110 protein-coding genes, 1 tRNA gene and 1 pseudogene are annotated in these 111,324 nt (G+C 45.1%); 53 read left to right on the forward strand and 59 right to left on the reverse strand.

The window, feature by feature from the left end:
• Nucleotides 1-232 precede the first annotated feature (232 nt).
• The 11 genes from AYW75_RS15670 to radC all read right to left on the reverse strand — a co-directional run bounded on the left by AYW75_RS15670 (nt 233) and on the right by radC (nt 9,128).
• Nucleotides 233-634, reverse strand: a complete 402-nt coding sequence (locus AYW75_RS15670; protein ID WP_067101460.1) for a cytidine deaminase — start codon at nt 632-634, stop codon at nt 233-235.
• Nucleotides 634-1,602, reverse strand: coding sequence for an ABC transporter permease (locus AYW75_RS15675; protein ID WP_067101463.1), 969 nt, complete (start codon nt 1,600-1,602; stop codon nt 634-636). Before AYW75_RS15675 ends, AYW75_RS15670 begins: the two co-directional genes overlap by 1 nt.
• A gap of 9 nt (nt 1,603-1,611) precedes the next feature.
• Complete coding sequence (locus AYW75_RS15680; RefSeq protein ID WP_067101466.1) at nt 1,612-2,709, reverse strand: ABC transporter permease; 1,098 nt, start codon at nt 2,707-2,709, stop codon at nt 1,612-1,614.
• Nucleotides 2,706-4,259 (reverse strand): ABC transporter ATP-binding protein, encoded by a 1,554-nt coding sequence (locus AYW75_RS15685; protein WP_067101468.1) that lies wholly within the window; start codon nt 4,257-4,259, stop codon nt 2,706-2,708. The genes AYW75_RS15680 and AYW75_RS15685 overlap by 4 nt, the downstream gene beginning before the upstream one ends.
• An 80-nt stretch (nt 4,260-4,339) precedes the next feature.
• Complete coding sequence (locus tag AYW75_RS15690) at nt 4,340-5,335, reverse strand: BMP family lipoprotein (protein ID WP_067101472.1); 996 nt, start codon at nt 5,333-5,335, stop codon at nt 4,340-4,342.
• A 215-nt stretch (nt 5,336-5,550) separates the two neighbouring features.
• On the reverse strand, nt 5,551-6,369 hold the full coding sequence (gene mutM, locus AYW75_RS15695) for a bifunctional DNA-formamidopyrimidine glycosylase/DNA-(apurinic or apyrimidinic site) lyase (protein ID WP_067101475.1): 819 nt from the start codon (nt 6,367-6,369) through the stop codon (nt 5,551-5,553).
• 87 nt (nt 6,370-6,456) lie between these two features.
• Nucleotides 6,457-6,627, reverse strand: coding sequence for a 50S ribosomal protein L33 (rpmG, locus tag AYW75_RS15700; RefSeq protein WP_067033005.1), 171 nt, complete (start codon nt 6,625-6,627; stop codon nt 6,457-6,459).
• A gap of 12 nt (nt 6,628-6,639) precedes the next feature.
• On the reverse strand, nt 6,640-6,876 hold the full coding sequence (gene rpmB / locus AYW75_RS15705) for a 50S ribosomal protein L28 (protein WP_067033002.1): 237 nt from the start codon (nt 6,874-6,876) through the stop codon (nt 6,640-6,642).
• 223 nt (nt 6,877-7,099) lie between these two features.
• Nucleotides 7,100-7,732 carry a uracil phosphoribosyltransferase gene (locus AYW75_RS15710; RefSeq protein WP_067101478.1) on the reverse strand — a complete coding sequence of 211 codons (633 nt, stop codon included), beginning with the start codon at nt 7,730-7,732 and terminating at the stop codon, nt 7,100-7,102.
• On the reverse strand, nt 7,732-8,418 hold the full coding sequence (locus AYW75_RS15715) for a DUF4062 domain-containing protein (protein WP_067101481.1): 687 nt from the start codon (nt 8,416-8,418) through the stop codon (nt 7,732-7,734). Before AYW75_RS15715 ends, AYW75_RS15710 begins: the two co-directional genes overlap by 1 nt.
• 35 nt (nt 8,419-8,453) lie before the next feature.
• Nucleotides 8,454-9,128 (reverse strand): RadC family protein, encoded by a 675-nt coding sequence (gene radC, locus AYW75_RS15720; RefSeq protein WP_067101484.1) that lies wholly within the window; start codon nt 9,126-9,128, stop codon nt 8,454-8,456.
• Between the two features lie 110 nt (nt 9,129-9,238).
• On the opposite strand from radC, the gene coaBC reads away from it, so the two are divergent.
• The 4 genes from coaBC to slmA all read left to right on the forward strand — a co-directional run bounded on the left by coaBC (nt 9,239) and on the right by slmA (nt 12,788).
• Nucleotides 9,239-10,456 carry a bifunctional phosphopantothenoylcysteine decarboxylase/phosphopantothenate--cysteine ligase CoaBC gene (gene coaBC, locus AYW75_RS15725; RefSeq protein WP_067101487.1) on the forward strand — a complete coding sequence of 406 codons (1,218 nt, stop codon included), beginning with the start codon at nt 9,239-9,241 and terminating at the stop codon, nt 10,454-10,456.
• A gap of 8 nt (nt 10,457-10,464) precedes the next feature.
• A complete protein-coding gene (gene dut / locus AYW75_RS15730; protein WP_067101489.1) occupies nt 10,465-10,923 on the forward strand; it encodes a dUTP diphosphatase in 459 nt (152 codons plus the stop codon).
• 317 nt (nt 10,924-11,240) lie between these two features.
• The gene (gene argB, locus AYW75_RS15735; protein ID WP_067101491.1) at nt 11,241-12,149 is read left to right on the forward strand and encodes an acetylglutamate kinase; all 909 of its coding nucleotides are present in this window, start codon (nt 11,241-11,243) and stop codon (nt 12,147-12,149) included.
• Between the two features lie 42 nt (nt 12,150-12,191).
• Complete coding sequence (slmA, locus tag AYW75_RS15740; RefSeq protein ID WP_067101494.1) at nt 12,192-12,788, forward strand: nucleoid occlusion factor SlmA; 597 nt, start codon at nt 12,192-12,194, stop codon at nt 12,786-12,788.
• Nucleotides 12,789-12,801: 13 nt separating this feature from the next.
• Here the strand turns inward: slmA and pyrE are convergent, their stop codons facing one another.
• Nucleotides 12,802-13,449, reverse strand: a complete 648-nt coding sequence (gene pyrE / locus AYW75_RS15745; protein WP_067101497.1) for an orotate phosphoribosyltransferase — start codon at nt 13,447-13,449, stop codon at nt 12,802-12,804.
• 117 nt (nt 13,450-13,566) lie between these two features.
• On the opposite strand from pyrE, the gene AYW75_RS15750 reads away from it, so the two are divergent.
• On the forward strand, nt 13,567-14,343 hold the full coding sequence (locus tag AYW75_RS15750) for an exodeoxyribonuclease III (protein ID WP_067101501.1): 777 nt from the start codon (nt 13,567-13,569) through the stop codon (nt 14,341-14,343).
• 75 nt (nt 14,344-14,418) lie between these two features.
• Here AYW75_RS15750 and AYW75_RS15755 read toward each other — a convergent pair whose 3' ends face one another.
• Nucleotides 14,419-15,336 (reverse strand): D-hexose-6-phosphate mutarotase, encoded by a 918-nt coding sequence (locus AYW75_RS15755; protein WP_067101504.1) that lies wholly within the window; start codon nt 15,334-15,336, stop codon nt 14,419-14,421.
• Between the two features lie 249 nt (nt 15,337-15,585).
• Between AYW75_RS15755 and AYW75_RS19050 the strand changes: the two are divergent.
• Nucleotides 15,586-15,996 (forward strand): annotated as a pseudogene (locus AYW75_RS19050) (ATP-dependent zinc protease family protein); the annotation flags it as partial.
• 69 nt (nt 15,997-16,065) lie between these two features.
• Nucleotides 16,066-16,980, forward strand: coding sequence for a 30S ribosomal protein S6--L-glutamate ligase (gene rimK, locus AYW75_RS15760; RefSeq protein ID WP_231872612.1), 915 nt, complete (start codon nt 16,066-16,068; stop codon nt 16,978-16,980).
• A gap of 70 nt (nt 16,981-17,050) precedes the next feature.
• On the opposite strand, the gene AYW75_RS15765 is transcribed toward rimK, so the two are convergent.
• The 7 genes from AYW75_RS15765 to AYW75_RS15795 form a co-directional block, all read right to left on the reverse strand.
• Nucleotides 17,051-18,007, reverse strand: a complete 957-nt coding sequence (locus tag AYW75_RS15765) for a GGDEF domain-containing protein (RefSeq protein ID WP_067101739.1) — start codon at nt 18,005-18,007, stop codon at nt 17,051-17,053.
• Nucleotide 18,008: 1 nt separating this feature from the next.
• Nucleotides 18,009-19,022, reverse strand: a complete 1,014-nt coding sequence (locus tag AYW75_RS15770) for a response regulator (RefSeq protein WP_067101507.1) — start codon at nt 19,020-19,022, stop codon at nt 18,009-18,011.
• Nucleotides 19,023-19,138: 116 nt separating this feature from the next.
• Nucleotides 19,139-20,314, reverse strand: a complete 1,176-nt coding sequence (locus AYW75_RS15775) for a GAK system CofD-like protein (protein ID WP_067101510.1) — start codon at nt 20,312-20,314, stop codon at nt 19,139-19,141.
• 19 nt (nt 20,315-20,333) lie between these two features.
• Nucleotides 20,334-22,304 carry a diguanylate cyclase gene (locus AYW75_RS15780; RefSeq protein WP_067101513.1) on the reverse strand — a complete coding sequence of 657 codons (1,971 nt, stop codon included), beginning with the start codon at nt 22,302-22,304 and terminating at the stop codon, nt 20,334-20,336.
• A gap of 3 nt (nt 22,305-22,307) precedes the next feature.
• The gene (locus tag AYW75_RS15785; protein WP_082856564.1) at nt 22,308-23,774 is read right to left on the reverse strand and encodes a bifunctional metallophosphatase/5'-nucleotidase; all 1,467 of its coding nucleotides are present in this window, start codon (nt 23,772-23,774) and stop codon (nt 22,308-22,310) included.
• A 66-nt stretch (nt 23,775-23,840) separates the two neighbouring features.
• Nucleotides 23,841-26,996, reverse strand: a complete 3,156-nt coding sequence (locus tag AYW75_RS15790) for an ATP-binding protein (RefSeq protein ID WP_082856565.1) — start codon at nt 26,994-26,996, stop codon at nt 23,841-23,843.
• Between the two features lie 251 nt (nt 26,997-27,247).
• Nucleotides 27,248-27,323 (reverse strand) — tRNA-Phe (locus tag AYW75_RS15795).
• A 118-nt stretch (nt 27,324-27,441) separates the two neighbouring features.
• On the opposite strand from AYW75_RS15795, the gene trmL reads away from it, so the two are divergent.
• Together trmL and AYW75_RS15805 are read left to right on the forward strand one after the other, a co-directional pair.
• A complete protein-coding gene (gene trmL / locus AYW75_RS15800) occupies nt 27,442-27,918 on the forward strand; it encodes a tRNA (uridine(34)/cytosine(34)/5-carboxymethylaminomethyluridine(34)-2'-O)-methyltransferase TrmL (protein ID WP_067101519.1) in 477 nt (158 codons plus the stop codon).
• 114 nt (nt 27,919-28,032) lie between these two features.
• On the forward strand, nt 28,033-29,040 hold the full coding sequence (locus AYW75_RS15805; RefSeq protein ID WP_231886232.1) for a potassium channel family protein: 1,008 nt from the start codon (nt 28,033-28,035) through the stop codon (nt 29,038-29,040).
• A gap of 61 nt (nt 29,041-29,101) precedes the next feature.
• On the opposite strand, the gene AYW75_RS15810 is transcribed toward AYW75_RS15805, so the two are convergent.
• From AYW75_RS15810 to AYW75_RS15860, 11 genes are all read right to left on the reverse strand, one after another.
• Complete coding sequence (locus AYW75_RS15810) at nt 29,102-29,353, reverse strand: YfhL family 4Fe-4S dicluster ferredoxin (protein ID WP_067101525.1); 252 nt, start codon at nt 29,351-29,353, stop codon at nt 29,102-29,104.
• Nucleotides 29,354-29,399: 46 nt separating this feature from the next.
• The gene (gene coaD, locus AYW75_RS15815) at nt 29,400-29,909 is read right to left on the reverse strand and encodes a pantetheine-phosphate adenylyltransferase (protein WP_067101526.1); all 510 of its coding nucleotides are present in this window, start codon (nt 29,907-29,909) and stop codon (nt 29,400-29,402) included.
• Between the two features lie 123 nt (nt 29,910-30,032).
• Nucleotides 30,033-30,572, reverse strand: a complete 540-nt coding sequence (locus AYW75_RS15820) for a YggT family protein (protein ID WP_067101529.1) — start codon at nt 30,570-30,572, stop codon at nt 30,033-30,035.
• An 18-nt stretch (nt 30,573-30,590) separates the two neighbouring features.
• Nucleotides 30,591-31,412, reverse strand: coding sequence for a pyrroline-5-carboxylate reductase (gene proC / locus AYW75_RS15825; RefSeq protein WP_067101532.1), 822 nt, complete (start codon nt 31,410-31,412; stop codon nt 30,591-30,593).
• Nucleotides 31,413-31,454: 42 nt separating this feature from the next.
• Nucleotides 31,455-32,147 (reverse strand): YggS family pyridoxal phosphate-dependent enzyme, encoded by a 693-nt coding sequence (locus AYW75_RS15830; protein WP_067101534.1) that lies wholly within the window; start codon nt 32,145-32,147, stop codon nt 31,455-31,457.
• Nucleotides 32,148-32,174: 27 nt separating this feature from the next.
• Nucleotides 32,175-33,281, reverse strand: coding sequence for a GGDEF domain-containing protein (locus AYW75_RS15835; RefSeq protein ID WP_156490874.1), 1,107 nt, complete (start codon nt 33,279-33,281; stop codon nt 32,175-32,177).
• 113 nt (nt 33,282-33,394) lie between these two features.
• On the reverse strand, nt 33,395-34,672 hold the full coding sequence (locus tag AYW75_RS15840) for a dihydroorotase (RefSeq protein WP_067101540.1): 1,278 nt from the start codon (nt 34,670-34,672) through the stop codon (nt 33,395-33,397).
• A 2-nt stretch (nt 34,673-34,674) separates the two neighbouring features.
• Nucleotides 34,675-35,673 carry an aspartate carbamoyltransferase catalytic subunit gene (locus tag AYW75_RS15845; protein WP_067101543.1) on the reverse strand — a complete coding sequence of 333 codons (999 nt, stop codon included), beginning with the start codon at nt 35,671-35,673 and terminating at the stop codon, nt 34,675-34,677.
• A gap of 158 nt (nt 35,674-35,831) precedes the next feature.
• Nucleotides 35,832-36,329 (reverse strand): bifunctional pyr operon transcriptional regulator/uracil phosphoribosyltransferase PyrR, encoded by a 498-nt coding sequence (pyrR, locus tag AYW75_RS15850; RefSeq protein ID WP_067101546.1) that lies wholly within the window; start codon nt 36,327-36,329, stop codon nt 35,832-35,834.
• A gap of 20 nt (nt 36,330-36,349) precedes the next feature.
• Complete coding sequence (gene ruvX / locus AYW75_RS15855; protein ID WP_067101549.1) at nt 36,350-36,823, reverse strand: Holliday junction resolvase RuvX; 474 nt, start codon at nt 36,821-36,823, stop codon at nt 36,350-36,352.
• A complete protein-coding gene (locus AYW75_RS15860; protein WP_067101552.1) occupies nt 36,823-37,389 on the reverse strand; it encodes a YqgE/AlgH family protein in 567 nt (188 codons plus the stop codon). The genes ruvX and AYW75_RS15860 overlap by 1 nt, the downstream gene beginning before the upstream one ends.
• A 436-nt stretch (nt 37,390-37,825) precedes the next feature.
• On the opposite strand from AYW75_RS15860, the gene AYW75_RS15865 reads away from it, so the two are divergent.
• Nucleotides 37,826-38,665 carry an isopenicillin N synthase family dioxygenase gene (locus AYW75_RS15865; protein WP_067101555.1) on the forward strand — a complete coding sequence of 280 codons (840 nt, stop codon included), beginning with the start codon at nt 37,826-37,828 and terminating at the stop codon, nt 38,663-38,665.
• Between the two features lie 84 nt (nt 38,666-38,749).
• On the opposite strand, the gene AYW75_RS15870 is transcribed toward AYW75_RS15865, so the two are convergent.
• A complete protein-coding gene (locus AYW75_RS15870; protein ID WP_067101558.1) occupies nt 38,750-39,502 on the reverse strand; it encodes a TSUP family transporter in 753 nt (250 codons plus the stop codon).
• A gap of 175 nt (nt 39,503-39,677) precedes the next feature.
• Between AYW75_RS15870 and adhP the strand changes: the two genes are divergently transcribed.
• The gene (adhP, locus tag AYW75_RS15875; protein WP_067101561.1) at nt 39,678-40,688 is read left to right on the forward strand and encodes an alcohol dehydrogenase AdhP; all 1,011 of its coding nucleotides are present in this window, start codon (nt 39,678-39,680) and stop codon (nt 40,686-40,688) included.
• Nucleotides 40,689-40,893: 205 nt separating this feature from the next.
• On the forward strand, nt 40,894-41,640 hold the full coding sequence (locus AYW75_RS15880; protein ID WP_197478968.1) for a transporter substrate-binding domain-containing protein: 747 nt from the start codon (nt 40,894-40,896) through the stop codon (nt 41,638-41,640).
• A gap of 11 nt (nt 41,641-41,651) precedes the next feature.
• Here AYW75_RS15880 and AYW75_RS15885 read toward each other — a convergent pair whose 3' ends face one another.
• Both AYW75_RS15885 and AYW75_RS15890 read right to left on the reverse strand, forming a co-directional pair.
• Nucleotides 41,652-44,126: a glycogen/starch/alpha-glucan phosphorylase gene (locus AYW75_RS15885; RefSeq protein WP_067101566.1), complete on the reverse strand. Its 2,475-nt coding sequence runs from the start codon at nt 44,124-44,126 to the stop codon at nt 41,652-41,654.
• A 186-nt stretch (nt 44,127-44,312) separates the two neighbouring features.
• Nucleotides 44,313-45,101, reverse strand: coding sequence for a DODA-type extradiol aromatic ring-opening family dioxygenase (locus AYW75_RS15890; RefSeq protein ID WP_082856568.1), 789 nt, complete (start codon nt 45,099-45,101; stop codon nt 44,313-44,315).
• Between the two features lie 409 nt (nt 45,102-45,510).
• Here AYW75_RS15890 and AYW75_RS15895 point away from each other — a divergent pair, with 409 nt between their 5' ends.
• Nucleotides 45,511-47,016, forward strand: a complete 1,506-nt coding sequence (locus AYW75_RS15895; protein ID WP_067101569.1) for an alanine/glycine:cation symporter family protein — start codon at nt 45,511-45,513, stop codon at nt 47,014-47,016.
• Nucleotides 47,017-47,128: 112 nt separating this feature from the next.
• Here AYW75_RS15895 and AYW75_RS15900 read toward each other — a convergent pair whose 3' ends face one another.
• On the reverse strand, nt 47,129-48,097 hold the full coding sequence (locus AYW75_RS15900; protein ID WP_067101572.1) for a helix-turn-helix domain-containing protein: 969 nt from the start codon (nt 48,095-48,097) through the stop codon (nt 47,129-47,131).
• Nucleotides 48,098-48,316: 219 nt separating this feature from the next.
• On the opposite strand from AYW75_RS15900, the gene AYW75_RS15905 reads away from it, so the two are divergent.
• Genes AYW75_RS15905 through eat form a run of 3 tightly spaced genes read left to right on the forward strand, consistent with a single transcriptional unit; the run spans nt 48,317 to nt 52,019 of the window.
• A complete protein-coding gene (locus AYW75_RS15905) occupies nt 48,317-49,732 on the forward strand; it encodes an ethanolamine ammonia-lyase subunit EutB (RefSeq protein ID WP_067101575.1) in 1,416 nt (471 codons plus the stop codon).
• A 1-nt stretch (nt 49,733) separates the two neighbouring features.
• Complete coding sequence (eutC, locus tag AYW75_RS15910; RefSeq protein WP_067101577.1) at nt 49,734-50,585, forward strand: ethanolamine ammonia-lyase subunit EutC; 852 nt, start codon at nt 49,734-49,736, stop codon at nt 50,583-50,585.
• Nucleotides 50,586-50,612: 27 nt separating this feature from the next.
• Nucleotides 50,613-52,019 carry an ethanolamine permease gene (eat, locus tag AYW75_RS15915; RefSeq protein ID WP_067101579.1) on the forward strand — a complete coding sequence of 469 codons (1,407 nt, stop codon included), beginning with the start codon at nt 50,613-50,615 and terminating at the stop codon, nt 52,017-52,019.
• A gap of 42 nt (nt 52,020-52,061) precedes the next feature.
• On the opposite strand, the gene AYW75_RS15920 is transcribed toward eat, so the two are convergent.
• Both AYW75_RS15920 and AYW75_RS15925 read right to left on the reverse strand, forming a co-directional pair.
• Nucleotides 52,062-53,090, reverse strand: a complete 1,029-nt coding sequence (locus AYW75_RS15920) for a sterol desaturase family protein (protein ID WP_082856566.1) — start codon at nt 53,088-53,090, stop codon at nt 52,062-52,064.
• A 15-nt stretch (nt 53,091-53,105) separates the two neighbouring features.
• The gene (locus AYW75_RS15925; protein ID WP_067101749.1) at nt 53,106-54,476 is read right to left on the reverse strand and encodes a DUF4856 domain-containing protein; all 1,371 of its coding nucleotides are present in this window, start codon (nt 54,474-54,476) and stop codon (nt 53,106-53,108) included.
• 248 nt (nt 54,477-54,724) lie between these two features.
• Here AYW75_RS15925 and AYW75_RS15930 point away from each other — a divergent pair, with 248 nt between their 5' ends.
• A complete protein-coding gene (locus AYW75_RS15930) occupies nt 54,725-55,777 on the forward strand; it encodes a peptidase M42 (protein WP_197478970.1) in 1,053 nt (350 codons plus the stop codon).
• Nucleotides 55,778-56,093: 316 nt separating this feature from the next.
• Entirely contained in the window at nt 56,094-57,077 is a 984-nt protein-coding gene (locus tag AYW75_RS15935; protein ID WP_067101583.1) for an OmpA family protein, read from the forward strand.
• 69 nt (nt 57,078-57,146) lie between these two features.
• Here AYW75_RS15935 and AYW75_RS15940 read toward each other — a convergent pair whose 3' ends face one another.
• The 4 genes from AYW75_RS15940 to rpmE form a co-directional block, all read right to left on the reverse strand.
• Entirely contained in the window at nt 57,147-57,344 is a 198-nt protein-coding gene (locus AYW75_RS15940; RefSeq protein WP_067101586.1) for a hypothetical protein, read from the reverse strand.
• A 186-nt stretch (nt 57,345-57,530) separates the two neighbouring features.
• Nucleotides 57,531-58,799, reverse strand: coding sequence for a malic enzyme-like NAD(P)-binding protein (locus AYW75_RS15945; RefSeq protein ID WP_067101588.1), 1,269 nt, complete (start codon nt 58,797-58,799; stop codon nt 57,531-57,533).
• Nucleotides 58,800-58,933: 134 nt separating this feature from the next.
• Nucleotides 58,934-59,701, reverse strand: coding sequence for a thermonuclease family protein (locus AYW75_RS15950; RefSeq protein WP_067101591.1), 768 nt, complete (start codon nt 59,699-59,701; stop codon nt 58,934-58,936).
• A gap of 16 nt (nt 59,702-59,717) precedes the next feature.
• Entirely contained in the window at nt 59,718-59,933 is a 216-nt protein-coding gene (gene rpmE, locus AYW75_RS15955; protein ID WP_067101593.1) for a 50S ribosomal protein L31, read from the reverse strand.
• Between the two features lie 269 nt (nt 59,934-60,202).
• On the opposite strand from rpmE, the gene AYW75_RS15960 reads away from it, so the two are divergent.
• The 6 genes from AYW75_RS15960 (at nt 60,203) to AYW75_RS15985 (ending at nt 66,167) form a co-directional block, all read left to right on the forward strand.
• Entirely contained in the window at nt 60,203-62,443 is a 2,241-nt protein-coding gene (locus AYW75_RS15960) for a primosomal protein N' (RefSeq protein ID WP_067101596.1), read from the forward strand.
• Between the two features lie 46 nt (nt 62,444-62,489).
• A complete protein-coding gene (locus AYW75_RS15965) occupies nt 62,490-63,107 on the forward strand; it encodes an SPOR domain-containing protein (protein WP_067101598.1) in 618 nt (205 codons plus the stop codon).
• A 102-nt stretch (nt 63,108-63,209) separates the two neighbouring features.
• A complete protein-coding gene (gene hslV / locus AYW75_RS15970; protein WP_067101601.1) occupies nt 63,210-63,761 on the forward strand; it encodes an ATP-dependent protease subunit HslV in 552 nt (183 codons plus the stop codon).
• A 21-nt stretch (nt 63,762-63,782) separates the two neighbouring features.
• Nucleotides 63,783-65,105 carry an ATP-dependent protease ATPase subunit HslU gene (hslU, locus tag AYW75_RS15975; RefSeq protein ID WP_067101603.1) on the forward strand — a complete coding sequence of 441 codons (1,323 nt, stop codon included), beginning with the start codon at nt 63,783-63,785 and terminating at the stop codon, nt 65,103-65,105.
• Between the two features lie 34 nt (nt 65,106-65,139).
• The gene (locus tag AYW75_RS15980) at nt 65,140-65,526 is read left to right on the forward strand and encodes a gamma-butyrobetaine hydroxylase-like domain-containing protein (protein WP_067101606.1); all 387 of its coding nucleotides are present in this window, start codon (nt 65,140-65,142) and stop codon (nt 65,524-65,526) included.
• A 14-nt stretch (nt 65,527-65,540) separates the two neighbouring features.
• Nucleotides 65,541-66,167 carry a ubiquinone biosynthesis accessory factor UbiJ gene (locus AYW75_RS15985; RefSeq protein WP_067101609.1) on the forward strand — a complete coding sequence of 209 codons (627 nt, stop codon included), beginning with the start codon at nt 65,541-65,543 and terminating at the stop codon, nt 66,165-66,167.
• A gap of 20 nt (nt 66,168-66,187) precedes the next feature.
• Here AYW75_RS15985 and AYW75_RS15990 read toward each other — a convergent pair whose 3' ends face one another.
• The gene (locus tag AYW75_RS15990; RefSeq protein ID WP_067101612.1) at nt 66,188-68,746 is read right to left on the reverse strand and encodes a putative bifunctional diguanylate cyclase/phosphodiesterase; all 2,559 of its coding nucleotides are present in this window, start codon (nt 68,744-68,746) and stop codon (nt 66,188-66,190) included.
• Nucleotides 68,747-68,833: 87 nt separating this feature from the next.
• Here AYW75_RS15990 and AYW75_RS15995 point away from each other — a divergent pair, with 87 nt between their 5' ends.
• On the forward strand, nt 68,834-69,637 hold the full coding sequence (locus tag AYW75_RS15995; protein ID WP_067101616.1) for a substrate-binding periplasmic protein: 804 nt from the start codon (nt 68,834-68,836) through the stop codon (nt 69,635-69,637).
• 83 nt (nt 69,638-69,720) lie between these two features.
• Here the strand turns inward: AYW75_RS15995 and argS are convergent, their stop codons facing one another.
• Both argS and ilvA read right to left on the reverse strand, forming a co-directional pair.
• Nucleotides 69,721-71,454, reverse strand: a complete 1,734-nt coding sequence (gene argS, locus AYW75_RS16000; protein WP_067101618.1) for an arginine--tRNA ligase — start codon at nt 71,452-71,454, stop codon at nt 69,721-69,723.
• A 103-nt stretch (nt 71,455-71,557) separates the two neighbouring features.
• A complete protein-coding gene (gene ilvA / locus AYW75_RS16005) occupies nt 71,558-73,063 on the reverse strand; it encodes a threonine ammonia-lyase, biosynthetic (RefSeq protein WP_067101621.1) in 1,506 nt (501 codons plus the stop codon).
• 255 nt (nt 73,064-73,318) lie between these two features.
• Between ilvA and rpiA the strand changes: the two genes are divergently transcribed.
• Nucleotides 73,319-73,990, forward strand: coding sequence for a ribose-5-phosphate isomerase RpiA (gene rpiA, locus AYW75_RS16010; RefSeq protein WP_067101624.1), 672 nt, complete (start codon nt 73,319-73,321; stop codon nt 73,988-73,990).
• 93 nt (nt 73,991-74,083) lie between these two features.
• Here rpiA and AYW75_RS16015 read toward each other — a convergent pair whose 3' ends face one another.
• Nucleotides 74,084-74,485 carry a hypothetical protein gene (locus AYW75_RS16015; RefSeq protein WP_067101626.1) on the reverse strand — a complete coding sequence of 134 codons (402 nt, stop codon included), beginning with the start codon at nt 74,483-74,485 and terminating at the stop codon, nt 74,084-74,086.
• A gap of 117 nt (nt 74,486-74,602) precedes the next feature.
• Between AYW75_RS16015 and AYW75_RS16020 the strand changes: the two genes are divergently transcribed.
• Nucleotides 74,603-75,424, forward strand: coding sequence for a LysR family transcriptional regulator (locus AYW75_RS16020; RefSeq protein ID WP_067101629.1), 822 nt, complete (start codon nt 74,603-74,605; stop codon nt 75,422-75,424).
• A 56-nt stretch (nt 75,425-75,480) separates the two neighbouring features.
• Here the strand turns inward: AYW75_RS16020 and AYW75_RS16025 are convergent, their stop codons facing one another.
• Nucleotides 75,481-76,440, reverse strand: a complete 960-nt coding sequence (locus AYW75_RS16025) for a zinc transporter ZntB (protein ID WP_067101632.1) — start codon at nt 76,438-76,440, stop codon at nt 75,481-75,483.
• 126 nt (nt 76,441-76,566) lie between these two features.
• Here AYW75_RS16025 and AYW75_RS16030 point away from each other — a divergent pair, with 126 nt between their 5' ends.
• The gene (locus tag AYW75_RS16030; protein ID WP_067101634.1) at nt 76,567-77,526 is read left to right on the forward strand and encodes a class 1 fructose-bisphosphatase; all 960 of its coding nucleotides are present in this window, start codon (nt 76,567-76,569) and stop codon (nt 77,524-77,526) included.
• 95 nt (nt 77,527-77,621) lie between these two features.
• Here AYW75_RS16030 and AYW75_RS16035 read toward each other — a convergent pair whose 3' ends face one another.
• Nucleotides 77,622-77,939 carry a hypothetical protein gene (locus AYW75_RS16035; protein WP_067101637.1) on the reverse strand — a complete coding sequence of 106 codons (318 nt, stop codon included), beginning with the start codon at nt 77,937-77,939 and terminating at the stop codon, nt 77,622-77,624.
• Between the two features lie 248 nt (nt 77,940-78,187).
• Here AYW75_RS16035 and fucP point away from each other — a divergent pair, with 248 nt between their 5' ends.
• Nucleotides 78,188-79,474 (forward strand): L-fucose:H+ symporter permease, encoded by a 1,287-nt coding sequence (gene fucP, locus AYW75_RS16040; protein WP_067101639.1) that lies wholly within the window; start codon nt 78,188-78,190, stop codon nt 79,472-79,474.
• 257 nt (nt 79,475-79,731) lie between these two features.
• A complete protein-coding gene (locus AYW75_RS16045) occupies nt 79,732-80,115 on the forward strand; it encodes a SpoIIAA family protein (RefSeq protein WP_067032821.1) in 384 nt (127 codons plus the stop codon).
• Between the two features lie 11 nt (nt 80,116-80,126).
• Here the strand turns inward: AYW75_RS16045 and AYW75_RS16050 are convergent, their stop codons facing one another.
• Nucleotides 80,127-81,827 (reverse strand): GGDEF domain-containing protein, encoded by a 1,701-nt coding sequence (locus tag AYW75_RS16050; protein ID WP_231886234.1) that lies wholly within the window; start codon nt 81,825-81,827, stop codon nt 80,127-80,129.
• Between the two features lie 177 nt (nt 81,828-82,004).
• Between AYW75_RS16050 and AYW75_RS16055 the strand changes: the two genes are divergently transcribed.
• Nucleotides 82,005-82,415: a hypothetical protein gene (locus AYW75_RS16055; protein WP_067101643.1), complete on the forward strand. Its 411-nt coding sequence runs from the start codon at nt 82,005-82,007 to the stop codon at nt 82,413-82,415.
• Nucleotides 82,416-82,419: 4 nt separating this feature from the next.
• Here the strand turns inward: AYW75_RS16055 and AYW75_RS16060 are convergent, their stop codons facing one another.
• The 3 genes from AYW75_RS16060 to AYW75_RS16070 form a co-directional block, all read right to left on the reverse strand.
• A complete protein-coding gene (locus AYW75_RS16060) occupies nt 82,420-83,487 on the reverse strand; it encodes a hypothetical protein (protein WP_067101646.1) in 1,068 nt (355 codons plus the stop codon).
• Nucleotides 83,488-83,527: 40 nt separating this feature from the next.
• Nucleotides 83,528-83,779 (reverse strand): hypothetical protein, encoded by a 252-nt coding sequence (locus AYW75_RS16065; RefSeq protein WP_067101649.1) that lies wholly within the window; start codon nt 83,777-83,779, stop codon nt 83,528-83,530.
• A gap of 72 nt (nt 83,780-83,851) precedes the next feature.
• Entirely contained in the window at nt 83,852-85,099 is a 1,248-nt protein-coding gene (locus tag AYW75_RS16070; protein ID WP_067101651.1) for a DEAD/DEAH box helicase, read from the reverse strand.
• A 202-nt stretch (nt 85,100-85,301) separates the two neighbouring features.
• On the opposite strand from AYW75_RS16070, the gene AYW75_RS16075 reads away from it, so the two are divergent.
• Entirely contained in the window at nt 85,302-86,042 is a 741-nt protein-coding gene (locus tag AYW75_RS16075) for a substrate-binding periplasmic protein (RefSeq protein WP_067101654.1), read from the forward strand.
• A 54-nt stretch (nt 86,043-86,096) separates the two neighbouring features.
• Here the strand turns inward: AYW75_RS16075 and AYW75_RS16080 are convergent, their stop codons facing one another.
• The gene (locus AYW75_RS16080) at nt 86,097-88,019 is read right to left on the reverse strand and encodes a RecQ family ATP-dependent DNA helicase (RefSeq protein ID WP_067101751.1); all 1,923 of its coding nucleotides are present in this window, start codon (nt 88,017-88,019) and stop codon (nt 86,097-86,099) included.
• A gap of 158 nt (nt 88,020-88,177) precedes the next feature.
• On the opposite strand from AYW75_RS16080, the gene AYW75_RS16085 reads away from it, so the two are divergent.
• The 5 genes from AYW75_RS16085 to AYW75_RS16105 all read left to right on the forward strand — a co-directional run bounded on the left by AYW75_RS16085 (nt 88,178) and on the right by AYW75_RS16105 (nt 91,814).
• A complete protein-coding gene (locus tag AYW75_RS16085; protein ID WP_067101658.1) occupies nt 88,178-88,561 on the forward strand; it encodes a SpoIIAA family protein in 384 nt (127 codons plus the stop codon).
• Nucleotides 88,562-88,616: 55 nt separating this feature from the next.
• A complete protein-coding gene (locus tag AYW75_RS16090) occupies nt 88,617-89,270 on the forward strand; it encodes a TIGR02466 family protein (protein ID WP_067101661.1) in 654 nt (217 codons plus the stop codon).
• Nucleotides 89,271-89,297: 27 nt separating this feature from the next.
• On the forward strand, nt 89,298-89,651 hold the full coding sequence (locus AYW75_RS16095) for a DUF4870 family protein (protein WP_067101664.1): 354 nt from the start codon (nt 89,298-89,300) through the stop codon (nt 89,649-89,651).
• A 139-nt stretch (nt 89,652-89,790) separates the two neighbouring features.
• A complete protein-coding gene (locus AYW75_RS16100) occupies nt 89,791-90,804 on the forward strand; it encodes a GGDEF domain-containing protein (RefSeq protein WP_067101667.1) in 1,014 nt (337 codons plus the stop codon).
• Between the two features lie 113 nt (nt 90,805-90,917).
• Nucleotides 90,918-91,814 carry an aldo/keto reductase gene (locus AYW75_RS16105; protein WP_067101670.1) on the forward strand — a complete coding sequence of 299 codons (897 nt, stop codon included), beginning with the start codon at nt 90,918-90,920 and terminating at the stop codon, nt 91,812-91,814.
• A gap of 6 nt (nt 91,815-91,820) precedes the next feature.
• Here AYW75_RS16105 and AYW75_RS16110 read toward each other — a convergent pair whose 3' ends face one another.
• Complete coding sequence (locus tag AYW75_RS16110) at nt 91,821-92,381, reverse strand: TetR/AcrR family transcriptional regulator (RefSeq protein ID WP_067101672.1); 561 nt, start codon at nt 92,379-92,381, stop codon at nt 91,821-91,823.
• Nucleotides 92,382-92,495: 114 nt separating this feature from the next.
• Between AYW75_RS16110 and AYW75_RS16115 the strand changes: the two genes are divergently transcribed.
• The 6 genes from AYW75_RS16115 to AYW75_RS16140 all read left to right on the forward strand — a co-directional run bounded on the left by AYW75_RS16115 (nt 92,496) and on the right by AYW75_RS16140 (nt 96,912).
• Nucleotides 92,496-92,981, forward strand: coding sequence for an HPP family protein (locus tag AYW75_RS16115; RefSeq protein WP_067101675.1), 486 nt, complete (start codon nt 92,496-92,498; stop codon nt 92,979-92,981).
• Nucleotides 92,982-93,055: 74 nt separating this feature from the next.
• Entirely contained in the window at nt 93,056-94,063 is a 1,008-nt protein-coding gene (locus AYW75_RS16120) for an LLM class flavin-dependent oxidoreductase (RefSeq protein ID WP_067101678.1), read from the forward strand.
• Between the two features lie 160 nt (nt 94,064-94,223).
• Nucleotides 94,224-94,631, forward strand: coding sequence for a ketosteroid isomerase-related protein (locus AYW75_RS16125; RefSeq protein WP_067101680.1), 408 nt, complete (start codon nt 94,224-94,226; stop codon nt 94,629-94,631).
• A gap of 14 nt (nt 94,632-94,645) precedes the next feature.
• Nucleotides 94,646-95,236 (forward strand): GNAT family N-acetyltransferase, encoded by a 591-nt coding sequence (locus tag AYW75_RS16130; RefSeq protein ID WP_067101683.1) that lies wholly within the window; start codon nt 94,646-94,648, stop codon nt 95,234-95,236.
• On the forward strand, nt 95,233-96,111 hold the full coding sequence (locus tag AYW75_RS16135) for a carbon-nitrogen hydrolase family protein (protein WP_067101685.1): 879 nt from the start codon (nt 95,233-95,235) through the stop codon (nt 96,109-96,111). Before AYW75_RS16130 ends, AYW75_RS16135 begins: the two co-directional genes overlap by 4 nt.
• 255 nt (nt 96,112-96,366) lie before the next feature.
• Nucleotides 96,367-96,912 (forward strand): YaeQ family protein, encoded by a 546-nt coding sequence (locus tag AYW75_RS16140; protein ID WP_067101688.1) that lies wholly within the window; start codon nt 96,367-96,369, stop codon nt 96,910-96,912.
• Here AYW75_RS16140 and AYW75_RS16145 read toward each other — a convergent pair.
• From AYW75_RS16145 to AYW75_RS16160, 4 genes are all read right to left on the reverse strand, one after another.
• Nucleotides 96,899-97,213: a hypothetical protein gene (locus tag AYW75_RS16145; protein WP_067101692.1), complete on the reverse strand. Its 315-nt coding sequence runs from the start codon at nt 97,211-97,213 to the stop codon at nt 96,899-96,901. The two genes, AYW75_RS16140 and AYW75_RS16145, sit on opposite strands and share 14 nt — an antisense overlap.
• Nucleotides 97,213-97,620 (reverse strand): hypothetical protein, encoded by a 408-nt coding sequence (locus AYW75_RS16150; RefSeq protein ID WP_067101695.1) that lies wholly within the window; start codon nt 97,618-97,620, stop codon nt 97,213-97,215. Before AYW75_RS16150 ends, AYW75_RS16145 begins: the two co-directional genes overlap by 1 nt.
• A 27-nt stretch (nt 97,621-97,647) precedes the next feature.
• Complete coding sequence (locus AYW75_RS16155) at nt 97,648-97,989, reverse strand: DUF883 family protein (RefSeq protein ID WP_067101697.1); 342 nt, start codon at nt 97,987-97,989, stop codon at nt 97,648-97,650.
• Nucleotides 97,990-98,114: 125 nt separating this feature from the next.
• Nucleotides 98,115-99,347 carry an NAD(P)/FAD-dependent oxidoreductase gene (locus AYW75_RS16160; RefSeq protein WP_067101699.1) on the reverse strand — a complete coding sequence of 411 codons (1,233 nt, stop codon included), beginning with the start codon at nt 99,345-99,347 and terminating at the stop codon, nt 98,115-98,117.
• A 227-nt stretch (nt 99,348-99,574) separates the two neighbouring features.
• Between AYW75_RS16160 and AYW75_RS16165 the strand changes: the two genes are divergently transcribed.
• The 7 genes from AYW75_RS16165 (at nt 99,575) to AYW75_RS16195 (ending at nt 106,764) form a co-directional block, all read left to right on the forward strand.
• On the forward strand, nt 99,575-100,552 hold the full coding sequence (locus AYW75_RS16165; RefSeq protein WP_067101702.1) for a TRAP transporter substrate-binding protein: 978 nt from the start codon (nt 99,575-99,577) through the stop codon (nt 100,550-100,552).
• Nucleotides 100,553-101,068, forward strand: a complete 516-nt coding sequence (locus tag AYW75_RS16170; protein WP_067101705.1) for a TRAP transporter small permease subunit — start codon at nt 100,553-100,555, stop codon at nt 101,066-101,068.
• 13 nt (nt 101,069-101,081) lie between these two features.
• Nucleotides 101,082-102,383 carry a TRAP transporter large permease gene (locus tag AYW75_RS16175; protein WP_067101707.1) on the forward strand — a complete coding sequence of 434 codons (1,302 nt, stop codon included), beginning with the start codon at nt 101,082-101,084 and terminating at the stop codon, nt 102,381-102,383.
• A 198-nt stretch (nt 102,384-102,581) separates the two neighbouring features.
• The gene (locus tag AYW75_RS16180) at nt 102,582-103,013 is read left to right on the forward strand and encodes a DUF7282 domain-containing protein (protein ID WP_197478971.1); all 432 of its coding nucleotides are present in this window, start codon (nt 102,582-102,584) and stop codon (nt 103,011-103,013) included.
• A 162-nt stretch (nt 103,014-103,175) separates the two neighbouring features.
• A complete protein-coding gene (locus AYW75_RS16185) occupies nt 103,176-103,826 on the forward strand; it encodes a 2OG-Fe dioxygenase family protein (RefSeq protein ID WP_067101710.1) in 651 nt (216 codons plus the stop codon).
• Between the two features lie 205 nt (nt 103,827-104,031).
• Nucleotides 104,032-105,048: an amino acid ABC transporter substrate-binding protein gene (locus AYW75_RS16190; RefSeq protein WP_067101713.1), complete on the forward strand. Its 1,017-nt coding sequence runs from the start codon at nt 104,032-104,034 to the stop codon at nt 105,046-105,048.
• Nucleotides 105,049-105,060: 12 nt separating this feature from the next.
• Nucleotides 105,061-106,764, forward strand: coding sequence for a GGDEF domain-containing protein (locus AYW75_RS16195; RefSeq protein WP_067101716.1), 1,704 nt, complete (start codon nt 105,061-105,063; stop codon nt 106,762-106,764).
• Between the two features lie 4 nt (nt 106,765-106,768).
• On the opposite strand, the gene AYW75_RS16200 is transcribed toward AYW75_RS16195, so the two are convergent.
• Both AYW75_RS16200 and AYW75_RS16205 read right to left on the reverse strand, forming a co-directional pair.
• Nucleotides 106,769-108,328 carry an EAL domain-containing protein gene (locus AYW75_RS16200; RefSeq protein ID WP_067101723.1) on the reverse strand — a complete coding sequence of 520 codons (1,560 nt, stop codon included), beginning with the start codon at nt 108,326-108,328 and terminating at the stop codon, nt 106,769-106,771.
• A 149-nt stretch (nt 108,329-108,477) separates the two neighbouring features.
• Nucleotides 108,478-109,065: a DUF2057 family protein gene (locus AYW75_RS16205; protein ID WP_067101726.1), complete on the reverse strand. Its 588-nt coding sequence runs from the start codon at nt 109,063-109,065 to the stop codon at nt 108,478-108,480.
• Between the two features lie 150 nt (nt 109,066-109,215).
• On the opposite strand from AYW75_RS16205, the gene AYW75_RS16210 reads away from it, so the two are divergent.
• From AYW75_RS16210 to AYW75_RS16220, 3 genes are all read left to right on the forward strand, one after another.
• Nucleotides 109,216-109,881, forward strand: a complete 666-nt coding sequence (locus tag AYW75_RS16210; protein WP_067101729.1) for a 7-cyano-7-deazaguanine/7-aminomethyl-7-deazaguanine transporter — start codon at nt 109,216-109,218, stop codon at nt 109,879-109,881.
• Nucleotides 109,882-109,949: 68 nt separating this feature from the next.
• The gene (locus AYW75_RS16215) at nt 109,950-110,243 is read left to right on the forward strand and encodes a TIGR03643 family protein (protein WP_067101732.1); all 294 of its coding nucleotides are present in this window, start codon (nt 109,950-109,952) and stop codon (nt 110,241-110,243) included.
• Between the two features lie 196 nt (nt 110,244-110,439).
• Nucleotides 110,440-110,598: a YqaE/Pmp3 family membrane protein gene (locus tag AYW75_RS16220; RefSeq protein WP_067101735.1), complete on the forward strand. Its 159-nt coding sequence runs from the start codon at nt 110,440-110,442 to the stop codon at nt 110,596-110,598.
• Nucleotides 110,599-111,324: the final 726 nt, after the last annotated feature.

The raw sequence follows: 111,324 nt of genomic DNA on the forward strand, positions 1-111,324 counted from the left end.
TTATCTGATTATCTATTTTAAAGAGCGTCTGACTTCGTTACCGCTTCGTTGTTGTGAAGCGTTGTCCGTGTCAGTGGAGGCGTATAATACGCATCTGAATTTTCAGTGCAAGTACTTTTTAAAAAAGTTTTAAAAGTTTTCAGTTCAGTGCATTTGACTTAAACATCCTATTGAGAGCCAGCGACAGGTAGAGGTAAAGCGCAGAAACAAAAAGAAGCGCTACGCGCTTCTTTTAGAGTAAGTTAGTAGGTCCAAACGAATACGGCAGAAGATCATCCATACTAAGCGTTTTGCGTATGCCTTTCTCTGGCGAACAAATGTGTATCAATGTTTGCTCATCTGAAAACTCTCGGATACGCTGACGGCACCCACCACATGGGGTGACTAACAATTCGCCTACTCCCATTACATATATTTGTTTAATACGTTGGCCGCCGCCCATTATCATCGCGGCAATTGCTCCCGCTTCGGCGCAGGTGCCTTCGGGGTAAGACGCATTTTCTACATTGCAACCAGAGAATACTTCACCTTCTGCTGTTTCAATGACAGCCCCCACCTGAAAGTTTGAGTAAGGCACATAGGCCTTACTCATAGCTTTCTCAGCTAATACAATCCATTGTTCTGATTTAGGCATTAAGCACGTTCCTTCACATATGGCTTACCAATCGCTTTAGGGCCTACAGCTTTACCAATGAAACCCGCTAGCAATAACACCGTCAAAACATATGGAAGTACTTCAATTGCTTGGACAGGAACCTCACCAATCCCAGGTAACGAGACACCTTGTAGACGAACCGCTACTGCATCCAAGAAACCAAACAGCAAACACGCACACAACACAGGCACTGGACGCCATTTACCAAAGATCAACGCAGCTAGCGCCATGTAGCCTTTGCCTGCACTCATATCTTTTAAGAAGCCTGCATTATGTGCTGTGGATAAATACGCTCCTGCAATACCACATAGCACCCCACAGATAATCACTGCACGATAGCGCACTAACGCAACAGAAATACCTGCAGTATCTACAGCGTGAGGGTTTTCACCTACGGCACGTAAACGTAAACCAAATCGCGTTTTAAACACTACCCAGTATGTCGCAGGCACAAAAGCAAACGCTAAATACACTAGAATGTTATGACCACTTAACAGCTCGGAGTAGATTAAACCAATGACAGGTACATCGGAGATCTGCTCTGCAAAAGGAAATGTAATCGGAGTAAAGCGTGCATCTCCTGTTAAAGCAGGCGTTTGGCCACCTTGACTAAACCAATCCAATCCCAGCGTAACCGTCAACCCTGCAACAATGGTATTAATCGCTACGCCCGATACAATATGATCACCACGATGAGTAATACAGGCAAAGCCATGAATCAAAGCAAGGCAAACTGATGCTCCAATAGCAAAGAGCAAACCTATCCAAGCTGAGCCAAATACAGCTGCCGCTGCCGCTGCCGCAAACGCGCCACCGAGCATCTTACCTTCAAGACCAATATCCACGATCCCTGAACGCTCAGAAAACAAACCCGCCAAAGCGGCTAAAATCAGTGGTGTCGATACACGTAACGTCGCATCGAGAATCAGTATTAATGTTTCAAACATACCGCGCTCCTATGCTGCCGCTCGTCTTAAGAAGAAACCTTCAATCTTGCCTTTAAACATATTCTCCAGTGCACCAGAAAACAGAATCACGAGGCCTTGAATCACTACTACAATTTCAGGGGTAATGGTCGGGATTTCAAAAGCCAGCTCTGCGCCGCCTTGATACAAAGCCCCAAACAACATCGCCGCCAAAATGATGCCCACCGGATGATTACGCCCCATCAATGCCACCGCAATACCAGCAAAGCCATACCCCGCTGTAAAGTTAAGCAGCAAGTTATGGTTCACACCCATAATTTCGTTCACACCAACCAAACCAGCAAAGCCACCTGAGATTAGCATGACCCAAATAGTCACTTTCGCGTTATCTATACCTGCGTACTTAGCCGCAGTTGGGTTTGTACCTACAGTACGTAACTGATATCCCCAGCGAGTGTGCCAAACTAGTCCCCAATACAACACACAACATAGAAGTGCCAATATAAACGCCATATTCAATGGCGAGTCCCCAATATCCAACCCAAACGGTGAAAACAAGTCGTGCATATACGGAAGCCATGCGCTTTCTTCAAAAGTACGACTGATAGGAGACATGACCCCTTCTGCTTTTAACCAGTTCACCATTAAATACACCATCAATGATGATGCGATGAAGTTGAACATAATGGTTGTAATCACGATGTGACTGCCACGACGAGCCTGAAGATAAGCGGGAATATAGGCCCATGCTGCACCAAACAGCGCCCCACCTATAATCGCTAACGGCGCAATCACAATTAAAGGCAATGAACTGTCAAACCATAAACATAACAAGCCTACACCTAAACCACCAATGTAAGCCTGCCCTTCTCCACCAATGTTAAAGAGCCCCGCTTTAAAAGCGATCGACACCGCTAAGCCCGTAAAAATAAGGTTCGTGGCGTAATAAAGCGTGTAACCAATACCTTCATCATACCCAAAGGCACCATAGATCAAGTAACCCGCTGCTTCGATTGGATCTTCACCAATGGCTAGGAACACGAGACCGGAAACAAGAAATGCTAGCAAGATATTCAGCAGCGGAATCAATCCAACACTGACCCACGCAGGGACTTTCGCTTGGTTCATTCCTGCGCTCCTTGCTCTTCATTCCATGCATTGGCCATCATCAGACCCAACGTACGCTCATCCGCTTCACTTGCATCTACTTGACCCACAATGGCCCCATCAAACATCACAATAATTCGATCACTTAAAGCCATAATTTCATCTAACTCGACCGAGACCAGCAGGATTGCTTTACCAGCGTCCCGCAATTTAACTATTTGTTCATGAATATTTTCAATTGCACCAATATCCACCCCTCGAGTTGGCTGACCGATAAGCAGCACCTCTGGGTTTTGCTCCACTTCTCGAGCAATGACGATTTTTTGCTGATTACCACCTGAGAAGTTTGCCGTTTTCAAATGAGGATTAGGGGGTCGAACATCCCATGCGGCCATTCTCTCATTACACTCATCCAACATAGCTTTGCGGTCCATTAGGATAGCGCCATTGTAATCGGATGAGTCATGGTAACCGAGTACTGCGGCTTCATAAGCTTCAAACCCTGTTACCAACCCCATTTTGTGTCGATCTTCCGGCACGTGCGCCATCTTAAGATCACGCATTTGTGCGGCGGTCTTCGCGGCATTCGCTGTGATCGTCTGTCCTGCGAACTGAATCTCGCCCGATGCCATCGGCGTAATCCCAGACAGAACATTCAATAATTCACTCTGACCGTTACCGGATACACCTGCTATACCGAGAATCTCACCTGCCTTGAGCTCAAGAGACACTTTTTTCAATCGTTCGACACCTTGACCATCAAAAAACGACAGCTCTTTAGCTGTCAGCACCGCTTGTTGCGGTTGAGCCTCATCTTTATTGACCTTAAGACGGACCTTTTTACCGACCATCAATTCAGCCAACTCTTCCTTGTCAGTTGTGGCCGTTTCACGATGCGCCACCATTTCACCCTGACGCATCACAGACACATTGTCTGTCGACGCAAGGATCTCGCGCAGTTTGTGCGTAATCAGTAGAACGGTGACACCTTGTTCGGTCAAAGATTTTAAAATTCGAAATAAGTGGTCAGCCTCTTGCGGCGTCAACACTCCAGTTGGCTCATCAAGTATTAGAATTTTCGCGCCACGGTACAGTGCTTTTAATATCTCAACACGCTGCTGCAAGCCTACAGGCAAGTCCTCAACGACCGCATCCACATCAATATCTAAGCTGTACTCCTGCTCTAAGCGCTTTAACTCTTTGCGCGCCGCACTAATACCTTGATTCAAGACCGCGCCACCTTCAGCGCCCAAGATGACATTCTCCAATACGGTAAAATTTTCAACCAACATAAAATGTTGATGAACCATACCTATACCTACTTTAATGGCATCTTGAGAATTGCGAATATCGACCTGCTGCCCGTCAATAGAGATCGTACCCGAGTCTGCTTCATAGAAACCGTAGATGATGCTCATCAAGGTAGATTTGCCTGCACCGTTTTCACCAATAATGCCGTGAATCGTGCCTGCGGGTACCTGCAAACCAATATCTTTATTGGCCTGTACGGCACCGAATCGTTTCGAGATCCCTTCTAACTCAATCGCGTATGGATGTGTTTGATCACTCATATTTTGTTCTATGCAAAGTTCCAAGCAAAAAAAAGCAGTTGTTCACCATTAAAAATAGTGAACAACTGCTTTTCTAGCGATTAATAATTACAAGTGCTATCAGACATGTAGTCATGTACGCTGATCTCACCACTGATGATTTTTGCTTTCACATCGTCCATCTTCGCTTTCATATCAGCCGTAATCAGGTCTTTGTTATAGTCATCCTGCGCCCAAGAAACGCCGCCATCAGACAAACCTAGTACTTCTAATCCAGGCTTCCAAGTACCGGTATTCGCCTCTTCAAACACCTTGTACGCTGCAGCATCAACACGCTTAACCATAGACGTTAACATTGTACCTGGTTGGATATGGTTTTGATTTGAATCAACACCAATGGCTAGCTTACCTTCGTCTTTCGCAGCTTGGTAAACACCAATACCGGTTCCCCCTGCGGCAGCAAACACAACATCTGCACCTTTTGAAAATTGACTTTTAGCCAATTCAGAGCCCTTGGTTGGGTCATTGAAAGCCGCACCCGTAGAGCCTGTCATATTCTGAATAACGGTAGCATTTGGCGTTATATACTTGGCACCTTGTTCATAGCCACAGCCAAATTTACGTATCAGCGGAATATCCATGCCACCCACAAAACCCACCGTATCGGTTTCAGATGCCATAGCGGCTAATGCACCGACAAGGAACGACCCTTCATGCTCTTTAAAAACAATCGACTGTACATTTGGCAGATCAATTACGGCATCAATAATGGTAAATTCCACTTCAGGGAAATCTTGAGCGACTTTGGTTACCGCAGACATCATAGTGAAGCCCACAGCGACAATTGGACTGTAACCACGTTTTGCTAAACGTCGGAGGTTTTGCTCGACCTGAGCTTCATTCTTAGGCTCAGATTCACGAACTTTAATGCCAGTATCTTCCGTAAACTCGGTAATGCCGTTATACACACCTTCATTAAACGACTTATCAAACTTGCCGGCCTGATCGTAAACTACAGCTGGCTTAATATCTGCAGCATAGGCTGATGATGCTGCAATGGCTAACGCTGTAGCCGACGCAAGAAAGACACCTTTCATTAATAAATCCTCTTTGAGTATTTCTAAATCCCAGCTTACAAGAGATAAAACTGGCTAATTGGTCAAAAATAAACTGATTATTGTTTGAGCGCAATGCTGGCGTGCACATTTGCACCATTATTGCTGTGAAATACACGTCTGCTTGAACTCACCATTAATAAAATGTAGACGTTTTCTACAGAGTTAGCCGCTTAAAACACCCACTATCGGTACAATCACTTCTGACAACGAACGCAATACACTGTGCTACGCTGCCCCTGACGAATCTCCGTCAAAGGCGCTTTACACACAACACATGGCAAATCAGCACGACCATAGACTTTAAGCTCCTGCTTAAAGTAGCCGGGCTTTCCTTCACCACTAACAAAGTCTTTTAGGGTTGTACCACCTTGCTCAATCGCAGCCGCCAATACCTGTTTAATGCAATCCACAAACAGCGCTAGGCGTTTCTTACTGATATTTCCGGCTGCTCGTGTCGGACGAATACCGGCCATAAACAAGGCCTCATTAGCGTATATGTTTCCCACTCCAACCACGACTTTACTGTCCATGATAAACTGCTTAATCGCCTGCTTTCGCCCTTTCGCTCTTTCATGGAGATAGTCCACACTGAACGCATCCGTCAGAGGCTCAGGACCGAGATGAGAAATTAGCTCATGAGAGTGCCAATCACCATCACTCCACATCATAGCGCCAAAGCGACGCGGGTCGGTATAACGCAACACTTTGTTTAGACCGACAAAATGAATGTCCACATGGTCGTGAAACATGGGAGGGGTATCGGGTTCGACAAAGTACAGACTTCCTGACATACCTAAATGAATAATTAAGGTACCCACACTTGTATGCACACCAATGTATTTGCCGCGACGCGTTACATCTTGAACGGTTTGTCCCGGAAACAATGTACTCACTGCTTCGGGGATCGGCCAACGCAGTTTCGGTTGGCGGATTTCAATGCGTGCAACGGTTTGCTCAAGAATATGCGGCGCGATGCCATTTTTAGTGGTTTCAACTTCGGGTAATTCCGGCATAAATTCCTCAAGTTCACAGTGGTTAGCTTATTCAAGATACAAAAAAACCGGCTCAAGGCCGGTCTTTTTGTTAACAAAGCAGCAAAATTATTTAATTTTCGCTTCTTTGTACATCACATGCTTACGTACAACTGGATCAAACTTTTTCATCTCCAATTTTTCTGGAGTGTTACGTTTGTTCTTGTCAGTTGTGTAAAAGTGACCAGTACCTGCAGAAGATACCATGCGAATTAGATCGCGAGCGCCTTTAGAAGCCATGATTCAGATTCCTTATACTTTTTCGCCACGAGCACGCATTTCAGTCAAAACTGAATCGATGCCTTTTTTATCGATAATACGCATGCCTTTAGAAGATACACGTAGACGTACGTAGCGGTTTTCACCTTCGACCCAAAAACGGTGCCAATGAAGGTTAGGAAGGAAGCGACGCTTTGTGTGACGCTTTGAGTGAGAAACGTTGTTACCTGTAACAGGACGCTTCCCAGTAACTTGACAGACGCGAGACATAATTTAATTACCTTATGCTATCCGAAAATTATTGGAAGTTGATACTTCCTCAGGCGGAGCGTGGGTCACTCTGGAACTTCTTCTGAGAAGAAGACACTGGGGCCACAAAATCCCGTACCGAGGATATAGCGGCGCGAATTCTCCCACAGTCCCCCGTAAACAGCAAACAATTTGTTAAAATTTGATCAGCTCTTAATTAGACTGGACTTCCATAATCCTAAAATTATCCAGTAATACGAAGATCAAGATTTCCAACACCAGGAACTAACATACCATCTTCATCAATTTGGTCCGCGTCTCCAATAAGCAAAATGTCGGCGTTTGGTATAGCCTGAGAGAGCTCAGTCAGCCCACGATTAGAATAATAAACAGAGGCAATAATAACTCTCCTCGGGCTATACTTACTTATCGCAGACTTCGCTAAATGAACCGCTGTACAGCCAGTGGCCAACACAGCTTTGGCAATAATAAGTGTGTCTACATGCTCTTTTGTATTAGGTAGGTTCATACTGCTGATATCAGCTTTTAGTGCCTCTAAGCCTCTTTGACCATTGAAACTCATGGAGCCTTTCAACGGCTCATCTAGATGTCTTGCTAACCCTTTTCCTAAGTATTGGAAGTCATCTGATGTAGTTATTACCGCACATAAAGGTATTTCAGCAGACCTACCACTAGCTTGAGCATTCATAGGTGTAGAAACTCCTGAGTCCCTCAAAAAATATAACTCGACAATTTTTTTACCTAGCTCTTCACCAAGAATAGTGACAGCACTTCTAATAGTTTCATGATTAGAAGCTTTAGATCTGATCTCTAGTTTTTTATATAACGCAAACTCACTTTCAATCTTCTCTTTCATCATTTTCTCCATTTTGAGAACTGTTTTTCTAGTTCAGATATACATCCCCAAAAATCTGAATTAATTTTTGATCTCATGAAGTTGATATGGTGGCTATCCTCTCCCCATTCATACTTCAATTCTACAGATTCATGATTCACTGAATAAAAAACTGATGCATCCGGGTTGGGTCTTCTAGGAAGTACTAATCGTAGAAAGTGATCTACATACGATAGATTTTCCCCCAATGATGCCCGCTCCTTTAAAAGCTTGAGAAAGCTTTTCTCTATTACATCTTGTAAATCATGTGAAAATTGGTATTTAGAAATCCAATACCCTTTGTAGTAATCGCCGACTTTCTTAATAAATTCTTGTTGCTTTTCCTCTGGCGTAACTTCTGCGCCCTGGAATACAAGCACTTTGGTTGGATTAGATTTATAGGCTTGATCGAACTCAGCCTCAGTTGCAGATACTCCTGTATCAAGCTCAAACCCATACCTCTCGCCAAGAAGAAGGATATAGAAGTCACATGATTCAGCCATTCGTAGAGTATGCAAGTATGGGTTAGACGCACAAGCCTCTTGAATAGGATAAGCACCCACAACTTCTACAAATGGATACTTTCCGAAAAGCTTTACTACAGCATCCCTTTCAGCTTTCATATCTTGAATCGTCGAACTGAGCATAATTTTGATTTTATCAGACACGTTAGTGCTCCAATTAATTTTAACAAATCAGCTTTCTATATAAGACCGCTCTCCGCCAAAGACAATGGCCGACCATCCCCCACGATAAAATGGTCCAATAACCTTACATCAATCAGGTCTAACGCTTTGCGTATTCGTTCGGTAATATTGATATCCGCTTGGCTCGGTTCTGAGACACCCGAAGGATGATTGTGCGCCAGAATGACGGCGGCAGCGTTGTGCGTAAGAGCGGCTTTAACCACTTCCCGAGGATACACCGCAGCACTGTCGATGGTACCCATAAAGAGCTCTTGGTATCGAATCAGTCGATGTTGGGAATCGAGGAATAGCACGGCAAAGATTTCCCGCTGGGAGTGCCGTAGTTGCGTGGCAAGATAGGTCCGCACCGCTTCGGCGCTGTTAAAAATGGTATCGCGGGTTAATTGTTCCTGTAGATGTCGCTTGGACATTTCCAGCACGGCTTGTAGCTGGGTATATTTGGCATCGCCCAAACCGAATCCTTGGCAGAATTCTTCGCGTGTGGCTGATAATAACGCTCGTAACCCACCAAACTGATGCAATACGCGTCGCGCCAACTCTACCGCACTGACACCTTGAGTGCCGGTACGTAAGAAGATCGCTAACAGCTCAGCATCACTGAGCATATGGGCGCCTTGCTGTATTAATTTTTCTCGCGGCCGTTCGGCTTCTGGCCATTGCTTGATACTCATAAACACCTCCTTGTGGTACGCTTTATCAAACTCAATACCGTGCACTGGCGAAATCCTGTCGCATAGAAACATCACGGTAAAATCGACTAATTTGTAATCAGAAGCTTATTATGTCCAGTCTTTTAAATAAACAGATTTTAGTGGGAATTACGGGGGGCATTGCGGCCTATAAAACCATTGAACTGATCCGCCTATTAACCAAAGCCGGCGCAGACGTACAAGTCGTACTAACAGAAGGCGCTAAAGCCTTTGTGACTGAAATGACCCTACAAGCTGTCTCTGGGCACCCTGTCCGCAGTAGTTTACTCGACCCGGCTGCAGAACTCGGTATGGGACATATTGAACTGGCAAAATGGGCGGATACAATTTTAGTGGCCCCGGCCTCGGCCGACTTTATGGCGCGCTACTGTCAAGGTATGGCAAACGATCTGCTGACCACGCTTTGTCTTGCTACCGAGGCTCCCGTGATTCTTGCTCCAGCCATGAATCAAGCAATGTGGAAACACCCTGCCACACAAGCCAACCTTAAAACACTTCAAAGTCGTGGTGTAGACATGATTGGACCGGCTTCCGGTGCTCAAGCCTGTGGTGATGTCGGTGTAGGTCGCATGGAAGAACCTGACGATATTTTTCAATCGCTGAAGTTTATTTTAATGCCTATACAGCAAGACTTAACTGGCCAACATTGGGTTATTACGGCCGGCCCAACCATGGAAGCCATCGATCCCGTGCGTTACATCAGTAATCACAGCTCCGGAAAGATGGGCTACGCGCTCGCCGAAGCCGCCAAAGTACGTGGCGCAACGGTTACACTCGTTAGTGGCCCAGTCAATCTACCTGCCCCTAGCGGTGTGCATCTGGTTGCCATAAAAAGCGCCGACGATATGCTTACTGCGTGTCGTGCAGCCATGACATCGTCGGCCGATGTTTTTATTGGTGCGGCCGCCGTAGCGGACTTTCGCATGAAAGACGTTGCCACACAGAAAATGAAGAAGACTGGTGACTGCGATGAAATGCAGCTGACATTAGTTAAAAACCCAGATGTGATCGCCACGTTAAGCCAAGAAAAAGCCGCAAAATGTATGGTTGGCTTTGCCGCCGAAACACAAGATGTAATTGCTTACGCAAAAAGCAAGCTAGAACGAAAAGGCTTAGATCTGATCATTGCCAATGATGTGTCACGCACAGATATTGGTTTTAACAGCGATAGCAATCAAGTCACTGTATTGTCTAAAAACCAACAATGGACACCGCCGAAAGAAGCGAAATCCGCCCTCGCAGTCGAGCTTGTCGAACTGATCACGCAATACCAATCCCAAATGTCATGAGCTAACAAATGAAACAACCTATACAACTAAAAATCTTAAACCCAAAAATCGGCACAGAGCTGCCATTACCAAGTTATGCTACAGAAGGCTCTGCAGGCTTAGACCTACGCGCCTGCCTTGATGCAGCCGTTGTACTGGCACCCGGCCAAACCACATTATTACCTACAGGCCTTGCGATTTATATTGAAGATCAAAATCTGGCGGCGACCATTTTGCCGCGCTCAGGTCTTGGTCACAAACATGGTATCGTCTTAGGCAACCTAGTCGGTCTAATTGACTCCGACTACCAAGGCGAATTAATGGTGTCATGCTGGAACCGCGGACAAACAACCTTCACTATCGAACCCGGTGAGCGTGTTGCACAGCTTGTGCTGTTGCCGGTGGTTCAGGCTGAATTCAACATCGTTGAAGAGTTTGAAGCAACCGATCGCGGTATTGGTAGCTTTGGCTCTACCGGAACCAAGTAACTCTCCGCAGTTGATTAATTTAGGTGAGTAAAGCTCACCTAAATTAGCTCTCTTTTTGAACTGCCTAATGCTTCTTACCTTTAGTAAATAAAGATCCCTTCTTGGGGTCAATTTTGCGTCAACTTTCATCATTTATAACTAGAGAGTCGACGCAGTTCACGTTATTATTTTAATAACATAAGTGGTCGCTTACACTCGCTGTAATGATTCTGCTACATGCTTCAAGTAGGCTCGGCGAACAATGCTTTGCGTCACTTCACCCTCTTCTTTGACTCAGTCAAAAGAGCTCTTTAAATAACAATAGGAGTGTTCCCATCGTGGCTTACACACGCGAATCTGCATTAGATGTTGCTCAGGTCTTGAGCGAATCTCTACCCTACATTCAACGCTTTGCTGGCAAAACGCTGGTTATCAAGTATGGCGGTAATGCTATGACTGACGAAGCGCTTCAAGCAGGGTTTGCACGCGATATTGTGTTAATGAAAGCCATCGGCATCAACCCAATTGTGGTACATGGCGGTGGTCCACAGATTGGGGAGATGCTGGCCAAACTCAGCATTGAATCTAAATTCATCAATGGTATGCGTGTAACCGACACTGCGACGATGGACGTGGTTGAAATGGTGTTGGGGGGTCAAGTAAACAAAGATATCGTCAATATGATCACTCGTGCTGGCGGCAAAGCTATTGGCTTAACAGGCAAAGATAGCGGATTTATTAAAGCAAAAAAATTGTTTGTAAAACATCAAGCAGAAGGCATGAGCGCACCAGAGCAAGTAGACATTGGTCATGTCGGTGAAGTGGCAAGCATTGATACAAGTGTTCTAAAAGTCTTAGAAAATAGTGATCTGATTCCTGTTATCGCGCCGATTGGTATTGATGAAGAAGGCAATGCCTACAATATCAATGCGGATTTAGTGGCCGGTAAAGTGGCTGAAGCGGTCAATGCTGAAAAATTGATGCTACTAACCAATATCTCGGGCGTGCAAGACAAGCAAGGTAAGGTGCTTACAGGATTGAGCACAATACAAGTCGACAACCTAATTGCAGATGGCACCATCTATGGAGGCATGCTACCGAAGATCAGCTGCGCTCTGTCTGCAGTCAATGCTGGTGTAACGAGCGCGCACATTATTGATGGTCGCGTGCCGCACGCTACCTTGCTAGAGATCTTTACGGATACGGGCGTCGGGACCTTGATCACGAATCAAAACCATAACGCTTAACTCGCAAACAACATAATTTCAAAAGCGATAGGCAACATTGATATGACGACAAAAAAAAGCGATCGACGTACGGAAATTTTACAAGCTCTGGCGGCCATGTTGGAAAGCAGCCCAGGAGCACGTATTACTACCGCTGCTTTAGCAAAAGAAGTAGGTGTCTCTGAGGCCGCCCTCTATCGTCACTTTCCCAGCAAAGCGAAGATGTTTGAAGGGTTAATCGAGTTTATCGAAGAAACGCTTTTCACTCGTATTCATCGTATTGTTCAGGAAGAAAGCGATGTGCTAGTACGATTAGAGATGATTCTGAAGTTGACGCTCGCATTCGCAGAGCAAAATCCTGGGATGTGTCGGTTACTAACCGCGGATGCGCTAGCAGGTGAAACCGAGCGACTACGTGTGCGAATCGCCCAATTGTTTGATCGTATCGAAACACAGTTACGTCAGGTATTACGTGAGTCTGAGCTGAAACAAGCCATGCGCCCAGCGATGGGAACTAACGCTTGTGCGAATTACCTATTGGCGTTATTAGAAGGGAAAATTCGTCAATACGTGCGTACTGAGTTTAAAACAAAGCCAACACAAACTTGGCAGGAGCAATGGCAAGCCATTGCTCCAAGCTTGATGATTGATCATGCCTAGGCGTGATCAATCGTTAGACACCGTATTGATCACGGTAGGCTTTTACACCTTCAAGGTGCTGAGCAAACTCAGGAGAGTCTTGTTCTGACAGATAAGTCATGATGTCATTTAATGACACAATACTGACCACAGGCATATCAAAATCACGCTCTACTTCTTGGATCGCTGATAATTCGCCTTGGCCACGCTCTTGACGGTTCAGAGCAATCAGTACACCAGCTGGCTTTGCGCCCGCCGTGTTAATGATGTCCATGACTTCACGGATAGCGGTACCCGCTGTGATGACGTCATCGATAATCATGATGTTGCCTTCCAGCGGAGCGCCGACTAATGTGCCGCCTTCGCCGTGTGATTTTGCTTCTTTGCGATTAAACACGTACGGTGTATCAATATCATGATGATCATAAAGTGCTACGGCAGTGGTCGTCGCCAGCGGGATACCTTTGTAAGCAGGGCCAAATAAAACGTCGAATGACACGCCTGCTTCGACTAGGGCTGCAGCGTAAAAGCGGCCCAGTTTAGCCAACGCTTGGCCTGAGCTAAATAAGCCAGCGTTGAAGAAATAAGGGCTCACACGTCCCGATTTAAGTGTGAACTCGCCAAAACGCAATACGTTTTGCTCGATGGCGAACTCAATAAATTCTCTTTGGTAAGGTTTCATGCCGACTCCAGAAAGATAAATAACCATAAACAAATTGCCTCTTGCCAGAAAAATATGCTTTCCTGACAAGGAATGGGCGCTAATATAACACACGGCTAGGAATTGTAGGGACCAGAAATGAAGGTCATCAGCCTTAATGTAAACGGTATAAAACAAGCAGCAGAACGCGGTTTCTTCGAATGGATGGTACGCCAAGACCCAGATGTGGTGTGTCTGCAAGACATTCAAGCGGATGAACGCAGCTTAAACGACAACGTTTTCTTTCCACCAGGGTACAACGCGTACTTTTTTGATTCGATGGAAAACCCAGAAGAAGCAGGTGTGGCCATTTACAGTAAAGCCATGCCTAAAGCAATTATGACAGGAATGGGATTCCCTGAATGTGACTTCGAAGGCCGTTTCATACAGGCCGATTTCGACAACGTCAGCATTGGCTCATTCCTCACGCCGCACGGCTCAAACCACGAAGAAGCGCTACAAGAACAAAAGTATCGCTTTATGGAAGGTTTCAAGAACCACTTAATCAAAACACGCCGCAAACGTCGCGAGTTTATTTTCTGTGGTACGTGTAATGTGGCGCGTTCACCCATTGACGTGAGCAGCTGGTTCGTCAATCAACGTAACTCAGGATTTTTGCCTGATGAGCGCAAATGGATTAACGAGATCTTCAATGATCACGAATACATCGATGCGTTCCGTCAAGTAAACAAACAAGATAAACAATACACTTGGTGGCCTGATTATGAACGCGCTTGGAAACTAGATGAAGGCGGTCGCTTAGATTATCAAATCACAACACCTGGTCTGAAACACGTCATTCAAGGTGGCAGTGTCTATAAAGGACAGCGTTTTTCGGATCACGCTCCGTTGATCATGGAATACGATCTAGACTAGCGTGCACTGAGTAAACACAAAAAAGCCCAAGAAAATACGACATTCTCGGGCTTTTCAATATACGCTCGCGCTCGTTTAATCTTGAGCGGTCGCCTCAGCATGAACAGTTAAGCGCAGCTGATGCATTTCACCGGCTGGGATCTCATACTGGTTATCCAGTGCGTTAGCAGTTTCAACACAAACGAATTGACGATAGTCACCTTCTTCCATATCCGTTCTTAACGTCGCAAGCGCTTCACCAGGGTTCCATAATACTGTAGATTGAGCCCCTTCCGACGCCACTACAAACTTACGCTTAAACACAGGATCATGAAGCTCTAACACTTCTGGAGCATTTAGATAAACACGATCTAATGCTTCACAGGGCGAAACGGCACCAGATTGTTTCGATATTTTGTTGTCATCAAACTTATCAACATACTTCACAGCATCTAAACCGTGCACTTCAGCGGATTGATTATCGCCAATATGGAAATAAGTATGAAGTGCCTCAGAAATAGGCATGGGTTTGTCGGTTAGATTGGCCGCAGAAAAATTGATACTAAACCCGTCCCCCAACCGGAACACTTGACGCAACTCAAACGCATATGGCCACATCTCTTCAATAAGAGGATGATCCTCTGATGCCAACCGAATAACGATTTTCACATCACCATTTTTGAAACGTCCGACTTCAACTAGCTGCCAACGAAAGTATCGAGCTAAGCCGTGAGCAGGTAAATCTTCGTCTTCGGCATTCGAACCAAACCAAGGCCAGCATACCGGTACACCAAAATGGCGACGCCCAAAACGCGTTTGCGCCCCTTCATTAGCCGATTGAAACAGTAAGTCAGGTTGCCCGGCCGGAACAAAACTCACCAAGTGCCCGCCCCATAGTGCAATACGGGCCGTGAAACTTGGCTGATCGATGATAATTTCATCGCATTCTCTAAGACTATTAGGCAGTATTTCACCGCCTAATTCCTCTAGCTCGCGCATCAGCTGAGCATCCATTTATCGCTCCAAAATTCTCTTCAATTGAGTCATATTAGCCCTTCACACCTGTATTACAATAGTTTGACGTTATGCTGAACATTCAAATCACAAAATAACACTGTGATTAAAAAAATTGCTTACTTATTGGCCGACTTTACGCTATAACGCAACGCGGTAAAGACAAGGATAAATCAAGCAAAACAGTCTAATTCTACTATCCTTATTTAATACGCTTCTTCCTCTTAAAACTCTTGAGAATATGACACGATGAGTGATTATTTTGACCAGAAATCTGTGATCGGTAACGCCGAATGGTGCACCTTTCCTTCATTAAATATCCCTGCAATTAAAGCTCGTGTCGACTCAGGAGCTAAGACATCGTCTTTGCATGCGGTCAACATTCAGTCCTTCCAGCGAGCAGGCCAACTTTGGGTAACATTTGAAGTTCACCCAATTCAAGAAAGTCGTAAAGTCGTTGTTTACTGCGAGGCTGAGGTCGTTGATCAACGGGTTATCAAAAGCTCAAGCGGCGACCGAGAGAAACGTTACGTCATTCAAGTACCGTTACAGCTTGGTGAGCGCACATGGGAAGTAGAGCTTACTTTAACGGATCGCGACAGCATGGGTTATCGCATGCTACTAGGCCGAGAAGCCATGAACGGCCGCCTACTGGTTGATCCTCAAGTGAGTTGTATATTCGGAGATCGCCCACAAGAAACGCTAGCAAAGCTGTATGAGACACCAGAGATTCGCGAAGGCGGTTTACGTATTGGTGTACTCGCGAGTAACCCTGAGCTATACAGCAACCGCCGCATCATCGAAGCAGGCGAAGCTATGGGGCATGAAATGCAGTTTCTCAACGTGCGCCACTGCTATATGAAACTGGATGCTACTACCCCCGAAATACACTATCGAGGCGGCCGTATTCTGAACGATTTGGATGCAGTAATTCCACGCATTCGACCAAGCATGACGTTCTATGCGTGCACCTTGCTACGTCAGTTTGAATCATTGGGCATTTTCTGTCTAAACGACTCCACTGCAATCGCTCAATCACGTGATAAGTTGCGCTCACTGCAATTACTGCTTGAACATGGACTAGCCATTCCGACAACTGGGTTTGCTAATTCACCTTTAGACACAAACGATCTGATTAATATGGTGGGTGGCGCGCCACTCATTGTAAAGCTATTAGAAGGCACACAAGGTAAAGGGGTCGTTCTAGCGGAAACGAAAAAGGCCGCTGAATCTGTCATTAACGCTTTTAAGAGCCTTAATGCGAATATTTTAGTGCAAGAGTTCATCAAAGAAGCCAGTGGTAAAGACTTACGCTGCTTTGTAATCGATGGCAAAGTGGTCGCATCCATTCAGCGTGTAGCCGCTCCAGGAGAGTTCCGCGCTAATATCCATCAAGGTGGTCGCGCTGAGTTAGTGAAAATCACGGCTGAGGAAAAACGCATTGCAATCAAAGCCGCTAAGGCGATGAACTTAAAAGTAGCAGGCGTGGATTTAATTCGTTCTAACAATGGTCCATTGCTGCTTGAAGTAAACTCCTCCCCAGGACTACAGGGCATAGAAACCGCCACCAATGAAGACATCGCTTCGATGATGATCTCGGCTATAGAAAGACGCCTTGCAGCAAAGGCTCGCGACGCCCTGTAGCAATATAAAGCAAAAAGGCTCTTACACTATGTATAAGAGCCTTTTCCTTATTCTAACGTCACTGGAAGATCTAGCCTGCAATCACGGTTTGGTTACGGCCTTTGTCTTTGGCACTGTAAAGTGCTTGATCCGCACTTTCGACCCACTGTTCGATCGAATCGTGGGCTTGGTTAAGCTCACTACAGCCTAAGCTAATAGTAATATTTAGATCACCTTTACTGGTTTTAAAGACATTTTCTTCTACTTGGCACCGAATCTTCTCGCAGTAAATTTTGGCATTTTCCTTTGTAGTATTCAGCAGCAAAATACAGAACTCTTCACCACCGTATCGGCCAACAAAATCCCCTCGACGAGATCCACTAGACAACATCTTCGCCATTTCTTGTAGCACTACATCACCTGTCTGGTGCCCATAGTTATCATTCACACTTTTAAAATGGTCTATATCAACAATGACTAGCGTGTGAGGGCCACTGCCATTCTGTATATAAGAGTCAAAAGTAAGCTTAATTGCGCGATCAAGGCTAGCACGATTGTGTAATTCGGTCAGTCCATCCGTTTTACTCAGCTGATCCAGCTTACGATTAACAGCAGAAAGTGCAGCCTTATTGACCGCTACATCCGTTACATCATAAACCACTAAGCATAAGTGACTTACCGTACCGTTGGCATTATTAATCGGACGAATCACAATATTCTGGAACATCAGTTCTGAAATGCTAGTGATGGCTCGGTAAGACTTAAACGGAAACAAATAAGGTCGTTGTTCCCATGAAATATAAATAGGCGTTCTTAACGCTAATACCGTATCCAGTTTTTGCTGTAACCAGTTTTGGTTAATGGATGGAAAGATATCAAACAAACTACGCTGGCGGGCATTTGTAGAACTCACACCAGAATGGTTTTCCATGAAGCCATTCCAAAGCTCCACTTCATAATTCTTGTTGATCACAACCAATCCCACATCGATATGCTGCAACATATCAAATAACCAATGCAGCTCGGTCATATCTGTCTGTTGCGTCATTTCAATCATCCTCAACCAAATAAGACAAAAGATTCTCCAGTACGGGTAAGGAATCTTCTGTGAACAACAACATCAAATCACAACTAATTTGGTAATTATCCACTTCATATACGATCTCAACAGCCAGTGTTCGTTTCCATTGAGCGCGTTTCACATTAATAAGATCAGCGACTTTGATATGCTGACCTAAGACCACCGGATGACTGTAACTGAAATCAATATTTAGCTGGTCGCCCAGAGCCTTTATAAAAGGCCCTATTAATACAGATGAAATATCCATCTGCAGTTCAACTTCTAAATTATGATCAATATCTTCCGTTACATTTAACAATTTGGCCATTTCAGGGAAGCTTGAGTCAGAAAAAATCAGCAGTGCTTCCATTGCAATACCAGACCCGACAAACCCTTGAGTCACAGCGGAGCAACGACCAGTATTCATTGCACCATAGGTCAAGGCCATTTGTAGCTCACTGACCTCCAAAATATTAACTTTGGGAACAGGTAGCTTCACAAACACATTGAGCATATCCGCCAATACACTCGCAGCTCTACCCATCGCGACATTTGACACTTCTTGCAAGCATTGACTCAGACTGAAATCATCTGCTGCACTGCTCTCAAGCACTAAACCTTGTGAGTTCGAACCATCACCAAATAAGTTGTGGTCTTCAAGTGCTTTTTCCAATATGTCTTGATCGACAGGCTTTTTCAGAAAATCCAAAGCGCCCAGTGCTTTTACACGTTCCAAGGCTTTCGTCTGGATATCACCCGAAACGACTAGCACCTGAGGTGCGTTGGCGACCGACTGCAATGCTTCTAGCGTTTGGTAACCATCCATCACAGGCATATTCAAATCTAGAAACAGAACATCAACTTCGTTGGACTGAATATGCTCCAGTGCTTCTTGACCGTTTGTCGCGAATTCTACCTGAGCATCCCATTCCTTGGGCAAAACTCGAGCTAACTGCTTACGCGCAATTCCAGAGTCATCACATATGAGAACTTTTTTGCTCATTAGAGTTACAACCGCCTATGAATTAAGAGCAATTAACCGCTCAATATTTCTACAAATTTCATTAAGTGTATCGTTTTCAATACACGATTTATAGTCACTCTTTCAACACATTGTCATTAGGCAAACGATAATAGAGCTTCGACAACCTGCTGCTCATCATAACGGTCTGGCTTGTTGCAAATCAGGTCTGCTCTTATAACCGTTACGCCCCAATGCTGCAGTCGTGCTTCATCTACCTCACCGTAATCGTATTTGCTGTCTAACAATACCCAATTAAGTACCGGCGTCTGACGATTTAGCTCGGGGGCCTTCAGCATCAAACAGAGCAAATATTCGATACGAGCCATGAGCGGCCAACCTTTTTGTTCGGGGTCTTCCCCTAAGTTTGGCAAATACAGTTTAGGGTTTGAGTTTGCTATGATCGCCTCGGAAACGCCGGATACCAGTAAATTCGCGACAACACTGGTAAAAAAGCTACCCGGTGGGTAACAAATGATGTCGGCTTGTTCGATGTTCTGTCGACGGTCTTCAGGGACTTGCGCTGAAATTGGATGGTTTTCTATCAATCCATGGTTAAGCCAGATTTCTTTAATTGGAGACGACAGCGGTCGACATTCTTTTCCGGTTATTAAATGTTGGCCTAAGATACATTCACCAGAGGCTAAGCGAACCCCTAAATGATGTGTTTCATCTACAATCGTCGTAACCTCACCAAGTGTTTTAACCAACCGAGAGAATAGAAAGATAATGGGATCAAGCAACTGCTGATTACCTAAATACCCTCCCGAAATAATTAAATTCCCAACACTGGCTCCCCGAAGATCAAAATCCTCTGGCAAGTTTGCTTGTAGTCGAGCTAATTGCGCTTTGATCAACGATTTCATTGGTGCCAAAATTGGCTGCATCAAAAGATGTGAACCATCCGTTAATTGGCTAAACTCTTGCCACAACTGCTCATCAGACATATCGTGTGCCAATCGGTAGCTGAACAAATCAAACACATCGGGCTGCCCTAAAACAGTTTCGTCAGCCAGGGCCATAATGCGGCTGCGTAAATCCCCTACCGCAGGCATATCAAATGCTTGACGTAACTTTGCCGAACTACCGCCAGAGTCAAACGGGGTTACCATGTGGATCGAATGATGTGTATAGCGTTTGAGCTGGCGTGAGATTTTATTTAGCGCAGAGCCACCACTAAAAAACAATATAGATGGTGCAAGCTCTGGGAGGCTTTGATATCGATGAACTCTGACAGAGTCCGGTACCACAAGTCGACGTGAGACGTTGAACATAAAATTATCTACTACTGAGTCAATGGAGGTTCTTCTGTGAGCCTACTTGATGGAGATCGCGCCACACCATCATGCAGTTTCGACCACTACCTTTTGCTTTATAAAGACTTTTATCTGCCTGATCAAATACCTTTAGAACAGGGTCTTCAGCACCCTTCTGGACGCTAATACCGCAGCTCACAGTCAAATATTTATGAGGTGATGTTGGGTGAGGAATATGCTGGTTATAGACATCCTCAACGATGGACTGCGCAATATTCACTGCACTACGCTCAAGGCAATCTGGAATGAAGACTAAAAACTCTTCTCCACCATAGCGAATCGCAAGACCTGACGCTGGAGTATTGCGTTTAATGACAGATGCAACCATTTTAAGAATGTTATCTCCCTGTAAGTGGCCTAGCTGGTCGTTGTATTGTTTAAAGTAATCAACATCAAATAACAAAACGGCATAGCCACACTCCCCCTCCCCTGATTGGAAAGAAGCCACTTGTGTATCAAACAGCTTACGATTCAATAACCCTGTGAGAGGATCTTTTTTCGCTTCACTTTCAACCACCATCAGAGTTCGTTTGAACTCTTGCTCTGCTTTGACTTGTTCGGTGACATCCATCAGGCATACTAGATCGGCTTGTTGGTTATCCCAAAAAACTGCATTGCTGGCAATTTCGTACCAATGCTGATTTTGCTCATCAAAATACGCCTGTTTATCTGTCTCTTGAATTTCATGCCTCGACAATCGAACACACAATTGCACAGCTTCTGGGAAGTCATCGATACAGGACAGCTCTTGCCCTGCAAATAACTGATTTAAAGACTCACTGCTGTATAGTAACCACTCGTTTTGAAACACGGCAACTTTCATATGAGAATGTTTAATAATCGTCTGCAATTGATGGCTTGTGGTTTCAATTTGTCTCTGCTGAGCGGTAATCGTATCGACATAATTCTGTAGCTGCTTTACTAATACACCTAGCTCATTGCGCTCATCGAACAGCGCCACATCATCATCGGTAATAGACTTTTGCTGACCCACTAGGTGCTTTAATGCTTGCAAACGTCTGAATAACTCTCGATTGAGATATATTATTAACGAAAAAGCGACTAACAGTTGAACAACAAACATCACCGTAAGGACATCAATAAAACGCTCAGAACTTGTAGAAATATCATTTGCTTGAAGTGTTACAGTGTCTTCAGTCTCAATATAAACACGATGCCCAAAGTCCACCACGTTACCTAAAAGTATTCGGTTCTGAGTGCTCAGACCCAGCACCTCTGTTCGATAAACTTCTTTTTGAGAAAGCAGCTCGAACACGCCTTTAGGTGCACTGATCAATGGGTTTATCGCTTGAAATGACAATTCATCTCGTTGCGCTAACGATGCCAATGTTTTGCGGATGTTAATCAGCGTTCTATTCTGCTCGTAAAGGTGCTTGTTTATCGCCAATTGATTTAGATCTTGCCAAAGACCGTCCAGCAACACCTTCGTAGATGCCTGTTCTACTAATTTATAATGCTCTATAGTTTGTCTTAAAGCTTCCGTGGTGCGTGCAAACAGTGCGTCTTCCACTTGATCTAACATTGCTTTAGAGCGAGACATATTCATAACACTTGGCTCAACTTTTGCGACAATCTCCGTCAGTCTTTGAACTTGCTCATTCCCAGTACTAAGCGCTTTTAAACTAAGCTGTAGCTCTTCTATCTGCTGGCGTACCTGAGACATTAATATTCTACTGTACGCTGGTGAATTACTATTAGAGATCTCATTAGAGAGTGTTGCTAAACGTGTGATGCTCAGCTGAATACTATTCAACCTTTTTAGTGCAGGCAGCTCTTGTTCAGATTGCTTCGAAACAGCACTATTTAATTGGGAAAAGTAATACAGCGAAAAAGCGCCCGATATCAACATCAGCAGCACCATAATAAAAACCGTCGCTGCAATTCGAGCACGCAAACTTCTGCGGATACTCAACGACTCATCGGACATATCTTAATTACCTGTATTACCCAAAGGGGTACGATTAATAATACGACCTTCAATGGCTGGGGAAATAGTGTCAAATTGCTCCAAATAATCAGAAACAATATTCCAAGTAAGTCGCTGACTACTTAAATTATCTGAAACAACTTTCACGTTGGAAAAATCATAACCATCGCCACCTTCTAACATATAATCTGAAATGGCTAGGGTATAACGACCTTTATTAAGCGGCTGTCCTTGTGCATTTGTTACATTTAAGATGCGTAGACCCACAGGTTTACTCCCATCGTATTCATAATGCAGCCCAGATACTTGAAGAAACCGGCCGTCTAAGTCTTCTACACGCGACACACTGTGCTCTAAAACTTGCTTGATTTTATCAACGTTCACCTCGACAACGTAAACATTCCCTCCAAATGGTAACTCACGCTGTACATCTCGACGAGTTAAAACATAACCTGCCTCATAATCACGATAACCACGAATTCCACCTCCGACTGTCGCAGCAAAATCCGCTCGAGTATAGTGACGTATCGCATCCAAAACGATGTTACCCCAACGAGACTCTTCACTTCGTAGAGTACTGCGGTGAGAATCCATTGGCGCAGCAAGGGTGACAAGCTCTTGATTTAAAACAACATCTAATTGACTGGTATAGCGTTTGATCACAGTTTGAAGTTGATCATCCGGTGGCTCATTAGCAATATGAGCAACATGCCCTGTCATCGTAGTAGACTGAATATCAATCACCGCTAACTCGTCATCAATACCACCAGAGAACATGACTAATGGATGCTCAGAGTGCACTTTATCAGGGCCATCCTGAGTCACCATTATAATATCTAGACTGCCTAAACGATTCAAAGGGACAGATTTAAGGTAGGAATTTTCAGTAATCAACATAACTTTATCAGCACCTTGCTGACGTGCTTGCTCGACCCAACGCAGCAACTGCTCAGAGGTTTCATCAACAACAGCCTGATTAAACAGAAAAGTCGTGTTTACTTCACTCGATACTGTCATCAGTACGGCAATAGTCATATCACCTAGTGGCAACAACGCATAAGGACGCACACCTTCCACATGACTTAAAGTGCGGCGATCCAGTAAATTCGACAATACCATTGGAAACAGAGCTTGCGTACTCAGAAGAGATATTTGATCAAAACCGTCGTTAAATTCTCGTCGATTGATACCCAGAGCGTCTACAGACATAGCATTCATAATGGATATCATATGAGCACCTTTGTCATAAACCGATAATGGATTAGGGTAAAGGCTGTCACCACCATGAATAAACAAAACTGGCTCGTCGCCTTGCTTCATTCTTTTAACGTAGTTTGAGATCTTGGCCAGAGAATAACCATTTTCATCTGGATATAATTCTGGGGCATTTGATGTGAAAATAATCTTCGCTGCCTCTACGTTCGCGCTCATTAAAGAAATCGCAAGCAGCGCTGTAATCATCCTTTTCATACTGGTAGTCTCATCACTTTTTAAACTCCAGTTTATACTCAACTTATTGAGTAAACATGACAGCAACTAAATACATTGATGTTTTTTCCCCATCCATGTATTGATTACCTCATTTAGCCGATCTTTTGACACAGGTTTAGCAACATGATCGTCCATCCCAGCTTCAAAACACAGCTGATCGTCTCCTTTCATTGCATTCGCACTAAGTGCAATCACTGGCACATCTTTCGCTGTTGCCGATTCGGGCTCAAAACAACGGATCGCGCGAGAGGCTTCATAACCGTCCATGACTGGCATTTGGCAATCCATGAAAATTAAATCATAGGCTGTTTTTGCCATCATATCTAACGCTACTTGACCATTCTCAGCCACATCTACTGTTAAACCAAACAGGCTCAGCATACCTTTAGCAACAATTTGGTTTGTCAGGTTATCTTCTACTAATAAGACTTTTGCCTGTAAGTTCGCGGATGCTATCTGCTCATTTGGATCATCAGCCGATGTTTCAAGTGTACGATTTTGAATGCTCTCCAATGCCGAAAATAATGCTTTACGGTGGACCGGTTTATACACAGATGCTGCGCCACAACGCTCAACTTCGGTACTTTGACTTCCCTGACTCACGAGCACAATCACTTGATTTTGAAACATCGCCAAGACTTGACGAATCTCATCGTTTAAACAGGACTCATCAACCATCAGCACATCGGTTTCATTAACAAGGTTTGGGAGCGGTAGCTCATCCAAAAACTCATTGGGTAATTGCCATTCCCTTAACATGGCTTGAGCGTAAGGTTTATCTTCTTCAAGCCCGATTACATAGACCTTCGAAACATTTGACAACGTTTCCAAAGAGAACGCATTCACGAGACTTTTCTTAACTGGCAAGCTCAACTCAAACCAGAATGTTGCGCCTTGTCCTAATTGGCTTTCCACGCCAATCTTACCCTCCATGGCCTCGATCAATTCTTTACTGATCGCCAATCCTAAACCCGTACCACCATAACGTCTTGTCGTAGAAGCATCTGCTTGCTTGAAACGCTGGAACAAACGTTTTTGTAGGCTATCGGAGATACCGATACCACTGTCGACAACTTGTAGTTTAAATGTTGCTTGACCCCCTATTTGACTCCCTTGGTGAGCAATTAGCCGGACCACTCCACCTTTGCCAGTAAATTTGATCGCATTACCAATCAAATTAAGAAGTACCTGACGTATTCGTAAGCGATCTCCGAAAACCACTGCTTCAGGCAATAACGTTTGCGGAGCAACTAAAACTAATCCTTTCTCCTGCGCCTTGATACGCATCAAACTTGAGATATCCTCTAGTAGATCCTGCAAGTCAAAATGCTCAGGTTCAAGCTCTAATTCACCAGCCTCTATTTTAGATAAATCTAAAATATCATTCACCAAATCCAGTAATGAATCACCACTTTGGTGCGCCAACTCCACCAGCTTTTGCTGCTCAATATTCATGGCTTGGCTCTTCATTAAAGTAAGGCTACCCAGCATACCGTTTAGTGGCGTACGAATTTCATGACTCATATTCGCTAAGAAGCGACTCTTAGCTTGATTCGCTTCCTGAGCCTCTTGTGATGCAAGCTTAAGTTTCTCTCCTGACTCACGTAACGCCAAATTTGCTTTTGACAACTCTTTTGTTCGTAAGGCTACTTGTCTCTCAATCTGCGCAGCATGACTAAACACCAAACTTAGTACCCAACCTAGTAACCCAGCCACGAATAAGCCACCCACCAGCACAAAATGCGTCCCCCAAGGCTGCTCAATAAACTTTGATTGACTTACGTGAACCAACTCCCAGCGATGCGCACCAACAGGAATCATTGAGCGATGGTAAAACGGAAATGCTTGCTCTGAAACGCCTTTTAATAATGCTTCACTACTCAACGTTGCATTCTTACTAGAGGCTAAGATGTAAGGTGTTTGATTGGCTTGATGATCAACTAAATATACTTCAATACTATCTATTGGATTTCGGTCAAGGATACGCGACGATAAATCGCTAATTTCAAATAGGCCCGTTGCCATCGCATAAAGTTTTTGATTCTTGTAAGCAGGCAAAAACATAAGCACAGCTTTAGTATTTTGAATCAACGTAATAGCAGATGTCGGCATGGCAGCATTCAGTCGAATTGCATTTTTAATGGCCGTACGTCTGGTTTTTTCAGAATACACATCAAATCCAATCGCTTTTTTATTAGGCTCTAGTGGATAAACGACACCAACCGAAACATATCGATCGCGCTGCCCAACAGGCTCCATATTCCCTTCCATATTTTTTTGTTTCAAGGCAAATGGGAAGCCATACAAAGCACTCATAGTAGCTTCGTAAGAGGATATATCTCTTGCTTCTAATACATGATTCATAGACAGCGCCTTGATTGCTCGATCTTGGCTCATTACGATCTCACTATACTCCTTAAACTCTTCAGGTGAGATAAGATCACTTCCTCGAATATAGCCGGCTAAACCGTAAAGAATATCGACCGAGTTCTTCACTCGTTCACTGAGCAAGGTTGAACTCAAATCTGCATTAGAATCAAAAGCTTGATGTTGTTTTTCTAACTCAAAGTAGGCCGTAGATAGCGACAAAATTATTGTCGTTATCGCAACAATACACAACGCCATAATGATACGAATAGGATGGTCGTAATATACGGAAAAATGCTTGCGAAACAGCACCGCTAACCATGGCACTAAAACGATCACACCAACGGAGTCACCTAACCACCAACTTAGCCAATTCATCGTCGCTTGTTCTGCTGGCAGTAAGCCAAAAGAGTAGAGGATGAAGGTCCCCGTACTGGCACTGACTAAACACCCAATAGGGCCCGCCAACACAATAAAACTCAGTACATGTCGGATATTATAAAAGTGAAGTTTTTTGCCAATAAAATACCGAATTAATGCATAGCTAAACGCTGTTTGAGCAGAACTCCCCAACGCAATGAGTATAGGAACTAAAAAAGAAATTTGGCCCGTGTTGCTATAACCAATAGATATGTTTACTAAAGCTGAGCCTAAAAATACGCCAAGGACAGGGCGGTAACCAAATAATAAACATGCCGCAATAGCCACACCCGATGCAGGCCAAATAACCGTTGCATACCCCGGAGGAATGGCAAATGCTTGTCCAAGCCAACCCGCTACAAAATAACAAATTGCAGCAATAATAATTATTCTCAAACTTTGACTTATGAGCATAAATACCCTTTTCTAACCTTGGTACCCGCATTGGCAGAAGGGCTACTTAAAAGCAATCTTCTACAGCATTATCTATTCTTTCGAATATAGCAAAGCTGAGCTTTGAAACATAAGAAAAGATGAAAGAATGTGTAAGTGCGCTTCTTAGGGATTAAAAGATAGTTAACCGGCAATCACACATGCTGAATTTGAAGGTTGGTTTTTTGAAGGGGCTAGAAACTAAAAAACCCCGCTATAAGCGAGGCTTTAAATGGTGCCCAGAGGCGGAATCGAACCACCGACACGAGGATTTTCAATCCTCTGCTCTACCGACTGAGCTATCTGGGCAAGTGCGGCGTATTATAAATAACTGGTTATAGTCGTCAACACTTTTTTAAATTTTTTATTGGTAAGTTAGTAAATTAGCGCGCTCTGGTATGATAAACACATCTTGAGGAGACCTTAGATGCTAAATATTGTTTTATACCAACCAGAGATTCCACCTAATACGGGCAATGTCATCCGACTTTGCGCCAACACGGGTTACAAGCTGCATCTTATCGAGCCGCTTGGTTTTGATTTAGATGAGAAAAAAGTGCGTCGTGCTGGGCTTGATTATCACGAATTGGCAAATGTTAAACGCTACGCCGACTGGGAAACCTTTCTAGAGCAGAACGCAGGGCAATTGGGCACTGTTTATGCCTTAACCACAAAAGGCAGCCACACCCATTCTGAAGCACAGTTTAAAGCCAATGATGTTCTTGTATTTGGTCCAGAAACAAGGGGCCTGCCAAACGATTTTATTGAAGCACTGCCCTATAGCCAGCGTTTACGCTTGCCGATGCAAACTGGCTCACGTAGTTTAAACCTTTCTAACACCGTCGCTGTGATGGTCTATGAATCATGGCGACAACTAGATTACGAATTACCCAGCTCGGAATAAAGAGAACGAACTATGCTGCTTGGAAAGCTAATACATCGTCAGACTCGGTCCCGATTAAGATATCGCAAACAAGTTCACCTTCATGCAGTTAAAGACCTAAAGCGGCGTTTTTTCATGCTCGCTATGGTGGTTGCTGTGCACAGCATCGCGATGGTGTATTTTGAAGATTTAGATTGGTGGCAAGCGTTTTGGTTAACCATGACCTCGGCCAGCACCACAGGTTATGGTGACTTATCGGCAGCGACTTTTTGGGGGCAGTTTGCCACCATTGTATTAATCTATGGCATGGGCATAACCTTACTTGCTCAAATTGCCAGTGATTACGTAGAAATGCGCCTTATACGTAAAGAAATGAAGATCAAAGGACGTTTGGAGTGGAGCGACATGCAGGATCACCTTTTAATCATCAATACCCCCTCAACGAATACTGAACGCTACTTGAGCTTGATGGTTCAACAAGTTTGCAATACCCCTGGGTTAGATGATGTACCCATTCAAATTCTGACACCTAAATTTCCAGAGGGACTACCAGAAACACTTAGGGCAAAAGGCGTGGTTCACCACACAGGTGATGCAACCAGTCCTGGGATGCTCTACAGTGCTGGGGTAGCAAACGCCAGATACATTGTCGTGCTGTCACCGGATAGCTTGAATGCTCACAGTGACAGCTTAGTATTTGACACCTTACATCGCATCCAAGAAATCGGGACAGAAGCTTTTATATTGGCAGAAGCCATTGATGACGCAAACCGCCAACGCTTTCGTGAAGCGGGCGCTAAAGCAGTTATTCGACCAATACGCGCTTACCCTGAAATGCTGGTACGCTCTATTGTCGCACCAGGTACCGAGCAAGTACTCGAAGATTTGTTTCGTTACCAAGGTGATCACACTGTACGTATCAATGTCTCGTTATACGATGTACGCTGGGCGGATGTGGTGACTCAATTGATTCAACGAGATATGGGGACCGCCATTGGCTTTGAAGATACGATGGGGAACATTGTGACGCACCCTAAATCAAGTGAGCACATTAGCTTAAATGCCCTAATTTTACTAATTGGAGAAGATCAGGTAACGCCCACCGGTGCGGAAGTAAAAGCGCTTCTAGCTCCTAAAAACTGACGTTTAGATCGAGCTCTTGATGCATAAAAAAAGCCAAGCAACTCTTGCTTGGCTTTTTTAATTAAAGTTGACCCGTCAACACAAGGTACTTTTCCATCAACTGCTCTTCTGATTCCTTAAAATTAGGATCGTGAGGGATACAGTCAACAGGACATACCTGCTGGCATTGAGGCTCATCGTAGTGACCAATACATTCGGTGCATTTAGAAGGATCGATCACGTAGATCTCTTCACCTTGGCTAATTGCTTCGTTTGGACACTCTGGCTCACATACATCACAGTTGATGCATTCATCGGTAATGATTAGAGACATGATGCTCTCCTATTAATCTGATGCCGTTCGGCATTCATATAATCAATCAAGAACGCTTTTCAGCCGCCAAGGCGGCTTTATGATAGTGTTCGGTTAACACATGCTTCACTTTAGGGTGAACAAACATTCCGAAGTCACCATCCAATGAAGCAATCTCACGCACCAATGTTGACGATATATAGGAGTGCTTTTCTGACGGCGTCAAAAATAGGCTCTCTACATCCGGTGCAATAACGCGGTTCATATTCGCCAGCTGAAATTCGTACTCAAAGTCCGAGACAGCACGTAATCCGCGCACAACAACCTGCCCCTTAACAGAGCGTGTAAACTCTGTTAATAGGTTATCAAAGCCAAGTACTTCAACATTATCTAAATGCCCCAAGATATCTTTAGCCAGTTCAATTCGCACATCGTGAGCCAAGACCGGTCGTTTCTTAGGACTTGCCGCTACAGCAACAATAACCTTCGGAAACAGTTTAGCCGCACGCTCCACAAGATCAGTATGACCGTTTGTGATGGGATCAAAAGTGCCTGGGTAAACTGCGATTGTACTCATAGCTTTAGTCCAAGTTAGTTTTGTTTAAAGAACCAGACGATTCTCGGCTTACCTTTAGGCTGGGCATCATATAAGAATATTCTGCTCTACTCAAATCAGCCGCCTAAATCACTCCCAATTTGTTTAAATAACAAAAGGGGCAATAAATTGTTTCAGCACCGAAATACCCAGAAAAATAAAGATCGGTGATAAATCAAAACCGCCCAAAGATGGAATAAAACGATGGCATAAGCGATACAAAGGTTCACATATTTGCATCACCAGCAGTGCTCCAGGATGACTTGACGAAGGTGCGACCCAACTTAGGATCACCGAAATCAACATGGCCCAGAAATACAAGTCCAGCAAGTGGTAGACCACGCCTGCCACCGTATAAATCACGTAATGCGTAGGCGTTAGCTGGTAACCCACAATAGTCATCACGAGAACAAGAATTAACGCTTGCACAGCCAAAGCCAATATCACAGAAGACGTATCAACACGCCCAATGGACGGAATCACTTTGCGCAAGGGCTTCAATAGAGGGCTGGTCGCTTTCACGATTCCTTGACTGATAGGGTTATAAAAGTCCGCACGTGTTAATTGTAAAACCAAACGCAACAAGACAATAAATAGGTACAAATTACCTAATGTTTTAACGATGAGAATTAGCGGATCGCCCATTTTTGGCTCCTATTTACATTAATTGTTGGCAAACTCTTCACCAAGTTCTTTAGAGCGCTTAGCGCAAGCTTCGATCGCAGCAGTCATCAGTGGTTCAATACCCTGCTCTTCTAACGTTTCCAACGCCGCCTGAGTAGTACCATTTGGCGAGGTAATATTACGACGAAGCTGGGCAATGTCATCATCTAATTGAGTCACCATTTCAGCTGCCCCTTTCATTGCATACGTCGACAGCTTACGGCAAGTAACTTCATCCAGACCTTGCGCCTTACCTGCTTCAATCATGGCTTCTAGAACACGAAAAAAATACGCAGGCGCGCTACCAGATAACGCGGTGACCGTATGCATTTGGTCTTCTTCATTGACCCAAACATGGCTACCAAAGCTATCAAATGCCTGAGCAGCCCATTCTTTTTGCTGTTCAGTCGTCTTGTCATTGGCAATCAAACCTGACATACCACTGCCGACCAATGCTGGTGTATTCGGCATAGAGCGAATCACGGCAACGGGCTTAACCAACCATGTCGCTAATGCTCCAAGCTCAATACCTGCAGCAACGGAAATAAACAACTGATCATCACGTACCACATCGGCAAAACTTTCCACAACTGATTGCAGCATATTAGGCTTAACACATAAAAAGACTACATCCGCTTGCGCGACAGCATCTTTGTTGTCGACATACATTTTGATACCAAAACGCTGCTCAATCGCTGCATGGTCGTCTACGCTAATGGAACTGCCGACAATAGACTCGCCTTTGTAACCGCTTGCACGCAAGCCGCCAATGATCGCAGATGCCATATTACCCACACCTACGAAAGCAATTTTTAAACTCATTTTTCACCTATTTTAACGAATGACTTATGCGAGTTATACTCGCTATGATGTGTAATCTCGCGCACCGAAAATTGCAGTCCCAACACGTACCATGGTACTGCCTGATGCAATGGCAGCAGCCATATCTCCAGACATTCCTATAGACAAGGTGTCAATATCGCAATCTTGTTGTTGCAGTGCTTTAAAGGCCTGATAAAGCGGAGCATATACTTGAATTTGATCCGTTTCGCTGGTTTGCGGCGCAGGAATAGCCATTAGCCCTCGCAATTTGATATTAGGCAGCTGTTTCACCAACAATATCATGTCATCAAGCTGCTCTAATAAAATACCGGACTTAGACACTTCCCCACTAATATTTACTTGAATTAGAACATTCAATGGAGGCAAATTAGCAGGACGCTGCTCACTTAATCGACGTGCAATTTTTTCTCGATCAATGGTGTGCACCCATGTCATCGTTTCCGCTATCTGACGAGACTTATTGGATTGGATCGGACCAATGAAATGCCACTCTATATCTTTTAGATGGCTCAAACTCTCGTTTTTATCTACCGCTTCTTGAACGTAGTTTTCACCAAATCTACGCTGACCAGCCGCATAAGCTGCTTCTATATCAGCTAAAGGTTTAGTTTTACTTACCGCTAACAAACAAACGCTACCGGAGGTACGATTAACCCTTTGCTCTAGCTCTAAGATCTGTTGTCGTACATGCTTAAGGTTTTCCGCGACAGACACAACTTTTCCTCTAACGTGTTAAATGCATTAAACGTCGTATGCTTCATCTAAGCACTGAACAAACTGACCGTAATATTCGAGACGATAACCTAACTGCTCCGAAACAGCTTTAGCCGCTGCCACAGACGCAACATGCAGCTTTTTATGGTCCGCTTGCTCTGGGTACAAAGACATGCCTATTTTGACGTCGCCACTTAATATGGAAACTTGGCTCGGATCCACTTTGAGTAAGGCTCTTTCTATTTTTTGTGCCACGATTGGAGCGTCATCTAGCTGCATAATCCGCATAGCCATAACAAACTCATGATCTGTTTTATTGGCTAACAGATCATTGTCTCGCAACGTTTCTCGTAGCGTATCTGACAACAATTTTAGTTCATCAGCGTTTGCTTCTTCATTCACTAATACTGTGACATAAGCCAAGCGCTGAAAATATCGGCGTGCATCTCGCAACATCATATCCAATGCTTTATCAAAAGCATGAGACTGAAGTAAACCGGTTACTTCATTAGTGTGTTCCTGCAGCAAAACATCTGTGTGAAGGCGTCTCACGATGGCATTAAACCAATACGGTAATGCTTGCAGCACTTGTTCGATGGACCAATAGTACAGGCGACGCTCAGTTTCATTACTCAGATTTGGTGAAAATAGACAAAAAGTCAGCCAATTTTTATTCTCATCATGAAAACTCACCATGTCACATGTTTCTAAGAAGTGATCATTCAATGCCTTGTGCCAACAGGTCCAATCCGTTTTGGTTGATAGATTTTGCTCTCTCGCAAACGGTCGTGAAGGGCTGGCTACGAAAGTTGATAATGTCTGTGGTATATGGTGAAGAGCACCTAGAGAATCGGTCATTTCTGACCAATCCTGAAAGTTCAAAATGCGCCACTGAACCAGCTCTTTATCACACCAAATAACGCAAGGACGCAGAGTATTAGGAAATAGCGTCCAAATACTTTTAACAACCTGTTCAATATACGAAGTCAAACCAGCGCTGCTCGCCACTAGATCTAGCAAAACCTGATCAACTTTGCGTAGCTGTAATAAAAAGTCTCGTTGTATCAGAGGTTCATGCACGGCCTCAGTCTGTGACACATCCTGCTTCAGTGCATCCATTTTCGCTGTATCCATAGGTCCCATTACCAAACCAGTTAAAGCATCTAACAAATATAAATACGCCCAGCAGGGCGTATTTATATAAACATGATAACTCTAACATAAGTCAGAGTGTATTCTGAGCAAAGCTAGTTAAGTTTGTATACACGCTGTCCAGAAATGAAGGTTTGTACAACCCGACCCGTCATTTCTTCTCCTGAAAAGCCCGAATTCAAGCCCTTAGACTTACGCGTTGAATGATTCCATAGCCACTTTTCTGTACTATCAAAAATAACGAAATCAGCAAAACTGCCAGCGGCTAAAGAGCCCGCTTCAAGACCAAAGCACGCCGCTGGGCCATTGGTCAAAGCTGTGAGCAACTGGTCCAAAGATAGGTCTCCCTCATCCATCAAACGTAGCGCTAAAGGCAGAAGAACTTCTACGTTTGCCATACCTGACTCTGTTGCCGCAAACGGCGCAACTTTGGCCATTTTTTCGTGAGGCTGATGATCAGAACAAATCGCATTGATAACACCTGTTTTTAACCCCTCAATAAGGGTCAAACGATCATTTTCAGAACGCAATGGTGGAATAACATGGAACTGACCATCAAATTCTTTCAATACTTCATCTGTTAATAGCAGGTTATGCAGCGCAACATCACATGTGACATCTAATCCTGAGGCTTTAGCATTGGCAATCATTTCAACAGACTTAGCACAAGATATTCGAGCAAAGTGCGCTCGTACTCCGCTTTTTTCAACCAGTAACAAATCCCGCATCAGCGCAATGGTCTCTGCTGTTTCTGGAATTCCAGCCAAGCCATGCATGGTAGACATCATGCCTTCATGGGCGCATCCACCTTCAGATAGACTGCTATCATCTGAATGAAAGACCACCAATAAATCATGTGTTGCTGCGTATTCAAGCGCACGAGAAAGGACTCGATTGCTGGCTATATCATAACCATGGTTGGACAACGCCACACACCCTGCATCTGTCAAAGCAACCATGTTACTCAGTTGCTCACCTTGCAAACCTTGCGTGAGCGCACCAATAGGGAAAACATTCGCCATACCCGCGTCATCCGCTTTATCTTGAATCAAAGCAGCAACGGCTGGGGTATCCACAATCGGCTTCGTGTTAGGCGGACAAATCAGCGTGGTCACACCACCAGAAACGGCCGCCCGACCTTCAGAGGCAATGGTACCTTTTTGTGAGTAGCCAGGCTCTCTTAAGGCAACAGCGGTATCAACCAACCCTGGTAAAATCCACTTCCCTTCGACATCAATAACATCGCAGTCGTCGAAATCGGAGGGGGCTTCGCCAATGGCCACTATACGATGATCTTCGACAAACAGATCCACAACAGCATCAAGATGTTGACTTGGGTCGATGACACGACCATTACTAATACGCAATTTCATAGTTAGTCCTCATCTCCTGCTGCCTGTTGCTCTTGCATTTGTCCACTCATCGCCATGGACATCACAGCCATTCGCACAGCAATACCATTGGTCACTTGATCAAGAATGACAGCTCGGTCGCTATCCGCCACCTCCGAAGAAATTTCCACACCGCGGTTAATTGGGCCTGGGTGCATAACAATGGCATCGGGCTTAGCCCACGCCAATGTTTCTTCAGTCAAACCGTATAAACGGTAAAACTCGCTTTCACTAGGAAGCAAAGCCCCCGCCATACGCTCTTTTTGAAGTCGCAACATAACGACAACATCCACATCATCAAGACCCACTTTTAAGTCATGACAGATCGTCGCGCCCATGTCTCGAAAGTACTCTGGCACCAATGTTTTTGGCCCCACCAAACGAACATCATCAACGCCTAACGTTTTTAAAGCATGCAATTCAGAGCGTGCTACACGGGAGTGAAGGATGTCTCCCACTATGGCTACTTTTAAACCTTCGAATTGGCCCTTGTGGCGTCGAATGGTCAACATATCCAGCATTGCTTGCGTAGGGTGAGCATGACGCCCATCACCGGCATTAATAATGGCAACATTTGGAGTACAGTTTTCGGCGATGAAATGCGGAGCACCACTGTCTTGATGGCGCACGACAAACATGTCACTTTGCATCGCTTCAAGGTTTTGTAAAGTATCGAGTAAGGATTCACCTTTCGACGTCGCTGACGTGGCGATATTGAGGTTGATAACATCCGCCGATAAGCGTTTTGCCGCTAACTCAAATGTTGTACGAGTACGCGTGGAATTTTCAAAGAAGAGATTAACGACTGTTTTACCACGCAACAGAGGGACTTTCTTAACGGACTGCTCGCCCATTGAAAGGAACGATTCGGCACGATCGAGAATCTCTGTCAGAATATCTTTACTTAAGCCATCCAAGGTTAGAAAGTGCTTTAGTTGACCTTGTTCGTTTAACTGTAACGCCCGAGGGTCGGATCGCATCATAGTTTGCTTTCCTCAATCACTATGTATGATAGGAAAATGCCCGGCGTAGACTTGGCTACGCCGGGCATTCGTGGGGCTAGATGATTACCAGCGAACCACAGTATCCAAGAACTAATTGTCGTATGAGTTGCTTAAAAAATAAAGCGTAAGCACTGATTTTAGTGGGTTTCCATCACAGAAACAGACAATGGTGTCGGACCAGACAGTTTTATCCTTTGATTTTCAGCCAAAGTCAGTTTCTCGCCGACAATATCCGCACGAATCGGCAACTCACGACTATTAAGATCAAACAAGATCGCCAAGGTGATACTCGCCGGACGACCGAAATCAAAAATCTCGTTCATTGCAGCACGGATCGTACGCCCCGACATCAACACGTCATCAACCAGAATGACGTGACGATCTTCGATAGCGGGTAGATTAGTGTGCCCAACTTGTGGGTGTAGACCCGCCCGAGTAAAGTCATCACGATAAAAAGTAATGTCTAACGTTGCCAGTTCTTCACTGGTAGGTACGGCGTTAAGAATTTCATTTGCCACCCATACGCCACCTGAATGAATACCGACTACTATTGGGTTTTCTAGGTTGTGCTGCTGACAATATTCAGCTAGCTGCTGTTTCATTGAGTTCAGCGCTTTATCGAGATCCAACGTCATCTGTGATGGTTATCCTTGATTCATTCTTCGGGTTCAGACGCCTGCTGAGCAAACCATGATTCCAAAATCATTTGTGCCGCCAGCCCATCGACCGAATTTTCTTTAAAGTTCCGATGCCCGCCTTGAGCAATCACATGCCCTTTCGCTTCATAGGACGAGAGGCGTTCATCCATCATATGGTAAGGACGGTTATAACGTCCATGTAGACGCTTCGCGAATTTTCGTGCCCGTTGGCACATTTCATTTTCGCTACCGTCCATATTCAAAGGCAACCCCACCACAAAGGCATCTGGCAGCCATTCTTCAACTAAAGCACTGATCGTATCCCAGTTAGGAATGCCTTCCTTCGCTTTCAATGGATTAAGAGGACGACCTTGTCCTGTTAGGCTCTGGCCAAAAGCCACGCCAATTCGGGTCGTACCAAAGTCAAACCCCAATGCAGTGTATGCTGCATTGGGGTTTGATGGTGTATCTGATGTTGACACTTGGGTCATCAAGCGTGTCCTATTTCTGGCGATAAAAAACTCATATCCAAGCCTAGTACTTTTGTCGCGGCACTAAACTGCATATCACACGGTGTATTAAATAATACGTCTAAATCCGCTTCACACACCAGCCAATCATTGTTCGCTATTTCATTTTCTAGCTGGCCTTCATCCCATCCAGCACATCCTAAGGTAATAAGAAACGATTCAGGACCATCTCCAGCAGCAATATGCTCCAGAGTTTCAAGGGAAGCTGATAAACACACATCCTCAGTCACAGCTAATGTGTTCCCCCAACTTCTATCACTAGAATGCAGAATAAAACCTCGTTCAGACTCTACAGGGCCACCCACATAGATGGTTTCGGAAGTCAGTTTAGGGCGAGCCATCTGCATACCCAAATGCTCTGCAAGCTCGCCAAAATCAATACTGGAAGGACGGTTGATGATAACCCCCATCGCGCCAGTGTCCGTGTGCTCACATAAATACACAACGGTATGTTCAAAGTTTGGATCGTTCAAATGTGGCATAGAAATCAAAAAATGATGCTTTAACGATTGAAAAGTATTCGTCATACAAAACGCCCTCTATTTGAAAACGACGCAAGAGCTCGCGTCAGTCTTTCTCGATTGATAAAAACGCTCTTTCAAAAAACCTGTAAATCGAGAACCGTATTGCCAGTATAGGCCAAAGAATGAATTTGCCTAGAAACAAGCGCGTATTTTCTGAATTCACCTTCATTTTGCAAAAAATGCTGTTAAACTAATCAATATTCGACCAAACGGTTACATTTTTATCACATACGACGTAAATGGAGGCTCTCTTGTACGACAAATCTCAACAACTTAGTTTAGAGAAATGGCGTGATCACTACCTTGAAGAAGCCATCGACCTACGCTATTTCTTCCATAATGGCTGGTCTTCCTAGTCACACTTTCTGGTTTCATCAATTTATTTTCTGTTAGTAGGTTACCCTCTAGCACATATCGAATTTGATCATAGGAAGACAACATGACTTTAGAAGCCGTCGATTACCGCAGTCCAAATGCCGCCCAAGACTTTGTCAAATCCCTTCGAGAAACGGGCTTTGGTGTACTAAAAAATCACCCTATTCGCCAGCAACTGGTATCAGACATATACCGCGACTGGCAAGATTTTTATAACAGTGCAGAAAAGCATACTTACCACTATAACGTGGGCACACAAGACGGTTACTTTCCCCCCGAAGTGTCAGAGACAGCAAAAGGCCACAGTAAAAAAGACATCAAAGAATACTTCCACTATTACCCTTGGGGACAGTGCCCTGCACAACATAAAGACCAATTGACACATTATTACGGAGAAGCCAACACATTGGCTGAGGAGCTGCTCGGTTGGATTGAACAGCATTCACCCGAAGAGGTAGCAAGTCACTACTCTCAACCGCTATCAGGTATGATTGAAAACAGCGACCAAACTTTATTACGCGTCTTACACTATCCACCTCTGCAAGGGGATGAAGAACTCGGAGCCATTCGAGCAGGGGCACATGAAGATATAAACTTGATTACTATTCTACCTGCGGCGAATGAGCCAGGGTTACAAGTAAAGCTCAAAGACGGCCGCTGGATAGATGTACCATGCGACTTTGGCAACCTCGTTGTTAACATTGGAGATATGTTACAAGAAGCCTCTGGAGGCTATTTTCCATCGACATCCCACCGCGTTATCAATCCAGAAGGCACTGATAAAACCAAATCACGTATTTCACTGCCTTTGTTCCTGCACCCGCGTCCAGATGTTGTGTTATCGGATCGGCATACGGCAGGATCCTATTTACATGAGCGCTTAACCGAACTTGGTGTAATTTAAAAACTACACACCTAACTACAAAAAATGGCACCAGCTTAAAACTGGTGCCATTTTTTGTTAACCGTTGTTCGGTAGCAAAAAGCTTTAATAAAGGGCTTTAAGCAGCAATGTTCCACCTGAAATCAACAGCATTATCATGGCAATGCGTTTTACTATGGTAGCGGGTAATAATGACAGCAGATAACGTCGTGACAGCATGGTACCGAACAGCACAATGGGCGCACCCAACACCGACACCGTAATCATATCGCTTGTGACAAGTCCTGAGACCATAGACGCACCGGTACGAAATCCAGCCAAAACAAGAAATACGCTCAATAGCGTCGCTCGTATAACAATCAGTTCAACTGGCTGGCGATACATCAAATACGATATCGGCGGCCCTGCAGTAGAAAACAAGCCACTCAAAATTCCAGCAAATGCACCACTGACACCAAAATGCCATGATGGGGATAACGCCGCTTGCGGATCAGGGCGTAACAGTGAACTCAGGCACACGAGTATCATCACGCACCCCAGCAAGCCTTGCAATAAATTCAACGCATATTGACCCATATGTTCTAACCAATAGAGTCCAACAGCCACCATCGGTAATGCTATGGCAAGAAATACAAGCATCTGGCGAAATTGAGCCTGTCGCCAAACATTTCCATATAAGCCCGACACACTGTTTACAATGCTTAGCGCACTGGCAATAAACGCTAAGTCGGCTATTGGCAATAAACCAAGTGCACCACCAATGCCCAATACCACTAAACCAAAGCCAAACCCTGTTGCTGTTTGAATGTAGGTTCCAAAAGCAATAACCGAGAGTAAAACCATTAGTGACAGCGTCATAAAAACAACCTTATTTAAACCTTATCAAAAGCATGAAACATGCATATATGGACTCAGAGACAACAGTTTTGGACTACGAAACAAGTAATTATTACACGTTCCACTAGTGTTAAAACAGCCGTTGATAATTCTTCTTATCTTCTGAGCGACACTAAAATAATTAAGGGAGTATTTTATGAAAGCTGCTGTTGCCAATACGTTTGGCTCAATCCTTAACATTGAAGACGTACAAAAGCCTACCATTGAACCACACCAAATCTTAGTTAAAATTCATGCCTGTGGTGTTTGTCATACGGATTTACATGCCTGCCACGGTGATTGGCCCGTCAAACCTACACTGCCGCTAATTCCTGGCCACGAAGGCGTTGGTGAAATTGTAGAGCTCGGCAGCGCAGTAACACATCTCAGCCTTGGTGATCGAGTTGGTATTCCATGGCTTTACAGTGCTTGTGGTCATTGTGAATATTGCTTAGCTGGACAAGAAAGTTTGTGTATGTCGCAACAAAATGCAGGCTACTCGGTCGCAGGCAGTTACGCCGAATATTGTGCAGCGCATGCAGACTACGTCATTAAAGTTCCTGAGAACTTAAATTTCGTGGATGCGGCTCCGCTTTTCTGCGCAGGTGTAACAACGTATAAAGCATTAAAAGTATCCGATGCAAAACCAGGCCAATGGGTCGCAGTGTTTGGTATAGGTGGACTTGGGCACCTAGCTGTTCAATATGCCGTAGCAATGGGTTTACGCGTCGTCGCCGTTGATACCGGTGAAGCGAAGCGTGAATTAGCCACCTCACTAGGAGCTGAGCACTTCTTTGATTTTAAAACAGACAATGTGGTCGAAGATATCCGTGAAGCAACAGGTGGTGTTCATGGCAGTGTCTGTACAGCAGTGAGTAAAGCGGGGTTCCGACAAAGCTATGACGTGGTTCGTCGCGGCGGCAAATGCGTATTAGTTGGCCTGCCACCTGAAGACATGCCATTGCCTATCTTTGATACTGTTCTTAATGGCGTTAGTGTTGTTGGTTCAATCGTTGGTACTCGCAAAGACCTTGAAGAGTGTCTTGAATTCGCGGCACGTGGCAAAGTCAAAGCAATCATTACCGAGAAAAAGCTCGACGATATCAACGCCATCTTTGAAGACATGGAAAAAGGCGATATCACAGGCCGTATTGTAATGTCTTTATAACCCATTAGGCACTGGTTTCAATACTCTGAAGCCAGTGCCTAACTATTTAGTATTTTTACCGTTATAAGCCCTCTATTTAGCACACAAAAACACCAGTTTTTCTGCCACTTTTTCGGTCGTCTGTGTTATCTTAGCGCGTCCTTGAACATTGCTTGCATTTTTTGCAGCAACCAGCCTCTAGGACGATCACTTTATGGGGGGTTACGTGTTTTTTCAGCGAATGCAAAAATCTTTGCTGCTGTCCGTTATTTGCGGTTTTCAAATGAATACTTGGGCTCAGACCGTCACATTACCTGTGATCAACTTTCCTCCCTACATTATGATCTCAGAATCAGATAATAGTATCTCTGGTATGGACATACGTGTGGTCAAAGCCGCTTTCAAAGCCGTTGGTATTCAGACCATATTTGAAAAAAAACCATGGCAAAGCATTGTTCAAAATCTACAAGAAGGAAACGTCTTGGGAACAGTCACCTGCTCTCGACGGCCTGAACGCGCTCCTTTTATGTTTTTCAGTGACGAGCTAAGCACAACCAGTCGTGCGGTGATTAGTCGAGTAGAGCTTGATACTCATGGCATCGAGTCTGTATATGACCTTGCGGATTATCAAACGATTTCCGTAGAAGGCTGGGATATGGAACAACAATTGCTAAGTCTCAACATTCCTCATCAATTAGCACAAAACATCGCCCAAGGCCTAAACTCTGTTGTCAGTGGCGAAGCTGACCTATTTTATGTGTCTGATTACCCCGCTCTGTATCAAGCACGTATCCTTGGGATTCACAAACGCCTAAAAGTGACTAACATTGTTTCTGAGCCACTCGTCCCCTTGCACGTCTGTTTCAGTAAACACTACCCAGAGTCACGTGAGCGGCTACAAGAGTTCAATAAAGGACTACAGATCATTAAACGTAACGGCACTTACCAAGCTATCCGCGACGAATATCTATAGCCCTTTCATTTTTAGATTGGGCAAGCAGACAAATGCCAAATTTCGTCTGCGTATTCTTGGATGGTTCGATCGGATGAAAACTTAGCCATTCTCGCCGTATTCAAAATCGCCATCTTCGCCCAATGATTTTGGTCTCGATAAGCCTCACTCACTCGTTCTTGGCATTCAACATAAGCACGATAATCTACCAGCACTTTAAAGCGATCACCGTGATCTAATAAGGTGCGACGGATTTCATCGAATGCATGCGGCTCATATGGGCTAAAATACCCTGAACACAGCCAATCTAATGCATTCCTCAGTTCTTCATCTCCGTAATAGTAGTCGTACGGATTATAGCCTGTACGATCAAGCGCCTGAACATCTTCGATTTTCAGCCCAAAAATAAAGATATTCTCATCGCCCACTTCTTCTTGAATCTCAACATTAGCGCCATCCAAGGTGCCGATGGTTAATGCGCCATTCAAAGCCAATTTCATATTCCCTGTACCAGAGGCTTCTTTACCAGCAGTGGAAATTTGTTCGGATAAATCTGCCGCTGGGATGATCTTCGCCGCCAACGAAACACGATAGTTCGGCAGAAACACGACCTTTAATTTACCTTGAATGCGAACATCGTTATTAACAGCTTCCGCTACAGCATTAATGGCATAAATAATAGTTTTAGCTAAACCATAACCTGGCGCGGCTTTGGCCCCAAAAATAAAGACGCGAGGAACCATATCCATATCTGGATTGTTAAGTAATCGATGATATAAGGTTAAAATATTTAACAAGGTTAAATGCTGACGCTTGTATTCATGCAAACGCTTGATTTGCACATCAAACATAGCGTTTGGGTCTACATCAATACCGCACTCCGCTTTGATTACTTGCGCTAATACCTGTTTGTTTTGCAACTTCACCTTCATGAAGGCTTGTTGAAATTCTGGGTCGTCAGCGAAATCTTCTAACTTGCGTAAACGGTCTAAATTCTTTGGCCAATCAGATTCGATACCGCATTGATCAAATAGTTGCGCTAAACCTAAATTGCAGTTCAATAACCAGCGCCTTGGGGTAATACCATTGGTTTTGTTGGTAAACTTACCTGGATAGAACTCGTCAAAGCGCGCAAACAAATCCGTTTTCAAGAGCTGAGAATGCAAAGCAGCCACACCGTTCACTTTATGGCTACCCACGACTGCAAGGTGCGCCATACGTACCATCTTGCCTGGCCCTTCTTCAATAATAGAAAGCGCTTGCTTAATGTCATCACGTCCTGGCCAGCGGGCTTCCACGTCATCCATCAGGCGGTGGTTGATTTCATAAATAAACTGCAAATGACGCGGCAATACCTTTTCAAACAGTGCAACACTCCATGTCTCAAGCGCCTCTGGCAACAAAGTGTGATTGGTATAAGCAAAAATTCGGGTTACTAAGGACCATGCTTGATCCCAATGCAGGCGCTTGTCGTCCACTAAAATTCGCATCAACTCCACGACAGCAATCGCTGGGTGTGTATCATTTAGTTGGATCGCGGCTTTCTCCGCTAACACTTCCCAATCAGAGCCGTTATTACGTTCAAAACGTCGTAAAATATCTGCCAAAGAACAGGCCACGAAAAAGTACTGCTGTACTAGCCTTAGCTCTTTGCCATTTTCCGTTGTATCGTTTGGATAAAGCACCTTCGAGATCGTTTCACCAATGGCTTTAGATCGCACCGCTTCAACGTAGTCGCCTTTGTTGAACTCATCTAAATCAAAGTCCTCTGTTGAGCGAGAAGACCACAACCTTAGAAAGTTAACCGTTTTAGTGTCGTAACCCGCGACGGGGATATCATGGGGAATGCCCAATACATTTTTGGTGTCGACCCAAAGCGGATGATAGTTACCATAACTGTCATAAGACTCCTCTACACGGCCATAAAACTGAATGGTTTGCGCGTATTCAGGGCGAACTAACTCCCAAGGCGTTCCGTAGTTAATCCATGTATCAGGATGTTCCACTTGTTTCCCACTCTGAAACTCCTGTTTGAACAGACCAAATTCATAGTAAATGCCGTAGCCGACAGCTGGTAAATCAAGTGTTGCTAACGAATCTAAGAAACAGGCCGCCAATCGCCCTAACCCGCCGTTGCCCAACCCCATATCCATTTCTTCGTCACAGATTTCATCCCAGTTTTGGCCGAGCTCTGCAATAGCTTGCTGTGCTTGCTCGAACACTCGAATGTTGTGCACGTTATTTACCAGCATTCGCCCCATCAAATATTCCATTGAAAGGTAATAAAGTCGGCGTACATTGTCTTGATTATGACGTGCTTGAGTGTCCACCATGTCATCTATAATGCGATCACGTACGGCAAGAGATAAACAAAGCCACCAATCGCGCTTTGAAGCTTGCTCAGAACGTAGCGCTAAGGTGTAACGCATGTGGTAAAGAATGCCCTCTTTAAGCTCAAGACAAGAAGCTGTATTGACACTGGATAGCTCTTGAGAAGTATTCGGCATTGCTATCGTCCTCTAGTAAAACGTTAGGGTGCATTCAATATAGGCGCCGTATGTTGCAACGCCATTGCGAAAGCTGTCTAGAAATAAATACGCACTCAGACAACTTACTTAGTGCATTGAACTCATGCAATAAAAAAGCCGACTCTTTGAATCGGCTAAATCAAAAACAGTTGTTAGCGCTCAGCACTACCAAACAAAGTGACGGGCTTCCACACCAAGGGCACTAAAGGGAATCGAACGCCCCTGTTTCTGTGCAACCGCATGGCATACGATCAATGGAATTAGGTGCTCTTCACGAGGGTGGCAGAAACTACCTCCCTCTACCTCCGACCAATGTAACCAACGCTGTTTCGCTTCATTTATGTCAACATGACTACTGGTAATGGTTTCATCAAGCCATGCTTGAAAAGCGTGCACATCGTGCTTCACTTGAGGTGTTTTTGGGGCAAAAAATGCACGCATATTATGAAAACTAAAGCCGGAACCTATCACCAACGCTCTCTCAGGAAGAATTTCAGCTAACTGCTCTCCTAACATCCAATGCTGATCTGGACTTAAAGAGCTGGCTAACGAAATTTGCACAACTGGAATATTTGCTTCTGGGTACATCAACATCAAAGGGATAAACATACCGTGGTCGAATCCACGTTTGCCATTTAAGCGTATGCGTGTACCTTTCGCTTCCATTTTATCAGCGATATCACGCGCCAGTTTAGGTGCACTCGGAGCAGGGTATTGAAACTGATAAGACTCATCAGGAAAACCATAATAGTCATAGATCAAATTAGGATTCTCAGCTGCCGTTATTTCAAAGCCCGATGTTTCCCAATGAGCACTGATCATGATAATAACCGACGGCTGCCTTAGTAGTTGTTCGGGTAATACTTTAAGTGTAGAAACCAATTCCACGTGGCTCGGATCCCCTAACACTGGCATAGGTCCACCACCATGAGATATAAATGCGACATGAGACATACATTGCTCCATGAACCCGTTCCTTTCCTAATGTTTATCGATGCATAAACATTAGCCTTATCCTTAAAGACAATAAATACATGAAAAAGAAATGAGTCATTTCCCCATTAGAAACAGTTATAGACCGCAGTCACTTATCTAAACAGCCAATTGACTGTTCAGCGCTATACCAATAGACTCCTTAAAAACACCAAGTAGCGCCAAAAAATAACACCTAGTCAAATGTAAAATTTATGATGAGCATGGTAGATTCGACGTCATGATTTACACAAGTCGTACTTAATGCACCATGATGCTTACACATTGTCACCAATCGTGACGGCGTAAACTTAGCGGTGTAGCGAGCTGGCGATAACCAGCATCAAAATAATTAGAAGCGCTCAACGCGCGATATCACTGGAGAATCTCTATGCAAGAGTTTATTGATTTCCTTAATGGAGTCATCTGGAGCCCTGCGCTCATCTATCTATGCTTAGGAGCAGGCCTGTTCTACTCTATCCTGACTCGATTCGCTCAAGTCCGCCATTTCAAAGAAATGTGGTCATTGTTATTTAACTCTACGCCATCTGAAAAAGGTATTTCATCGTTTCAAGCCTTAGCAGTCTCTCTTTCAGGTCGTGTTGGTACAGGTAACATTGCTGGTGTTGCAGCCGCAATCGGCTTCGGTGGCCCAGGTGCAGTATTCTGGATGTGGGTTGTGGCATTCCTTGGTGCGAGTACTGCTTACGCAGAGTCCACTCTTGGTCAGATTTACAAAGTGAACGATAACGGTCAATACCGTGGTGGTCCAGCTTATTACTTTGAAAAAGGTCTACGCCTAAAATGGTTGGGCGTGCTGTTTGCTCTAGCTTCTATTCTTGCTTGTGGTGTGTTCCTGCCGGGTATCCAAGCCAACTCTGTTGGTAACGCTGTAGTTCAAGTTTTCGGTCAAGGTACTGTTATCTCAAGCTCATTCGGTGAAGTAGCATCCACTAAACTGGTTGCTCTAGCTGTGATTCTTGTTGTTCTAGCATTCATCATTTTTGGTGGCATCAAGCGCATCGCCAACTTCACTCAAGTCATCGTGCCTTTTATGGCATTGGGCTATGTGATCATGGCATTGATCGTTGTATTCCTAAATGTTGACCAAGTTCCTGGCATTTTTGGATTAATCATATCTGATGCATTCAGTGCTCAAGCTGGTTTTGGCGCAGCAATTGGTTGGGGTGTCAAACGTGGTGTTTACTCAAACGAAGCCGGTCAAGGTACTGGTCCACATGCCGCGGCAGCAGCTGAAGTTCAGCACCCGTCTCAACAAGGCCTAGTTCAAGCGTTCTCAGTTTACGTTGATACATTATTCGTTTGTACTGCAACAGCGTTGATGATTTTGATTACGCAACAGTACAACGTTCAAGGCAGTTTGCCTGATGGCCAATTCATTGTACAAAATATCCCTGCCGATGTGATCATTGCCTCACCTGCGTTCACGCAAATGGCATTGCAAAGTATCTTTGGTGGCTTTGGTTCAGCGTTTGTCGGCATCGCTTTGTTCTTCTTCGCTTTCACGACAATCTTAGCGTACTACTACATTGCTGAAACAAACGTAGCGTACCTACGCCGCGCGTTGAACGTTAATGTATCTTTAACGCTTGTTAAGCTGTTGATCATGTTCATGGTCGCATACGGAACAGTGAACACGGCTGGCTACATTTGGAACCTTGGTGACGTAGGTGTTGGTCTGATGGCATGGCTGAACATCGTTGGTATCATCGCGATCTTCTTTATGGCTCGTCCAACAATGAAAGCTCTGAAAGACTATGAAGATCAGAAAGCCGCTGGTGTGGAAGAATACACTTTCGATCCAAAAGCGCTCGGTATTCAAGGCGCTGACTTCTGGGAACAACGCCTAGAAGAGCAAAAAAACAAAAAGTCTTAATCTAACCACAGGTTAGTATGATTAATAAAAAACCGCTTGAGGTCATCTCAAGCGGTTTTTTTATGTACATAACTAATCAACCTACACCACGCTAATCGGCCAAACAGGCCTGCTAGGTAAGGTTGTGCGATAACGCTGTTGATGGGCGTTCGCCAAACAATAACCGATAATCTTTCGCAAACTGGCTCATATGCCAAAACCCCCACTGAGCTGCCAAATCAGCGATATTTTGTCCCGCTTCTGCCTCCATCAAAGCACGTCTTACCCCATTCAAACGAGATACACGTAAATATTGAATCGGACTGATATCAAGGATACTTTCAAAGGCATATTGTAAGGAACGTCGACTCACGTTGGTCACTCGGCAGAGATCCGTCACGGTTAGAGGCGTATCAGGGTTTTCATGTATAAACGCTCGCGCTAAATCCACAACCTGTTTGCGATGGTGATAGCTTTGGGTTTGAGCGGGGGCAGGACGCTCCACTTTAAGCACTTCCAACAATGCCATCATAACAAGGTCATGAGAAATACGTGCGGACAACCCTTGAGTGCTGCATGAACCTAACAACCGATTGAGCAAGAAACGCACCTCTTCCAATGTTTTTTCTGGCAACATTAATCGACCATACTCATTGAGCTCAGACCATTTCAGTTCCACATCGTGGATTTCAGCCATACGTATCAATGCTGGCAACTTAACGACCATGCCATACAACTCGTAGTCCTGTGGTGTGGTCAGTTCAAACTCACATCCACCAGGACGACACATAATATTGTCAGATCGAACTGACAACCCATTAATACGACTGTCTGATTGATCATTTAAAGGGATTCCTAACCAAACAGAATCAGGCCACACCATACATTTTTGCTGTAATGCCTGACTGGTCACTTCTTTAAACACCTGAAGATCACTAAAAGGCAGTTCCACAATCGAACCATGAAAGCCTCCACGACTGATTTGGTCATACTCTTGCTGCCAGTTCGTTAGGTTAGCTGCGTGCATGTCTGCATCAAAGGCCTGTTTGCAAGACACCTTAACGCTCTTTATTGGTGCGCCGTGATTATTTAGCCCTGTCATCTTTTTCTCCATTTATCAAATTTGCGCAAACTGCAAACATGAAGATTTTATAATTATCTGATTTATAAGGGATTTTAAAAATTGCCAAAATTCGATAACGCCCATGTAACGGTATTCAACAAAATAGATTAACTTGCTAATCACTTTACATAGCAATTCTTATTCCATAAGGCAGCGTTATCAAAGCAGGCTTTTAAAAGTAGACTCAAAGGTGCCAATATGGCAAATGACAACACACAATATCGTTTTCGGCATACAGTGGGGGGACGAACATTTGGCTTTAAGAGCCTTGCCGATTTAATGGCTAAGGCCACCCCCGCGCGCTCAGGTGACCGTCTTGCAGGTGTCGCGGCAGAGACCGCTGAAGAACGCGCCATTGCGCAAATGACATTGGCTGACGTCCCTCTCTCACTGTTCTTGGAAGATGTGCTAATTCCCTACGAAGACGATGAAATTACCCGTCTAATCATCGACGAACACGACAAGGCCGCTTTTTCTGTCATCTCACACCTCACCGTCGGTGGCTTTCGAGACTGGCTGCTAAGTGACCTAGCCACACCAATTGTCTTAGAACGCATACGCTTAGGCGTGACACCAGAAATGGCGGCTGCCGTGTGTAAGATCATGCGCAACCAAGACCTTATTCTGGTCAGTAAGAAGTGCCATGTAAAAACCGCTTTTCGGAACACCATCGGCTTACCGGGGCACTTATCAACACGTTTACAACCCAATCATCCGACGGATGATTTAACAGGCATCGCCGCCAGTATTTTAGACGGTCTGATGTACGCCAACGGGGATGCGGTCATCGGCATCAACCCCGCTACCGACAATGTGGCACAGGCTTGTCGTTTGATGAACATGATGGATGAGGTCATTCAACACTACGAGATTCCGACTCAGTCATGCGTGTTAACACACGTCACCAACACCATTGAATGCATAGAACAAGGCGCTCCAGTTGATCTGGTGTTTCAATCCATTGGCGGTACGCAAGCAACCAACGATAGTTTTGGTTTTAATCTAGCCACGCTTGCCGAGGCTCGCGAGGCTGCACTATCACTCAAGCGTGGTACGGTGGGTGACAACGTGATGTATTTTGAAACCGGACAAGGCAGCTCGCTTTCCGCTAATGCACACCACAATCTGGATCAACAAACCTGTGAAGCACGTGCCTATTCAGTAGCGCGGAAATTTAAACCATTGTTGGTTAATACCGTCGTTGGCTTTATCGGTCCAGAGTACTTATTCGACGGCAAGGAAATTACTCGAGCAGGCTTAGAGGACCATTTCTGCGCCAAGCTATTAGGTTTACCCATGGGCTGTGATGTCTGCTATACCAACCACGCCCAAGCCGACCAAAATGATATGGACAACCTGATGACGTTGCTTGCCGTTGCAGGCTGCACTTTCATCATGGGCATTCCTGGCTCTGATGACATCATGCTCAACTACCAAACCACCTCATTCCACGATGCCATGTATGTACGCCAAGCACTAGGCCTAACTCCCGCGCCAGAGTTTGATCAATGGCTAATACACACCAACATTTTTAGTGATGACCAGTTCACATTGAATCATAAAATTCCCGCAGCTTTTGAAGCGTCACTAAAACGCATGCTGGGAGACCATTAGTATGAAGCGAATCTTTCCAACGCACCCTATCGAAGAACCCGTCATTGAAAACCCATGGCAACGCTTACGTGACTTTACAGACGCACGAATTGGCTTAGGGCGAGCGGGCATTAGCGTGCCAACCAAACATCTACTTGCCTTCCAGTTGGCCCATGCCCAAGCCATTGATGCGGTTCACACTCCTCTCGATATAGATGGACTGATCGAAAATCTTGTATCTCAAAGCTGGTGCCCCAAAGGCCAGCCGCTACGTTTACATAGCCGTGCAGAACATCGCGATATGTATCTGCAACGCCCGGATTACGGTCGCCTTCTGAATAAAACCTCAGAGCAATCCTTAGAAGATCACGCTTACCTGTGTGATGACAAATACGATCTGGCGTTTGTTATTGTTGACGGTCTATCGGCCTTCGCTATTGAAGAGAACCTAGCGCCCTTTTTAGAAGAATTGATCCCGAAACTGACGAACGGCCCAGTGCCTTGGCGCATTGCTCCGCTTTGCTTGGTCGAGCAGGGTCGTGTCGCCATTGGCGATCACATAGGAGACCTTCTCAAAGCGAAATGTGTTGTTGTGCTGGTAGGTGAGCGTCCCGGCTTGAGCTCACCCGACAGCATGGGGCTCTACCTAACGTGGAACCCTAAGGTGGGGCATACAGATGCCTTTCGCAACTGTATCTCCAATATCCGTACTGCGGGGCTGAACTACCCTGAAGCTGCCCGCAAAGCACTCTACTTGCTTAATGAAGCACGTAGCAAACAACTCTCCGGTGTCAAACTTAAGGATCGCACAGACGATTCCGTGCTGGAGCATGAAAACCATAACAACAACTTCCTAATCACTAAAAAACTTTAACCATAACAGTACACATGAGGAACACACATGGCTGAACAAATGGATCAAGACTATCTGGCCAAGCGCCAGCTAAAGCGCGGCACCGCTGGTTGGATGCTACTCGCAGGCCTAGGGGTGTCGTACGTCATCTCTGGGGACTTCGCGGGCTGGAACTTCGGTATTGGCGAAGCAGGCTGGGGTGGCTTTGCCATCGCTGCCGTTTTAATGGGTATTATGTATCTTGCCTTAGTGTTATCGCTGGCCGAAATGTCAGCTTCTATCCCCGCAGCGGGTGGTGGCTACAGCTTTGCACGTCAAGCGATGGGGCCCGTCGGTGGCTATATGACTGGCTTAGCAGTACTCATCGAATACGCATTGGCACCTGCCGCGATCGTCATTTTCATTGGTTCGGCCGTCGAAGAGCTATTAGGAGTCAACGGCCCCATTGTTTATGCCCTGTTTTATCTTGTCTTTATCGGCATTCATTTGGCTGGTGTGGGTGAAGCCCTAAAAGTTATGATGGTTATTTCTGGTTTGGCAGTGATTGCAATTTTAGGCACAGCAGTCGCATTAATCGGTGACTTTGACGCCTCACGCCTGTTTGATATCGCACCTACCGACGCAGCAGGCGCATCAGAGTTTATGCCTTTTGGTTGGTACGGAGTCTGGGCAGCACTGCCGTTTGCCATGTGGTTATTTCTAGCGGTTGAAGGGGTTCCTCTAGCGGCCGAAGAAGCCAAAGACCCAGCGAAAGATGTGCCGAAAGGTATTATTGGTGCGATGATTTTCTTACTATTTACCGCAACCCTAGTCGTCTTATTGCTGGCTGGTGTTACCGGTGCAGAAGCCATTGGCAGCAGTGCGGTACCGCTAGTGGATGCTTTGAACGTAGCCGGTAAACCAACGTTGGCGACACTGGTGAATGTGCTTGCACTGGCCGGTTTGGTGGCATCATTTTTCTCCATCATCTATGGCTACAGCCGTTTAGTCTTTGCCTTGTCACGTGCTGGCTACTTACCAAAAAGCTTGTCTCTTACGAATAAACGTAAGGTTCCTGCCCGTGCTCTGATTGTTCCTGGCGTATTTGGCTTTTTAGCCTCCTTAACAGGCGAAGGGGATCTGATGTTAGGAATGGCTGTGGTCGGTGCCACCGTGTCGTATGCATTGATGGCTCTAAGTCATATTCTACTGCGCATTAAACAGCCTGATATGCCTCGTCCTTATAGAACACCAGGCGGCATTGTTACTTCCAGTATCGCCTTGGTGCTATCGATTATTGCACTAACAGGTGTCTTCGCTTATGACCCACGTGCCTTTATGTATACTTTGGTGCTGTTTGCGATCGGTGCCGCGTATTTCTTCTTGTATAGCAAAAATCGTCTCGTCGCGAAAACGCCAGAAGAAGAATTCAATATGCTGGCGCAAGCGGAAGCTGATTTAACCGCGACACCTTAAAATGCCCAAATCTCTTAGTCTTATCATAGACAACTCTCATATTTAGGAGCGCCCTTCACGATCTAATCGTGCGGGGCGTTTTTTTAGGCCAAACGGCTTCAACCACATTCGCCCATGCTTAATTCGATCCCTTAGCAATTGATGAACGTCCTTAAACGGCTGTAACCACTGACCTAGCACCCCCATATCATCAATCGCTTGCTGAGTACCAAAGCGAATGGCTTGATCATCATGCCCTGCGTGCCAGCTACCAAATAATCGATCCCAAACGGCCAACATCACACCAAAATTACGATCATAATGATGACGCGCTACCGAATGGTGTATCTGATGTTGCGCAGGTGAAATCAACCATTTTTCAATAAGAGGACCGTAGCTAAGCGCCACGCCAGAGTGGCGTAAATTTGCCCCTAATACATTAAACAAAAATGTCGTGACTAGTACGCCGTAGATCTGCCATAAACTGACTTGATTCGGAAAAGCCACCAGAAATACGCTGATAACAAAACTTTGAGAGACCATAGAGCGGAGGAAAAACAATAACCCTTCAACGGGGTGAGTGCGAAAGACGGTAAACGGCGTCAGTACTTTGGCACTGTGATGCACCTGATGAAACGCCCATAACCAAGGACTTTTATGCATACACCAGTGCACAAAAAAACGCGAAAAATCATCGATTAGAAAGTAGCATAAGGTAAATAAAACCATTACGACGGAAGTCGACCAGCCTAGCTGAAGGTCACGAAAGCCGTGTTCTTGCCAATAGAAGTATAGCCAACTAATCCAAACCGCCTGAGTCAGCGCTTTCGGGATCAATAACGCCAATAAAAGGCGATTAACCAACCACAACTTGTAGTCAGTTCGCGCTGAGTAATGGAACCAGACACGCCATGATAAATAAGGCTGTAAGCGATGCCAGCCATTACGACCATAACGAACTGTTAATAGCGCGCCAGCAAACAACAATGCCGACACAAGATACCATACAGACACTCGCTTGCTAGTATCCAACAAAGACGAGCCAGCAAATGCCAGCTCGTCTCCTAACCAAACAACAATGTTTTCCAACATTGTTAAAGCGCTCGTTTAGTCATTTTCAGCGCTTTTACCTGCGGCATTGATTTGTTCTAATACAGCGCTCATGCCGCCCGTTTTATCTTTCAGCTTCGCTTTTAAATCAAAGTGTTGGGCCAATAGGTTTTGCACTTTGATCATATTCAATTTGTACTCTTGCATAATGCCTGCATTGGTTTGAACAAAACCACCTTGGCCATCCAGTGCCACGACTTGCATGTCGCCAAACAATACTGGACTAAAGCCAATCAAACGATCCAAACCTGATTGTGCACTGCCTAAGTCGCGCCCTGCCGCTTCAAGAGACAACGCAAAACCTTTTAACTCACCCCAGTGTTTTACGTAATCACGGAATGCTTTACTAACATCGCCCTGCGCGTCTTCAATAATCGCGATTTTCTCAAGGTCAGCATAAACACTGCCTGCGTATTTGAACGCAGCCTCAGCAATGACTTGTTGCCACGCCGTCGCGATCGTTGCCGCATAGCCCTTTAATTCACCACGCTGCTCGTCAGTGAGACGTTCACCATCCGCGTCACTAATCAACTGACGGCCATCGACAAATGCCTGCATGATCGTATGGAAATATGTGGTGTCAGAGCTGGCATCGATGCTGGCAGCATAGTAAGCGTGTGCAAACGCCATTTCTGACTTCAGGTCTACGACACCATCATCATTTGCATCGGCTTTTGCGAAGTACTCAGGGTTCTGTTTCGTAATTTGCACAACCTCTTTTGGCGAAAGCTCTAAACCATGCGCTGGCGCACCAAAGTAACCAAACGCTTCATCCCATACATGTTCCTTGCCCGTATAAGGTACGCCTTCTTTATAAGCTTCGTTATTTGGATGCTGATCCGCCTCTAGTTTCTCTTCTAGATAATGATTAACCGCTTTGTTATAAAACACGGCCCCCATGGCAAACTTAGAGATTAGTTGAGTGTAGTCATAACCATTTACAGGGTCATAGCCTTGCTTACTGTTTGCTGCCAGCTCTACCAGTTGTTGTAACAACTCTTGCGCTGTTGGGTTACCCGGCCAGCCTGTGATCACGCCATCGTAAGCACTGGATAGTAGGTCTTTACCCTTAGACAGCTCATCTACTTGAGACTGTTTAATGGCAAAACCTTCCTTACTCGCAGGATCAATAATGGCACGACCTTCTTCTTTGCCAGACAAATAATTCAGCATCTTTGCCTGATCGCCTTGGCTTACCACTTTTTTCAACGAATTATGCAGCGCATGCCGTGCGATTTGACCAGAGTAAGCAACTGAAGATGTCGCACTACCGTCATAGCCTTTTAACGTCACATCGAATTCGTAAGACATGGCATTAGCCTGCGTAGCCCCCGCAGTGATTAGTAAAGCTAGTAAGGTCTTTTTCATTGTTTTAACCCTTAAATTAAAATAGTTGATAACATCAATCATATTAGATAAAACTCATTAACTGAGAAGTTAACAATTATAAGAACCATTATCAACAACAATCTTATGCAAGTCCTTATATCTATTTCTTAATCGCAAGGGTATTTGTTGAATTATATATTCTTAAAAGTCTATAAATATCGCTTTCTTTCTCCCCTAAAACTTCTATGATCGCTTTTTCTTATGCGGCTTTCTTAAAGGGTGACTGCGTGTTAAATGAAGAGTTTATCGATCTGCTAAAACACCTTATTCGCGCACCTTCGGTCGTAGGCGCAGAGCACTCGTTTTTTCGAGTTCTGCAGCGTGAGCTTGAAGAACGTGGCGCGAAAGTCACGTGGTATGAAGGTGTCTTAGTCGCACAAGGCAGTGAACCATTTAGTACTATGTTCTCTGCACACATCGACCGTCATGGCCTAGTGTGCACTGGCCCTAATGAATTTCAATACGCTGCATTTGTCTCAGCCAACCGAACCGATCTATTAAACAATTCTGTTTCTGAGCAGTTAATGACAAAGGTAACGGAGCGCTTTAACCAAGAAAATGTTTACGCTTACGAACCTTGGTCAGGCGGCTACCGTGGCAAAGGTGTTATCCGTAATGGCTACATCTGTGAATACCGAAACAACTTAATTTTCGAAGTCGAAGGCCTAGAAGGGGTTGTTGCCGGTACGCCAGTCGCTTTTGAAGATACACTTTCAAGAAACGGCAACCGTTTAGAAGGTCAGCTCGATAACGTTATTTCGGCCGCGGCACTGGTCCATCTATTCAGCCAAGGGTTTACTGGAACCGCCTTTTTTACCGCGCAAGAAGAAGCGGGTAAAAGCTGGCGCTACTTACTAGAGTGGTTTAGACGCTTTGGCGGCACAACTAACCGCCTGTTTGTTGTTGATACGAGTCCATTTCCAGATATAGAAAGCGCAGATCAACAGCTACTAGTATTGCGTGAAAAGGATGCTAACGCTTCATTTAACCCCGAAAGTACAGCGTTGCTCGAACAACTATGTGAAGAGGTTGGCTTTAGCTACTTATATAAGAACCGTTATGTCGAGGCAGAGAACGAAAAATTAGTTGCTGCTGGCCAATCGCCAAGCTCACTTGGCAGTACTGAATTAGGTCGCATCATCTCGGCATCCAATGGCTTAGTCGATGGCACTACTTTACAAATCCCAACAACGGGGTATCACACCATGCATGAATCGGCTTCATTGGCTTCAGTGAATGCGTTTCTACTATTACTGCAGGCGGTTGCAAAACTGCGTTAAGGCTTTCTAAAAGCTGGACTATACTCAAAACTACGGGCATGCGAGTGCACATTTTACTCTTATAGCCTTTTTCGAGTGATCAGCCTAAGCATTATGTGCAAAAGTTATGTAATTCAAACAGGTCTATTTCATGATTTCGAATGCGTTAACGCGCTATCATTGTGTAAAGAAGCCATAATACGTCAGTTTTTTGTCAAGTTGCTTCAAATGCTTCACAAGCCAGACATTTTTTGCACTTTTATATCTAAGTCAAATTGCAAATATTTAATGTACACTTAAGCTATTACTTAATGACATCCCCCTTAAGGAGAGAGACATGTCTAACATTTTTAAAAAAACAGCCATTCTAAGCGGTATCCTTGCAGCGTCAGCTACAGCAGTTCATGCTGAACAGCCAGTTGCAGGTTTCACACTTACACCAAGCATTGGTTATTCTGTTCCTGATAATAATCGTAATTTGGATGACGATCGTGCATTCGGTCTTAGTTTTGGTTACCAATTCGATAACCCATGGGGCGTTGAGTTCACTTACCTAAACTTAGACAGTGAACTAAGCAATGGTCAAAACATCGATGCTGATCAATACCGTCTTGACGGTTTATACAACTTCTTTAACAACTCTAGCGTAACACCTTACCTAGCAGCGGGCCTTGGTTCTACTCACTACGACTTAGATCTTGACGGTGACGAGAACACTCAGCTTAATGCCGGTGGTGGTTTGAAATTCGCACTAAGTGATAACACTTCTCTACGTGCTGATTACCGCGTTGTAGAAGACTTAGAAGCCGATCACACAGACCAAGTAGCAACAATCGGTCTTCAGTATTCTTTTGGTGCTAAAAAAGCGGCACCAGCGCCAGTTGTTGAACCTACGCCAGTGGTTGAAGTAACGCCTGTTGTTGAGCCAGAGCCAGCACCACCAGTGAAAACAGTACTACCATACGACATTCACTTCGCATTCGACTCTGCTCATGTTGCTCAGTCTGAATACTCTGACCTTCAGAACATTGCTGATCACCTAGAAGCAAACCCAGAGCAAGTAGCTCAAATCCGCGGTTTTGCTGATTCAATCGGTGCACAAGAATACAACGAAGAGCTTTCTGTAGAACGCGCTAATGCTGTTGCAAAACGCCTAGTTGAAGATTTCGGTGTCGATGCAAGCCGTCTAGACACAGTGGGTTACGGTGAAGCATACCCAGTAGTAGAAAATACTTCTAAAGCTAATCGTCAGCTAAACCGTCGTGCAACGACTGTTTCTTTCTCTTCTCGTGAAGCGATGGAAAATGATATGCCTAACTAAGTTTTGACTTAGTTAAATAAAAAACCAGACTTCGGTCTGGTTTTTTTATGTCGTTAATTTGCAAAGCTATTAGCAATTATTCTTTTTCGCTTGCCCTGGCGGACAAAAGCTTTTGTTATTGCCATCTTCATCATGTTTATGCTTTCCATCATGATCACCACTGCGACTGGCCTCAACATCGACACCACCTATTTCGCCAGCTACTCGATGTACTGAACAGCCTGACAGCATTAGTGCTACAAAAGTCACTACTAATACATTTTTCATTTATTTCTCCTGCTACACTTTCTCACCATATTAACAAACAAACTATTTAGCCCTCGAGCGTTTTTACATTGGCAACGCACTCCTTTCACAATTTAGACAAATGGCTTCTGCCATCAGTTGCACACAAAAAAGGCGATACGCAGTTGCGTATCGCCTTTTAAGTTTGGAACTGATTAATCGATGAGATTAAGCCTCGAAACGGTCCAAGTTTTCTAGTGGGTAGAAATCTGGGTAAGGTAAAGATGCAACACCAGAGTCAACGGCTGCTTTAGCCACTGCTGCAGACACTTCGGTTAGCAAACGCGTGTCCATTGGTTTCGGTAGAATGTATTCTTTACCGAACGTCAATGCAGAGCCACCGTAAGCCGCAACAACATCCGCAGGCGCTTCTTCTTTCGCTAAGTTTTTCAAAGCATTAACCGCAGCGACCTTCATCTCTTCGTTAATCTTCGTTGCTCGCACATCCAGCGCACCACGGAAAATAAACGGGAAGCCAAGTACATTATTTACTTGGTTCGGGTAATCAGAACGGCCTGTTGCCATGATCAAGTCAGAACGCGCAGCCAAAGCAGCTTCTGGATTAATCTCAGGATCTGGGTTTGAACATGCAAATACCACTGGATTGGCAGCCATTTTCATCAGCTGATCAACCGTCAACAAGTCTGGACCAGATACACCAATGAAAACATCTGCGCCATCAATGGCATCATCTAAGCTACGTGCATCTGTTTCGATTGCAAACGTTGCCTTGTATTCGTTCAAGTCATCACGACCAGAGTGAATAACGCCTTTACGATCGAGTACGTTGACGTTATCACGCTTAGCGCCACACGCAATGATCAGGTTCATACAGGCTGTTGCTGCAGCACCCGCACCTAGACATACGATCTTCGCGTCAGCAATGTTTTTGCCTTGTAGCTCAAGAGCATTTAATAAACCTGCAGCGGTTACAATAGCAGTACCGTGCTGATCATCATGGAAAACAGGGATCGAACAGCGTTCGATCAACTGACGCTCAATTTCAAAACATTCAGGTGCTTTGATGTCTTCTAAATTAATGCCACCGTATGTGTTGGCAATACGAGCAACGGTATCGATGAACGCTTCTGGGCTTTCAGCTTCTACTTCCACATCAACCGAGTTCACACCAGCGAAGCGCTTAAATAATACGCCCTTACCTTCCATTACTGGCTTAGACGCCAATGGACCAATGTTACCTAGACCAAGTACCGCAGTACCATCAGAAATGACGGCAACTAAATTACCTTTACCAGTGTAACGGTAAGCCGCTTCTGGGTCTTTTGCAATTTCACGACACGGCTCTGCTACACCTGGACTGTAAGCCAAAGATAAGTCGCGAGACGTTGCTGTTGGCTTGCTGATAGTGATGCTAAGTTTGCCTGGTACTGGTTTCTCATGGTACTCAAGCGCAGCTTGTTTTAGATCTTCTGCCATTTTTGTTATTCCGTCTATTTAATAGTGTTGTTCGTTCGCTTTGCAGCAAATGGGTGGGCGTCTTTCTGACTGTGTGATACTGAAAGTATCAGTCTAGAAGAAGCTCCTTATATAATTATCATAGTGCTTATCGGTTAATCCGACGACTTAATTCTACGTAAGTCTTGAGGATGTTTCACCGTCAATACGACGGATTTGAACCGATCTTGCTGGCGTTTCTTGCGTTGATACTGCCAGCCTCGGGCTTCGATTATCTTACCCTGTAGGTAGAATACATCTTTTTGAGCCCAATAATGCTCTGCATATCGAGGAATATTGATCACTAGATCTTGATTAGTTTCTAGCCACCATCCACCACGATTGTGTGTAACGGACGTCAGTACTGATCGTACGACCGCAAAGCCTGCTTGTGGCTGCCAATGCGTCTTAAGTTGCCATACCCCATGTTTAGCATCACGAGCACTTTGCTCTGCTTGCTCAAAACAATCTTGATATTTTAGATTGGGTGGCACGGCGACACGATAACCCATCCCATCGGATAGTAACCGACTTGTTATCGAGCCTCGATCTTTCGTAAATAAATAATACAGCTTACGACCGTATCGGTCTTCGTTTTCTTGCGCGCTTTGCCAAAAAACATGACTGCCTGCAAGCGCCATCAAGCGCAGCTTGGCTTCCAAAGCATACGCTTCATGATGTCCCTGCTCGTGATCAAGCTCCGGTGTATTAATACCAACAAGACGAATTTTACGCCCATCCTTGAAGTATAGGGTATCACCATCAATGACTTTATCTACCTGTGCCAGCTGCAACCCCCCAACGGCAAGACATTGTCCGAAGCTTGGGAATGACAGGCACAAAAAAAGCGCCAAGATAGCTTGGCGCTTTTTTTGAATCAGCATACGTCTTATCCACCAATTACTTAGTAGTACGACGAGCTCCGAAACGTTTGTTGAAGCGATCAACACGACCACCTGTATCAAGCATTTTTTGCTGACCAGTGTAGAACGGGTGACATTGGCTACATACGTCGATGTGTAGATCGTTGCCAAGTGTTGAGTTCAGAGACAAAGTGTTGCCACAAGTACAAGTTGCAGAAACAGTAGAGTAATTTGGGTGGATATCTTTTTTCATCGTTTTTTACCTTCAGGTTTGGTGTGCCGCCACTTAGTCAGTAATTCAGATTGCTAAGCACCGCACGATTCGTTGTACATCAATTGTACAGTGGTACCAAGAGCCGCGTATTTTAGGCGTCAAAACAGCTTTCGGCAAGCCCTTTTACGATAATTTCACTCTCTGAAAGCGGGTGAAAAGTTCACATTTTCCCGTCAGACTGACGTACACTTAACAGATACACTGTTGTTTGAAATCTTTTTGTTGATAAATCAAGGTATTAGTCTTTTATGGAAGACGCACTGCTCACCAAAGCCCCCTATGTCAAAGTGGCCTTAAATGTGCCACTACGAGCCAGTTTTGACTATAAAATCCCTAAAGCCTTGGCCTATCGCCACCATATTCGCCCGGGGATGCGAGTCAAAGTCCCGTTTGGAAATGGTGATCGTCAAAGCATTGGCCTTGTCATTGAAACCAGCACTCAAAGTGATTTTAGTGATGCTCAAATAAAGCCCTTAACGGCGCTGCTGGACGACAGTCCCATCATTCCTCAGGAACTGTTTGACCTATGTGCTTGGGCGGCACGCTATTACCACCACCCTATTGGCGAAGTCTTTTTTCACGCATTACCAACCAGTTTACGTAAAGGTGAAAGCGCAGATTTTCGTACTGAAACCTGGTGGTTTGTGACAGAACCCGGTCTACAAACAAACATCGACGATTTAAAGAATGCGAAACAACAAAAAGCATTTTTAGAGGCCATACAACAGCACGCTGAGCATGGCTTAAGCCCACACCTAATAAGTGTGTTAGAGCTCACCACCAATGCCGCAAAAGGGCTTGAGAAAAAGGGCTTGGTACGCAGTGAACAGCGTAATTTAAAACGAACAGTAGAAACGCATGCTCATCAAACTCAAGTGCCGCCGAGCCTAAACTTAGAGCAAGCCGCCGCAACAAAAACCATCCTCGCCATGCGTAATGAATTTGGTGTGGCATTATTAGACGGTATTACCGGCAGTGGTAAAACTGAGGTGTTTTTACGCGTCATTGAGGCCCTACTTCAAGAAGACAAGCAAGTCTTAGTAATGGTCCCTGAGATTGGCTTAACGCCTCAAACACTGCGACGTTTTGAAAGCCGCTTTAATACTGACATCGTCTTGATGCACTCGAATATGACGGATCGTGAACGCTTAGATGCATGGCTGATGATTGAACACGGTGACGCAAAAATTATTATTGGCACACGTTCATCAGTGTTTATTCCTACCGCTAATCTAGGGCTGATTATCATTGATGAAGAACACGATGCATCCTACAAACAACACGAAGGTTTCCGTTACCACGCGCGTGACATGGCTATAAAACGCGCGCAAGGGCAAAATATTCCAGTATTACTTGCGTCAGCCACACCATCCTATGAAAGTCTCACCAATGCCTTACAAAAGCGCTACTTATGGCTCAAGCTACGTCAGCGTGCAGGGGAGGCTGAGTTACCACAAATGGAACGTGTTGACCTACGCGGCCAAAGCTTAAAGCAAGGCTTCAGCGAATACACACTGGAACGCATGCGCCAAACCTTGGAGCGACGCGAACAAGTACTGGTATTCCTCAATCGTCGCGGCTATGCCCCCACATTGATGTGCCATCAGTGCGGCTGGATCGCGGCATGTGATCATTGCGATGTGAATCTCACCGTGCACAAACGCGCCAATAAATTACACTGTCACCATTGCGACAGTCATAAAGCGCTCACTCAAGAATGCCCAGAGTGCCATAGCAATGAACTGTTTACTGTGGGTGAAGGCACTGAGCAAATCGAAGGTGTACTCAACCAGTACTTCAAACAGACCCCCGTATTACGTATTGACCGTGACAGCACCCAACGCAAGTCGGCACTCACGCAAATCACACAAAAAATCCACGAACACGATCAAGCGATACTGGTGGGCACGCAAATGCTTGCCAAAGGCCACCACTTCCCGAATGTGACCTTAGTCGTGATCATGGACGCCGACGTGGGCCTTTTTTCCTCTGATTTTCGTGGTATGGAACGTACGGCTCAACTGATCACCCAAGTGGCTGGACGCGCCGGTCGCAGCAGCAAACGCGGCCACGTACTGCTGCAAACGTACCATCCGGACCATGCAGCGATTCAATGCTTGTGCGAACAAGGCTACGAAGCCTTAGCGATGGATGGCTTAAGGGAGCGTCAACAACTCGCTCTGCCGCCATTTCATCACCAAGTGGTTATTCGAGCCGAATCACAACAAGAACAACAAGCCATGGGTTTATTGATGCACTTACGCAACGAATTATCGATACACCTGTCTGAAGATATGCAGATAGTCGGTCCCTATGCCGCGATCATTGTCCGTAAAGCGGGACAACACCGCGCATTGTTAAGTATAAAAAGTCCCCAACGGGGGAATTTACACCGTGTCATAGCATCTGCCAGTCAATGGCTTGAACAAAACACGAAAAATCACAGAATTCGGTTCGCCATAGACGTCGATCCGCTGGAAACTTTCTAATGCACTGCGCATAATGTGCGCACTCAACTAAAACAATGATTCTCAAATGTTAGATTTCATGCTGTTAGCGACCCAGAACAACCGCTCTAGAAAAGGAGCGACGCGTAAAGCACCGCCGCCACCACCAAAACGCACCTTACCATGGTGGCTTTGGCTCGTTGTGCCGGCGCTATTAGCGTCCTTTATTTTTGTGTTGGTCAAATTAGCCTCGGTGGAAACACAACCTAGTGCGACCAAAGTGCCGACCATTGCACCTGCCAAACCTGCGTCAGCCAAACCAAAAGAAACTGTGAAAGCGCCACCTAAAGCAGCGGAGAAACCTCAAAGTGATAAGTTTGAGTTTTATCAGCTGTTACAGGATAGCGAAGTGGATACCAGTCACGTCGATGCTTACGAGTATCAACCACGAGAAGAGGAAAACTTCAGCTATATGATACAAGCGGCATCGTTCCGCTCCAACGCTGATGCAGATCGCCTTCGTGCTAAGTTGATTTTATCTGGCCTAACGGCATCGATTAAAGCCAGTCAAAGCAAAGACGGTGGTACTTGGTATCGTGTCATAGTGGGGCCGTACGAAACTCGCTCCGCAGAAAGTCGTGCGCAAGATAAACTCGCGCAAATGGGAATGAACTCGTACACCTACAAAATCAAAAAAGAACCGTAAAAAAAGCGCAACAACCCGTAAAGCGCCTAACGATTCCGTTTAGGCGCTTGAAATCCTCACGCTTACCCCCATTTTGATTAATAATCGAATGTGGAGTAAATCATGACTACGATTCTAACCGTACGTAAAGACAACCAAGTCGTCGTTGGCGGCGATGGCCAAGTTTCCCTAGGCAACACCGTAATGAAGGGCAATGCCCGTAAAGTCCGTCGTCTATACCGTGGCGAAGTCATCGCTGGTTTTGCCGGTGGCACTGCCGATGCATTCACCCTGTTCGAACGATTTGAAAGCCAACTAGAAAAGCATCAAGGCCACCTTGTGCGTGCTGCGGTGGACCTTGCCAAAGACTGGCGTTCAGACAAAGCCCTACGCAAACTGGAAGCTATGCTGATTGTGGCTAACAAAGAAAGCACACTCATTATCACGGGTAACGGCGATGTGGTCGAACCGCAACACGGCGCCCTAGCCATTGGCTCTGGCGGTAACTTTGCCGAAGCCTCAGCCCGAGCCTTACTCGAAAACACCGAGCTAAGTGCGCAAGATATCGTTGAAAAAAGCCTAAACATTGCGGCAGATATCTGTGTCTTCACTAACCACAGCCTGACAATCGAAACCGTAAACATCGACCCTCAGCTTGAAGACAACTCACAGTAACGAATTTAAGAGACTAGACCCATGAGCTATATGACTCCAAGAGAAACGGTCAATGCCTTAGACCAACACATTATCGGCCAACAAAAGGCAAAACGCGCGGTCGCAATCGCCTTGCGTAATCGCTGGCGTCGCATGCAATTGCCAGAAGAAATGCGCGCAGAAATCACACCTAAGAACATCCTGATGATTGGACCAACCGGTGTCGGTAAAACTGAAATCGCACGCCGTTTAGCAAAGCTTGCTAACGCACCATTTATTAAGATCGAAGCAACAAAATTCACCGAAGTCGGCTATGTGGGCCGTGACGTGGACTCTATTATCCGCGATCTGATGGAATCTGCGATTTCCATGTTGCGCAAGCAAGAAACAGAGCGCATGAAAGACAAAGCCGAAGACGCCGCCGAAGACCGCATCCTTGATGCCATACTTCCGCCAGCACGCGGTTTTGAAGAAGATTCCGCGTCTAACTCAACGCGCCAAGCGTTCCGTAAAAAACTGCGCGAAGGTCAGCTAGACGACAAAGAAATCGATATCGAAGTATCAGATTCCCCTGCAGGCGTAGAAATCATGACGCCACCGGGTATGGAAGAAATGACCAGCCAGCTACAAAGCCTGTTCTCTAACATGGGTGGCGACAAAACCAAAAAACGTAAGCTGAAAGTGAAAGACGCTCTGCGCCAAATTCGTGAAGAAGAAGCAGGGAAATTGGTCAACGAAGAAGAATTGAAAGCACGCGCTGTCGAAGCCGTTGAACAACACGGCATCGTGTTTCTCGATGAGATCGATAAAGTCGCGAAAAGCTCGGATCGCTCCAGCGGTGAAGTGTCCCGTGAAGGTGTACAGCGTGACTTGTTACCACTGATCGAAGGTAATACCGTCAGCACTAAGTACGGCATGATCAAAACGGATCACATCCTATTTATTGCTTCCGGTGCGTTTCACCTATCCAAACCATCGGATTTGATTCCCGAGCTACAGGGTCGTTTACCGATTCGAGTAGAACTGGACGCACTGACCGTGAATGACTTTAAGCGTATTTTGACGGAGCCAAGTGCTTCCCTGACAAAACAGTACGTAGCATTGGCGAAGACGGAGAACATCCATCTAAACTTTACCGAAGAAGGCATCACACGTATTGCAGAAATCGCTTGCCAAGTGAACGAACGTACTGAGAACATTGGTGCTCGTCGTCTGCACACCGTTTTGGAGCGTCTACTCGAAGAAGTGTCCTACTCCGCAAGCGACATGCCGGATGAGCAACAAGTTGATGTCACGGCAGAGTATGTAGATCAGCAACTTGGCGAAATCGCTGAAAACGAAGATCTTAGCCAGTACATTTTGTAATTTGATAACCTTTTAAGATAAATCGAGAGCAATCATGGCCACGCCTGTTCCAACAAAAATTCACTACCATAAACAATCCCGTGAACTGGAGCTGGCGTTTGCCGATGGCTCAAGCTATCGCCTCAGCGCTGAATATTTACGTGTTCACTCACCGTCCGCGGAAGTCCGTGGTCACGGTGCGCAAATTCCAATTTTGCAGCATGGCAAACGCAATGTGATGATTATGAACATTGAGCCTGCAGGCAACTATGCCATTAAAATCACCTTTGATGATGGCCATGATTCTGGCTTGTATTCGTGGGACTACCTATACAACCTAGGCAAAAACCACGATGAGCTCTGGCAGATGTATTTAGATCGCCTTGAGAAAGAAGGCCGCACGCGCGACTCTTCTAGCATTCAAATTCATCAAGTACACTAAATTGGATCGAAACCATGTCTTTCAGCCTTGCCGCCCTTAGCTCTATCGAACATGCTATCAACTACGCCATGAAACAAGACCCGCCGTCCCAACGCCATTTGGCAAAGCTAGCGGGGCAGCAAATTTTTCTGGAAGTAGAAGATTTTAATCTGATCATTCAGATTCATGTGTTGGAAGAAGGCATCATGCTCGACTGCCCGCAAAGCATGGAATACATGGAGCTAGACGCCAAATTGGATACCCATGTTAAAGGCCCTAGTAGCGCTTATCGCAAGCTTCTAGAAGGGGATGGGTTCTTCGATGGGGATTTACGTATTCGCGGTAACGCTCAAGCACTGATGACGTTGCATAAAGTCATGCAAGGCTTTGAGTTTGATTGGGAAGGCATATTAGCAGACAAGATTGGCGATCTACCCGCAGCGACCTTTGCACGTCTTATGCGTACTCAATGGACGTGGTCAAAAGAAGCTGCCACCAATGCCCGCGTGCATTTGGTGAACTATCTGCAATCCAACAGTGAACTATTACCAAGCAAAATAGAATTTGATCACTTTGTTGATGAGACAGAGCGTCTAGGGATGCAGATCGAGCGCTTAGACGCCAAACTCAAACAAGCTGAGCGTAAACGCCAAGCTTCGTAACACAACCCCCCCACTCTTTCTTAGTAAGGCGCTGTCACTGGAAGCGCCTTACTTTCATCTAACCATCGTTCAAAATCTGTTGCCGACATCGGCCGGGCAAAATGATAGCCCTGCAGATAATTGCATCCTTGGCATGCTAGATATTCAGCTTGAGCGACTGTTTCAACACCTTCTGCTACCACCTCCATATGAAGGCCTTGAGCCATCGCTATGGTTGCCGTAACAATGCACTCATCCGATTCATTTTTTCCGATACCGCTGACAAACGACTGGTCAATTTTTAAATAATGAGCCTCCAGCTCTTTTATGTAACTGAGCGAACAATAGCCTGTGCCGAAATCATCAATTGATATACTGATATCGTGACGACGCAAAAGCAATAAATTGCGCAGCAGCTGCTTTGAGCGCACCATCAGCGTGGTTTCAGTAAACTCAACTGCAATTGCGCTGGCAGGAATATCGTAAAGTTTCATGCTTTCCAATAACTCCAATGCAACATCTGAGTTCGACAATTGAATAGCCGAGATATTGATCGACAACTTACCAACTGGAACTTCTCGCAGGCGCCAATTCGCTAATTGACCCAATGCGGTATCGATGATCCAGCGCCCTAATTCAATGATTTGACCGCTATCTTCAGCAATCGGAATAAAGTCCGCAGGCGAAATCCACTCACCTTGTCGTTGCCAACGAACCAAGACTTCAGCACCTATAGATGCACCACTTTGAGCCGCCACTTGTGGCTGATAATGCAGCGATAACTGGTCGACTTGATGTAATGCTTCTTCTAAATGACGTTGAGTTGCAACTCGACGCTGCATGTTTTCATCCATGGACTCGTCAAAGAAGCGATATGTATTTTTACCAGATTGTTTCGCTCGATACATGGCTAAATCGGCTTGCCGTAATAGAGCAGATGCGTCAATTAAATCTATCTCATTCATCGATACACCCACACTGCAGCTCACAGAAAACGTGGTATCTCGATAGTCAAAAGGAACCGCTAACGTCGACACGATATTTTGAGCTAGATAATGTATTTGGGCTTCTGTGCCTGCAGGATGTAGGAAAATAGCAAACTCGTCACCGCCTAAGCGTGACAATAATGCTTCATCAGGCATCAGTGATTGCAACTTATTAGCAACACGTTTTAGTAATGCGTCACCGGCATCATGACCCAAGGTATCGTTGATTTCTTTAAACCGATCTAAATCGATAAACATTAATGCAACAGAACCATATTGGCGTTTAGAGACGCAGTCTTCTAAACATTGCTCAAAGTATCGGCGGTTAGCCAATCCAGTCAAATCGTCATGTTGCGCCATATACAAGACTTGCTGCTCTGCTTCCTTGCGAACAGTAATGTCTTCGTGTACCGCGATAAAATATTCGATTTCACCCTTGTTATCCATGACCGGCGTAATGGTTTGCTCAACCGTAATAAGGTTGCCGTTTTTGTGTCGGTTAACCAGCTCATGCCGCCAACTATGCCCTTGGCTGATCGTACTCCAAAGCTCTTTAAAGAATGAGCGCTCATGGACACCGGAATTTAAAACTCGCGGGGTTTTACCTCGTACCTCCTTCACGCTATAGCCAGTTAACCGAATAAAAGCATCGTTAACCCATTCAATTTTACCTTTAGGATCGGTAATAAAAATCGCATTGGCGGTACTTCGAATCGCCATACTGAGCAAATAGTTATTCCCTTGTATCTGATCTCGTTTATGTCTAAGCACGAGGTACATGGTAAGCATCAACACCAAAACACTCGCCAACACCGCAAAGATGGTTTTAACCACTTGAGCATCATGGTACCAATTAGCTAGGGCGTCTTTGTTGTAAGACCTTATGGCGATGACAATTGGATAAAAAGATGTGGCACGGTAACTATCTAGGTAATCGCCCTTTTGCCCTTGGCCTCTCATTTCCCCCCAAGATTGCTCCATAATCTGTGACTGAAACTTTTCATCTAGTAACTCAAGGTCGCTCCCAAAAACGTTTTCACCCGTAAATAAAAACAATGACACTTCACGATGACTACTGGAAACGGACTGAAACAGACTTTGATAATAATTCAGGTTAATCGACCCAATCACATACCCAACCACCTCATCTTGGAGCTTGTAAGGCACACAAATTGGCCAGTATTCAAGCCCTGGAATCATTGCCTCATCCCCCCAGAAGCGTCCCTGCTGAGAAGGCAAAAATAGTACGTCTGTATTCGATACACGTTGCGAGCATTGTTTGGCTTGGGCTAGCGGCACAACATCAATACTGCGCATTTGTGGCAGACCATGCAGCAGCCTATCCTTTAATGTTTCCAATGCACGAGGTGGCCGCTCTAACACATTGGCTGAAATCGTTTGTAATGCACCAACAGCAGATTGCAAAGAACGAATCACAGAATCCTCGAGCGCATACGCTAACGAGGCACTGGTCATAGACTGCTCTTCTAAAGAACGTTCGTGGCCACGTACAAGAATGTTTTGTAAACTGATTACCATCACTAACAACACAATAACCGCACTCGACACGATCACTGTTTGACGCTGTATGAAAGTAGATATAATTTTAAGCAATGTTGTTAACCTAGATCAGTTCAAATAAGTTATAGTTCTGCATAATAAGCGTAGCTTATCGTTTATATTAGTAAGAGGTTTTGACGTATGTCGCTTAGAGCCACAGCAAACACTTTCTTTTTTGGACTTCTTGTTCTACTGGCAGGGAATACCTTCGCGGAAACAAGCCCGACCCTCGACGCTATCACAGAACGAGGGGAAATAAATGTCTGCATTTGGCCTGACTATTTCTCCATTACCTATCTCAGCCCACGCACCCAGCAGCTTGAAGGAATCGATATTGACCTAAGCCAAGCTCTGGCAACGGATTTGGGCGTTCACGTAAATTACGTCAAAACCCATTTTGGCCGTTTTATGGATGACCTAGAAACAGGCAAGTGTGATATTGCCATGTTTGGAGTTGGTAATACCGAAGCACGTCGTCAGCGCATCGCTTTTACTGAGCCTTACTTGGCCAGCAATATGTATGCAGTCACGACACAAAATCATCCGTTTATTAAACGCTGGCAGGATATGGATCAAAAAGGCGTCATAGTGTGTGTGCAAAAGGGAACTTACATGGAAAGCGCCATGCGTAAGTCACTCAAACACGCCACACTCACCACCGTGCGCAAACCAAACGAACGAGAATTAGAAGTACTGTCTGGCCGAGCAGACGTTTTTATTACAGATTATCCTTACGGGCAGAAGATGATCCATGTATACGACTGGGCTGAGCTACTCTCGCCACCTGGTAAGACAGAGCAGTTTCAATACTCTTATGCAGTTGCCAAAGGCGACGCCAAGTGGCTAGCGCGCATGGAACAATTTGTCAGTGATATCAAGCATGATGGCCGCTTAGAAGCGGCAGCAGCACACAACAACTTGTCGCCAATCATCATTACAGAGTAAAGTCCACTCCCCTAACTAAACAATCAAAAAAGCCCGAGCATGCATACAGTACTCGGGCTTTTTAATGATCAGAAGCATTCAGCTTACATACGTTCTAGGGTTTCGATGCCTAGTAACTCTAGACCTTGTTTCAAGGTCGACGCCGTGTTCAACGCCAGTTGCAAACGGCTTTCTTTGACTGAGTCGTCAGCGTTTAGAATTGGGCAAGCTTCGTAGAAGGTCATGAAGATACCCGCAAGCTCGTATAAGTAGGCACACAAGAAATGTGGCATACCATCACTGATCACTTGCTGAATCGCTTCTTCTAACTGACAAAGTTTCACTGCCAAAGCACGCTCTTGGTCTTCTACCACGGTAATCGGCGCATTCAACGCTGATACGTCCATTTCTGAACGGCGTACAATACTCGCCACACGTGAGTATGCGTACAACAAATAAGGCGCTGTATTACCTTCGAAGCTCAACATAGAGTCCCAGTTGAACACATAATCAGAAGTACGGTTTTTCGACAAATCTGCGTATTTTACAGACGCGATACCAACCACTCGGCCGATGTTGCGTTGCTCATCTTCCGACATGTCTGGGTTTTTAGACGCTACCAATTGGAAGGCGCGTTCTTGCGCTTCTTCCAGCAATGCAGACAACTTCGCCACACCACCAGAACGGGTCTTAAATGGTTTACCATCGCTGCCCATCACCGTACCGAACGGCATGTGCTCTAGGCTGGTTTCGGGCTTCACAAAGTTCGCTTTACGCGACAAGGTAAAGATTTGCTGAAAATGCAACGACTGACGCGCATCGACGAAGTACAACACTCGATCCGCATTCAGTGCTGTCTGACGGTAACGCACTGCGGCAAGATCCGTCGTAGCGTATAAGAAGCCACCGCCCGTTTTCTGCACAATAATAGGGGTAATCTCACCCTCTTTGTTTGCAAACTCTTCCATGAAGACACACTGTGCGCCGTTTGACTCTTGCAATAGGCCCTGTGCTTTCAGCTCACTAACCACATTCGCTAAGTCGTCGTTATAAGCACTTTCAGGTTTCACATCTTTACGTGCTAGAGAAACACCCAGCATTTGGTACGTCTCTTCACAGTGCTGTAATGACACTTGAATGAATTCATTCCAAAGCTTCAAACATTGCTCATCACCAGACTGAAGTGAAACAACTAATTCACGCGCATGCGCCGCAAATGCTTCATCTTCGTCAAAACAGATTTTCGCTTCACGATAGAAGGTTTCAAGATCAGAAAGCGCCATACTCACTTCTGAACTCTGCGCACGTAGACGCTCCATGTACGCCAGCAACATACCAAACTGAGTGCCCCAGTCACCGACGTGGTTCTGACGGACAACATTGTGGCCTAAGAACTCAAGGGTACGAACTACCGCATCACCGATGACCGTAGAACGTAGGTGACCCACGTGCATTTCTTTGGCTAAGTTGGGGCCAGAGTAATCCACTACAACGTTTTGCGGATCCGCAACAATGGTCACGTCTAGGCGATCACTGTTACGCAGCTGCGCAAGAGCACCACTTAACCATTCGTTTTTCACGAAAATATTTATGAAGCCAGGGCCTGCAATTTCGACTTTGTCAGCCACATCAGACATGTCTAATTGCTCAAGTACTTTGGCCGCAAACTCTCTTGGATTCGTGCCAATTTTCTTAGCCGCACCCATGATGCCGTTGGCTTGGTAATCACCAAATTGAACTTTTGCAGACTGACGAACCAATGCTGGCGCATCTTCAGCCGCACCGGCTGCGACCATGGCCGCTTGAATACGTTGATTAAGAAGCGTTTGAATATTCACAAAAAACCCATTTGTAGAATCACACAACCCTCTGGCAAAGCAATTCACCAGAGGGTTGTCATGTTAGTAGAAGTTGGCGCTATGATAACCGATTTTCGACGATTTAGCGAAAGAACAGCTTACATGCTGGGTTATCGTTCTCGTCTTGGTAAGGGTAGCCCAGTTCATCTAAGTAGCGCGTCACATCGGTCTCTTCACCTACTGCCTGTAAGCCCACTAATACTCGACCGTAAGCATCACCATGGTTACGATAATGGAACATAGAAATATTCCACTGACCGCCCAGCGTATTGAGGAATTTTAGCAAGGCACCAGGACGTTCAGGGAACTCAAAACTGTACAGAAGCTCGCCTTTATCGCTGCGCAAATGACCGCCGATCATGTGACGTACATGAACTTTTGCCGTTTCATCATCGGTCAAATCAATGATTTCGTAGTCTTTTAGGTCATGAAGCAAATCTTCACGGCTATTAGGGCTACCACCCAAAGCCACACCAACGAATATAACCGCTTCGTTGTCATCACTGTAGCGATAGTTAAATTCGGTAATGGCACGGCCCACTAGCGCCTGACAGAAGTCTTTAAAGCTGCCTGGTGCTTCTGGAATTTTCACGGCAATGATCGCTTCGCGTTTTTCCCCCAGTTCGGCACGTTCTGACACATGGCGTAGACGGTCGAAGTTCACGTTGGCACCGGAATTAATCGCCACTAAACGCTGACCCGTTGCACCTTCGCGCTCAATGTATTTCTTCAACCCTGCCAGTGCACACGCGCCTGCCGGTTCAGTGATGGCACGAGTATCGTCGTAGATATCTTTGATCGCTGCACACATTTCATCGGTGTTCACAGTGATGACTTCATCAACGCATTCTTTGGCAATTTCAAATGTATTCTTACCAATCTCAGCGACCGCTACCCCTTCAGCAAAGATGCCTACTTGAGCCAAACGCGTTGGTTTACCTGCTTCCATAGCCGCTTTTAAGCACGCCGCATCCGTTGGTTCCACACCGATGACTTTGATTTCTGGGCGCAAGTATTTGATGTACGCCGAAACACCCGCAATTAAGCCACCACCACCAACGGGGATAAACACCGCGTCGATGTTTCCTTCGATCTGGCGCAACAGCTCCATACCGATGGTGCCTTGACCCGCAATGGTATCGATGTCATCAAACGGGTGAACGTATACTTGGCCTGTTTGCGCCATAATTTCTTGAGACTTCGCAAAGGCTGCATCAAAGGCATCACCAGACAACACCACTTCCGCACCACGAGCACGAACGGCATTCACTTTTACATCTGGCGTGGTTTCAGGCATAACGATCGTTGCTTTAATGCCTAACTTTTTCGCAGCTAACGCTAAGCCTTGTGCATGGTTACCCGCCGACGCTGCAATCACACCTTTGGCACGATCGGCTTCGGAAAGCTGAATAATTTTGTTGTATGCGCCACGAATCTTAAACGAGAACACTGGCTGTAGGTCTTCGCGTTTCAAAATAATATCGTTACCCAAACGCTTAGAAAGTTGCGTGGCACGGGAAACGGGAGTTTCTACAGCGACGTCATAGACGGGCGCTTGTAGAATTTTTTTGATGATCGTATGAGGCATATACATTCCTGCTTTTTTCTCCGAAAGCACGCCAGCAATGTGGCGTTCAAGGGGGTAACTCTGCTAAAAAACGAACCCGCAATATACTCCTTCCGCCCTTTATGAGCAAAGCCTTGGACGGGATTTGACTGCTTTTTAGGTGAACACGGCAACTTCGTCCTAGAGGGGTAACAATAGCTCGGCTAACTGACTATAATATGCCCACCCAATCGGGGTAACACCCTCACTCAAACATCAGTCACAGGTTTATCCAGCATGACGCAAGACGATTTAAAAAAAGCAGTTGCTGTCGCCGCAGTTGAATACATTTTACCGCTACTTGAAGAAGACACCATTGTCGGTGTGGGTACGGGTTCAACCGCTAACATGTTCATAGACGAATTGGCGAAACACAAACAACTATTCGACGGCACCGTTGCAAGCTCTGAAGCTTCTGCAGAACGTCTAAAAGGTCACGGCATTCCTGTGTATGACCTAAACGCTGTGAACTCGATCCGTGTTTACGTAGATGGTGCTGATGAATCAAACAATCACCTTCACCTAATTAAAGGTGGCGGTGCAGCACTAACACGCGAAAAAATTGTGGCCGCATGCTCAGAAGAATTCGTTTGCATCGCAGACGAGTCTAAACTGGTGAAAGTGCTAGGTGATTTCCCACTACCAGTGGAAGTGATCCCGATGGCGCGCAGCTACGTGGCGCGTGAATTGGTCAAACTTGGCGGCGACCCAGTGTACCGTGAAGGTGTGGTCACAGATAACGGCAACAGCATCTTAGACGTATACAACCTAGAAATCCTTGATCCGGTTGCGCTAGAAACAAGCATCGATGGCATTGTGGGTGTGGTGACCAATGGCTTGTTCGCGAAACGTGCGGCAGACATTTTGCTGCTCGGCACCAAAGACGGTATTAAAACCCTAAAAAAGTAACCTGATTGTATTCTAGTCTCAGCCATTACTTAATGTCTAAAGGGCCTTTGTACGATCCCATATGTAGTAATCGTACAAAGGTCTGCTTTTTATTCACGACCTATAAGTCATTGTTGTCACATTTTCCCTAAAATAGTCCACCTGACCATCCAACTCATGGGAAACGATATAAGTGCGGCTATCCACATCTCGCCCTTCTAGTCCATACCAAAACGATTGATCAAACGTTGTAATAAACCACCCATCATCCAATGATTCTGATGTCAGCCCCGTAATTTTTGTACCATTAGGAAACACTTCTTTACCCAATTGAGCCAATACCTTCATCAACCCTGCTTTGCTATCACAGCACTGCCATTGGGTATCAGCATCGTCTTTATAATGATCAATGCGTAGGTCAATATCATCAGAAAAAAACGTTAATAACGTCATATCTCCCGCTTCAAATAAATTTAGTACTCGGTGAATCGCAATATCACTGTGGCGCTCTAACATGTCTTACTCCTAGTGCTGACTTAGAATCGGTAATTTTCCGTTTTCATGCATCTAGAGTAGCGCCTTTAAATCAATAGATATAATATAGTTTTTATTATCTAAACATAGAAATTTTATATGATAGAAACCAAACCGCTTTATTACTTTGTGGCGGCCTATGAAGAAGGGTCCGTCACCGCGGCCGCTTCACGCTGCTTCATCGCTCAACCATCCATTACTCACGCAATTAAATCATTAGAAAACCACTTAGGAACTAAGCTATTTGAACGCAGTAAACAAGGCGTAAAGCCCACGCCAGAAGGAGAAAAGCTTTACAAGCTTGCACTAGAGCTACTCTTACAAAGCCAACAAATAGAATCCGCTTTTACGCCAGACAGTAGGATTGAAATGCCTATCTACATACAGTCCGACATAAACACTGAGTACTACCAGAATATTATTGAATCACTCCAAAGCAGCTCTTCCCTCATCGACCTATTCATTGTCAATGAGATTGAGCAAGCACAGCTAGCAATCATTGATGAAGAAAGGATACCCGCGCAATTCCAATTCAAATTGCTCAATAAAGAAGAATATAAATTGGTCGTTAGACAGGATCATCCTTTAACCAGGAAAAAAGAGATTACTCTAAGAGATTTTGAGGCTCTCACATTTATTGCCCGCCCATACTGCACCAAGCAAAAAGCTTTTGAACGTCTAACTAACGAACAAAAAATCACTATTACTTACAAAGGTAACGCGATACATGACTTACAGATTCAAGGGTTAGTAAAACTAGGGCTGGGGGTCGCACTGATACCTGAGTCGTACATGCAACAAGATAAAGGCTTAAAATATCTTTCAATCACGTTAAAAACACCTATTAAACGCTCTGTAGCACTCGCATATCGCAAATTACCGAAAGAACTGATGGAAACCGTAAAAAGAATTAGGGAGTAGCCAACCAATATCACTAATAAAGTACACAAGCACACTACGTTCCATAAAGTCGAAGATCAAAACCAGCGGCTTCTTCGCATCAGCACAAACTGACCTCCGCCTAATACCACTAAAATCACACAGAACACCCAAAAAGCGGCGCTACTATCAGTACCAGGCATACCGCCGATATTGATTCCAAACAACCCTGTTAAGAACCCGAGCGGCATAAAAATCCCGGACAGGATCGACAGCACGTACATACGCGCGTTCATCTTCTCTGCCTGATGGTTAGCAAACTCTTCCTGCATCAATAGACAACGCTCACGTAAGGATTCTAGTCCTTCCACATAACGTGTGATCTCATTAGAGGCTTCCTGTATTTTTGCGACTTGCTCTTTCGTCATCCATGGCAGAACTTCTACAGCTAAACGCGCAATGGCTTCCTTTTGCGGCACCAGAAATCGACGTAAGCGGACGGTTTTCAAACGGCGTTCAACTAATATACTACGTTGCTCCGGCAATACTTCCTCGGCCATATCTTCTTCAAGATCACCCAGCGTATCCTCTATACCGTCAATCACCCCTGCCATTCGTATCGTGAGAGTATGCGTTAATGTGGCGATAAGGTCGGCTATGTTTTCCGCACCAATGCCCTGCTCTAACTGACTGACTTGTTCCATCACAGACAGTAAGCGTCGACGACGAGTAGATATTACAAAATGCGGCGTTACCCAAAGACGTAAAGACACCATGTCGGACGGATCTGAGTCAGGGTTAAGGTTGACACCACGTAGCGTCATTAATACACCGTTGCCCATTTTAACGGTACGTGGACGCGTTTCGTCGGCATATAACGCTTGCACGACCGCCTCTGGAATTGAATCCATATTATCCATCCATTCACGCCCACCGTTTTCAGAGCAATCGATGTGAACCCAATGCGAACCGCTTTGAGGGATTTGATCAGGCAAATCAGACAAACGCTCAGCGCCGCCATGACCGTCAAATTTCAAATAATGCAGTAAATATTCCATAACATTTCATCTCGTAACATGGAGCCCAAACCATTGAACTCATTATTTATTGGCTTTTAAGCTGACGCCAAGTCAAGGGGGTGGCATAATTTCACTAATTGATTATTTATTAAAGGATCCTATGCCATGCAAAGTCTTGCTCAATTTTTAGAGTCTGATTCCTCTTCCGCATCATTACAGGAAGTTTTGTTCGTCACAACACAAACATGTATCGAAATTTCGAGCGCGCTAAAGAAAGGTTCTTTAGCCGGTATTCTGGGCATGGCAGGCAATGAAAACGTACAAGGTGAAGAACAGAAAAAGTTAGACGTCATTTCTAACAACATGCTAAAAAGTGCGTTATTGGCTTCTCCAGCCGTTCGCGCTATCGCGTCTGAAGAAGAAGATGACATCGTTCCAGCAACGACCACAGGCGAGTATCTGATTGCCTTTGACCCATTAGATGGCTCATCAAACATCGATATTAACTCAATGGTAGGTACGATTTTCTCCATCTATCAACAAGTAGGTAGCTCTCCAGCAACCGAAGCGGATTTTCTAAAGCCTGGTAAAGAGCAAGTTGCAGCTGGCTATGTACTGTATGGCCCATCAACGATGCTGGTCTACTCTACTGGCAATGGTGTGCACATGTTCACACTGGACGTCGAAAAAGGTGAGTTTATTCTGACCCGTGAAAATGTCCAAGTTGCGACCGAAACACAAGAGTTTGCCATCAACATGTCGAACCAGCGTTTTTGGGCTGACGCCATGCAGCATTATGTGAATGACCTTGTTGCAGGCAAAGAGGGTTCGCGCGGCAAAAACTTCAACATGCGTTGGGTTGCCGCCATGGTCGGTGACGTTCACCGTATCTTGTGTCGTGGTGGTATCTTCATTTATCCATGGGACAACAAAGACCCTAACAAGGCCGGCAAACTGCGTTTGATGTACGAAGCAAACCCAATGGCAATGTTACTCGAACAAGCAGGCGGTAAAGCCTTCACGCACACAGACCGTATTTTGGATATTCAGCCTGAAGGAATTCATCAGCGTGTTGCTGTGGTACTCGGTGCGGCCAACGAAGTGGATAAGTGCCTGAGTTATTAACAATTTATTTTTGACACAAAAAGACCGACTAAATTAGTCGGTCTTTTTTATGTTCGCGAGCCAGAAATAAAGGGCTCTTGATAGGAGCGTCCTATTTAGTCTACGGCCACACCGGATAAAAACACTTGTACTTGTTGGTGGGTATCACCCCAGATATGAGACTTTACATCTTGTAAAAACTTCTGCGCTTCAGCCAATGTCACAATACCTGACATCAACTCAACACCAATCCCTTCTTGGCCAAAGAAAAAACGCCACACATGGCCATCTACTTTTATTTCACCTTCACCGTTAACATAAGATACTTGTTCGAAGGCGTACCCTGATGGTACAAAACACGATAACTCTTGCCCAGTTTCACCATACTTCAAGTCCGGAACATACCCTTGTCGATCGACTAATCCGAATTTCATACTGCACTCCTGTTGTTGTTTTATTCAGCATAGTCCTTTCAGAATTAATTTGCTGATTTTTTAATACCGGCTTGTCGAGCATCAGCTATTGAGTGCCTAACAGGTTTGTCAGCTCTCAAGTTGTTAGGCTTTGCAAGATTTAATTGCACAGTTATTGCTTACTCAAACTTTCTTGTTAATCCTCCATCAGTAAAAGCCTAATAAGGTCCTGCCTAACAGAAATAACAACACAACATAGGCAAAAACTAATGCAAACGAACGAACGTCAGCCCTTCGTTTATGCCAACATGCGTTTGGCATTTATTTTACTGATCACCTGCTTTGCCGCATGGGGTGTGGCAGCCAACATGACTGATCCCCTGGTAAAAGTGTTTAGCAAGATCTTTACCATGAGCAACCTGCAATCCGCTCTGGTGCAATTTGCTTACTACGGAGCGTACTTCTGTTTGGCATTACCGGCCGCGTTTATCAATGTACGTTTCTCCTATAAAACCGGGGTGTTAACCGGTTTAGGCTTAGCCTGCTTAGGTGCACTGGCGTTCTACCCTGCTAGCATTTCCATGACCTATGGCTTCTTCCTCGCTGCGCTGTTTATTATGGCAGCGGGGTTATCCATCCTCGAAACCTCTGCAAACCCTTTTGTTATGGCCATGGGACCGCAAGAGAATGCCACACGCCGCTTAAACTTGGCTCAGGCGTTTAACCCGGTTGGCACCAACATTGGCGTGTTTCTGGCGGCGGCGCTTATCTTGCCAAACCTGAACACGGCGACCGCTGAAGAGCGCGCGGCCATGACACAAGATGCACTCAATGCGGTACGTGCCGCTGAGCTTCAAGCCGTCATGACACCGTATGTTGGCATGGCCATCGTGTTGTTAGTGATCTGGTTATTGATCGCCTTTGTTAAAGTGCCGCGCGCAGAAAATGCGGGCATCAGTACCGAACAAGAAAACCATGATGGCTTTCCTGCAACGTTGAAACGCCTAATGAAGTTGCCACAATACCGCTGGGGTGTTGTTGCTCAGTTTTTCAATGTGGCGGCACAAACCTGTGTGTGGACGTTTACCATCCAATACGTACAAGAAACCATCGGCGGTACAGAAGCCAGTGCGTCCGACTACTTGCAGTACAGCTTAATCTTATTTTTGATTTCCCGCTTTGTTATGACTTGGTTAATCGGTATTTTCCGCCCCACCATTCTATTAGCGTTGTTGGGCGCGATTGGTGCTCTACTGTGTGTGTACGCTGCCATGGCGTCTGGCGTCTCTGGCATTTGGGCCATCGTTGCTATTTCCGCGTGTTTATCTTTGATGTTTCCAACCATTTACGGCATCGCGTTAAATGGTCTAGGCAAGGACACTAAATTTGGCTCAGCAGGCTTAGTGATGGCGATCTTAGGTGGTGCGATCATGCCGATGGTACAAGGTGCGGTGATAGATACCTATGGCGCCACAGTGTCTTATCTAGTCCCTGCTATCTGTTTTGTCATTGTTGCAGGTTACGGCGTCTTTGCAGTTCGCCACATTCAAGACTAACCCTAGTCGCGAACATTAACGATCCTAAAGCGTCTACCTTTGGTAGGCGCTTTATTGTGTTCAGCGCCTTTATGTTGACACTTTATATAGCTTTTACTACTTGAGAATCACATTGATTCGTATTTCATGCGAGGTCTGTTCAATGTCTTCTGTTTGCCCTGTTTTGCTGACAATTGATGCTGAACTAATCAACTTTCCTATGGCCATTTATGTTTTACATTGTAGATATCAAAACAGGTCTTAAGAAGGACAGCAATATGAACTATCAAGGCGAAAACATCTCATTGAATCTCTCGCGCTTCCAAGACACCTTAGTTATGAACTTAAAGCCGTCAGGCCGACCAAGTGACGATGACTTCGATAAGTTATCAAACATGATTGAGACCGCGGTATACTCAATTCAAGCACCTCACATGGCACTGCTGGTTGACCTAAGCGAACTGCAAGGCGTGAGTGCACACAGTGCATGGCGAGAATTATTGCACAGCCTCAAGATTGGATGTGAATTTGACCGCATTGCAGTGTTTGGCCATAACCACTGGCGCAACCTAATGATCAATGCGTTAAGCTGGTTGATTTCACCTAATTTAAAAGTCTTTCAACGCAAAGACGAAGCAACCAACTGGGTCATGGCGTCCTAACCTATTCCGCGTTAGGACAGCAATGAGTCGTGTACTGATGGCACTTGAGCATGTTTTGATTGCTTATGTTGATACATCGCTTCATCGGCTTCTGTCAGACTGACCTTTTTATCTTTCTTAGGGTTGCCTTTCGAAAAGCCATAGCTAATTCCAGACGTTGGCCACTGAGTTTTAAGCTCTGTCTCGATGTTCAAAATAAGCTGTTGCAGCTGAGACTTTAGCGCAATCATGTTTTTATCTTGAGCCTCTAACAGCCATACAAATTCATCGCCTCCGACTCGAAAAACACTATCATCTTCCGCTATTTGGTCACGCATCAAACTGGCCGCTTCGATTAAAAAGCGATCGCCTTCTTTATGCCCGAGACTGTCATTAATGGTTTTCATACCATCAAAGTCGATGAACACAATCCAATAATCTCCATTAAGCTCAGATAGCTTTTCATCCATCGCAAAACGATTGCCCACGTTCGTCAGCATATCGACTTTCGCTTGATATAAAATCTCCGTCAGCTCCTTTTGTTTCACACGTAGCCATTCGGACAAAGACAATAAAATACAAAAACAATCCAACGCCAACGCCGCTAATACAACCAACTCTGGGTACGGTAAAACAGACCCCGCTAAGGCATGAGATGCGGTGTAATACACCAATGAAGAGCCGTAAAGCAGGTTACCCGTTAAGTAGTATTTCGCTTTGAAATCATGCAAGGCAAGCATGGTTATCCCAGTAAAAATACTCAATGGCACCCAAATTAACGCCAGTATATGCGCCAAATAAAACACCGCTTTAAATGGTAACCACAGCATAATGACTGCCATCACAGCCCCACAAATGGCCACACCACAAAAGACACGATATAACCTTGGTGCTTGTTCTTTGGTGTTAAATAGACCTGCAGTAAACATGGCCGCACAAGCAATCGCAATGGGAAAAATATGCATGCCAGCATAGGTGAGATTGAGACCCAACGATGGCAATAGGCTGTTGATTTCGCCCGAAGCGACCGCCCAACCAATGCCGTGCAACCCCACGTACCCAGCAAACCAAAATGACAACACCAGTTTAGTGCGGAAATAAATCGCCAAGGCCAACAGTGCCAGAGTCAACATGACAAATACCGAGCCTTGAGTCACCAGTCCGACAAGGCCCTGAACTTGGTAATAATCCCATGCATTATACAGTGTGAGGGGAATCGGCGTGGGATAATACTGAGCGCTAATGACAATCCACAGCACTCCACTGCTTTGCTCAGACATGGTCAGTGGGAAAGCCTGCGCGTGCAGCATATCGGGTAAGCGTTGAGGACTTAATGTCGCGAAGTTCGCGATCTTACGTGGTTGCTGGCCCTCGGGCTGCCAATAAGCAACGCCGTTGTCCAGAAAGTTGGCTCCCACGACGACAAAGCGTGATTGGGCTTGTTCTGCAGACAGCGACAGTTTGGTCAGATACCTGCCTGTTTGACCAATGATCGTACCACTTGGCTGTGTACTTTGATGAAGCAAAGACAACGTATCCTCATCTAGATCCACGCCTTTTTCTAGCTGAATGGGATGCCATAAACCATTATCGTCTAATTTGACCGTTGCCTCACCCAACTGCAACGTCGAATCAGCCGTCGCCCAAAGCAATGAGCTAAACGACAGCAATACGAAACATGCCCCAGTAGACAAGCCAACAGTGAGTAAATAACGGCAAAAGGATCGCGGCACAGACAAAAAAGCCCCCTAAACAAATGTCTTATGGTCAATAAGTGTACCGTATTTATTAGAACTATCTGTAAGAGTATTGTTACCCCGAGAACAAACTCACTCGACAGGAACCGCAAGCTCGCGGTAACTTCGGAAATTAAGTACTCTTTTAAGTATTATCACACTAAGGATTGCGCCATGATCTCCCCCGTTATCCAAGAAGAAACCACTGGCTGTGGCATTGCCTCGGTTGCCAACATCGTCGGTAAAACGTACCCCGAGATGAAAGCCATCGCCAACAGCCTCGGCATCTACGCCGACGACACCGCACTTTGGTCTGATACGCAATATGTGCGCACCTTACTAAAGAATGAAGGCATCGCCACCTCCGATAGTGAAACACCGTTCACTACATGGGATGCCTTACCGGACACAGCACTGCTCGCGATTAAACATCATCAAGAAGATGGCAAAGACTTCTGGCACTGGGTCGTGTTTCGACGCATCGACGGTAACGCCATGGTCATCGACTCCGCCGCGTATTTAGACTCGAATATCCGAGTGGATTTTTTTGAAATGGAACCTAAGTGGTTTATTGGGGTGGGATAAGTGACTAAATAACTTTATCCCAAATAATTGTAACCAAAACTATCGCTGAAAATAAAAAGTAGGACTTTAAAACCAATAACTCTATAAAAGAAAAATCATTCCTATGACGTATATAATTATATCGAATAATACATCTATTAAAATAATAAAGTCCTCTTTCGCAATAGCGCTTTAAAATAGCGCTGTAAGATCGATATTCTTTCCTATCAGAAAACCAATTTCTCCCTGAAAACATCGAACCTTTGAAAGAAAGTTCTGTAACTTTGATTGAATCTCTCTCTACACCCATAGAGCATAAATCTTGTAAATTCTTGAGATACTTCTCAAAGTCTTCAGCACTATTTGTTCTTTTAAGATCAACCAAAACACTCTGATCACCTAAACCGATCCTTTGAAAACCTGATGAAAAAGTCGACACTTCAATTTTACCATATTGTTTAAAACTCATTATATACTTGGTTTTTCTTGGAATAACTTTAATGGATCCATCCTGTTTTTTAATTATTTGTCTTTCAGCTCGAAATATAGAAAGATTTGGACTAAATAATTTTTCATATCGAGGACTCCAAACCCCAATGCCATTTGAAGTCACATGTTTACCAAGACTTGTACTTAAGACCAACTTTTTACCTGGCCTCTCAAGAATATCGCTAATATCTACATGATCTAATGACCCATCTGAATAAAAGCTTGCCGGTAATATTTCAATCTTTTGGGTTTCAAAAGGCTGGAGTATGAGGGGATTTTCATTCATTTCTTTAAGTGTTAGATATGAGCCATCACTCAGCTGTAAGTGAATTGCATAAATCGCTTCTGCTTTATCCTTTTCATTTTTTAGCATTACTTCATTGATGAAGCTATCTTCATACTCCCAGTCAGATGTATGCCCCCATGTAGAACTAATTTTTACAGATTTCTTAAGTCTAAACTGAGCAATAGCTAAACCAATCCCCAGTCCAGCAATAATAAGGCTAAAAACAGCACCTATTGCTGAAATAACAACCCCTATAATTGTCAGCTGATCAGATGATAGTCCGTTAAATAAGCTTAGAACCCCTTTTAAGACATCCATACTCTAATAAGTACTCCATTATACAAATATTAGCTAATGACTACCCCAACTTAACCGTGGCGGCTATCCCAGGTTCTGGGCTCCATTTGCGCATTTCAGCGAAGACATCTGGGCGGTCATCGAGGTATTTTTGTGCTTCGGCGATGTCAACAAAGGTGGTTTTCGCTTGTTCGGTCATGATGCGGTCGCCAATGTCGAGCAGTTGCGCTTGGTTGAAGTAGCCGATGCCTTCTACTGTGGTGACTTGTAGTTCTACGCCAGCGAAGGTTTTGGTTTGGATATCGAGTTCCATGGTGTGTCTCTTTTTATAAATTAGGTATTAGGCCACATACTAGGTGGCCTTGGTCTGAGGAACAACTAAAACCTAGCGACGGCGAGGTTTACCGCTTTTCACCTGAGCACCACTTTGCCCTAATGCTTTGGCACGCAGTGTCTTTTTAGACGGTTTTCGCTTTGAACTGGCGGCCTCTTCTTGCACCATTGGGTTGGGTTCAAAGCCTTCCAGCCACTGTGGTACAAAGGTCTCGCCAGTGAGTTTTTCAATGTCTGTCAGTAAGTACTTTTCTTTGGACGAGACAAGTGAGATTGCTAACCCATTTTGCCCTGCACGCCCTGTGCGCCCAATACGGTGAATATAATCTTCCGCGTTGTACGGTAACTCGTAGTTGATCACGTATTGCAGCTGCTCAATGTCCAGCCCCCGAGCTGCCACATCGGTGGCCACCAACACGCGTACTTGGCCGGTTTTAAATTCTTCTAGGCCACGATCACGTGCGCCTTGAGACTTATCTCCATGCACCGCAACGGCCTTGATGCCGTCTTTGCCCAACTCTTTGGCTAGGTCGTCTACCGCTTGTTTGGTTCGGGTAAAAATCAGTACCTGTTTCCAGTTTTTTGAACCAATCAAATAGGCGATCAATGCCGCTTTACGCTTGTTATCGACTTCATAGATACGCTGCTCTACTTGTGTCGCGGCGGCATTACGCTCAGAGACTTCAATAAGCTTTGGGTCTCTTAACAAAGTTTTACTCAAAGCAAACACTTCGTTGTTAAACGTGGCGGAGAAAAACAGTGTTTGGCGAGTCTCCGGCAAGCGTTTCAAGATGCGTTCGATATCAATAATAAAGCCCATATCGAGCATGCGATCGGCTTCATCCAATACCAAGGTTTCCACGGTATTCAGATCAATCAGCTGCTTCATTGTCAGTTCAAGCAACCGTCCCGGTGTCGCTACCAGCACATCACAGCCTTCGTTTAACGCATCAATCTGAGGGTTAATGCTTGCACCGCCGTACGCCACGACGGCATTAAGGCCCAAGCCTTGACTGTATTTTACGAAGCTTTTATGGACTTGCTGAGCCAGCTCTCGCGTCGGAGTAAGTACTAACACACGAATGGCTTTTTCTGATGCTTCTCGCGTTAAATGACGCTGAATTAAAGGCAATGCAAACGCTGCGGTTTTACCGGTACCCGTTTGCGCCCCCGCCATCACATCATGACCCGCTAAGACTTCTGGGATAGCCGCCAACTGAATCGGTGTCGGCGTTTGATAGCCAAGCGTGTCGAGCACGGACAATACATCCGCATGAAGACCTAGGGTCGAAAAACTCATAAACAAAGCACCGTCATTTCAAAGGAATAATACAACGCCATTGTAACATCTTGATCCGCCATAAAAGGATGTTAAGAGCATCATTTTGCTTTAACAGATCAATAAAAGATCATGTTTCAATTGACAATTTCACGAGATAGAACAATATTCTTCATATCAGTCTTCCTTTGTTCTTACTAGATAACAATATTTAAGGATTAAAATGAATAAAAATAAGAAAAAATGGCTTTTAATCGCAGGATTAACGCTAAGCGCACCACTTTTTGCACAGGACGTGAGCTATACAACCCTAAACTGGCCACCGTTTATTGGTGAAAGCGAAGACAGAAATGGCATCCTAGCTGAAATTGTCAAACAAACAATGGACGCCTCTGGAACAGATTACACACTTGAATTTACGGACTGGAGTAAAGCACTGGAAGACGTACTCACAGGTGAAAAAGATGCCATCATCGCGGCCTATTATTCAGAAGAGCGTGCTAAAAACTATCATTACTCATTACCAATTTACAGTGTCTACACGGGGCTTGTGACACGCGAGAGTAGCGGCATTGATATTAAATTTTTTCAATCCTATGATGAGTTGAACTCTTACCGCATCAGTAAACTTGCAGATTCGGTAGTGGGTGAAACCTTCGACAAACACCCGTTCCCAAATATAAAACCTTACGCGACAGAGCAAGAAGCGGTGCAGGCCTTGTTTGATGGTGAAGTAGATTTCTACGCGGGCAATTTAGATGTTGCCAAGGACCTTGCGAAGAAGATCGGCCAAAACAGTGCGGAGCTGTCTATTGTTCAACCGCCGATTAACGAGCAAGAAATCTTTGTTATGTTCTCTAAAGCAACAGAAAATGGTTTAGAGCAACGCGATGCATTCAATAAGTCCTTGGTAAATTTACAAGCCAGCGGCCAATATGACGCCATTCTTTCAAGCTTTAAATAAGATTTGAACTCTGTGCAACATGGCTGTTTCTATTCCATGTTGCACAGAGTTTTCCTAATGCTTTTGCGCGCTCGCTAATACTTCTTCGTAAGCCATTTCTTCATACTTCCCAAACACCGATTGCTGACGTGCTTTGATCTTCGTAAAAATTGGCTGTGTTAAGCCAACCAAGAAACGAGTGATTAACACTGGCGTTACCTGCGCTTGCGGCAGCTTCTGAAGCAGCCAAGTCTTAGCTATTTGGACGTCGGCATCAAGGCTATCTATCACTTGATTGCTACCATTTCTCTCTAAAGACAAGACATTGCCGCGGCAGACCGAACAGTGTCCACAATGCTCTGGCGCATTCTGATCACCAAAGTAGCGCGCTAAGTTGTGGTTCAAACATCGGTCTAATTCAAAGAAGCGAATCATGGTGGCGATACGCTCAATTTCTGAGGTTTGTTTTTGTTCCACATAACGCTGCAAGGTTTGCGCAAGTTCAGGAGTAATTAACTCCGCGCGTACACCGTAGACCTCAGTCAGACCTTTGGTTTCTAGGGTGATCAAATCACGGTCAGCGAGTTGTTCGAATAAACTGAGCACCGTGCCGCGATCGACGCCTTGTTGATGTAAGCGTTCAAAATCCGGAACACCCCAGATTTTCTTAAACACGATGTGCTGAGCAACTTGGCTAAACAACGCTTGTTGCTCAGGCGTCAATACTTGAGCGATCTGCTCAAGGCTTTGGTTCCATTTGAGTTTCACATCACTGTAATAGCTATATCGTGGAACAATCGCCCCCGCCAGTTCCAGTTGCACCAATAATGTTTTCAGCGGCAAGGCGCGAATATTGGTGATCTGTGACAGGCCGTAAGCTTGGGTTTCCCATTCGCTATTGACGGTATTACTGAAGATTTCCTGCAACAACGCTTGAATGCTATGAGGCTCTGGCGTATCGCCGTAAACAAAGTTTTCCAGTACATGTAAACCGTCAAGGCTTGCCAACATAACGCAGCGACTCGGCTGACCATCACGCCCTGCACGCCCTATTTCTTGGCTGTAGTTTTCAATTGATTTAGGGAGGTCATAATGCACCACAAAGCGGATATCTGATTTATCAATACCCATACCAAAGGCGATTGTCGCAACGATAATGCGCGTTTGTCCTGCCATAAAATCATTTTGTATCGCCGCTCGAACCTCGTTGCCCAGTCCAGCATGATACGACACCGCCGAATAACCTGATTGTTGCAAGCTGGCGGCTAACTCGTCGGCGGTTTTTTGCTGTGTCACATAAACAATGCCCGTGCCTTGTGTTTCATTGAGCACTTGGCGCAACAGGGCTTGTTTGTCTTGGCCTTGGGCAGGGATTAAGTCGATGTCTAGGTTTTGACGATAAAAACCGGTTTGCACGATGTGCTCTGGCGCAATATTAAATTTCAGTGCCATGTCTTTTTGTACGCGACGGGTCGCCGTCGCCGTCAGCAATAGCACCAGAGGAATAGCTAACTCTTGCTGATATTGCGGCAGCTTCAAATAATCGGGGCGGAAGTTGTGACCCCACTCGGAAATACAGTGCGCTTCGTCCACCACCAACATCGACACTGGTACGTTTTGAATAAAACGTCGAAAGCGTTCATTTTTGAAACGCTCCACCGAAATCATCAAAATTTTAATACGCCCGTCGCGTACTTGTTGCATCACGGCTTGGCTTTCTTCTTTGGTTTGCGTCGAGTCTAAACTGGCGCTCGGAATGCCTTTGCTTTGCAAAAATGCAAGCTGGTCATGCATCAGCGCAATCAACGGCGAAATTACAAGCGTTAAATTCGGAAGCTGAGTCGCGGTAAATTGGTAGCAGAGGGATTTCCCTGAGCCTGTCGGGAAGACTGACAGCGCGGAATGCCCTGCTTGAAGTTGCTCGATCGTTTGTTGCTGTCCTTCGCGAAAACGGTCAAAGCCGAAGTATTGTGTTAGCAATCCTGCTAATTGTTGCATAAATCGTGGCCCTATTTTGAATAACGGTGGAAGCTGCAAAGCAGGCATACCATTGTGACGAATTCGGTGCTCCAATAACACCTATAGTCATGAACTAACTTGATCGATTCAACGCACCAACCCCTATTGGGTGTAGATCATAGAGGCAAGAGGAGCAAATGTCAGAACATCAGCACGGCCTTTTTATTGACGCAGAGCGTCATCAGCAAGCTTTATTAGTCCGAATCAAAGTCACGGGGAAGCTGACAAAGGCAGACTTTAAAGAGCTGTCTCCCAAACTGGACGCGGCGCTGTATGCTATGCGCGCATCACAGGTGAACATTTTGGTCGACATTTCAGAGTTTGATGGCTGGGAATGGCGTGCTGTATTCGATGATATAAGCCTTGGATTACGTCTCGGTGCAGAATTTAACCGAGTCGCCTTGTATGGCCAGAAGTCTTGGCAAGGGCTGTTGGCACGCAGCCGCAGCTGGATTACGGGTAGTAAGATCAAAGCTTTTACCCATTATGACGACGCATTTAAGTGGTCACTGGCTTCTTAGGCTGGAATCTCTGCTAGAATCGCGCCATTCATTTTTGCATGAGCGCTGATCTATTATGGAAACTCCGACCATTGAAGCCATTGAGGCTTGGACAACTCCTCTATTTGTCACTCAGTTGGCAGATCATGAATTTTTAAAAGATGCCCTATTAGCACACATCTATCAACGCCAAGCGGCGCAAGAAAATACTGTCGACAGTAATATTGCCGTGCTGGCAAAACACAACCTATCTGAAAGTCGTTTGGACTTTTTAGAAGACGACATTCCAGAAGTTATGGAGCTGCGTCGTATGGTCGAAGAAATGGTGGTTGATGTAGCCCTTGAGATGAACCATCAACATTGGCCAGAAGACAGTGAAGCCTACGCGCACGTGATTGAGTCTTGGTATCACATCACAAAAAATGGCGGCTACCACGACGCCCACTCTCACCCCAATTGTTCCTGGTGTGGCATTTATTATCTGGACCCAGGCGAAGCCACACTTGAAGGTCGTAATGGGATTAACCGCTTTTACGACCCTCGGGTAAACGCCGAGCATTACGCAGACCCAGGCACCGCTTATTTAGGTGGCCAAGGTTTTTGGGACTTCGCACCAAAAGAAGGTCAAGTAGTGATATTTCCATCGTATTTAAAACACTCAGCGTTGCCCTATTTCGGTCAGAAGGACCGCATTGTAGTGGCTTTTAATTGCGTGATAGAGTTGGACTAAGCAAGTCTTTTAAGAGGCCTTAACAACATGAATTTAGACGATATCCCGATGTCACCCCATGACGATCAAGCGAAACGCGATGCCCTCATCGGCTATGTATTCATGTTATTGGGTTTATTTACCGGTATTTTTTGGATCATCGGAGCGGTATGGGCCATGGCTAAAACGCGCGATGCTCAAGGTTCCATCTTCTACGATCACTTCCGTAACATCACAGGGATATTCTGGTGGGGACTTGGTATCAGTTTGATTGGCTTTGTTCTTGCCATATTCTTTATTGGCTACTTATTGCTGCTCGGTATTTGGATTTGGTCCATTGTGAAATTGGTGAAAGGGATTCTTCGTCTTACGAACAACCTTCCCTATCATGATGCGACCTAAGCTCAATTGCTGTGGAAAATGATGTCATAACTTTGATTTATGTTCGGTTTCAGGGACTTAAATAGATATGTCATAGTGGTAATATATAGTCATAATTATTACTAAATATGTTTGATTCGTTTCATAAAGGACCCTAGCTGTGTCAAGCCGCTCTGCTGCCAAAGTAAATCAGTACTTTCGTCAAACCATTCCAATGATGGTTAAGAATAATGTGCCGATTACCCCACCGTATTATACGCTCTGGTATTCCTACACCTCAGGCGATATTCCTGAACTGAGCACGCGTATCGATGACATCGTACAACGACTTGGACAATGCGATCGCTACATGTGTGACATTCTTTTAGATGAGTTTGTCGGGCATGCTGCAGAAGATACATTGGCACAAGTACACAGCAACATTAACCAAGTGGTAAAGTCTATGCACGCTTCGACAGAAAGCGCCATGAACCACACGGACCATTTAAATCAATCCATGTCAGCTGACATTGAAAGGCTGTCTCAAGAAGCAAGCCTTTCGGGCACTCAATCCGCCCATAAAATGGTGACTATTGCCCGCAGCTTTATGGATAAAACGGAAGACTACCGTACTCAGTTAGAGCTACAAAGTGCTGAAATTCAAGCACTTAAAGCCAAGATTTCCGAAACTGAAAAGCAGATGTTTATCGATGGATTAACAGAAATTAATAATCGTCGTAAATTTAATGATGACATTGTGCTTTATACCGCTTCTGCGGAGGACACCTGTTTGATGATGGTCGATATCGATCATTTCAAACCGTTTAATGATGAATATGGCCATTTGGTAGGCGATAAAGTCATCCAGACCGTTGCCAAAACACTTGAGCGAATCTGTATGCAAACTTCTGGTGCTCAGGCCTATCGTTATGGCGGGGAAGAATTTGCTGTACTCCTACCAAACGCAAACATTCAGGCTGCAACTCAATTTGCGGATAATATTCGTGAACGTGTTAGCCGTCTAAATCTAACAAATAAAAAAACTGGGCAAAGCATCCGAACCATTACAACATCTGTAGGAGTTGCGCAATTTAAACCAGGGGAATCCTTAGAAGCATTACTTGAACGTGCTGACCAATATCTCTACGCTGCCAAACATGCTGGACGCAACTGTGTTCGAGCCGCCATTAACTAGCCAGATAACTACTTGTATCTATTGCAATAATCTATCCGGTTCAGTAGGCAGTTAAGAGCTGAATTGCTAGAGTAGACGCACCATACAATAGAAGTGATTAGGAGAGCGTTTTTATGGCGCACCAATACCACCCACTCGGATTTGAAGGGTCTCGTATTGCTCAAGGATATTGGCGTCTTGCTGAGTGGGGCATGAGCGACCAAGAACTGTTGAGCTTTATTGAACAAAGCATTGCTGCGGGGATTACCACTGTCGACCATGCTGATATTTACGGCGATTACCAATGTGAAAGCCTATTTGGCCGAGCATTAGCACTGAAGCCCTCATTACGCGATAAACTGCAAATTATCACCAAGTGCGGTATTAGGCTCCCGAGCAAGAACCGCCCTGAGATTACGTTGCACCGTTACGATCAAAGCGTGCAACATATTCTGCAAAGCGTTGATAACTCTCTTCAAAACCTAAAGGTAGATCACATAGAGCTGTTATTACTGCATCGTCCTAGCCCGTTGATGGACCCCGACCACATTGCTGAAGCGTTTGAGCATTTGCATACCATAGGTAAGGTTCGACACTTTGGTGTATCAAACTTCAATCCTCAACAATTTGATTTGCTGCAGTCTCGTTTGGAAATGCCACTGTTAGTCAACCAAGTCGAGCTCTCTCCGCTCGAGTTGAAACACTTTGAAGACGGCACCTTAGAACACGCGCAACAACATGCAGTCACACCGATGGCATGGTCACCGTTTGCTGGTGGCGATATGTTCCGCTTAGAAGGTATAAACCCAACACTGTTTAAAGCGTTAACAGAGGTCTCGGAGGCACATAATGCCAGCTTGGATCAAATCATTTTGGCTTGGCTAATGCGTCATCCTTCCGGTATTGCGCCGGTGATTGGCTCAGGGAATATCGAACGAGTATTGTCTGCCCAACAGGCACAATCTATAGAGCTCAGCGACGACCAATGGTTTGCCATTTGGGTCGCGTCCAAAGGTCATCCCGTACCTTAACTGGTATTATGGCGTTGGTAGCAGTGCCAGCGCCATACCTCCTGCCAGTTTTGCTGCATTGTGATCATGACCTAAATAGGCTTGAGCAATCGCGCCTTCTTTCAAAAGGACAATCTGATTCGCCAACTGAGCCGCTCGCTCGTCCGAATAAGTCTCGCTTAAACGCATTTGCGTGTAGTCTAAGATGGCCTGCTTATGAGCATGACACAGCTCGTTCACACGATGCTGGAAAAACTCGCCATTAACTTTGACAAAGAAACACCCCTGAAACGGCATTAACGTATTCACTCGGTCATTAAACCAATCATCTAGTCCTTGAAACATCGCAGCTATCATCTCAGGGGGCGATGATGTTGAATTCATTAAGCCGAATAGCCATGCCTGAAAGCGTTCATCACGGTACGCAATCACAGCTTCTAATAATGCGTCTTTACTCGCAAAGTGGCTATACAGGGTTTTCTTAGCAATGCCTGCTTCGGCCAAAATTTGATTAATACCCACACTGTGTACGCCATTCATATAAAACAACGTAAATGCCGTTTGGATTAATTCGTCTCGTTTCGTCATACCAACTCACCTCCAATCCTAAAAAGTTTGACAGAGGTAGACCAATCTGTCTACCATTTAAAAGTAGACAACTCGGTCTACCCCTGAAACCTATTATCAATAGAGAGCCACATTATGTTGTTCAACACCGTGAATCAGTCCTCTTGGGGCAAAGCGTTGGTAGCAGGCCTCGGCGCTTGTTTGTGTATTTTTCTGCTCAGTGTGGGTGGCGAAATAAGCCCTGAATATCTGGGCTTAATGGCCCCATTTGGTGCCACCATGGTGATTCTCTTTGCCTTACCGCAAAGCCCCTTAGCGCAACCGCGTAATATCATCGGTGGACATGTGTTGACCGCTGCCATCGGTGTTCTGATGGTGCATTATTTTGCGGTATCGCCGCTTTCGTTAGGGGTTGCGGCAGGCTTAGGTGTCGCAGGCATGATGCTTACCAACACCCTACACCCACCGGCAGGCGCTAACCCACTTTTGATTATGCTAACGCAAGCACCATGGAGTTTCGTATGGAACCCTGTGCTAACGGGGTGCTTGGTTATAGTCTTCGTAGGCTGGTTATACCATCGCTTTGTGAGTGGTACGCAATACCCTAAAAAACAAGGATGATGACTCTCACTTGCTTGCTAAGCAGTTCGATTGTCCCCATGGTTACAATCATAATGAGATAACCGGAGGACAATATGTCAGTCCCATTTTCAATTTTAGATTTAGCCCCAGTCGGTGAAGGCCACTCTGTGGCAGACGCGATACAAAACAGCCAAGCCCTCGCCCAATGCGCCGAAGCACAAGGCTATCAGAGGGTGTGGCTTGCCGAACATCATGGCATGCGCGGTGTATCCAGTGCAGCGACCGCGGTTATGTTAGCGGGTATCGGGGCGGCAACACGCAAAATTCGTATTGGGTCGGGAGGCGTCATGCTTCCAAACCACGCGCCACTGGTGATTGCCGAGCAATTCGGTACGCTCGCCGAAATGTATTCTGGACGGATCGACCTTGGTTTGGGTCGCGCACCGGGAACCGATATGGCGACGGCCAGAGCATTGCGCCGTAATATGGGCGGTCAGGTAGACACTTACCAAGATGATGTAGAAGAGCTGCAAGGTTATTTTGCGGATGAAAACAAAGTGAAGCCGATTATAGCCGTGCCTGGACAAGGGACAAATGTCCCTATTTGGCTACTCGGCTCTAGCTTGTACTCAGCTCAACTGGCGGCTCACATGGGTTTACCGTTTTCGTTCGCATCCCACTTTGCCCCCGATATGTTACTCGAAGCAATCAATGTCTATCGCGCCAATTTCCGCCCTTCTGAACAACTAGATAAGCCTTATGTATCAGCCGGTGTCATGGCCTCGGTGGCTGACACTCAACGCGAAGCGGAATACCACTTCTCTTCGGCTCAACGTCAGTTTGCAAATCTACGTAGAAATGCTAACCGCCCATTTCCCGCGCCAGTAGAAGACTTGTCGTCTGCCATTGCTGCCGCCGAAATGCCGATGATAAACCAGACACTGCGCTACGCAATGGTCGGTACACCTGAACGAGTGCGAGACAAGCTGAGCCAATTTATTGAACAAACCGGCGTGGATGAAATGATCTTCTCATTTCCCATTCATGATCAAAAGGCTCGCCTAAAAGCCGTCGAATTGACGGCTGGACTCAACCTTATGCAGAAACAGGATTGGTCTTAGATTTAAATCAGACGGCTTTACTGCTCGGAAGATGTTAGTCCTTTCATTTTGCGACACAGACATGCATGATTTTACCTCTCCTGAAACAAGAGTCTTTCACCACGAAAGCGGCACGATTATTATGCCGCTTTTAGCTATTTAAATACGTTGGAGTTCCCTGATGAGCCAAACAACTGTTGAGTTACTGCAAAAATATTACGAAGCCTTTAACGCTCAAGACATGGGCACTTTTTTGTCGCTTCTCACGGATGACGTAGTACACGACATCAACCAAGGTGATCGTGAAGTAGGTAAAGACACGTTTGCGGCATTTATGGATCGCATGAATCAAAACTACAAAGAAACCATCACCGACATCGTGGTTATGTCAAACGTTGCAGGTGATCGTGCCGCGGTGGAGTTCACCGTACTGGGCGAATACTTAGCGACCGATGAAGGTTTACCCGAAGCCAACGGTCAAACTTACAAGCTTCCAGCAGGTGCGTTCTTCGATATTCGTGAAGGCAAAGTGTCGCGTGTAACGAACTACTATAACTTAGAAGATTGGATCGCCCAGGTTTCAGCCTAAGCGTTGATGAAGTGATGCTGACATTTCAACGTTTATCCGGTCCCGATCTCAACCAGTACATTGACGAACTGGCCCAGTTGCGTATGCGCGTCTTCCATGATTTCCCATATTTGTATGATGGCGATGCGGAATACGAAGCACGTTATCTAAAAACCTACATTGACGCCCCCGACAGCGTCATCATCCTAGCATTTGATGGGGATAAGATCGTGGGCGCTTCCACAGGCTTACCGCTGCGCCATGAAACCGACGAGGTAAAACAGCCATTTTTAGACGCCGGCTATGACCTTGACGATATCTTCTACTGTGGCGAATCAGTGTTGCTGTCGGAGTATCGTGGTCAAGGTGCTGGTGTGGCGTTCTTCGATCATCGTGAAACGCATGCGCAAAGCATAAATGGTATGAAATATTCTTGCTTCTGTGGTGTGCAGCGCCCTGACAATCACCCAGCTCGTCCAGCAGACTACGCGCCACTAGACCAGTTCTGGGGCAACCGTGGTTACCTTAAGTGTCCAGAACTGACGACGCATTTTAGTTGGAAAGACGTCGGGGACACCGAAGAATCCCTTAAACCCATGACCTTTTGGATGAAGCCACTACCATGAGCGTATTCAAACTTGCCACCGCCCAATACGACATTAGCTTTTTCAGTGAATGGCAAGGGTTTGTCGACAAGCTCGACACTTGGGTCGCGGGTGCCGCTCAGCAAGGCGCCAAACTATTGGTGTTCCCTGAATACGGCAGTATGGAGCTAGCGTCACTGTTTGGCGAAGCCGTGTACAGTGATTTACAACAACAATTGCACGCCATGCAAACGTTGCTTCCCAAATGGTATGCTTTGCACGAAGAGCTTGCCCAACGCTACGATGTCCTCATCCTCGCAAGCTCATTTCCTACAGAACAAAATAATGGCTCTTTCTTAAACCGAGCCAATCTATTCGGTCCAGAGGGATTGCTTGGTTTTCAAGACAAGCTGATGATGACGCGCTTTGAAAACGAGCAATGGCACATCACGGGAGGCGAAGAAATCAAAGTGATCGATACGCGACTGGGGCGTATTGGCATTCATATCTGCTACGATTCTGAATTCCCAATGATCGCAAATCAACAAGTCGCGGCGGGAGCGGATCTGTTATTAGTGCCCAGCTGTACCGACACTCAAGCGGGATTCTATCGTGTGCGTATTGGCTGTCAGGCTCGCGCCTTAGAAAACCAATGTTACGTGATCCAATCTCCGACCGTTGGCAACGCACCTTGGTCCGAAGCCGTTGACATCAATACTGGCCGCGCCAGTGTTTATACGCCAGTGGATTATGGTTTCCCTGATAACGGTATTTTAGCCGAAGGCAACGATAATGAGATTGGCTGGGTTTACGCCACCGTCGACTTAACCGAAATCGCCCGTATTCGCGATGAAGGCCAAGTCTTCAACTACCGTGACTGGCCCAAGCAATTCGCTCTAAGTGGCCCTAGAGGGTAGCCATTCCTAATTAAAGTCGCCTCACATCCCTTACAAAGACAATCTGGGACATTCTCTATGTGTTTCATTAGCGCTGACGCGTCGGTGCCGAGGCACGAGGCGAGACAGGCGCAAGCTAATTGAACCATATAGAGATAGGTCCCTCTGATAGACGAGCAAAAGCACATACACTTAGTACTTAACGACAATAACTAGATCCATTGGCTCGAATTTAGGAGTACAATGCGCGCCATCTTTTATTTGTGGTAGATAAAAATGGCCATTAAAGCAACGATTTATAAAGCATCAGTCCAAGTGTCCGACATGGACCGAAATCATTACCAAGGTTATGAGTTAACACTCGCCTTACATCCGTCTGAAACCGAAGAACGCATGATGGCTCGTTTAGCTGTCTTTGCATTACTTGCAGATGAGAAAGACGGTGCGGAACAACTGTCCTTTACCAAGGGGATCAGTACCGATGAAGAACCGGATTTATGGCAGAAAAACTTTTCTGATGAAGTCTTGCTTTGGGTCGAGCTAGGTCAACCGGAAGAGAAGCGTCTACGCAAAGCGTGTGGTCGAGCGCAGCAAGTTGTCATTGTGAATTACAATGACAAATCAGACATCTGGTGGGAACAAAACAAAAGTAAATTGAGCCGCTTCAACAACCTGCGCGTGCTGCAATTTGCCGAATCAGAAATCAAAACGTTTGAAAACCTGTGCAGCCGCTCTATGCAGCTCAATGTGACCATTCAAGATGGCGAGATGTGGATATCAAACGAACAAGGTGAGTGCGTCCTGCGCCCTACTTGGCGCTAGACGTTGAGTCAGGCGGGCTCTGCTCGCCAGATGAACCAAAGCGAGTTGCAACGTATTGACTAATGACACCAAATAATTCTGTTTGGATGCCCTTTAAAACCGTTCGTCGTGTTTGGTGGGCTGTCTCACATTGCGTAGTCAAACCCAAGACAAAGCTGATCACCAAACCCTTCGTGCTCGAAACAGACTCTAAGGTTTGTTTTTTGATAAGAGTACGGTCCGCACCGGCTTTCGCCTGCTGACGTTTGCAACGCTTGTAGAGCTTTTCACGCTCTTGGTACATCTCATTTAATCCAAACATTAGTCATCCTCATTGTCTGTCGGAATAATCGCATCTAAAGTTCGAGTCAGATCAAGTCGCTGCAATGTGCGTTTAATTAGATACACTAAAAAAAAGGCGCCTAGCAAAGTCACAATAAATGCAGTAAATACAATGCCAAGTAAGGGTAGCCCCGCGTACCATGCTGCGGTAGCAATAAGCGCTATTAGCAGCAGCCAGCTTGTTACCAACAGGAAAACTGCACCACTTAGCAAAGCGACGAGTTGAGCTCCTGACGTCATCCAGATCTTGGCTTCTAATGCGCCAAGTCCAATGATGCTTTTGAGCCACTTTTTGTGGCTCATAGTCAGCTGATCGACTGTTACTGCCTCATCAGTAGAGGGAGTATCTTGCGTGCTGGTTCGGTTTTCGTTTTCCTGTTGGTTCATGCAGTGCCTTCCATTTGCGGGCAGAGGTTACTTTCGTTTACACAAAAGGCTTGCCGCCACTGCGCCAGCAAGAAATGCAAAGCCGACTGTTTTTAATGGGTTTTCTTTCGCATAAGTTCCAACTGCACTGCTGACTTTTTCAGATTGTTCACGTGCCGTATCGGCAATCTGGTGCGCTTGTTCACTAATCTGATGCGCTACGGCTTCAATGCGTTCTTGCCCATTTTCCGCTGCAGCGGCCGCACCATCAACTCCTTTATGAGCACCTTCAGCGGCTTTATCAACCGCATTGTGTGCTTTGCTCTGAGCATTGTTTTTAGCTTGAGTAGTAGTGTTCTTTTCCTGAGTAGTGCTGTTTGCTGTAGCCATGGTGGACCTCCTTTGAATAAGTTCAATATCTAAACTAGCGTCACGCTGAACCGATTGAAACCTTTGTTCTCTAATCTTCTCTTTGTTTACAAGTTAGCAAAAAGCATCCAGCAAAACAGGCCGAATTAAAAACGATGGTCTGGAGCAAGTGCCGATAGCAATTCTGATGACTCTCCAGCAATACTCTGCGCTAACAACTTGGCGGTTGTAGGACCTTGGGTGAACCCTTGATGGCCGTGGCCAAAATGGAACCACATGCCTTTATGGTTAGGTGCCGCTCCTACCACGGGCAGCATATCAGGCATACAGGGCCGAGTGCCAAACCACTGGCTTTCTCTGACGCGATCCCCCATTTTCAACAAAGTGCGCAGTGATGTTACCCCTCGCTCTAGCTGAATCGGTTCGGCAGGATCATTAAGCCCGACTAACGCTGCACCAGTGGTAACGCGAATACCGCGACTCATAGGGGATGCGAGAACCCCATTTTCCACATCTAAAAAAGGGCGATTTAAGGGCACATGCGCTTTGTAGTGACCATGATAGCCGCGCTTGTACACCATCGGAATGTCATACCCGAAGCGTTTCAATAACTGCGGACTCCATGGCCCCATGGCAACTACAACATGCTCGCTGTGCATGTCCCCTTCCTCAATTTTGAGATGCCAACCCGAAGCACGCTGCTGCAAGCTATTTGCATCGCCCTGAACCAGCGTTCCACCGCGCTGAATAAATAACTCGGCATAGGCGGCCGTTAAACCGCCAGGGTCACTACAGCTCCAGCTTTGCAGCCAGTGTACTGCGCCAATGGGTGCTTGTTTTAACGCAGGTTCTTCTGCTTGATAATCCACACCATTTACCACACGTGAGTTCACACCATACAACTGCTCTAAGCATTCAGCCTTTTGCACGGCCTCTTGAAAACGCCTTTCATCACGATACAGCATCGCCAACCCTGTTCGACGAATCATCGTATCGGCTCCCGATGAACGAATCAAAAGTTCATGATCTCGCGTCGATTGTGCTGCTAACTGTGCGTAAAAAGCTGAAATAACACTATGATTCTTAGGTGCTGAGTTACGAAAATAGCGCCATAACGCGGGAGCCATTTTGATCGTTGGGATTAGTTTCCAAGTCACATCGTTGGTTTGCCCCATAGCGAAGCGCCACAACGTCACAATGTCCTGCGGCAGCGCATAAGGTTCAGCAGCTTCCGACTGAATGATACCCGCATTGCCATAACTGGTTTCCAAGCCGGGACTGACTTTATCCACCAACGTGACATGATGTCCTTGTTCTTGTAAAGCAAGTGCCGAAGAAACTCCGACCATGCCCGCTCCCAGCACTGTAACCTCTGCCATACCTTCTCCCTACTTATTACTGCGACTCATGCCTTTACTAAGCTATGAGAATAGATCATCTACTTAATTATTACCTACCGAAAAGCATTTTTGGTCCGGTGCTTGCTTCGCTATATGACGTAACGTGCGTGTCGCAGATACAACATATCTAAGTCGCTCTACGATAGCTTTCACAAAAAATTACACATATAGTAATAAAACATACATGGAATAAGGACAGAAGAATTATGCGAGTATCTAGTTTACTACTGACGACTCTTCTTGCATCGAATGCAACGGTAGCGTTAGCCGCTCAATTTGATTTCTCAAATGAATACAATACTAACTCTATCCATGCCCAAGGCGATCTATTCTTCATTAATAAGGTAAAAGAGCTCAGTGCAGGTGAGATCGACATTACCCTACATTCAGGCGGTGCTTTAGGTTATAAATCCTCAGACCACTTCTATGCGGTAGCCGATAATGCTGTGCAGATTGCCGATACATTGGCTGGTAGCATATCAGGTATTGATCCCATTTTTCTTCTGTCCTCATTGCCTTTTCTAGTTCAAGGGGAAGACCAAGCCGAACTGCTATACAACATCGCCAAACCTTATTACAAAGAAGTGTTTGAAGAAAACGATCAGATTTTATTATATGCGTCGCCATGGCCAGCAAGTGGCATTTGGTCGAAAGAAAAAGTCGATTCACAAGAAACCTTAAACGGTTTGAAAATCCGTACGTACGATAAAAATGGCACGATTACCTTGCGTGAAGCAGGTGCATCTCCGGTCAAACTGTCTTGGGCTGATGTTGTACCGCAGTTGTCTACAGGTGGCATTGAAGCTGTGCTAACGTCAGCAGACGCAGGGGCCAGCGCTAGCTTCTGGGAACATTTAGACAACTACAGTGCTATTCAGTACGCGATTCCGTTGAACATGGTACATATGAACCGTGATGAATTCGAAGATCTCTCTGACGCGGAGCAAAGCGCCATTCTTGAAGCAGCTAAGTTAACTGATGAACATAACTGGAAAACAGTTCGCATGCGCGTGAAAGACAACTACAAAGAGCTTAATGAACACACTGTAGCGATTCATGAAGACTTACCGCCTGCGTTTATGAAACACCTACAAGACTCTGCTCGCCCTGCACTAAAAGACTGGTTAGATGATGTGGGTGATCGTGCCGAAGCGATCTTAGCGGAATTCGATAAAGAGAAATAAATGCTACTCAACTTACTATTAGGCTGCTCCCGATTCCTGAATAAGGTATCGGGCAGCATTGCCATGTTATTAATCGTTTATATTTTGGGGCACATTCTCCTAGAGATTGTGCTTCGTTTTTTTGGCACATCAACCTACGTGTTGGACGAGTTTGTCGGTTATGCGGTCGCGACACTGACGTTCTTGGGTCTAGGCTATAGCCTCGAACGAGGCAGTTTGATCCGTGTTGGTTTGATCATTGAGCGCCTTCCGTCAAGCAAGCGCTGGATCTTTGACTTATTCGCCACCTTGGTATCATTGGCTATGTTCGCGTGGATCTACAGCTACTGGCAAACCAATGTGCTGCGCAGTTTTAAGCGCGGTACGACAAGCGAATCGATCATGGAAACACCACTTTGGATCCCTCAAGGGTTGGTGCTCGTTGGCTTGGGGTTACTGTGCTTTACACTGTTTACTCACGCCTTGATCTTGTTGTTTAGGCAACAGTCGCCCGAAATTTCTTCTCCCCACGAGTAAAAGGACGCTTAATATGGAAGTCGTATTATCCGCCATTGGGGTGATTACCCTAATTTTAGTGATTCTTGGTATGGGAGTTTGGGTATTTGCCGGTCTGGCCATCGTTGCGCTGCTTTCTTTGGTGCTGATTGGCGATGTCAGCCTAGATCGTTCAGGGGCTATTTTAAGCCGTATCATATTTCGAGCGGGGAACTCGTGGGAGTTGGCCGCCATTCCACTCTTCATTCTCATGGGTGAACTAATTTTTCGGTCGAATATATCGGATCGTTTATTTCGCGGTTTAGAGCCGTGGACGCGCCATATTCCGGGCGGCATATTACACACTAATGTGTTTGGCTGTGCCATGTTTGCCGCCGTCAGTGGCTCCAGTGCAGCAACCACAGCAACCGTTGGTAAGATCACGACCAATGAACTCAAAGTGCGCGGTTATGATCGAGATTTATCGATTGGCTCATTGGCTGGTGCGGGCAGTTTAGGATTATTAATACCTCCTTCTATTGTGATGATTGTGTACGGTGTTCAAGCCGAAGTGTCTATCACCAAGCTGTTCATGTCAGGCGTGTTACCAGGCCTTCTCGTTGCCGCACTGTATACCGGTTATTTAATGACTCGCGCATTGATGAACCCGTCCATTGCGCCAAAAGAAGTGGCATCTACAGTGACGAAGTGGCAGAGTCTTGGCTTACTGTTCCCAGTACTATTACTCATTACAATCGTCATGGGTGCGATCTACTCCGGTATTGCTACACCTTCTGAAGCAGCCGCTGTCGGGGTGTTAGCAACGCTACTTTTGCTGTTAGCAGAAAAACAATTGAGCATTCATATTTTCCGCGAAGCATTGATGGGCACATTACTCAGTTCAACCATGGTTTGCAGTATTTTGATCACTGCTGCCTTGCTTTCAACGGCGATGGGGTACTTGCATTTACCAGCAGAACTAGCGACTTACATCGCGAGTTTAGACTTATCTCCCGCTTGGTTACTGTTGGCGTTGGCCCTGTTTTACATACTATTGGGACTGTTTTTAGATGGTATTTCTATCACAGTAATGAGTTTACCAATTACATTACCGATCGTGATTCAGGCCGGCTTTGATCCTCTTTGGTTTGGTGTCTTCTTGGTCATCATGGTTGAGCTTGGGCAAATCACGCCACCCGTTGGCTTCAATCTTTTTGTGTTACAAGGGTTAACCGGAGAGAAGATCGGGCGTATCGCAAAAGCCTCTTTCCCATTCTTTATTCTGATGTGTATTGCGGCCTTATTATTGTGCATCTTCCCCGAGATCGCGCTATGGCTGCCTAATGCTTTAAGCTGATTCTATTTAGGCGTGAGCCACTGCGCTCGCGCCTAAATTTAGTTAATCAAAAACACTTAGAAAAACCTTAAAGCTCATACTCAAAAAAACCTCAAATAATTTGAAACTTTTCTGAAATGCATCCGTGTCTGTTTATACAACACGCTAATTCGTTAGCACATTTTCCACGTATCACAAATCATTTACAGGATAGTAATTATGAACACGACAACGTTGAAAACCTTAAAAGCTCTTTCTTTAACCATTGCACTAGCTGGAACGGCTAGCCTAGCCAGCGCCGCTCATCATGGTGTTGCAGTGGAAGGAATGGACCAAGATGTATCTCATGGTGCCGTTGCAGCAAGTATGGTGAAATCCGAAGCAAACGGTTGGCTCGTTGTGCATCGCACCGACAGCAACATGAAGCCGGGCCCTGTTGTAGGCTATGCGCCTGTAATCAAAGGTACAAATAATAATGTCAGTGCTATTTTGCAAGAGAAGGTGGAATCAGGCGATATGTTAATGCTGATGCTACACGGTGAAGCAGGCGGCATGAAAACAGGTGTCTTTGAATACACCTTGGGCGCAAAAGAAGACGGTCCAATAAAAGTCGATGGCAAACTTGTTATGGACGTCATTACCGCAAAGTAATATCGACTATAAGGCCGCTATAAAACAGCGGCCTCTTTACTCTCAGGTCAGTAAGTAATGTTTATCCGTTTAAAAATACGTCTACACTTAAAAACGAGTGTACCCACTCAATTTTATCGACGACGTTGCGCATAATCTGCCAACGACTAGGAGGATATTGCTATGTTGACGACCAAATTAGCTCAAGAGGCTTTTCGTCTAGAAATCGGACAACTAACCAAAGAAAGTGTTAACCATCTAGTCCCTTCATTTGAGCACTTACCAGAAAATCCCTACGCCGATGGTTCGTATCGTTTACGCCGATATTCACGGTTTGTATTCCGTGATGACAGCTTACAGCGCTTACCCACTAAAGCGTTTGTGCAGGACGCCAGCATCAACCACTTTCAGGGAGATGTAGAGCGAGTTTATCCAGAAATAGAACAGCAAACGGTTATCGATCCAGCATTTTTAGAATTATTCGAACACTTTCAAAAAATGGCAGATATCGGTGATGGCAGCACTATTGAAGTACATCAAATGCGCATTTTCGCAGATCAGCATCAAGTAGACGTTGCACCAGAGGGCGTTCATCAAGACGGCTTTGACCGTATTGGCATATATGTGATCCAACGACACAACATTAGCGGTGGTGAAGTCAGCATTCATACCGCCGAGAGCAGCCCTGCTATGATGAAGCACCCTCTCAATAATGGGGAATTTGTGGTCCTTAACGACCGTCGTTTTTATCATTACGCTGCCCCCATAAAGCCCATTGATGGTGAGCTTGGGTACATGGACGCATTTGTCTTAACCGCTAATTTAATACACTAAACATTGAGCTTATTAAGGTAGGTAGGTTTACATCAGGCCTGCCTTAATAAAAATTTTATTGCGCTAAACACTGCCACAAAGAGCAACATATGAATTGACCATGTGGTAAAAAAGTGGTGAGATTCCAAGAAGTTGGCTATATTAGCCTATCTTTATAAATATTGTGCATGCGTCAGAAAATCGTTGTTTTATTTAGGATGCTTAGATGAATCTACCCCTTCCCCTTCGATCAGCTTTTATTGCTATCGCCATGAGCACCCTTAGTGTCTCTACATACGCGAATACGCTATCAGATGTTAAACAAAAGGGAGATGTTAGCTGTGGTGTGTATCCTGACGATCCCGGCCGAAGTGCACTTGATAGCCACGGAAAGTGGCAAGGGTTTTATGTTGAATTTTGTCGCGGTGTAGCCGCCGCTGTTTTAAACAATCCAGAGTATGTGAACTTCGTTGAAGTTGGTTCCACCTCTCGCTTTACTTCTTTACAAGATAAAACTACGGATGTCGTGATGTACAGCTCGACCTGGACGCTTGGCCGTGAAAGCACCTATCAAGTTAGCTTTCCTGCGCTGTACCTTTTCGATGGTCAGGGATTTGTGGTACGTAATAATGCCAACATTCATCGACTTACGGACCTTCGCAATAAGACTGTTTGTGTAACAGGCAACACGACCACTCAGCAGAACTTAGAAGATTTTATTCAAACAAAAGGTTTTCAGACAAACATTGTCTATGCCAATGGCGATCAATTTTTTCGTGGTAGTATTTGTGATGCCTATAGTGCAGACCGAATGAATCTCGCTGTTAATTTAGCTAATCGAGTCGAGAATCGTGACGCTTACCGAATTTTGCCAGATACCCTCTCAAGAGAACCCATTGGACCAACGGTTCGTAACGACGATCCTCAATGGGAGCGCATTGTTCGTTCCGTTGTTCACGCCACTCTTTTAGCGGAAGAAAAAGGTATCACTAGCGATAATATTGAAGACATAAAGCAGACGACACAAAACACTGAAGTACAGAATTTATTAGGTCTAAAAGGTGATATTGGCGAGCAGCTAGGGCTTGATCCTGAATGGGCCTATCGCGTCATAAAATCCGTCGGCAATTACGCTCAAATCTACGATCGACACTTTGGGATGGGCTCTAACGTAAATCAACCCAGAGGACTTAATGCACTTTGGCGGGATGGCGGCGTTATGTTTGCGCCCCCTTTTAAGTAGTCAGTACTTACTATGTCACCAAATGGTCTATTCACAATACCTCGATTACAAAAGCTTGGCATTCGGCTAAATCTTATTCTGTTAGGGATCATTTTATTTTTCTTAGTCTCGTCCGGCTATGGTATCTGGGTCCTGCAACAACAGTCAGCTCAGTTTAAAACAATTACTCAAACCTACTATGACCGCGCTATGCTAGCCGCAGAACTTTCTCGAGATGCTGAGCTCATTGCAACTAAGGCAATGGAACAAACGGTCACCCAACGACTTAGCAGTATCGATGCTAATATCTTACAAAGTGACATCACTCGGACATTCACCGCTGCTCGTGAACGGTTAGCCGCTAAAGCTCCCGAAGAACAAGCAGTCTTAGCACGCATCGATTCGCTGACTCAACCTTACTTTAACCAGTTGACGACCTTCTATACGCTTATTGAACAGCAACAGCGTCTTAAACAAAAGATGGATATTCTCAGTTTTGATAGGGTGAAATTAACCACTCCGTACTTACCTGAATTCAAAGCAATAGATATTGAACCTTTCGACGCCCTAATAACCAGTGCGTCAAATGTCACACTATTGCTACTGGATGCTCACAGCCCTGGTCTTATAGCACGCCGTGATTCACATATTAGCGATACTATCGATGCGCTGTTATCTATATCCACACTCAATAAGTCGCAAAAACGCGATAGAGACGCCCTCATTCTTAACATAAATCAAACTCGTGAGTTGAAAGAGCAACTAGACCAGTCGCGTTTAGAAACCTTAGCAGCAATGCGTAAAACTCGACTACAAGCCCAGCGACTAAGCAGTGTATGTTTTGACTTTTACTTGCTCGTAAAGAAGCGGGCTCAAAGCGCTTCACAGAAGCACAGTCAATTAATAGAGCAAGTTACGCTTCAGATGGCATTATTTAGCATCGCGTTTTTAGGCTTGATTGGCGTCGCATACTGGCTTATTCAACACTATATCGTACGACGTTTAAACCGCTTAAGCTTTGTAATGCGTCAACATGCGATCGGGCACCCAGAGAGAATTCCAGAAGACGGTAATGATGAAATCACCGTTATAAGTAAAACCTTTGCGCAATTTGTTCAGGCAAACGATCATGCCCAAGACGAAGCTCAACGAGCCAAGAAAGTTGCCGAAGAAGCCAACGAACGCTTACGAGAACTAAATGCGACCTTGCATCAACAAAGTAACACTGATGAACTCACTCAAATTCCTAATAGAAGATCATTCTTCCATTGGTTGAACATAATCGGCCCCGAGCTGGTAGCAAAGAGACAAAGCTTAAGCATTTTTATGATCGATATCGACTGGTTTAAATCCTACAACGATCATTATGGTCATCAAGCTGGCGACGTATGCCTTCATCAAGTCGCTCAACTTCTTAGGGGTGTGACAAAAGAGTCATCAGGTTTGCTTGCAAGGTATGGTGGTGAGGAATTTATTGTCGCGATTCCAGATAGATCTCCTGAACAAGCAAACGCTTTCGGGCAGACAATACTGGATGTAATAGAACATGCACACATCCCTCATGGCTACTCGCCAAGACATCATATTACGGTGAGTATTGGCATTTCGACTGCATATGAAGGCTGTGTGGACCACTCTTGTGAAAAGCTTATTTCTAAAGCAGACCAAGCCCTTTATGAGGCAAAAGCTCTAGGAAGAGCCTCCGTAGTCAGTAATATCATGAAAGACACACTGTAGTTACTTAACTTTCCAAACGCTTTGAAGGTTGAGATAAGTAACCTTGCAGCTGATCAATTGGCATCGGTTTAGCGTATAGCCAACCTTGCGCAATCGCTTGAGGGCAATACTTTAAAATATAGTCCGCTTGCTCCTGGGTCTCTACTCCTTCAAATACTCGAACCACATTTAGCCTTTGCAACAAGCTGAAGATCGCATCAAGCATGGTTTGATTGATTGAGTCCGTGCCGATGGATTGAGTAAAGGATTTATCGACTTTAATTTCTGAGGCGTTTAGATGCCCAAGCCACGCAAGGTTTGAATAGCCAGTGCCAAAGTCATCTAACGAAATGCTAATGCCTGATTCAGTATACTGCTTAACAATATCAGACATACTCACGCTATCGCCCGCAGAACGTTCAGTGATTTCGAAGACCAGCTGTGTATGATCAATTTTGTAATGATCAGCCTTCTCCAAAATAAAAGGTAGCAGATTGAAGTCTGTAAGGTCTTGAATTGATAAATTAATGCTTAGTGTAAAATCTCGTTTTGCATCAAGCGTCGCTTGCATTTGAGCCATACTCAAATCAATAACTCGATGCGTTATTTTTCGTATAAGGCCATGTTTTTCAGCCACTTCTATAAATACATCTGGACGTACAACCCCTAAAGCATAGCTGTCCCAGCGTACTAAAGCCTCTACCCCAACAGGCTTAGAGTCCCTCAAGCGAATTTTAGGCTGGAATACAACCGATAGCTCATCTTTATTAATCGCATTTTTTAAATGGTAAACCATTGAATGTCGATGTTTACGCGCTTTATGTAGCAAAGAATACAAACCAAACCCACTAAGGCCTGAGGCGAAAACTAAGATGAGAAGCTGAGAAAACGATAAGCTAAAAAGCCCTGCACGATCTCTCTCTCCCATAACACATACGCTCACTTCTGAACACGACTCATAGCTTAATGGGGCACTTGTCATTTTGGCAGAAGGCGCTAAATTACGCTGCTGATTGAAACCAAATGTTTTAAATACGTAACGATTATTTTTACTGTAAATGATCGCCGAGACCGTTGGATCAGGGTAGCGTATGGCATCAAACGCAAAAGGAGATGTTATGGTCAGCACACTACCGGTTAACGTCATATCCATTTCAAAATGCGTTCTTATCAAAGCGCTAGAATTACGCCAAAAAGATATGCCGTTATTCAAAACCGCATCTGCCGGCGGCAGTGCGACGGCTTCCTTCAACACACCTCGTTCAGCGCTACAAATCAAGTTACCACTTTGAACGCGACCAATATCTTTTAGGTATTTATGCTGCCATAGTAAATCGCGTAGCAGTTCAAGATCGTTGTGAGAACAAGCCGTGTAGGGAGATGATTGAGCACTAACAACGCCAGTTTTTAGATCGGCTGTGACGCCACTCGCGTAGTTCAGCGCGTAATCAGAGTAATTCTTTAAGGCCGTCCATTGTTGTTTTTGCAAGACAAAGTGTGTGGCCCATAAAGCAATAGAGAGACAAATAAGTACACTGATGATCGGCTCAACTGGTAATCGCTTACTGAACACCGTTACTTGCAAAATATCTTAACTCCTCATTCATCCTTGTACGACTTATATAGCATTATTATAAGTATAATTTATTCCCATATTTTTAATATGGCTATTATTAAAAATAATACGGAAACCTTTGCAGCTTGATGAAGATAGAATAACTTTTACTATTTTAGTTACTGCTTTATTATCCACTCCTTTATTTCATCCCGCTGTTCTTGATTCGCTTGAAGGTACAGCAATTGAATAGACGTCAATAAATCACTACTCGACTCATCAGGTTCAAGTGTCTGTTGGAAAGTATTTTCTTGAGCCTTATTGTATTGATCCAACACGTTTTGAATGGCTTCCTTCGGTAGGTCTTTTTCTGTTAATGGATCATAGTTAATGGTTTTGATCGAACCATTCGCATATTTAACTCGCCAAACTGTACGATTACTAAAATACAACTCTGCTTGGCTCTTAGTGTTGAGCTGCGGTGCTAGAATTTCAATTTCATCATTTGCTAATGTATTTAAATTCATCAGCAGTGGTGGTGTTTTAAACTCGACTTCTCGCCCTCCATCTTGCACACGATTTTTATATCGAAAGACAAATTGATGATCTCCAGATTTTAAGTCACGTGGCGTTGTATTGAGTGCATCAATAACTTTTCCGTCAAGAGCCAGCAACTCTATCTCTTTATCAACATAAAGTGCGCCCGCTTGAGTCAACGGTGCCACGATCACGGCGGTTGATAATAACCAGTACTTCCAGTTTTTCATATTAGTCTCCTAAGCGTTTGCAAAATCAGCACCTCAGCATAGACACTAAAATTGGTTAATGTATAATCAGCGCCCTTGTTTGACCATACGGTTCACAAGACAATCCGATATTTGGGTTCCCTTACCCCAAACTAACTAAAAAGGTATGCCATGAGCTCTTTTTCTCCTGCGCAACAAGGCAAGGCATTGCGCTATTTAGTCGCCTTCCACCTATTGATCATCGCATCAAGTAACTACCTAGTACAAATCCCATTCACTCTATTTGGTTTTCATACCACTTGGGGTGCATTCACATTTCCATTTATTTTTCTTGCTACAGACCTAACCGTTAGAGTATTCGGTGCGAGTTTGGCACGTAAAATTATTTTTCTCGTCATGATCCCATCGTTATTCGCGTCCTATGTGTTATCGGTACTGTTTTACGAAGGTGCCTTTCAAGGGTTTGCCGCACTAAGTGACTTCAATCTATTTATTGCTCGTATTGCGGTGGCGAGTTTGATGGCTTATCTATTAGGGCAAATTTTAGATGTGCATGTGTTTAATCGTTTACGTCAATTACGTAGTTGGTGGGTTGCCCCTGCAGCCTCCACAGTGATTGGCAATGGCTTAGATACACTGGCTTTCTTTGGTATTGCTTTCTACCAAAGCCCTGATGCCTTTATGGCAACTCATTGGCAGGAAATAGCATTAGCAGACTATGGTTTCAAGCTGCTTATTAGCCTAGGCCTTTTTATTCCAATGTATGGTGTAGTGTTGGCCTTCCTTGTAAAAAAAATCACCTCATCGAAAACCGACTTCCAACTCGCTAACGTATAAAAGAATATGTCAAAGCCGCGGCTTCAATACCGCGGTTTTTTTATGTATTCCGTTTAAGCGAGTAATTTATGCGCCCCAAAATAGCTTTCTCTACATTAGGTCCTGTTGCAAAGTCTCGTATTATTGAAATGGCTTGGGAAGACCGCACACCATTCGAAGCCATCAATGATGAGTTTGGTCTTTCTGAGCAGCACGTTATCCAGCTAATGCGCTCCGAGCTCAAGCCTAACAGCTTCCGTAACTGGCGTGCACGTGTCTCTGGACGTACAACGAAGCATAAAGCTCTTAGATCAGAAGATATTATTCGCGGCTATGCACCAGCTCAATATAAGCCCAATCATGGCCTTAAAAAGCGTGTATAAAATAATTTGGACTTTTGTGACTCCATTGAACTACTTTTAGCAAAAATATCGTTTCTTGGTGATTACTCTTTGATCATTGCGTAATAAATATCGCGATAGTGTGTAAAGAGCACTAACAACCTTGCGGAAATCGTCTATTATCGCCAAAGTACATACAAGGTTAAACGAACGATGACTAACAAGAGGATTTAGAGGCATGGATTTAATTCGTATTATTTTTGCTATTTTGCTACCGCCACTTGGCGTATTCCTTCAAGTAGGTCTAGGTGGTGCTTTCTGGCTCAACATATTGCTAACTATTTTGGGCTATATTCCAGGTATTATTCATGCCGTTTGGATCATTGCCCGACGCTAAAGTTACCTGCAAGACTTTTTCATGATTCCTTAGCCCAACAAGTAGTTGGGCTTTTTTTATTTCATTTCTATAAAGAAAAAAGGGGTTATCTCATAAAAATATGGGGGTAAAGCACACACTTATCCACAATAAAATATAATAATGAAACTTACCCTCGTTAAATACCTTCTAATATTGGTTGATTATCTGTCAGCATACTTAACAACAACGATAGAATGGATGTAAAAGAGATACTGAGTACGCAGCTATCAAACATGATTGCTAATTCTCTCTTTTAAAGTGACATAATAATTTTTCGCGCACTCTTTTTATATTCCCATCAAAGACAGAGCAAACAGGATATAAAAGAGTAAACGAGTGCTGCGACGCTTGTGCTAACCCCAGATACAAAAAAAGCCCTTGCGGGACTCTCACATGGGATCCCCGCGATGCTGAGCGCCTGTGGCATGTCGAGAGCCACTTCTGAGCTCGGGATGGGATCAGGTGGTGCGATGTCTCTGTTTTTCTGAACGCCTTCTCTAATCGATGTCATAAGATACAGTCTTTTGAGGCCACGGGCTGACGCGTCGAAGCATGAGACAGGCGCAAGCGGGACACAAAAGGAGGGGCGGAATCTAGCTGAGTGGATGCGTTTAGGGAAACCGCAGATACAAAAAAGCCCTGACAGCATGGCTATCAGGGCTTCCTTTGTATGATGCTTGACGACGACCTACTCTCACATGGGAT

The sequence above is a fragment of the Marinomonas atlantica genome, from assembly GCF_001639725.1.
Taxonomy (GTDB): Bacteria; Pseudomonadota; Gammaproteobacteria; order Pseudomonadales; family Marinomonadaceae; genus Marinomonas; species Marinomonas atlantica.

What these genes read in the sequence shown, in the direction of transcription:
- AYW75_RS15950 (WP_067101591.1), bottom strand. Translation starts at nt 59,701, where the DNA reads ATGCTGATTCAAAAAAAGCGCCAAGCTATCTTGGCGCTTTTTTTGTGC.
- ilvA (WP_067101621.1), bottom strand. Translation starts at nt 73,063, where the DNA reads ATGCCTCATACGATCATCAAAAAAATTCTACAAGCGCCCGTCTATGAC.
- rpmB (WP_067033002.1), bottom strand. Translation starts at nt 6,876, where the DNA reads ATGTCTCGCGTCTGTCAAGTTACTGGGAAGCGTCCTGTTACAGGTAAC.
- AYW75_RS15885 (WP_067101566.1), bottom strand. Translation starts at nt 44,126, where the DNA reads ATGCCGAATACTTCTCAAGAGCTATCCAGTGTCAATACAGCTTCTTGT.
- AYW75_RS15685 (WP_067101468.1), bottom strand. Translation starts at nt 4,259, where the DNA reads ATGAGTGATCAAACACATCCATACGCGATTGAGTTAGAAGGGATCTCG.
- AYW75_RS15965 (WP_067101598.1), top strand. Translation starts at nt 62,490, where the DNA reads ATGTTAGATTTCATGCTGTTAGCGACCCAGAACAACCGCTCTAGAAAA.
- AYW75_RS15690 (WP_067101472.1), bottom strand. Translation starts at nt 5,335, where the DNA reads ATGAAAGGTGTCTTTCTTGCGTCGGCTACAGCGTTAGCCATTGCAGCA.
- adhP (WP_067101561.1), top strand. Translation starts at nt 39,678, where the DNA reads ATGAAAGCTGCTGTTGCCAATACGTTTGGCTCAATCCTTAACATTGAA.
- AYW75_RS15670 (WP_067101460.1), bottom strand. Translation starts at nt 634, where the DNA reads ATGCCTAAATCAGAACAATGGATTGTATTAGCTGAGAAAGCTATGAGT.
- AYW75_RS15755 (WP_067101504.1), bottom strand. Translation starts at nt 15,336, where the DNA reads ATGGATGCTCAGCTGATGCGCGAGCTAGAGGAATTAGGCGGTGAAATA.
- trmL (WP_067101519.1), top strand. Translation starts at nt 27,442, where the DNA reads ATGCTAAATATTGTTTTATACCAACCAGAGATTCCACCTAATACGGGC.
- dut (WP_067101489.1), top strand. Translation starts at nt 10,465, where the DNA reads ATGAAACAACCTATACAACTAAAAATCTTAAACCCAAAAATCGGCACA.
- pyrR (WP_067101546.1), bottom strand. Translation starts at nt 36,329, where the DNA reads ATGACGTTGGATCTCGATAAAGCGCTGAACTCAATGAAACAGCAGCTA.
- AYW75_RS16025 (WP_067101632.1), bottom strand. Translation starts at nt 76,440, where the DNA reads ATGGAATATTTACTGCATTATTTGAAATTTGACGGTCATGGCGGCGCT.
- pyrE (WP_067101497.1), bottom strand. Translation starts at nt 13,449, where the DNA reads ATGAAACCTTACCAAAGAGAATTTATTGAGTTCGCCATCGAGCAAAAC.
- AYW75_RS15870 (WP_067101558.1), bottom strand. Translation starts at nt 39,502, where the DNA reads ATGACGCTGTCACTAATGGTTTTACTCTCGGTTATTGCTTTTGGAACC.
- AYW75_RS15940 (WP_067101586.1), bottom strand. Translation starts at nt 57,344, where the DNA reads ATGAAAAATGTATTAGTAGTGACTTTTGTAGCACTAATGCTGTCAGGC.
- proC (WP_067101532.1), bottom strand. Translation starts at nt 31,412, where the DNA reads ATGAGTTTAAAAATTGCTTTCGTAGGTGTGGGTAATATGGCATCTGCG.
- AYW75_RS16015 (WP_067101626.1), bottom strand. Translation starts at nt 74,485, where the DNA reads ATGTTAGAGCGCCACAGTGATATTGCGATTCACCGAGTACTAAATTTA.
- AYW75_RS15890 (WP_082856568.1), bottom strand. Translation starts at nt 45,101, where the DNA reads ATGTCTCATGTCGCATTTATATCTCATGGTGGTGGACCTATGCCAGTG.
- AYW75_RS15900 (WP_067101572.1), bottom strand. Translation starts at nt 48,097, where the DNA reads ATGACAGGGCTAAATAATCACGGCGCACCAATAAAGAGCGTTAAGGTG.
- ruvX (WP_067101549.1), bottom strand. Translation starts at nt 36,823, where the DNA reads ATGACCCAAGTGTCAACATCAGATACACCATCAAACCCCAATGCAGCA.
- slmA (WP_067101494.1), top strand. Translation starts at nt 12,192, where the DNA reads ATGACGACAAAAAAAAGCGATCGACGTACGGAAATTTTACAAGCTCTG.
- AYW75_RS15780 (WP_067101513.1), bottom strand. Translation starts at nt 22,304, where the DNA reads ATGTCCGATGAGTCGTTGAGTATCCGCAGAAGTTTGCGTGCTCGAATT.
- hslU (WP_067101603.1), top strand. Translation starts at nt 63,783, where the DNA reads ATGAGCTATATGACTCCAAGAGAAACGGTCAATGCCTTAGACCAACAC.
- AYW75_RS15925 (WP_067101749.1), bottom strand. Translation starts at nt 54,476, where the DNA reads ATGAAAAAGACCTTACTAGCTTTACTAATCACTGCGGGGGCTACGCAG.
- AYW75_RS15675 (WP_067101463.1), bottom strand. Translation starts at nt 1,602, where the DNA reads ATGTTTGAAACATTAATACTGATTCTCGATGCGACGTTACGTGTATCG.
- AYW75_RS15960 (WP_067101596.1), top strand. Translation starts at nt 60,203, where the DNA reads ATGGAAGACGCACTGCTCACCAAAGCCCCCTATGTCAAAGTGGCCTTA.
- AYW75_RS15820 (WP_067101529.1), bottom strand. Translation starts at nt 30,572, where the DNA reads ATGGGCGATCCGCTAATTCTCATCGTTAAAACATTAGGTAATTTGTAC.
- AYW75_RS16215 (WP_067101732.1), top strand. Translation starts at nt 109,950, where the DNA reads ATGCGCCCCAAAATAGCTTTCTCTACATTAGGTCCTGTTGCAAAGTCT.
- AYW75_RS16170 (WP_067101705.1), top strand. Translation starts at nt 100,553, where the DNA reads ATGCTACTCAACTTACTATTAGGCTGCTCCCGATTCCTGAATAAGGTA.
- AYW75_RS15765 (WP_067101739.1), bottom strand. Translation starts at nt 18,007, where the DNA reads ATGACGCAACAGACAGATATGACCGAGCTGCATTGGTTATTTGATATG.
- mutM (WP_067101475.1), bottom strand. Translation starts at nt 6,369, where the DNA reads ATGCCGGAATTACCCGAAGTTGAAACCACTAAAAATGGCATCGCGCCG.
- AYW75_RS15770 (WP_067101507.1), bottom strand. Translation starts at nt 19,022, where the DNA reads ATGAGCAAAAAAGTTCTCATATGTGATGACTCTGGAATTGCGCGTAAG.
- AYW75_RS15895 (WP_067101569.1), top strand. Translation starts at nt 45,511, where the DNA reads ATGCAAGAGTTTATTGATTTCCTTAATGGAGTCATCTGGAGCCCTGCG.
- AYW75_RS16190 (WP_067101713.1), top strand. Translation starts at nt 104,032, where the DNA reads ATGAATCTACCCCTTCCCCTTCGATCAGCTTTTATTGCTATCGCCATG.
- AYW75_RS16085 (WP_067101658.1), top strand. Translation starts at nt 88,178, where the DNA reads ATGTCAGAACATCAGCACGGCCTTTTTATTGACGCAGAGCGTCATCAG.
- AYW75_RS16090 (WP_067101661.1), top strand. Translation starts at nt 88,617, where the DNA reads ATGGAAACTCCGACCATTGAAGCCATTGAGGCTTGGACAACTCCTCTA.
- fucP (WP_067101639.1), top strand. Translation starts at nt 78,188, where the DNA reads ATGCAAACGAACGAACGTCAGCCCTTCGTTTATGCCAACATGCGTTTG.
- AYW75_RS16135 (WP_067101685.1), top strand. Translation starts at nt 95,233, where the DNA reads ATGAGCGTATTCAAACTTGCCACCGCCCAATACGACATTAGCTTTTTC.
- coaD (WP_067101526.1), bottom strand. Translation starts at nt 29,909, where the DNA reads ATGAGTACAATCGCAGTTTACCCAGGCACTTTTGATCCCATCACAAAC.
- rpmG (WP_067033005.1), bottom strand. Translation starts at nt 6,627, where the DNA reads ATGGCTTCTAAAGGCGCTCGCGATCTAATTCGCATGGTATCTTCTGCA.
- AYW75_RS16055 (WP_067101643.1), top strand. Translation starts at nt 82,005, where the DNA reads ATGATCTCCCCCGTTATCCAAGAAGAAACCACTGGCTGTGGCATTGCC.
- AYW75_RS16145 (WP_067101692.1), bottom strand. Translation starts at nt 97,213, where the DNA reads ATGTTTGGATTAAATGAGATGTACCAAGAGCGTGAAAAGCTCTACAAG.
- AYW75_RS15985 (WP_067101609.1), top strand. Translation starts at nt 65,541, where the DNA reads ATGTCTTTCAGCCTTGCCGCCCTTAGCTCTATCGAACATGCTATCAAC.
- AYW75_RS15920 (WP_082856566.1), bottom strand. Translation starts at nt 53,090, where the DNA reads ATGTTGGAAAACATTGTTGTTTGGTTAGGAGACGAGCTGGCATTTGCT.
- AYW75_RS16105 (WP_067101670.1), top strand. Translation starts at nt 90,918, where the DNA reads ATGGCGCACCAATACCACCCACTCGGATTTGAAGGGTCTCGTATTGCT.
- AYW75_RS16125 (WP_067101680.1), top strand. Translation starts at nt 94,224, where the DNA reads ATGAGCCAAACAACTGTTGAGTTACTGCAAAAATATTACGAAGCCTTT.
- AYW75_RS16195 (WP_067101716.1), top strand. Translation starts at nt 105,061, where the DNA reads ATGTCACCAAATGGTCTATTCACAATACCTCGATTACAAAAGCTTGGC.
- AYW75_RS16120 (WP_067101678.1), top strand. Translation starts at nt 93,056, where the DNA reads ATGTCAGTCCCATTTTCAATTTTAGATTTAGCCCCAGTCGGTGAAGGC.
- AYW75_RS15810 (WP_067101525.1), bottom strand. Translation starts at nt 29,353, where the DNA reads ATGTCTCTAATCATTACCGATGAATGCATCAACTGTGATGTATGTGAG.
- AYW75_RS15840 (WP_067101540.1), bottom strand. Translation starts at nt 34,672, where the DNA reads ATGAAATTGCGTATTAGTAATGGTCGTGTCATCGACCCAAGTCAACAT.
- AYW75_RS15845 (WP_067101543.1), bottom strand. Translation starts at nt 35,673, where the DNA reads ATGATGCGATCCGACCCTCGGGCGTTACAGTTAAACGAACAAGGTCAA.
- AYW75_RS16070 (WP_067101651.1), bottom strand. Translation starts at nt 85,099, where the DNA reads ATGAGTTTTTCGACCCTAGGTCTTCATGCGGATGTATTGTCCGTGCTC.
- AYW75_RS15750 (WP_067101501.1), top strand. Translation starts at nt 13,567, where the DNA reads ATGAAGGTCATCAGCCTTAATGTAAACGGTATAAAACAAGCAGCAGAA.
- AYW75_RS16110 (WP_067101672.1), bottom strand. Translation starts at nt 92,381, where the DNA reads ATGACGAAACGAGACGAATTAATCCAAACGGCATTTACGTTGTTTTAT.
- AYW75_RS16080 (WP_067101751.1), bottom strand. Translation starts at nt 88,019, where the DNA reads ATGCAACAATTAGCAGGATTGCTAACACAATACTTCGGCTTTGACCGT.
- AYW75_RS15865 (WP_067101555.1), top strand. Translation starts at nt 37,826, where the DNA reads ATGACTTTAGAAGCCGTCGATTACCGCAGTCCAAATGCCGCCCAAGAC.
- AYW75_RS16075 (WP_067101654.1), top strand. Translation starts at nt 85,302, where the DNA reads ATGAATAAAAATAAGAAAAAATGGCTTTTAATCGCAGGATTAACGCTA.
- rpiA (WP_067101624.1), top strand. Translation starts at nt 73,319, where the DNA reads ATGACGCAAGACGATTTAAAAAAAGCAGTTGCTGTCGCCGCAGTTGAA.
- AYW75_RS16210 (WP_067101729.1), top strand. Translation starts at nt 109,216, where the DNA reads ATGAGCTCTTTTTCTCCTGCGCAACAAGGCAAGGCATTGCGCTATTTA.
- AYW75_RS15860 (WP_067101552.1), bottom strand. Translation starts at nt 37,389, where the DNA reads ATGACGAATACTTTTCAATCGTTAAAGCATCATTTTTTGATTTCTATG.
- AYW75_RS16165 (WP_067101702.1), top strand. Translation starts at nt 99,575, where the DNA reads ATGCGAGTATCTAGTTTACTACTGACGACTCTTCTTGCATCGAATGCA.
- AYW75_RS15710 (WP_067101478.1), bottom strand. Translation starts at nt 7,732, where the DNA reads ATGAAAGAGAAGATTGAAAGTGAGTTTGCGTTATATAAAAAACTAGAG.
- AYW75_RS16205 (WP_067101726.1), bottom strand. Translation starts at nt 109,065, where the DNA reads ATGAAAAACTGGAAGTACTGGTTATTATCAACCGCCGTGATCGTGGCA.
- eat (WP_067101579.1), top strand. Translation starts at nt 50,613, where the DNA reads ATGGCTGAACAAATGGATCAAGACTATCTGGCCAAGCGCCAGCTAAAG.
- AYW75_RS16045 (WP_067032821.1), top strand. Translation starts at nt 79,732, where the DNA reads ATGAACTATCAAGGCGAAAACATCTCATTGAATCTCTCGCGCTTCCAA.
- radC (WP_067101484.1), bottom strand. Translation starts at nt 9,128, where the DNA reads ATGAGTATCAAGCAATGGCCAGAAGCCGAACGGCCGCGAGAAAAATTA.
- AYW75_RS16180 (WP_197478971.1), top strand. Translation starts at nt 102,582, where the DNA reads ATGAACACGACAACGTTGAAAACCTTAAAAGCTCTTTCTTTAACCATT.
- AYW75_RS15785 (WP_082856564.1), bottom strand. Translation starts at nt 23,774, where the DNA reads ATGAAAAGGATGATTACAGCGCTGCTTGCGATTTCTTTAATGAGCGCG.
- AYW75_RS16140 (WP_067101688.1), top strand. Translation starts at nt 96,367, where the DNA reads ATGGCCATTAAAGCAACGATTTATAAAGCATCAGTCCAAGTGTCCGAC.
- AYW75_RS16150 (WP_067101695.1), bottom strand. Translation starts at nt 97,620, where the DNA reads ATGAACCAACAGGAAAACGAAAACCGAACCAGCACGCAAGATACTCCC.
- AYW75_RS16035 (WP_067101637.1), bottom strand. Translation starts at nt 77,939, where the DNA reads ATGAAATTCGGATTAGTCGATCGACAAGGGTATGTTCCGGACTTGAAG.
- hslV (WP_067101601.1), top strand. Translation starts at nt 63,210, where the DNA reads ATGACTACGATTCTAACCGTACGTAAAGACAACCAAGTCGTCGTTGGC.
- AYW75_RS15945 (WP_067101588.1), bottom strand. Translation starts at nt 58,799, where the DNA reads ATGGCAGAAGATCTAAAACAAGCTGCGCTTGAGTACCATGAGAAACCA.
- AYW75_RS16130 (WP_067101683.1), top strand. Translation starts at nt 94,646, where the DNA reads ATGCTGACATTTCAACGTTTATCCGGTCCCGATCTCAACCAGTACATT.
- AYW75_RS15935 (WP_067101583.1), top strand. Translation starts at nt 56,094, where the DNA reads ATGTCTAACATTTTTAAAAAAACAGCCATTCTAAGCGGTATCCTTGCA.
- AYW75_RS16030 (WP_067101634.1), top strand. Translation starts at nt 76,567, where the DNA reads ATGCAAAGTCTTGCTCAATTTTTAGAGTCTGATTCCTCTTCCGCATCA.
- AYW75_RS16220 (WP_067101735.1), top strand. Translation starts at nt 110,440, where the DNA reads ATGGATTTAATTCGTATTATTTTTGCTATTTTGCTACCGCCACTTGGC.
- AYW75_RS15805 (WP_231886232.1), top strand. Translation starts at nt 28,033, where the DNA reads ATGCTCGCTATGGTGGTTGCTGTGCACAGCATCGCGATGGTGTATTTT.
- AYW75_RS16095 (WP_067101664.1), top strand. Translation starts at nt 89,298, where the DNA reads ATGAATTTAGACGATATCCCGATGTCACCCCATGACGATCAAGCGAAA.
- AYW75_RS15835 (WP_156490874.1), bottom strand. Translation starts at nt 33,281, where the DNA reads ATGGATACAGCGAAAATGGATGCACTGAAGCAGGATGTGTCACAGACT.
- AYW75_RS16020 (WP_067101629.1), top strand. Translation starts at nt 74,603, where the DNA reads ATGATAGAAACCAAACCGCTTTATTACTTTGTGGCGGCCTATGAAGAA.
- AYW75_RS15790 (WP_082856565.1), bottom strand. Translation starts at nt 26,996, where the DNA reads ATGCTCATAAGTCAAAGTTTGAGAATAATTATTATTGCTGCAATTTGT.
- AYW75_RS16065 (WP_067101649.1), bottom strand. Translation starts at nt 83,779, where the DNA reads ATGGAACTCGATATCCAAACCAAAACCTTCGCTGGCGTAGAACTACAA.
- eutC (WP_067101577.1), top strand. Translation starts at nt 49,734, where the DNA reads ATGAAGCGAATCTTTCCAACGCACCCTATCGAAGAACCCGTCATTGAA.
- AYW75_RS16185 (WP_067101710.1), top strand. Translation starts at nt 103,176, where the DNA reads ATGTTGACGACCAAATTAGCTCAAGAGGCTTTTCGTCTAGAAATCGGA.
- AYW75_RS15775 (WP_067101510.1), bottom strand. Translation starts at nt 20,314, where the DNA reads ATGTTCAACGTCTCACGTCGACTTGTGGTACCGGACTCTGTCAGAGTT.
- coaBC (WP_067101487.1), top strand. Translation starts at nt 9,239, where the DNA reads ATGTCCAGTCTTTTAAATAAACAGATTTTAGTGGGAATTACGGGGGGC.
- rpmE (WP_067101593.1), bottom strand. Translation starts at nt 59,933, where the DNA reads ATGAAAAAAGATATCCACCCAAATTACTCTACTGTTTCTGCAACTTGT.
- AYW75_RS16155 (WP_067101697.1), bottom strand. Translation starts at nt 97,989, where the DNA reads ATGGCTACAGCAAACAGCACTACTCAGGAAAAGAACACTACTACTCAA.
- AYW75_RS15905 (WP_067101575.1), top strand. Translation starts at nt 48,317, where the DNA reads ATGGCAAATGACAACACACAATATCGTTTTCGGCATACAGTGGGGGGA.
- AYW75_RS15995 (WP_067101616.1), top strand. Translation starts at nt 68,834, where the DNA reads ATGTCGCTTAGAGCCACAGCAAACACTTTCTTTTTTGGACTTCTTGTT.
- AYW75_RS16175 (WP_067101707.1), top strand. Translation starts at nt 101,082, where the DNA reads ATGGAAGTCGTATTATCCGCCATTGGGGTGATTACCCTAATTTTAGTG.
- AYW75_RS15980 (WP_067101606.1), top strand. Translation starts at nt 65,140, where the DNA reads ATGGCCACGCCTGTTCCAACAAAAATTCACTACCATAAACAATCCCGT.
- AYW75_RS16160 (WP_067101699.1), bottom strand. Translation starts at nt 99,347, where the DNA reads ATGGCAGAGGTTACAGTGCTGGGAGCGGGCATGGTCGGAGTTTCTTCG.
- AYW75_RS15680 (WP_067101466.1), bottom strand. Translation starts at nt 2,709, where the DNA reads ATGAACCAAGCGAAAGTCCCTGCGTGGGTCAGTGTTGGATTGATTCCG.
- AYW75_RS16060 (WP_067101646.1), bottom strand. Translation starts at nt 83,487, where the DNA reads ATGGATGTCTTAAAAGGGGTTCTAAGCTTATTTAACGGACTATCATCT.
- AYW75_RS16115 (WP_067101675.1), top strand. Translation starts at nt 92,496, where the DNA reads ATGTTGTTCAACACCGTGAATCAGTCCTCTTGGGGCAAAGCGTTGGTA.